This window comes from Alteromonas abrolhosensis, assembly GCF_001953635.1.
Taxonomy (GTDB): domain Bacteria; phylum Pseudomonadota; class Gammaproteobacteria; order Enterobacterales; family Alteromonadaceae; genus Alteromonas; species Alteromonas abrolhosensis.
On sequence record NZ_MEJH01000007.1, the window covers coordinates 57,672 to 173,014 of the forward strand.

The following is a 115,343-nucleotide window of genomic DNA, read 5'->3' on the forward strand; positions in this document are numbered from 1 at the left end:
CGCGTTAGGGTTAAACAGGGAAATAACCGAAATACACTGCAGGTTGGTTATATCTAGCGCGTCTTCCAAATCCTCGCGATTAAGCGACAACGCCTCATGCAATTCTGGTTTCAAGTTATGGTAGCTGGGGTATATTTCAGGGTTTACATTATCGAGCGCCAGCACGTAAGAAAGCTGGAGAATTTTCTCATCTATTGAACTCGCCGACTCTTCGCCTTTATGAATATTAGCAATAGGTGTGTAGATAGAGCTTGGGATTCCCCATTTTTCAATCAACCTTGCTGATAAATCCGCGTACGTAAAACCTAACACGCCAAGCTGAAGCTCTGCAGGACTTACTCTAGTATTGAATGCCTGACAGCGAGTTGCAGATTCTGGTAACACAGAGACCGTTACAAGCTCGCCTATATTGTGCAATAGGCCAGCAACAAAAAGTCGCTCTGGTTCACGAATATTGCGCATATCAGCGAAATACTTGGCTAGAAGGCCGCACGACACACTTTGTTCCCAAAACTTGTCGAGATCGATTCGCTGTCCATCCACATCGCTGAAAGCTTGGCTAACGCCATAGGCCAGCGCCAAATCGTAGGTGGAACGGGTACCCACCACTTGAATCGCCCTGGTTACTGTATCTATCTTGTTGGGGAAACGGTAGAGCGCAGAGTTAGCTACTCTTAACAGTTGAGTTGCCAGTGACGGGTCAAAAGCAATAATATCGCCAATGTCGTCAATGCTTGAAGCTTCATCGTCCATACAAGCTTTAAGTCGTGTTACCGAGTCCGGTAAAACAAAGAGGCTTTCCGCTTTCGAAACTAGTTCATCTAAATTCATTCGTGCACTCTCTTTAATGCCGCCTTTATCAATGTAGCGTTCAAGGCACCTCCATTCGCCTTTTGTCCATTAAGGTATAGGCACAAAAATGTAGTTGGTCAATAAATATCAACTAGTAAAAAAGTATGATTTCTTTACTAATCAGAAAGTTAAACCCAAATTACAAAAACCTTAATACCGCGCTATTCAATAGTTAATGTGAAACTCTGATATTTTTGCCAACCGCGAAACATTCAAGCTACGTCGCTGAGACAACGCGCCGCTCTGTTTTCATCATGTCTTTTAGAGGGGCGTATTATAGCGTTTCACCTTTTTTTACATACTAATAATTCTAGTACACAGAAAAACTTAGGGGAATTACCTATAAGAATTAGAATTTCTAAGGAACAATAGCTTTTGGTAATGACTCAATAAGTTTTATGGTAGCATCTAGTCTCTATTTAGTGTGCCTATTTGGGCTAAATTCTTGAAGCAAAAGTTGTATTTCATTCCATGTTAAATATTGCAGTTATTGGCTACGTGTGGCCTGAGCCAAACTCCTCGGCCGCGGGCCAAAATATGCTTTCTATAATCGAAAGCTGCTTATCAGCCAATTTCAACGTGTCTTTTTTAACTGCCGCCACAGATAGCGAACATAAAGCTGATCTTGCTGCCATGGGCGTGGAGATACACCCTGTCGCACTTAACTGCAGCTCATTTAATAGTTTGATAGAACATATAAAACCAGACGTGGTTATTTTCGATCGTTATATGACTGAAGAGCAATTTTCATGGCGTGTGCGAGAAGCGTGTCCTAACGCACTTCGCGTGTTGAATACAGAAGATTTACACAGCCTGCGTCAGGCAAGGCATCAAGCGGTAAAGCAGTGTGGAGATGCTAGCCTTGCTCAACTAAATAACGAGCTTGCACAACGTGAAATTGCTGCGGTACTTCGAAGCGACCTTACGTTAGTAATTTCAGAAAATGAAATTGATTTATTAACAGAGTACTACGGAGTTCCTAGGCGACAACTGCAATACCACCCTCTAGTTGTTAGAAAAACCATATCGCCTGGATTACCGTTTGAACAGCGAGAGCACTTTGTTCACATTGGCAACTTTCGTCATGAGCCTAATTGGGATGCGGTGCTGCAGTTAAAACAAAGTGTTTGGCCTGCAATACGCAAGTCTTTACCGAAAGCTGAATTACATATTTATGGTGCTTATCCCCCTAAAAAGGCCACGCAACTTCACAATGTGAAACAAGGTTTCTTAGTAAAAGGTTGGGCTGAAAGTGTGGAATCAGTAATGATTAGCGCAAAGGTGCTGATTGCCCCTTTGCGATTTGGTGCAGGCATCAAGGGGAAACTACTCGATGCAATGCGCTGCGCTACCCCAAGCATAACTACGTGGATAGGCGCAGAAGGTATTGTACCGAAAGTCACGAGCAGTTTTGGAAATATCACGAAAGAAAGTGAATCTGACCAATCAGCCATTTGGCCCGGCGCAATCTGCAGTACAGATACGGCAGCCTCAGAGGCTATTCAAGAGTTTGTTACTCAAGCTGTGGACCTTTACAACGATAAGAAAAAGTGGGAAGTGGCAAGCAACATGACGAAAACTGTGCTTAACGCATTTGAAAGCAAACAGCCAGACATGCCCTTAGTTGAAAAGATAGTCACATTAAAACAGACGCTTCAAACGCATAGAAGTGGATTATTTATGCAAAGCTTACTTTGGCATCAGACACTTACTGCAAGTAAATATATGAGTCAGTGGATAGAAGCGAAGAATAAATAAGGGCTAGCAGTCCACTTAGCGACTAGATACCCTTTAATTTTGATATCACTGACTTAATACCATTTCCGCGGGATTGGCTTAAATAGCGTTCCAACTGACAGCGAGACAAGTATTGTTCAAAGTCAAATTCACTGCGCTGTTGTGCCGTTAACGCGTTAGCTTTTTCCAACAGTACCGCCAGCACGCCGCGGATAACCTTACTTGGCGAGTAAGCCATTAAGCTGTCTTGCTCATCTGAATACGCTAACCATACTGGGCTTTCGCATCCTTCCACTTCCGTTTTTTCAGTGCGTTTGTCTAGCGAAAGCGGCTTAAGCGATTTACCCGCAAGCATAAGCGTACGGGTAAAGGCATCCCATCCTTTCGCGTCAGCTAAAGATGAAGCCAAAGGAAGTAAAGCTTCGTCCGAACTCATAATCTTAGCTATCGCTGAGTTCAGCCGCTAAGTCTTCGGCAGTCATTACTAAATTTTCAACATCACTTGTTGTAGGGAACATAACGAGCTCAACGCCGTTTTTAGTAAGGCCGGGTAACCAAGTTTGCGTAAACTCATCAAGTGCTACATTTACGCACTGACCTTCAATTTCATTAATATCTACGAACTTCTGAGCCAAATCTCGATGCGGGAATACAGGGAGTTGAACGCTTTCACCACCTTCGAACATAACGAAACCTTCGCTGCCTTGGATCATCCAAATTTCGTTTGCTTTTGCAATGTAGCTTACAACAAGCTCCTGTCGGTCTTCTGCATTAAGCTTCATCGCCTGTTCAATGACTACATCGCTTAACTTGTCTGCAATTGTTTCTGGAAACACTTAATTTCACCTATCTCAAATTTTGCGGCAAGTATACCCTCACCAGTTACGGGCGCAATGCAATGCGCGAAAAAACTCACGTTTGCTTTCAACTAAAAGAAAGTATACACAATAAGACCGCCATGCTTATTGCTCTACCCCCTACAGACAGCCTGGAAGTGACCCCCACGTTAACCGTCCTATATATGAAGTGTGCAATATATTTACGATTTAATTCCCGTTACAAAGGCACCCGTGATAAAGTTAAAACACACCATCAAAAGCTCAAAAAACTACAACGCAAAGATCTTTAACTCATGCGCAATCTATTTACAGCCCTTAAGCAAGACACCCATGCAAACCACGCCATTTTGGAAAACACGTTTCCCTTTTCGATGTACCACAAAGACAGCGTGTTTAATGATGAGGATTACCTTGCCATTCTTAAGATTATGAGGGTTTTTCACCAAACAACAGTGGAAGCAGTAGAACAGGCTGTATTACAAAACCCAGCGATTGGCCGCGTCGCATCAATGATCAACAGAGAAGAAGTTCTATTAGCACTTAGCAATGACACCCGTGCGTTGTCATCCTTGACACTACCTACAGATGCATTTAGCAAAGCCCCCCACCCAAACGCGTATAACCCCCTTTCTCCTGTGGGTAGTAGTAATAATGAAGAAGTTGCAACGCTCAACCTTAACACTAAGGATTCGTGCTTTAACTTCAACACCGCCACCAGCCAAGCCATTGCCGCCATTTATGTGTGGCTAGGTTCGTCAATGGGCGCGAATATTATAGTTAGAAGGTTAGAAGCGTCGGCGTTAAATATTCCTACCGAGTATTATCAGGCGATGTCAGGGTGTGCTAAATCATGGGTGTCCTTTAAACAAGAGGTCGAATCACTTTTGACCGAGCTTGGTTTAGATAATGAACGCTTTGTCTCAGACACAGTAAAAGACGCTAATACGTGGTTTGAGTTTTTGATATCACTTGGAAGTAACACCTCGACTAACCCAACACTGGTGCGCCATGAAACCGAGCGTGAACTATAGACGTGAATAGTTTTACGCTCTCGAAAGTAACCGTGCCACCGCACTAGCTCCCTCTTAGCTATAAATAAACTTAATCTAGCCAATCGGCTGAATGCATTACAATAATGGCAAAACGCCGTTAAGCGGTCGTCAGGTTTCTGGTAAACTCAATTCAAATTTGAAACAACTACAAAAAAAGCATGAAAGTAATCTCATTTAATATAAACGGCATTCGCGCCCGCTTGCACCAACTTCAGGCAGTTATCGACGCCCACCAGCCAGATATTATTGGCTTACAGGAAATAAAAGTTCACAACGAGCAGTTTCCAGTGGAAGCTGTTGAGGCCATGGGTTATCACGTCTATTTTCACGGCCAAAAAAGCCACTACGGCGTTGCATTTCTGGCAAAAAAAGAGCCTCTTTCAGTATCTATGGGTTTTCCCACTGATGAGGAAGACGCACAACGTCGCATGATCATATTGAAAACCACGGATGATGCAGGCGATCCAGTGACTATATTAAATGGTTACTTCCCTCAAGGCGAAAATGAAAAACACGAAACCAAATATCCAGCTAAGAGAAAGTTTTATAAAGACCTAATGACCTATTTAGATGAAAACCACACGCCAGATGACAAGGTAATTGTCATGGGCGACGTGAACATTTCTCATACAGATTTGGACATCGGCATCGGTGAAGAAAACCGCAAGCGTTGGTTAAAAACAGGAAAATGCAGCTTTCTACCTGAAGAGCGCGAATGGTTAAACCGAGTCATTGACTGGGGCTTTGAAGACAGTTTTCGCACACTAAATCCAGAAACCAACGACAGATTTTCATGGTTCGATTATCGTTCGAAGGGTTTCAACGACAATCGAGGCCTTCGCATAGATTTGATATTGGCCACAAAATCGCTCCACGCGAAACTTCATGACGCTGGAATCGATTATGAACTTAGAGGCATCGATAAACCATCTGATCATGCCCCTATATGGGCCGAGTTTAAAGGTTAGACCGCGCTTTTTAGCACCGTTCTGGCCTTAATTAGGGAGTACAAGTGAGTTCACTACAATTGCTAACATTGTTTATTTACGGCGCGTTTCTACTTGGCGCAATTAGACATGTTGACTTCACTCACTTCGCCCGTAACAAGCAGCAGCAACATCTCATTTTTGGAACTGCTGCTTCGCTTTTCGTTCTCTGGTTGTTTAAGGCTGGAATTTTTGAGGGCTTAGATGTTCATTTTCTAGGCCTATCAGTTTTGACCTTAATGCTTGGCTTCAGAAACGCCATTATAGCGTCGTTTTGCGCGCTGCTAGGTGCAAATGCGGTGGGCTATGGGACGTGGGAAAACTTTGGAGTTAACGCTCTGCTAGGCACAGTTCTTCCCATAAGCATAACCTACCTTTTTTATATGCTTTCCTTTCACCGTATCCCTCGACAGCTTTTCGTGTACATTTTTGTATGCGCTTTTTTCCCTGCCGCCCTATCTATTGCGTTAAAAACCCTCTTTCTTGGCGCGTTCTATTACATAGAGGGCACCTATTCTTGGGATATCATCTTTGATAATTACGTCTTGCTTATACCACTTTTGGTATTTCCTGAAGCTTTACTAAACGGCATGGCCATTACTCTTTTAGTTATTTATCAGCCTACTTGGGTGTACACCTTCCACGACAAGTTTTATCTCGACAACTAGGCCTTTACTAACACAGTCCTCTCCTCTCTTACTACACTTCAACTAATGTTTAATAAGCTTTTTCTAATTTCTATCTATTATTAGGGAGTATGGTTGAGTGGTAAGGGCCAAATGTATATTAAAACGTTCTCGGTGAAGTGTGACGATGCATCTGCTATTGCATCTGAAATAAATACATTATTTAGCAAAAATAAACCTTCCTTGGTCATAGGTTACGGCAATGCTGACTTACCGTTTCAGGAACTGCGACAGACACTTAACAACCTTGCGACGCCCTTTTTTGTATCCAGCTCATGCCGGGGAGCTTTACTTTGTGACGAAGGCATTGTTGATGCCGAGTGTAATTTAGCGCTGTTCTGTGTGATTGATGAAGGTGGAGCTTTTGGCGTAGGTAGCGCAGATTCAGTGCAATGTAGCTCATTTGAGGCGGGAGCCAAGGCATTGCAGCACGCACTGGATGATGCAGGGAGACCGTATGAAAGCCCGACATTAATATGGTGTGCGTTACCGCCTGGAGATGAAGAAAAAATACTCGAAGGCTTTGCGAGCGTTGTGGGAACTCAAGTTCCTATTTTCGGAGGTTCAATGGCAGACAACACGGTTTCTGGCAATTGGAACACTATCACAAGAACATCATGTGGCTCACAAACTGTCGCCGTTGCTGTCATGTACCCGTCTACTCCATTGGGATTAAGTTACAGTTCGGGATACAAACCCACCGAGACCGTATTTAAAGCTACCAAAGCCCAAGGGAGGCAAGTTCACCAACTCAACGATTACCGTGCTAGCGCAGTTTACAATGAAGCGACAAGTAACCTTATCGCTAGTCAGTTGGATGGCGGTCAAATTTTGGGTCTAACATCTTCCGCGCCGCTAGGCAGGCCCGTAGCCTTAGACAACGGCGCTGTTAATTACCTTTTATGTCATCCAGATTCTGTAGATGCAAATGGCGCACTACACGTTTTTTCAGAAGTAAAAGAAGGTGAAGAGCTCGTTCTAATGGAAGGGAGCATTTCTAGCCTCATCGCTCGCGCTGAGCGGGTAATCAACAATGCAATTATGCTGTTACCAGAGGGCAAAAAGCCCGTTGGCGTCTTAATGATCTATTGCGCAGGATGCCGCTTAATGGTCGGAGACGAAATCAATTTTATGCTGTACTCATTACAAGAAAAGTTTCCCTCATTACCTATTTGTGGCCCTTTCACGTTTGGCGAGCAGGGGCGCTTTTTAGATGGCAAGAACAGACACGGCAACCTCATGATATCAGCGGTAGTGTTCTCCCAATGAATAAAGATTACGAAAATGTATTAGAAGACCTAGCACTTGTTTACCGACTTAAACAGCAGGCAGAAGCTCACAAAAAAGAAAGTGACGCCTTACTTGAAGGTACTCGAGCACTGCTTACTGCGGAAGATGAGCAAGGCCTTTACAACAAAATGTTTAGCATTTTTAAAGGCCTATACAATTATGAAGTTTGTTTTGTTTTAGAAAATGAAAGTGCCGGTAAGATGAGGTGTATCAACAGTACACACTCCCCTCTACTCAACACGGTGTGGAAAATAGATGACACTCTCTCACGCGCGGTTAAAAGCGAACCGGTAGCGCTTTTCAACATACAACAGCAGCCAACATGGCAGCAACATTTGTGTTTATTTGATAGACCGGTAACTTCTGTTCTCTATTGCCCATTTAAGGTTCATTACCAGCACGCCGTTATCGTATTCTGTCATCAATCATTGGGTTACTACACGCAAGAATACGTCGATATGGCCAATAGATACCGTACCTTCACTGCGCAAATGGCCATGGGGATGCAAGCAAAGCTTATGGCGCTTGAAACCGTGCGGTTAAAAGAAGAAAAAGCACAAGTTGAAAAGAGCCTTATAGATTCAGAAAAAATGGCATCACTTGGGTTATTAGCCGCGGGTGTTGCCCATGAAATTAATAACCCTGTTGCATTTATAAATAGCAACATTCACTTTTTAAGAAACGTACTACCGGCGCTATCGCAGATGCAGGATATCGTTTTGCAGTTAGCTGCTAGTACAAGCGACGATGAAAGGTTTGAAATAGCGGAGGCCGCAAAGCAGTGGCAGGCTCAGAATAGAATCGACTCGTTAAGCGACGAAATTGCTGATATCTGTAGCGAGTCTGAGGAAGGTCTAAATAGAGTTACCGACATTATCACCAGTCTTCGTTCGTTTTCTCATGATGCGGATATTGCTGATGATGAAACCATCAATGTCAACGACTGTATTGCTCATGCCTTGCGACTAGTGAACAGTGAGTTGAAGCACCGAATAAAAATACAACAGCACCTATCTGACGTACCCTTAATAAAAGGAAAAACCGGAAAGTTAAACCAAGTTTTGGTGAACCTGTTTGTGAATGCTGCCCAAGCAATGGAAGACGGCGACAAACTAACCATTTCTTCATTTGAGGATGGAAACAATACAATTGTTTCAGTGAAGGATACAGGCTGCGGAATAGAGAAACACGCTCTTCAAAAGCTCTTTGAGCCCTTTTATACCACTAAGCCGACCGGCAAAGGCACTGGACTAGGACTTTATATTTCTTTTTCAATTGTCGAAGCGATGGGAGGAACAATCAGCGTTGAAAGTGAGGTAAATGTAGGCACCGAGTTTACGTTGACATTTCCGATAAAATTAGCCGACAAAAAAACCGCACAAACGTGCGGTTTAGATACATTTGACAGTAATTCTTAGTCGCTTTTCTTAGCCACTTAGCAATTACTTTTTAAACAGTATGTCCATAACGTCGGCTAGTTCGCCTTTGCCTTCGCGAATTTCTTCTTCCGACAACCCTGCTATTTCATGAGGGAAAACTAACCACTCGTCACTTTCGTTCACGTAGTAATCCGGCACGATATCTGTCGTGTTGTTTTGAGGCTTGTACCATGGGCATGCAATACGAATGTCTTTTGGCATGTTCAAGCGCATCAATTTATTGATTTGCTTAATAAGGGCATCAACACTGCGGCCTGAATCAAAAACATCATCAACAATCAACAACTTGTCATCCGCATTCGCGTTTTCGACCAAATAGTGTAATCCGTGTACGCGGATTTCTTTCGATTGTTTGTTTATTCCATAGTAAGACGATGTACGTACTGCGATATGGTCGGTTGACGTATTTTTAAATTCAAAGAATTCTTGAACCGCGATACCAATGGGAGCACCACCACGCCAGATACCAATAATAAAGTCAGGGCGAAAGCCGTCTTCATACACCTTTGCCGCTAGGCGAAAGGAATCCTGTAGAAGCGATTGCGAGGTGATAAAATTCTTATTCATGACGTCTCACTGGGCAAAATTTAAAAGACCGCGAGTATAGTGAATTTTGCACTAACTTGCACGGTAAATTCAGCGATTTATTCGTTTTGAAGCGCTTGAGATGGTGCAATTTTCATCGCTTTGCGCGCTGGGTATACGCTGGCCAAAACACACAATAACAAAGACAACAAAGTAATGCCTGCGATTTGCACCATATCCATTTCGATAGGCAACCCTCTTCCGTCTGCCGCTAAGGCTAAAGGCGAGCCAACGAGATCTAAAATATTGTTGAGTTGTAGGGTAATTACCACGCCTAAAATTAGTCCAACACCCGCACCTTTAATGCCATTGAATAAGCCATTTAACACAAAAATCCACATTACTGAACTCGGTAACATACCCTGGGTTTGAAGTACTGCGATATCGCCTTGTTTTTCCGTTACCACCATTACCAGTGCAGAAACGATATTGAATGCCGCCACCGCAATAATAAGCAGTAGCATAAGTGTCATCATGTTCTTTTCCATTTTAACCGCATCGAATAGCGGCCCCTGACGCTCTCGCCACGTTCTGATATTGTTTATAGAGACACCCATCTTATCTGTTAATGCACTCACAACCGCTTGGTAATTAAAAGCGTCATCTAAAAATAGCCGAAAGGATTGTTCGCTGCCTTTAGGATCTCGCATTAAACGGTTAACGTCTTCAAGGTTCATATACATCACCTTATCGTCCATCTGTGACCCCATATCGAATACACCCACCACGGTTACAAGCCGTTGACTTGGCATTCTTCCAAACGGTGTATACACACTTGCACCAGCCACCATGACACGCAATCTATCTCCTACTCGTGCTTCAAGTTTTATGGCAAGCGAGCGCCCAATGATCGCTGCAAAACTTCCTTTGGTTAGATCGCTAAATCGCCCCTGCTCCATATGATTTGCAACCAATGTGTGCTCAATCATTACGTCAGGTTGAACACCGTGAACTTGAACGCCACGCAAGTCCGAGCGAGACTGCACTACTGCTTCAGCCTCCCTGTAAGCCATAGTGGCAACAACGCCTTCAATAGGTGTCTCTGAAATTTTCTTTATAGTAAGAGCTTGGTTTTTTTCTGTCGTTTGCGGAGGTGTCTCTGTCACTTCTTGTTCGTTGAATGCCCCATTAGGACTCTCGCTTATGATGGGTGTCTTTGTAATTTCGATATGGGGGACAATGCCTAAGATGCGCTGTTTTAGCTGCCCTTCCAGGCCATTCATCACAGATACAACGATTATAAGCGCCATTAAGCCCAGTGCGATGCCCGCCACTGAAAATCGATTAATAAATGAAACAAAACTGGTTTGGCTTGCTTTGTTAGACTTGGCATAACGATAAGCAATGAATGCAGAAAGAGGATAAAACATAGCGCCTTGCTTTTCAGTAATACGGTAATCTGCCTTACATTTAGCTATGCTTAATGAATGAATAATTCAGATAAGTAGCCCAAAGACGAGATGACGGGTTAACCCCAAAATAGTAAAGTGGGTATACTACGTGTGAACGGTATACTACTTATAAGTTACTAACTGCACAAGAATTAGTGGCAGAGGAATGATGTGAGCGAACTTAGCCTAGAACAAAAAAAAGCCCAATTCGATGAGTATTTTTCTATCGCACATCGCATAAACGCCAATGTGCGCCCGTTAGGCGCGGACGAAATAGTACCTGATGAAGAGAACTTGGAAGAGTCGATGCCCTATGCATTTCGCATTGCCAGCGAAATGGCCGCTATAGAAGCACAGGCAATTCGCCCGCTTCGCAATCTAAGTGACCACGCTGAGTCGCTGGCTGACTACTTAAACCATCAGGCACGAAAAATCGATTTGATGATGTCATTCGTTTTACACCAGCAAGACGAACCAGAGTTTCGCTTCAAAACCGTAAAGCTCGGTGGTGGAGGTGTGGTCATCGAGTCAAAAGAAGCGTTGGACGTGGGTGCTAAGGCGGAACTTAAACTTTTCTTGGATGCCGAAGCAGCAGCAATTTTTTGTTACGGCGAAGTAATTACTTGCGAGCAAGTTGAAGATAGTTACCATATTGCCTTTATTTTTAACACCATTCGAGAGCAAGACCAGGAGCTTTTGGTTCGCGCTAGCTTGCATATTCAAACGCAACAGCTAAGAAAGCGGGCAAAAGAAAAAAAAGCGGGATCTGAATAGACCCTAACATCAGTATATAAGCCGTAAAACTCATCTTGCACTTAAAAAACAGGACGTCATGACAGCCACTTTATTATCGCTTCCATTACCTGCGCCTAAAAAAGAAGCCTCATCACAAGATCACAAACACTGGGGCCAACTTCAAGGCAGCAGTGCCGCACTATGTATCAGCCAAGCACTCAGCCAATACAAAGGCCCTATTGTACTGATTACCGCAGATACACCGTCGGCAATGAAGCTCGAAAAAGAAATAGCCTTCTTCCTAAGCGATAATACAAAGCAGACACCTATTACCCTGTTTCCAGATTGGGAAACACTGCCCTACGATTCGTTTTCGCCCCATCAAGACATTGTTTCTCAGCGATTAGAAACCCTGTTCCGCTTTACACAGCAAGGCGAAGGCATATTCATAGTGCCTGTTAATACGTTAATGCAGCGTTTAGCTCCTACCGATTATTTAGCAAAGTACCTGCTTATGCTAAATAAGGGCGACACCTTAGATAGAGATCAGTTTAGACGTAACCTCGAACAAGCCGGCTACCTGCATGTTAGTCAGGTAATGAGCCACAGCGAATTCTCGGTGCGCGGTAGCATCATCGACCTTTTTCCGATGGGAAGCGACCAGCCATTTCGAATAGACTTGTTTGATGACGAAATCGACTCCATTCGCTATTTCGATACTGAAACCCAGCGCTCTGGCGAGGCAGTAAACGAAATTCGCTTGCTACCAGCACGAGAGTTTCCTACAGACAAAGAAGCAATCACGCTTTTCCGCCAGCAGTTTTTACAAAAGTTCGACGCAAACAATGCATCTGAAAGCGTATTTTCTCAGGTAAGCAAGGGCACCATGCCGAGCGGTGTGGAATATTATCTTCCCCTCTTCTTTGAAAAAACCGCTACGCTTTTTGACTATCTCCACCCTAAAAGCCTGCTTTTACTTCACGGTGATGTGCAAGACGCCAGCGAGTTTTTCTGGGCCGACGTACAAGAACGTTACGAGCAGTATCGTTATAACTTAGCCCGTCCACTGCTTGCACCAGACGAGCTATTTTTACCTATAAATGAGCTATTTGGTGCCATAAAGCAGTGGCCTCGTGCATCTCTTTCCAGCAAGGTACTTGAAGAAAAATCAGGTACTAGCAACCTTCAATGCGAAAAGCTTGACGACATCGCGATTAACTCGCAGAAAAAAGTACCTGCTGAGCGACTCATTAAAACGGTAAATCAAGCCACTGACAACGGGGCTAAAGTACTGTTTTGTGCTGAAACCCAAGGTCGCCGAGAGGGCTTGCTTACGGTACTTGCCAAAGCGGGCATCAAGCCAAAGATTGTTGATAGCTTTAGCGATTTTATCGCAAGCCACGACGCCATTGGCATTACCGTGGGTATGGTTGATAACAGTTTCCGCTGGCAAACTCAGGAAGGCGAGCTGTTATTCATTACCGAAACCGAACTATTAGGGCAAAAGGTAAGCCAGCGCCGCCTTCGCGATAAACGCACCGCCACCGACGAAAGCGCCATTATCCGCAACCTGGCCGAACTTTCTATTGGTCAGCCTGTGGTGCATCTCGACCACGGTGTTGGCCGTTATTTAGGCCTTCAAACATTGGACGCGGGCGGCGTAGCAACCGAATATTTGTGCATTGAGTATGCCAAGCAATCTAAGCTTTACGTGCCTGTGGCCTCGCTTCACTTAATTTCACGCTACACCGGTGGCGACGCCGACAGCGCGCCAGTTAGCGCCCTAGGTTCTGACGCATGGACAAAGGCCAAGCAAAAAGCCGCCGAAAAAGTTCGTGACGTAGCCGCTGAGCTATTAGATGTGTATGCCCGCCGCGCAGCTAAGCCAGGTTTTGCGTATAAAATTAACTGGGACGACTACCAAGCGTTCTCAGACAGTTTCCCCTTTGAAGAAACGCCTGACCAAGCCCAAGCCATTGCTGCGGTTATGCACGACATGGGCAGTCCATCGGCTATGGATCGCCTCGTTTGCGGTGACGTAGGTTTCGGTAAAACCGAAGTTGCCATGCGCGCGGCATTCCTTGCAGCTAATGCTGGTAAACAGGTGGCTATTTTGGTGCCCACTACCCTACTGGCTCAGCAACATTACGAGAACTTCAAAGACCGCTTTGCTGCGTGGCCGTTTGAAATTGAAGTGATGAGCCGCTTTGTAAGCGGTAAAGCGCAAAAATCTGTGGTTGAGCGTATCGGCGAAGGAAAGGTAGATATCGTAGTAGGCACACATAAACTGCTATCTAGCGATATTAAATACAAAGATTTGGGGCTGGTGATCATCGACGAAGAACATCGCTTTGGCGTGCGTCAAAAAGAGAAACTTAAGTCCTTACGTGCCGATGTAGATATCTTAACGTTAACCGCTACGCCAATTCCTCGTACGCTTAACATGGCGTTATCAGGCATGCGCGACTTATCGATTATTGCCACAGCCCCTGCCCGTCGTTTATCAATTAAAACCTTTGTGCAGCAGCGTAGTAAAGCCGTTATTCGCGAGGCCATTATGCGTGAAATTCTGCGCGGTGGGCAGGTTTATTTCCTTCACAACGAAGTGGATAGCATTGCGCGAACGGCTGAAGAAATCGCTGAAATCGTTCCGGAAGCACGTATTGCAGTGGGTCACGGCCAAATGCGCGAGCGCGAACTTGAAGGCGTAATGAGCGACTTCTATCACCAGCGCTACAACGTACTTGTGTGTACTACCATCATTGAAACAGGTATCGACGTACCAAGTGCGAATACCATTATTATGGATAGAGCCGATCATTTAGGTTTAGCGCAGCTTCACCAGCTTCGTGGCCGTGTAGGTCGTTCGCATCATCAAGCATACGCCTACTTATTAACGCCGCATCCAAAGCGCATGACCAAAGATGCAGTAAAACGATTAGAAGCAATATCACAGCTTGAAGATTTAGGTGCAGGTTTTGCGCTTGCTACCCACGATTTAGAAATTCGTGGTGCCGGTGAGCTGTTAGGCGACGACCAATCGGGGCAAATAGCGAGTATCGGTTTCAGTTTGTACATGGATATGCTCGATAAAGCCGTTAACGCGCTTAAAGAAGGTCGAGAGCCTTCATTAGACGACGCGACCTCGGGCCATACCGAAGTTGAACTGCGTATTCCAGCCCTATTGCCTGAAGACTATATTGCCGACGTTAACACTCGCCTATCGCTATATAAACGTCTGGCCAGCTGTACGTCGCAAGACGACATTGATGAATTCCAGGTAGAATGTATTGACCGCTTTGGTCTATTGCCAGAGCCTGCTAAAAACTTAATAGAAGTAGCTGAAATTAAACTAAAAGCCCAGGCGTTAGGCATTCTAAAAGTAGACTTGTCGGCCCAAGGCGGTACCATAGAGTTTAAAGAAACCACTAAGGTTAACCCAGGCTATATTATTAGTTTGGTGCAAACCAAACCAAACACCTTTAAGTTTGAAGGAAGCCAAAAACTGCGTTTGGTGAAAAAGACCGAAACAGCTAAAGAGCGCATCGCGTTTATTAGCGATATTATTGCCGATTTTGCAAAGGAGTCGCGGTAACATGAAGTTATCTCGCTGGTGCCCGTTAGTTGCATCAATAAGCGCCGTTTTCTTAACGACAATTTCAACTGCAGCTAACGCCAATGACAACTGGTGGTTCGATGTGGAAGTTATTGCGTTTAAGCGCAACGTGGCACTAACTGAGTTAGAAGAGCAGTTTTCTTTGGCTGACAACTTGTCAGCCCCTCGCGCTCAGGCAGACATCATCAGCGATATCATCTCGCCTGATATAAGCTATCTAAAACAAGGGTTAGCCGTTTGCGGCGCTGATACATCGGTTAAGTGGCCTAGCAACGGACTTTTGAGCGTGCCCGCAAAGGATGTAGATTTTTTGTCGCTGCCTAAAGATAACAGTTCGCAGTACGGTGACATGTCTCCTAACTCTTACTCTGAAGAAGCGGGCTATGGATACAATGAAACATCCGGCTTAACAGCCAATGAGCCATCTCTTACACCGGACGAAGCGAGTCAGGCACAAAGCGAAGCCATTAATGGCGATGAGTATGGCGCTACTTATTCTGCAACAGACTCCGACTATAGCGATAGCCTTGACTACTCAAATGAGGGGATCATCACTGACGACGCTACACCCGCTCCTGATGCTGCAACCATCGCCAGCTATTGGACGTCATTCTTCGGCGTAAAAGATACGTCGCCTATCACGGTGCCTGCAATTAAGTACTGTGAAGAGGCCAAGCCTTGGCTTAGCGCTGAAGTAACCACTGCACTAAACGTTGTTGCTCCAAGCGACGACGAACTAAACTCAGGCGTTTCGATAAGCGAGAGTAAGTCTAGAAGCAGCGCGCTTCAACCTGTAATCGTATGGAAGGTGAATCAGCCTGATAATAGGCTACCCGCTCCAGCAAGTTTACCTATTATTATTGAAGGGCACGACTGGCCGCTTGCTTCAAAAGCGCATCTGCTAACCAATAATCAGCAAGCACTCTCTTCAATTTCTCGCCAAATACGTTCTAATCGCGAGCTAGAGCGTTTGTTCCACGCTACCTGGCGTCAGCCAGTTATGTTTGGTAAGAACAAAGCTTTCAATGTGCGCCTTTATGGTGGGCAAAACTACGCGCAGCAGTTTGATATGAACGGTGATATGCGAGAGCAAAAACTAGCTAATAGCTCAGATAAGGAGCCGAACAATTCTGCTACAGAATTTAGTTATGACTCCACCGCCGCTCTTTCCGATTACAATAGCAATTATACCTCGGGCACAGATGAAAACAGCCTAAGTGATGTAGGTACTGCTTTTGAAGCTGATAAAATTGCAGCGCAAGACACTGATCAATTTATTGCTGTTTCAGATATTTTTGCCGATTTGAACCGCCGTTTGTCAAACCCACAGGCTATAGAGTATGGCGCATTTAAAGCGCTTGATACGCCGATGATTGTAGAGCAAGGTGAAGATGACGCTATAGATGCTTCGTTAAGAACACCTATTTGGGAAATTGACGGCACTATCAAAGTATTTCTTAAATATATCAACCGCGTACCCTACCTTCATGTTGATAGTGAGATGTTTTATCGCCAGCCGGTGCCACTAAGCTACTTCAGCAGTGAAGATGATAGCTCAGGCAATGCCGCTAAGCCTCGTCAAGCGACATCAACAGAATACAAGCTGGTTTCGGTTCCGTTAGCTGAACAAAGACGTGTAATCAGTACGCAACTGCATTATTTCGACCACCCGCTGTTTGGTTTTGTAGTACAAATTCGTCGCTACAACCGCCCTGACGTTAGCGAGTGATTTGAGTAACCGCTTGCTGTAAGCACTTTGGTTTTAAAAACAAAAAACAACATTTGCGATTGATAGAGAGATTTAGGTTTTTATGAAGATTTACACTCGCACTGGTGATAAGGGCAGCACACAAATTTACGCTGACAAAGCCGTACGTGTAGATAAGGATGATTTAGTAGTACAAAGCTACGGTGATATGGACGAACTCAATAGCCATATCGGACTACTAGCAGCGCATGTTACTGACAAACATAAGCCAATGCTCCAAGACATTCAGCGCAACCTGTTTCAAGCTGGCTTTGCTATTTCAGCAAGCTCAACGCTGACGCAAACTGATATTGAGAACCTAGAAAGCCTTATAGACAATATTACCCGTCAAATGCCGCCTAATACGTCGTTTGTACTGCCTGGCGGAAGTAAGGCTTCTGCGCAAGCTCATGTTTGTCGTGCTGTGTGCCGGCGAGCTGAACGTGCGGTCATTAGCCTATCTAAACATTATGACGTGCCAGAAGTGGTACATGCTTATTTAAATCGCTTAAGCGATTTTCTCTTCACTTTTGCACGATTTATAAATATAGAAGCTGGCGTAGACGAAGTACCAGTTTAAGCGGCCGGCATTAAAAACAGAAAACGAAAAACGGTAGTTATAAAAACTACCGTTCGCTTAAGCGCTTCACCAGCTCAACCCCACTGTCGTATTTATCTTTTAGCCCTGCAGGCATAACACGGTCATAAAGCGCTATAACGCGCTCTTGCTTTTGTAAATCATTGTTAGACAGGTTAGCAAAGCGCGTTTCCAATCCATCAAGGATAGTCTCAGCCCCTTGTGGATTGTTGCAGGCAAGTACCATGTCGCAACCTGCTTCTAGCGCTGCCTCAGCACGCTCAATGTAACTTCCTGCGACACTTGCGCCATGCATGGACAAATCATCAGAAAATACTGCACCGCCAAAGCCTAGATCCTGTTTAAGTATATCCTGCAGCCATTTAGTTGAGAAACCCGCAGGCTTATCGCACACCTGATTATAAATAACATGGGCAGGCATAACGCCATCAAGTAACGCACGCTCAATTAAGCGTTCAAAGACCACCATATCGGTACTGCGTATTTCATCAAATTCGCGTTCATCGACGGGTAACGCTACATGAGAATCTGGCGCTACACTGCCATGCCCAGGAAAGTGCTTTCCAATAGCTGGCATATTTACGGCTTTTAAACCTTGGATTAGATGAGCGGCAAGGCGAATAACGTCGTCAGCATTGTCTGAGAATGCCCTGTCACCAATAACTTGCGATACACCATTTATATCAAGCACTGGGGCAAAGCTAAAATCGATATCTAAAGTTTTAAGTTCATAAGCCAATACTAATCCACACGCTTTTGCGTAAGCAGCACTTTCATCTTGATGCTCTGACTGCCTTAAAATATCGCCCATTGCTGGTATGGCAGTAAAGCCTTCACGAAAACGCTGAACGCGGCCTCCTTCATGATCAACGGCAATCAACACCGGTTGCTTCGCAAAGCGTCTTATATCTTGAACCAGCGCCGAGAGCTGACGCTTGTCGTGATAGTTACGGCTAAATAAGATTACGCCTCCCACCACCGGGTGTGCTAATTTTTCCTTTTCTTCAGGCAAAAGTTCTTCAGCCTGACAGTCCAACATTAGTGGTCCCACAGCACCGCCTTAGTATGTGTCATAAAACATCACTTCAAATTTGCAATTTCTGTAGTTAGGATAGAGAAAAATAGGGAGTTTTACACGTGATAAATTGGTTCAAGTGGTTGGTTTTAAGTGTTTTAACATTACTTTTGTTGACAGCATTAGGCTTGTATACATCGCTTCGTCTTAGTTTACCTGCACTTGACGGAAACAGTGCCACTTATCACGTGAATGCACCTACTGAGCTAAGCCGTGACGAACTAGGCCAGGCTGTTATTATAGCCAATGATATTTTCGACGCAGCCTATGCACTGGGTTTTGCCCATGCGCAAGATCGTTTCTTTCAAATGGATTTACAACGCCGTGCCGCATCAGGCAGTTTGTCACAATGGGTGGGGGACATTGCCCTAGATGTTGATAAAAAAGCCCGCTTTCATCAATTTGAGAAACGAGCTAAAGCCGTATTCGATAACCTCCCCTCAAAACAACAAGAACTACTCGTACGCTACGCCCATGGCGTAAATGACGCATTGTCTGAGTATACGTTGTCACCTTTTGAATACCTAGCTGCAGGCGTTGATATAAAACAATGGCGCCCCACTGACAGTATTCTGGTTATTTACAGTATGTATTTGGATTTGCAGGGTAGCCAAGTAGAACTTGATTTAGCAAGAGAGGCACTGCTTTCAACATTTGGGGACGATTTATACAGCTTCATTACTCAGCCGAGCAATTATCAGGCAGCATTAGATGCCAGCGAGATACCACTGCTTGATTCTCCTATTCCTGACTACCCTGCATCGCTACGCCCAATTACTCATTCACCAGAAGATAGTAACGACGAGAGCCTTGAGCGAGAGCCTGAGGACGAATCTGCCCAGAAGCTAAACGATAACGACAATACGGCTATCGCCCGTGCACAATACAACGGTACTGAGCTTCCTGATATCGGTAGCAACAACTGGGCGGTAACCGGGAGTCACACCACGTCAGGCGCAGGCCTTTTAGCGAACGACATGCATTTAGGATTGCGGGTTCCCATCATCTGGTATCGCGCCCAGCTAAACTATCAAGAATCAGGCAGCGATGTGCAAGTAACCGGGGTTTCCCTGCCGGGCATTCCTGGCATAGTTGTAGGCACCAACGGCCATATCGCTTGGGGTTTTACCAATGCAAATTTAGACAATGTAGATTGGATTGAGTTAGACGAAACAACGCCCACAAGCACGGTAACAGAGCGTATTCCTTTACCTGACGATGAACATACATTTGAGTTTGAAGTAAGTTCGTATGGGCCAGTAAAAGAACTTAATGGCAAGCGCTATGCACTAAATTGGGTAGCGCATCATCCGTTTGCCGCCAATTTGAACATTACAAATTTCGGCACCGCCAAAAATATTCAAACAGCAATAAAGATAGGCCAACGCATTGCTATCCCCACGCAAAACCTGGTAATTGTGGATGAAGGCGGCAACGCTGTATGGCTTCCTGGTGGCGCGGTGATGGAAAGGCAACAGGCTTCATTCACCGCTATACCAGAGCAAGAAGCAGTGAACATAACACCAAAGCGTGCACTAAAGCTTCCCATGGTTTTAAACCCCGATATGGGAAGAATATGGACTGCGAATGCCAGAGTAATTTCAGCTGATGACTTCAAAATCTGGGGCGACGGTGGTTATGCGCTAGGTGCTCGCGGGCAACAAATAAGAGACCGCTTATTTGAAAAGGACACCTTTACGGAGACTGATTTTTACGCCATTCAGTTAGATAATCACGCCCGCTTTCTTATTCCTTGGCAGCACCTTTTATATGGGCTGCTCAACATGCAAGATATCGAATTTAAGCCAGACCTTGCGTATCTAAACACTTGGGACGAATGCGCATGTGAAGATTCGGTTGGCTACACCCTGGTAAAATATTTTAGGCAAGAAGTAGTACAAACCCTTTTTGGAGGCGTGCTTTCAACATTAGACCAACAAGGTGTAAACAGTCGTACACTGTTACGTGGCATTGAACCAGCTGTGTGGCAACTTATTCATAGTCAGCCTGAATCTTGGCTGCCTGCCAATATTGAAAGTTTTGACGAGCTACTTGTAGACGCTTACAGGCGCGCCAAACACAAGTTATTAGACAAGTATTCACCGGTAGAAGCTAATATGGAAACATTAGCTTGGGGCAAAGTGAACGCACTGTCTGTGAAACATCCATTTGCCGATCAAATTCCGCTAGTTGGTAACATGTTAAACATGCAGCTAGTGGAGGGGTTTGGTGATACATACATGCCCGCCGTACAGGCACCTAGCTTCGGCGCCTCTGAGCGATTTTTTGTCAGCCCTGGCCATCTAGAAGATGCCATTTTAACGCTACCTGGCGGACAATCTGGACACCCGCTTTCAGAATTTTACGCGTCTGGATTTAACGACTACGCAACGCACGCTGCTACACCGTTACTCCCCAATGAGCCCATATACAGCCGAACATTTTATAGAAAAGAGGTTGAATGACACCTGCAATCACACTACTTACCAAAAAACGTATCGCGCACACGGTATTAAAGTATGACCACGACGCAAATGCGGCATCTTACGGGCTAGAAGCGGTTGAGAAGCTAAACCTTGACGCGGATACCGTTTTTAAAACTTTGGTAGTGAGTACAGATAACAACAAGCTTGCCGTGGCCGTGGTCCCTGTAAACACCAAACTTAGCGAAAAGAAAATGGCCAAAGCGTTAGGTGTTAAAAAGGTAGAAATGGCGCAAGCAAATGCAGTAATGGTTGCAACAGGCTACGTACTTGGTGGTGTAAGCCCATTAGGGCAGAAAAAACGGTTAGCGAGCGTCATTCATAAAAGCGCTGAAAATCTGCAAACTATTCATGTAAGCGCCGGAAAACGAGGTTTAGAAGTGGCCCTCGCCCCATCTGATCTAGCTACGCTAACAAATGCTAAGTTTGCAGATATTTCAGTAGATTGAACAAAGATTGAGATAGTGCGTTACTTGGCTACTTACTAGCCTGGGCTAACCATTGCTCACGCGCTTCTTTTAGCGCGGCTTCATCAGGCTGCTCGCTTCCTGAAATAGCTACAGCAATTTGTTGAATGATCGTATCACGCTTTTCAATCAGTGCATCAGTGCGGGGAAACAAGTCTTTGGCTTCCGGATATTGCTCTTTAAGCGTTTCTACCTCTTCCAACGCATAATAACGCGCTTCAAACGCTTCGTTGTACAACTGGCGTTTAGCATTGAATACAACGTAATCTTTCGCAGTTTCGGAATTAAGATATTCCATATCTTCTGATGACAGGTTGGCAGCCTGCCCTACTTCACGGGCTTGTGCCATCCAAGAGTCTACGACTTCGAGATTTTCATCTTTTACGGCCTGCTTAACCCCTTCCTGCAAATCGCTTGCGTGAAGAATTTCCATGACTGTGATTAGCGGAACTTGCGCTGCGTCTTGGTCTCGTTTGTCTGCATCCAGCGACAGGTAAGCAAACCATGAAAACGTAGCAGCAATAATAATAGCAAGAACGACAAGTGCTTTCTTCACACTTTCCTCCAAAGAAATTGCATATGAAAACCAGTGCGACGGCACTGTAAAAAAGAAGCAATACAAAAAGAGCGAGAGACCTCGCTCTTTTTCAGTATTGTAACGACCTAGAGATTATTGGTCGACAGGTGCAGAGTTTTCAACTCGGCTTTTCAATTTTTGACCCGGGCGGAATGTAACCACACGACGTGCTTTAATTGGAATGTCTTCACCGGTTTTTGGATTGCGGCCAGGACGTTCATTTTTATCACGCAGGTCAAAGTTGCCAAAACCTGACAGTTTTACTTGCTCACCAGATTCCAGAGCGCCTTTAATCTCTTCGAAAAAAAGCTCTACCAGATCCTTCGCATCACGCTTGTTAATGCCTAGTTTCTCGAATAGGTGTTCAGCCATCTCGGCTTTGGTCAATGCCATAGTTTACTCTCTTAACGCGGCCCCAAACTCAGATTCCAGACCTTTAACCACAGTATCCACAGCTTGCTGAATTTCAGCTTCTTCCAAGGTTTTATCCGGATCTTGTAAATGAAGTGACAAAGCAAGGCTCTTATAGCCAGGCTCAATTCCCTTGCCTTTGTATTCATCGAACAAGTTTAGAGCAACTAGTTGATTTACGCCAATTTTTTCTATGTAAGAAAGTACATTTCCTACACGCACTTCATCTTTAACCGTAATAGCAATATCACGGCGGTTCGATGGGAAGCGCGATACCGGTACTGCTGACGGTAATTTGCGGTCTGTAATGGCATCTACCACTAACTCAAACACAAATACACGTCCGTTTACACCGAGCAATTTTGTAAATTGCGGATGTATAGCACCAATATAGCCAACTTCTTCATCATTAAGCAAAATTTTTGCAGTCATACCAGGGTGCAGCGCACTGTGCTGCCCTGTTACGAATTGAAACTCGCCTGATTTACCAGTAAGTGCCAATAACGCTTCTACATCTGCTTTTGCATCGAAGAAATCAACTGGGCTGTCGCCCAAGTCCCAATGCTCTTCGTTACGACGCCCTGCTACTACACCACCAATTACTTGCTGTTGCAATACACCATTTGGCGCATCTTGTTGAGGAATAAAGCGTAATCCGGTTTCAAACATGCGAACACGTTGTTGTTGACGCTTCTGATTATAAGCAGTAGCACCAACTAATCCCGGCCATAAACTTACACGCATTACCGACATATCAGATGAAATTGGGTGTGGTAGCACCATACCTTTTACGTCTGGGAATAATGCGTTTTGGATTTTAGGATCAACGAACGAGTACGTGATTGCTTCGTTGTAGCCACGACTAAGTAGCAATGACTTCATTGTGTTCAATGGCAGCTTAGCTTCTTGCGAGGGTAACATTGCCAACGTTGCTTTTGGCGCAACGTTTGGAATGTTGTTGTAGCCGTAAACACGCGCAATTTCTTCAATCAAATCTTCTTCAATTGAAATATCGAAACGATAGCTTGGCGCAACCGCTTCCCAGCCAGCTTCGGTTTGCGTTACTTCTAAACCAAGGCGATTAAGCATTTCCGTTACTTTCGCATCGTCAATGCTAATACCAAGCACGCGAGACAAACGTTCGCGACGAAGTGTAACCGTTGCTTGCTTAGGTAACTTGTCTTCTGCTACCGCTTCAACTACAGGGCCAGCTTCACCACCACAAATTTCAAGTACTAGTGCTGTAGCTCGCTCCATCGCTTTACGCTGAAGCTGGGGGTCTACACCTCGCTCATAGCGATGCGACGCATCGGTGTGTAAACCGTACTGACGGGCACGGCCCATAATCGCATCACGACTAAAGAAAGCACTTTCAAGCAAAATGTCTTGAGTTTCAGTAGTTACACCTGAGTGAAGACCGCCGAAGATACCCGCCATAGCGAGCGCTTTATTGTCATCAGCAATCACCAAGGTGTTGCTTTGTAGCTTCGCTTCGGTTTCGTCAAGTAGTGTGAGCGTTTCGCCTTCATTAGCCATACGCACGTTAATGTTGCCTTCAATGCTGGCAAGATTAAACGCGTGCATTGGCTGGCCAAGCTCTAGCAATACAAAGTTAGTAACATCTACAATGGGGTCGATGCTGCGAATGCCGCAGCGACGCAGCTTTTCAACTAACCATAGTGGCGATGCAGCTTTAACGTTAACGCCCTTAACCACACGACCTAAATAACGCGGGCATGCGTCATCAGCGCTTAGCGTAATTGATAATTTATCATCAATAGTTGCCTCTACCGCTGCTACTTCAGGTTCGCAAACGTCAAGATTATTTAATACGCCAACTTCACGGGCAATGCCGCGAATACCCAAGCAGTCTGCACGGTTTGGTGTCAGGTCTACTTCGATTGCGTTGTCATCAAGACCAAGATAATCGCGAATGTCTGTGCCAATAGGTGCATCAGCTGGAAGCTCGATAATACCATCGTGGTCGTCGCTAATACCTAGCTCAGAGAAGCTACATAGCATACCGAATGACGGCTCGCCGCGAAGCTTTGCTTTCTTAATTTTAAAGTCGCCAGGCAATACAGCGCCAACAACAGCAACTGCTACTTTAATGCCCTGACGGCAGTTAGGCGCACCACAAACGATATCAAGTAGCTCATCGCCACCCACGTTTATTTTAGTCACGCGCAGTTTGTCGGCGTTAGGATGCTGACCGCACTCAACCACTTCACCTACTAGCACGCCTTTAAAATCGCCTGCTACTGGCTCAACACCGTCTACTTCAAGGCCAGCCATGCTCAACTGTTCAGACAGCTCATGTGCCGACAGCGACGGGTTAACCCACTCTCTTAACCATTTTTCACTGAATTTCATGTGTACTCTCTGCCTTAGTTGAACTGCTTAAGGAAACGAAGATCGTTTTCAAAGAACGCGCGTAAGTCGTTAACACCGTAACGAAGCATAGTTAAGCGCTCTACGCCCATACCAAAGGCAAAACCTGTGTACTCTTCTGGGTCGATACCCACAGCTTTAAGTACATTTGGGTGCACCATGCCGCAGCCCAATACTTCAAGCCACTGACCGTTTTTACCCATTACGTCTACTTCAGCTGACGGCTCAGTAAACGGGAAATAAGACGGACGGAAGCGAATTTCTAGTGACTCTTCAAAGAAGTGATGTAAGAAGTCATGCAAAATACCTTTAAGGTCGGTAAAGCTAACGTTCTTATCAACCATCAAACCTTCCACTTGGTGGAACATCGGCGTGTGTGTTTGATCGTAGTCGTTACGATACACACGTCCTGGCGAGATAATACGCAATGGTGGCTTTTCCGCTTCCATAGTACGAATTTGAACACCAGAGGTTTGCGTACGAAGCATCATGTCTGGGTTGAAATAAAAGGTATCATGGTCGGCACGCGCTGGGTGATTCGCAGGAATGTTCAGCGCGTCGAAGTTGTGAAAACCATCTTCAATTTCAGGGCCAGTTTTAACCGAAAAGCCAAGCTCGCCAAAGAAAGATTCGATACGTGCAATCGTGCGGCTAACCGGGTGTAAGTTTCCTGGCTTTTCTGTGCGACCAGGCAACGTTACATCTACTGCCTCTTCTGCTAGCTTTTTGTTAAGCTCTTCAGTGCGTAAAAACTCACCTTTTGCAGAAATAGCTTGCTGAATAACCTGCTTAGCTTGGTTAATTTTTTGGCCTGCGGCAGGACGTTCTTCGTTAGATAACTTTCCAAGCCCTTTAAGTAAGTCGGTAAGTTTACCTTTCTTACCCATGAATTCGACCCTAACTTGGTCTAATGTGGCTGCATCTTGTGCAGCGTCAATCTGGCTTTGTGCCTGATTGATAATAGCGTCAAGCTCCATGTTTTCCTCAATTTACATGATGACTGCATGGCCAAAGCATAGGAAGAATTATTCTGTGCGCTAAGGCTTGCCTGAAATAAAAGCGGTAGTTTACACGAGTGACTGACATTACCGCTACCCTATATAGCTGATAATGGCGAAATTTTGGCATGCAAACGACAAATTTGAGAGAGCTCTTCAGGTGGAGTGCTGATTAACCAAGTGGTTAGCGCACTTTTTCTACAAACGCCCCGTGTAAGAGTAGAAAACACTTGAACCTTTGGTTTCAATCATAAATGATTGAAGAAATGGAAATAAAATTGCCTATCACAATTCGATACTTACAGGGATTAGTAAAATGCAGTTAAGGAAACCCCTTCCTTCTAATCGGTCATATGATCAAGTATTTAATCATTACCAAGTTGAAAAAAGACTTGCCTCCAAGTTAAAACAAGCTGATAGAAGAGCTCGCACAGAAATATACAGCACTATGTATGACGAACTCTTTTCTAAGGTTCCAGATCACCCTCGATTAACAAAGCGAAACGATGAAGCAGAAAGCCGAAAAAAGGTGGGTCATAGATTAGCTTTTATAAAACGCTTTCTTAGAAAAGATGAAGTATTCGTTGAATTCGCATCAGGTGACGGCAGACTGCTCAAAGAAGCCGCTCAGCATTGTGGGCAAGCTATTGGCGTAGATATATCTGATCAACGAGACAGTAACGAGCACTTTCCTGATAACGTTGATGTAATTGTTTACGATGGATACGATCTATCTTCTATTTCCAACGATAGCGTTGATTTTATATTTAGCGACCAGCTGATAGAGCATCTTCATGAGGAGGATGTTGAACTTCACTTTGAGACAATCAAGCGAATTTTAAAAAAAGGGGGAGCATACGCATTCAGAACACCTCACGCATTTTGCGGCCCACACGATGTTTCTCAATATTTTTCAGATTCCCCAGAGTGTTTTCATTTGAAAGAGTGGAAATTTAAAGATATTAAGGCCATTGAGCGAATAGGATTTACACGTGTTAAGTACTATTGGAGCGCAAAGAACATCCACGTGAGAATGCCCCGCCTTTATTTTATGGCGCTAGAGTCGCTTTTAAGCAACATTAACTCATATAAAATGCGTAATATTGTGCAGCTATTTTTACCGTCTGTAACGTGTGTTCTGGCAAAGTAAACTACTTTTTCAAAGCGTAATTGGCTGCATCACATTGTACAGCTAACTGTTCACGTGCATTGTTTTACGTAGTATGGTTGCTGGAGAATATGGTGTAGCACAATTCGATAATGACTTTCCAGATTGAGCGTTAAATTTGAAGCAGTCCTATTAGACTATTTAAACCAAATCCTCGCCCCATATGAATCATTCTTACGACATAAAACACGCTAGATAACTTCGAAAAAATAAGCGGTACAAATTATGCTTAGAATTGAGCGTTAAAAATTCTAGTATACAAGGCTAATTAGTGCAGTTTAGATATGATATTAATGGGCTGAGGGCTATTGCGGTTCTTTCGGTCGTCATATTTCACTTCGTAGAGGAAAAACTCCCTGGGGGGTTTATCGGCGTCGATGTGTTTTTTGTCATATCTGGATACTTAATGACAAGTATCATCATAAGCAAATTTGATAAATCTCGCTTTAGTCTGATGGAGTTTTACCTAGCTAGAGCAAACAGGATCATTCCTGCTCTCGCTTTTTTGTGTGCTAGTTTGCTCTTAATAGGTTTTTTCACATTATCCCCCGTCGAGTACTCGAAGTTAAGTAAACAAGCCGCTTCATCCGCCTTATTTATATCGAATGTAATATACTACCTGGAGTCAGGATATTTCTCTGAAAGTTCTTTAGAAAACTGGCTACTGCATACATGGTCACTTTCAGTTGAATGGCAATTTTATTTAATCTACCCTATTGTTTTAGCAGCTTTAAATAAAATTCTAACTCGCCATAAACTTAAAGTGGTTATAGTCGTAACCACTCTTTTAAGCATGCTTTTAAGTGGTTGGCTTACGCAGAAGAACCCAAGTTTGTCTTACTATATCCTTCCGACGCGTGCATGGGAAATGTTGGTCGGTGGGTTAGCATTCTTATACCCCATAAAAAAACTTCAGCCGCTAAGCAAAATCCTCGCTTTATTAGGTGTACTGCTTATATCTGTCTCCTGCTTTATCTTTTCAGAGAAGACAAATTGGCCTGGTTTTTCGGCTTTGGTACCTGTGGCAGGAGCCTATTTAATCATCATTGCTAATCAAAGTAGTAACGCCTTGCTCAACAATAAGCTACTACAACCCTTGGGAACCTGGTCCTACTCTATCTACTTATGGCATTGGCCGCTTGTAGTTTTTATTCACAAGAATGACTTAGACGAAGCCTATGCTTTGGTAGGCTTTAGTCTGTCTATTGCTTTGGGTTATTTAAGTTACAGGTTTATAGAAACAATTAACTTCAATAGTAAAATACAATCACACAAGGCGCTTTTGACAAATAAACCTCTCGTATGTGCAGTCTTAATAGCGCTAATTGGCAGCCTTTCGTTTTTTACCAATGGGTTTATCCAACGAGCCCCAGTCGCATATCAGAATTTAGTTGAAGATGTAGAAGCAAGCCCCTTCAGAAACAAGTGTCATACAAACAAATATAGGGATCCTAGCGAGGCGTGCGAATATTCTGTAAAGGGAAATACAACATGGGCAACTGTCGGAGATAGCCATTCTGTTGAGCTTGCATACGCGTTAAGTCAAAAATTAAAGGCAACTGATGAAGGTCTAAAGCACTTCAGCTTTTCAGGGTGCAGGCCCTCTTATGGAAAGAATGACGATTATTCTAAGTGCGCTAAATGGTATAACTCATCTATAGAGTTTATTGCAAATGAACCGATGATTCAGAATGTTGTTTTTGTTCATAGGTATTCCTATCAACTTGTGGGCGGCAGTAACAAAACTTATCCTCACTTAGGTAATTTAAAGTTTGATAATAAATCTATTGAGTTATTGCAAAATATTGATAGGGCAATACACAAACTAGCCAGCTCAAAACGACGTGTTTATGTTCTATATCCTATACCTGAATTACCTTCCCACGTTACAAAGCTTATCGACAGCGAGTTATCGGTAAATGGAGATCTTGTAAGCATTGAAGGAACCGAGAGAAGTTGGTTCGAAAAGCGCAACGAAGTAATAATAAATCACTTCAAAAGTACCGATTACCCTGACAATGTAGTGCTAATTAATCCTGCCCATTACTTTTGTGGAAGCGAAGCTTGTTTCTCAACTAAAGGGGGCCGTTCTCTATATTTTGACGACAACCATGTTTCTAATTATGGTGCATCATTAATAGCGGAAGATATTATTCAAAATAAAAATAGTCACACTCCCCTTCAGTAGCCCGTTGTACACAAAATAAGATGTCAATCTCGCACGTTTAATTATTGGTTTATCTTTTGCTTAAACTTAATTGGAATTAATATTCAGGGGAAACATTGGGGTGACATCTTCATTCAGAACCGACATTCAAGGACTGAGAGCGCTAGCAGTACTAAGCGTTGTTATCTACCATATTAGTCCCAAACATTTAATTGGCGGCTTTATCGGGGTCGATATATTTTTCGTCATATCTGGCTATCTTATTATTGGCCAAATATGTAAACGCCTTTCTGCCGGCAGTTTTAGCATATCTGATTTTTATGTAAAACGGTTTAAACGCTTATTTCCAGCTTACATTACCGTTGCTGCTATCACCTCTCTTTTCGCCTTCTTTTTCTTTCTTCCGAGTGAATTTAAAGGTTATTCCATCAGCCTTATTTATTCCTCTCTTTACCTTTCAAATTTTTACTTCTATTCAAAATCTGGATATTTTGACTCAGAACTTCAAGGGAATCCGTTACTTCATACATGGTCACTTTCCGTTGAAGAGCAATTTTATGCTGTAATGCCATTTGTTTTAATCTTTTGTTTCTCAAAGTTCAGCAAATGGAAATATGCGGGTCTACTTGCTATTGGTTTTGTAAGTTTTATTGCTTGTTTAATACTTTCAAACACAGATATAAGCTTCGCTTTTTTCTCGCCGTTTACTCGATTTTGGCAGTTTATTGCTGGCGGGTTCGCAGCTATATATTTATCTCGCCTATCCATAAAACCTCGCTTAAGAGAGCTTATTAACTTTTCCTGTATACTTGTATTAATGGCTTCCACTATGTGGATGAGTCATGATGATTTCCCTGGGGTTAAAGTCATAATTCCGACCTTAGCGACGACATTATTTCTCGGGCTCTCTCGCAAAGGCGATTGGGCATATCGGCTTTCATCTTTAAATATCGCAAAGTTTTTTGGCAATATATCGTATTCACTATACCTGTGGCATTGGCCTGTAATCATTTTCTATCCGCTAATTTTGCAGCAAGAAGCAACGCAATTTCACAAAGTAAACATATTGCTCATATCAATACTATTAGGAAGCCTTGGTTATTATTATATTGAAGAGCGTTTCAGGCGTGGCCCAAGCAAACCTCTAAAGGTAGGCTTCGCAACGGTAAGTCTTACTTGTTTGCTAGCATCGACAGTGTGGGTTAACCAGAGCCTTCAGGAGTCTCAATTTTCACAAAAGCAAAAACAGCTGGAGAGTTTCTTAGCATACCGTACGCCTCATTTTCGGGGAGGTACATGCTTTTTGACGTCACAGTCTACGGGAATAGAAGACTTCGATAAAACTACATGTATTGCGACTGACGATGGCAAGGAAAATATCCTTTTGATAGGTGACAGTCATGCCGCGCATTGGTACTCTTCTCTTAAGAAAAATATTAGAGAGAATCAAACTCTTAGCCAAATTACAGCCAGTGGATGTAAGCCAGTGTTGAAAACCAGCGGAGCAAAACGTTGCGAAGAGCTCATGAATTGGGCTTATCGTGAATCGATAACGTCCGAGCAGTATTCAAAAGTTATCATCTCTGCGAGATGGCTTGAAAAAGATATTGCCCTACTACGTGAAAGTATCGAACTGTTACAGTCTCGAGGGCTAGAGGTAATAGTTATTGGCCCCGTAGTCGAATATTTTCAACCGTTGCCTCGTGTACTAGCAATGTCAGATAGCGTTGAAACCATAATGAATAGTAGCAATTTAGACGAGGTTCGAAAAATTGACTCTGAAATGCAAAAGGAATTAACAAGTTTAAATGCTAATTACTTTTCAGCGGTTAATGTAATGTGTGCTGACCAAACAGTATGTATAACTGAAGTAAACGATATACCTGTACAATTTGACTATGGTCATTTAACTGAAGCCGGTGCTAGAAAAATTCTCGAACAATTCGACTACTTGTAATATTCGATATCTACTATTTTGTTTCGCTAGCTTTTTAAAATCGCCAGAAGTATAGATAAAGTCGTAACAACGATTGAATCTACCAATGTGGTGAGCTTTTTGCTTGTTAATTAGCTGAAGCCGCAAAAATGGTAACATCGCTCACCCTTCAATCATCATGGACAAAAGATGCAAAAAACAGTTTCAGTTGTCATTACGACGCATAATCGCCCAGATTATTTAAAAGAATCCCTTGCCGCAGTATTAAAGCAAACTGTTCCCCCTAAGGAAGTATTTGTGATTGATGACGGTTCATCAGTTAGCTATGAAGAAGTGTTGTCTCTGTTTCCTGCTGAGCACTTTACTTATATCAAGACTCCAGTAGCATCTGGCGCAAATGCTGCCCGAAACTTGGGTATTGATAAATCAAGCGCAGATATCATAGCGTTTCTTGATGATGACGATGTTTGGGACGTCGATTATTTGGAGCAACATATTGCAGCGCACGATAGTGCAGATGCAGTGACATGCGGCTATCGCTTCTTAGAAACGCCAGACAAGGTGCATATCAACCCAATTGAAAACATCACTACAGACGTAATTAAGAAAGGTAACAAATTCTGCGGAATGAGTGGTGTAACTTGCAAAGCAGTACTAGCGAAAAAGCTTAGATTTGATGAAGAGTTAAAAAATAGTCAGGACTGGGATTTCTTCGTTCGCATAACCCTTGAAAACGCTGTGTTTAAAAACATTCCCAAAGACATTTACTTTTACCGTAGAGGCCATGTAAGTATTTCAACTGAAGTAGCAAATATGCCTCTTGAGAAAGTATTCCCTCGTCTAAAAGCATTCAAAAAGCATCGCGAGCTATTAGGGGAAGAAGCGTACAATGATAGAGTTGCAAATCAGATTCTAAGTCAAATAGGCAAGAAGAATAACAAGCTCGGCTGGATTGCATTATCTCTGCGAGAGGCGGGATTAATAGCGACCTCAAAGGTAATATTAAACAAGGATAGAATAAGAAAGAAACTTGGAAGGTAAGACTCTGACACTAATGAATCAGTCAACAAGCTGACCTTTTATTATGGAAAAAAGAAAGGTTTTCTTTCTCATTAATTCAATAGGCTTTGGCGGTGCCGAAAGAGCACTCGTTAATTTATTAAGTATTCAAAGCCACTATGCTGAACTGGACGTAAGCATCGTTCTTCTAGACGATGAGCCATTAGCAAGACCGCTACCATCTAACGTGAAAGTTCATCAACTCGATGCGAAACGCTCCTTGCTATTCAGCCTGCTGCAATTCCACCAGGTTCTGAGAAGAGAGAAGCCATCACTGGTTGTAAGCTTTTTAGTAAGAGCTAACGTTTGCAATGCCTTGACCCGTATAGGCAAACATCATAAGGTGGTTTTATGCGAACGCATGCACCTTAGTAGTCATCTAGATAACCAATTCTCAGGTGTAAAAAGAGCGGTAGCTGGTGTCATGCCTTGGCTTAGCTACCTTAATGCAGATGCTGTACTAGGCGTTTCCAGTGGTGTGACGAAGGACCTCATCGAACATTTTCGCGTTAGTGCCAAAAAATCGCACACTATTTACAATCCCTATGATATTGATGGCATCAAGGCTGCGAGTTTAGAAAAGCCCGAAATTTCGCTCCCTTCGAGCTTTATAATCAGTGTGGGAAGACTAACTGAAGCTAAAAACTTTAAGCAACTAATAAACGCTTACCTCTTATCAAGTGAAACCTCGCCACTTTGTATTCTGGGAGAGGGTGAGCAAAAAGAAGAGCTCAGAAAGTTTATTGTCGATAAAGGCGCCGATGAAAAGGTAATTTTATTGGGCTATGCGAAAAACCCTTTTTCAATTATATCGAGAGCAAAATATTACATTTCCGCTTCTACCAATGAGGGCTTTCCCAACGCTTTATTAGAAGCCATGACCCTTGGTCTTCCTGTAATTATGACAAATTGCCCCTCAGGACCTGCGGAAATACTCGAAGCAGACGCGGATTTCGAAAGTGACGACTTGCATTTTGGCAAGTTTGGTATCTTGGTACCAATGAATGACGAGACTCAGCTGACGCTCGCTATTAATCAAATGCAGATTAGTCAAATACGATTGAACTACTCAACTAAGAGTAAGTTACGTGCTAGTGATTTTCACATAAACAAAATTGCAGCCGAATATTGGCAATTTTTAAAACGATTTATTTAAAAGACTCTTAAACAGACTTTCGTGCCTTTTAGCGTTTAAGGACCACGTATTTTTTCTCTGAAGAGACTCTGCATGGGTGCTTTTGTAGGTCTCAAAATCTCCAACTTTCAATTTGTTACGAAGTACGTTTGTATCACCTCTTGGAAAGTAGCTCTGCTCGGCTAGTTCAAATTCTCGATGAGCAGCAATATCACTTGCAATGATGGGGGTACCCGCAGACAAGGCTTCTGCGAGAACCAAACAGTAACCTTCCATGTAAGATGGGTTTACTAACAACGCTGCATTTTGGTAAAGAGAAACGAGTTCATTTCCGGTGCGTATCCCGGCGAAGACAACGTTTTCGCTAGCGAAAGATTTCAAGTGTAAGACATAGCTGTCTTCAACATAGTTAGAACCAACGATAACAAGCTTTTTGTTTAATGAAGGCGAATCTAAGAAGGCCTTTATTAAATCGTCAAATCCCTTTGTTTTATCTAACCTCCCAACGGCTAAGATGTATGACTTAGGTGAAAGATTAAGTTCACATAGCACGTTTGAGTTACTTTCCTCGTGCTCATTAAACTCCAATGAACCGGCGTTTCTAATTACTACTCTTTTACTAAGTAAAAAAGCGTACCGTTGATTAATTTCTTCTAAGACAGAAGCACTTACACATATTATTTTATTTGCAAAAATTACCGTGAATAACTCACCTAACTTAAGTATGAGTTTCCCGTGCCATCGCCACTTGGGCCTTTTGTAGTCGGCAGCATGATGAGTCACTACAGTTTTGAAACCCAATAGCCTTGAAATAGGTGCGAAAAATCCTGGCCCAATACCATGCAAATGAACGAGCTTAGGATGGACAAAAAGCCTGGCGTAAATGAGGGCATAAAACGTATGTACGAACGTTTCTAGGCCACTAATTTTAGGCGCAGCTAAAACGGTAACTTTTACACCCTTAAAGATATATCGCTCCATGCTTTTGTATGAAAGCCTACTTAATAGCACGACCTCAAATTTAGACTGACTCTCAACTAAACGTGGATATAAATTTTCACAAATTGTCTCAATTCCACCAACGAAAGATGGAATACCTCTCGTCCCGATAACACATATTCGCGCCATCAACTGTTCCTTACGGATTTACATGCGTCCATTCATTAACTGCGTTGAATTCAAAAATTAAACCTTGGTAGATGTGCCCGATGATCAGGCACCGTTATTTAGCACTGTAATTACATGCTGTTGATTACCTCAGCGTAACGCTCTGCCACGTTTTTCCAGCTATAGTGAGAAGCCTGCTCAACCGGTAGATGCCCCCATTCTCGTTCAAGTGCTGTTTGAATTGCCTGAGCGTATTCAACTGAATTCTCAACGTTACACACAATGCCAGCTTGGCCTGTCAGCGTTCTTCTCATAGCATCATCTGTGGCAACTACAGGTAGACCACTAGCCATCGCCTCTAAATAGACCCTACCAAACGGCTCGTCTTCAGACGGCAGTGTAAATAAATCAGCCGAACGATATACTTTGGGTATATCAGCAAAGTCTACTGTTACTATTTTGAACCGAGTACGGCCTAGCTTATCCGTGCAAAGCTCTTCAAAGTATTGCTTATCTGGCCCATCTCCACATATCAATAAAGCCGCATCAGAAACCTTGCTCATGGCTTCAATAGCCAAGTGTAATCTCTTGTGGTTTCTTCTATTCAAAGAACCCACAGTCAGTATCACGGGCCCTTGTAAACCATGGTCAAATTTTTCGCCGACTGGACTAAAGAGTGAAAGGTTAACACCGTTAGGAATAACTTCTACACGTTGTTTAGGGTTGATAGACAGTGCGTAACGCTTGGTTTCTTCATTAAATACAACCAGGCAGTCAGGTTTAAATTTGAGATTCCTTCTGAGTACCTTCCCTCCTGAAACCATGCCAGCCCTCTCGGTATACAAGATGGGGGCTTTATATAGTTTTCTTGCAACATAGGCGACTGCTAACCCGCCGTAGTCGTTATTTGGATAGATGACATCAGCTTTCTTAAAGAGCAGGTACGGTGTATAGGTAAGAAAACTCGTAATTGCTTCAATGAGTAAAGAAGGGTTGGAGACAAAGCGGGTGAGCAACCAATCTATAACCTTGTTTCTCTGCGCTTTTTTAACTTTACCTCTAGGGATGCAAGGGATAACGACACTTAGGTCGCTACACTTCGAAGCGCTTAACAACCTTACATCAAAAAAGCTTGCAAGATGTTCAGCCATCTCATAAGCACTCAATTGCGACCCACCGCTTGATGAAATTCCTGCTTCGGGGTGGATAACTGCTACTTTTTTCTTCATACAATTTCCGTGTTGGGACGCCTATTAGTTTATTGCCATTCAAGCGCGGCTAAACTCACTTCAATGTGAAACCAAATCTTTACGTTTTTGACTTAAAAATAGTTTAAGCAATTTAAGTTCCGCTTTTTCCACCATCTAGTATTACGCTCTGGGAGTTATATTTTTATGAACCTTAGATTGTAAAGATCTTCAGACATCACTTGCTACGTATATGAGATACCACTACCCTTTTACAAGCAGTCCTTCTTTTCGTTTTTATCTTTTTCCACATTCACAAGGACAGACCATGAAATCTCCCATGCTTACGAGCAGTCTCTTGCTTCTTTTATTCTCTCTCAACTTTATTGTCTCGTGTGCAAGTAATAGTAATAAGAGCGCCATGACTGGGAGCGGCCTACAATTAGGCGATAAGGTTAATGCCTATCTAATGGCCAACAACGCAAATAGTAACACTATCAACGAACTCCTTCTTCGCTACCAAGATTCTAAACCCGAGAAACGCCAGATAGAGCTATATCGCGACGAAATTGCGAGTTTGTATAGCAAAAAGGTGTTAAGTGTTTCCATATCTACAGATGAAGAAGAAATCAAAACACGTTTGTCTTCAATAAACAGCGCAGAAGCAACGGCATTATTTTCCCTGTTCCCGATAGATAGTGCTAAATGGAAGAAATTAATTTCAACTCATTCAGGGTTAACAAACAATGAAGTCTACGAATCTGCAATAGCTGCAGGATTAGATCCCTCGACCACTTTCAAAGCTTCTGCAGCTGGTTTTACAAACACAGTAACGCCACTCATTAACTCTATTGGATTGGTTATTTATGGACAAGACGAGTCGAGTACCGCAACAGTTCGCTTTCGGGAAGATAGTGAAACCCAGTGGCGCGAAGGCTTAAACTTATCATGGGAACCCATCTTCGGTTCGTTTGCAGGCAGTATCGTGTACCTTAATGCAGACACCACCTACCATATCGAAGTACGAATTATCGACGCAAACGGCGCTGAGCAGCAGTATGCCTTTAGAACCAAAACAAAACCAGATTCACCCCCCATTGATCCGGAAAAAATATACTATCTGTCAGATATCTATACTGGGGGCCAACTTGATATAGAGGCACTAAATATAAGCGGTAGCGAAAACGGGTATGCAAAAATTATTGGTGATGGTCCAGTAATCGAAGCATCTAGTGATGAGTTGGCCGCTATAAATATTGGAGCACAGTCGTACATCATGTTAGAGAACCTTACCATCAAGGGAGGACAACGATACGGTATTTTTGCAAAGAAAGCCCACCACATATGGATCAAAGGGTGCAATATCTCAGAATTTGGAAGAGAGGCTGTAGATATACGTGATGGCGTAGCCTACGCGAGCCCGACCACAAACTCCCCTATCAATTACGATTCTGGTATTTATCTCGAAAGAAGCGGCATCGCTGTGATTGAGGAATGTGAAGTGCATAGTCCAAACTTAGGTGCCAATAGCTGGGAAGCCGGGCACCCAAAAGGTGCAAATGCACTTCAAGTTTGGGCATATCATGATAGTGAAGCTTATAGAGGTGAATTTGTAGTTAGGAACAATCGTTTTTACGGTGCGCCTAACCATAGATTCAATGATGTAATAGAGGGAAGAAAGAATTTCGAAAGACGAGGTGGTTTTGTAAAAAATTCAGCGATCTATGGAAATTATCTCGCCTATGCTAATGATGACCTCATCGAAATAGATGGCGGACAACAAAATGTTTTGGTTTATGATAATGAAATGGAACAAGGCTATGTAGGGGTAAGTATTGCCCCTAACACGCTTGGACCAAGCTATATTTTTCATAATCACATCTACAATCTTGGCGATGAAACAGGTAAAGAGTGGACTGCAATAAAAGCTGGCGGCCTCATTTCCAAGCCTGCAGGTAGAACATTCATATTCGAGAATGTAATAGTTGTGGACCGCAACGGTATTGCAGCATCTAAAGTAAATAACGACACCACCTTCTGGGTGACGACGCAAAACAATATAGTTTTTACCAAAAACACTGGCTACTCCGTAGGTTATTGTATCTTTGATAAAGAAAAGTATATAGGTAGCACAAGCACCAATGATCTTTGCTATAACGAAGATACAATGGACTCAAGATATGAATTTAATATTGATAATCTTTTAGAGCATCCAGAATCAGACGACATATCATACGTTACCTCACTGAAAGAAAGCACAGACCCAACTCTACTCATTTCAGAAGAGTTCAGAATTCCTAATTTTTCATCAACAATACTTTTACAGTCTGTTATTGAGCCCAAAAGTAACGTATGGATATTTGAGCCTAATTCGACAGACCATGTCGGCTTTCCAAAGCAATTTAAATACGGCGAAACTTCAATAGATAAAGACAACACCGTAACGCTTACTGGAAATAATTGGCAAATGTTCCCAATAAGTTACACGCTTACAGAGAATTCTGTGCTGGAATTAGAACTCCAAGTAGAAGGCAGACCTGAAGTTGTAGGGATAGGGTTTGAAACTGATACAACTTTAAATAGTTCAAGAGTCATAAAGTTCCATGGCACTCAGGCATGGGGGGTTAGAGCAGAAGATTACTATAATGCGAGCTCAGGAGTTATAACTTTCCCCATTGGAAAGTACGTCAAGGGTAAGGTTAACTACCTTTTACTGGTTTTGGATAACGATGACATCGAGAGTTGGCGTAATAGGGATAGAATGATCATTAAAAATATCACTCTCAGATAATATTTCTCAATTAAACTACACTCTTGAAATTGATTGTCCCATGAATATTTTGGCGCAATTTCTGCTAGATAATATTTATAAAACTCACTTACAGTAAAAGGCTGAGCTTATTTTTAACGATATAATCTTTAGTAACTACTAGATTGTCACAATAAGCGCATCTCAAAGTTGTAAATTGGTTAAAAATAGCACTAAGGGAAGTAGAATGGAAAATGCTAAACCGTTAGTCTCGGTTATTATTCCAGTGTTCAATGCGCAGCGATATATCAAATTAGCTCTAGATAGCATATGCACACAATCCTATAGAAATCTTGAAATAATAGTGATTGATGACGGCTCAACTGACCAGTCCAAAATGATAATAGAGAATTACAATGATGAACGGATTCGATTCTTTTCTAGAGAAAACCTTGGGTTAATATCAACACTCAATGAAGGGATTGACCGCAGTACTGGTGATTATATTGCAAGAATGGATGCTGATGACGTTTGCTTGCATGACAGGTTAAATAGACAAATTGATTTTCTACGAAGTAATGACCAAATTGGAGTGGCGTTTACAGGAATCGAGCTTTTAGATGAGACTGGGAATATCATGCGATCAAAAGTTTCAAAAAAAGCACGTTCGATAGAACCTGTCGAGCTTCTGTTTGGTTGTCCACTTTGTCATCCCACTGCTATGTTTGATATGACCAAACTCAATAAAAACGATATATATTATGATGCAGATTATCACCTCGCAGAAGATTTCGAGCTTTGGACACGTCTAATATCAAAAACTAAGATAGGTCTCTTGAATGAGGTTTTGTTTGGCTATCGGATACATTCCAATAGTATTACATCTCAAAACGGCGACAAGCAGCGAAAAGTTGCTTCACAAGCAATTTATAGAAACCTGGCACCTAAAAGCTCCAAAGCCATATTGTCTTCTTTAGGCGTTGTATACAACAATCACTTAGGTAATGAGTCTTTGTACAAGACCACACTTTCTTTGCTTCATGTAGGCTCAAAGTTGAAGAGTCTAAATGGAAGTTTCAGTTACAGAAAATATTTAAGCAAGTCCTATTACTTGCTAAGAAACAAAATCCGATCCTCTAAACATAGTAGCTTAAGATCGTAGCTTTCCACTAAGAGCTAACACATCAACACATAATTTGAAAGTAAACTAATGCGAAAATCTGTAACGAAATACGTAAGCAGCAAACTAACCGAATTTAGAAACTTCTTCAGAGTTAGAAAAGCAACCTCACGTGGTGATTTTTCAAATGTTATCTGGCTTATTGGAGACGGGAGAAGCGGAACAACTTGGATAGCAAGCTTATTAAACGCGGATAAATCATATAGAGAAATGTTTGAGCCTTTTCACCCTAAAAAAGTAAACGGGGCAAAGGAGTTCAGAGAAAATATGTTCGTAGATGCGGATTCAAAAAACCCCGCGTTAAAACGGTACATGGCTTCTGTTTTCAACGGTTCCCTTACGAATTCATGGATAGATAAAGAGCTTCTTTCTGATAGTTATGAGGGCTTATTGGTAAAAGATGTCTTCGCTAATTTGCACGCAAAATGGTCTGTACTCCAATTTCCATTTGTTAAGCCAATACTCCTCGTACGAAACCCACTGTCAGTGGCTGCATCCAAATATGTCACTAAACGTTGGCACTGGCCAAGTTCGCCAGAAATCTTTTTAAATGACAAAGCGTTAATGGCCACGCACCTAAAAGGGTTGGATGAAGTAATTTTAAAAGTCGCACAAAGGAACGATTATATAGAAAAGCAAATATTAAATTGGTGCGTTATACATAAGGTCATTTCTAAGCAATTTACACTAGATGAAATTCACATTATTTGTTACGAGCAAGTTTTAGAGGATCCTCAAAGAGAAATAAGTGAGGCTTTAGCTTTTAGTGGAAAGAAGCAAAACGCTGAGTTAACTCCAAAAAAATTAAGAGAATCTTCTATTGTATCGTTTAAAGGGAGCTCCGTCATAGAGAACAAAGATCCACTGACAATCTGGAAAGAAAACATAACGCAGGAGCAGGTTGAGCTCGCATCAAACTTACTGAAAGCTTTTGAGTTAGATGGTTGGTATGAAGATTTCCATTCTCCTTGCATGGAGAACATACTATTAAGTTTTGCCAAGAGCACTATAAATTAATAGTGCTCTACTCCAAGGTTACTGATTTATAACGCAGCTTTTTCACTTAACTTACGAAACGAAGACTCGTAGCAGTTATTTAGATTTTTTAATAACGACTCAGATATAGTAATGTCGTTATTTTCACGTGTAAGTACTATTTTCCCTTTTTTAATATTATCAGAGGTATCACCAGACTTTTTCATTCCTGTTTTATTAAAGGATGAGTATTCTGTTGATAAAGGAGTCTTCAAATTTAGAGAGTTCGTCAGCCTACTCAAGGTTTCGTCAGGGCAATTCACAATGTCATCGGAATTCACAAATATATAATCATCGAGGTGTTGCGAAATACGTACTAGCTTACCCAGTCTCCCAATGTAGTAATCACATGCCCAATCGATATTGCCATATTTTGCGTTACCCTGCTTTCTGCCCATTGTAACTATGCTTTTGACGGTTGCTTCTGGCGGCCTAACCATAATAATTACTTTAAACTCATCTTTATTTAAAAATTCTGCCTTTTTAAAATCGTAACTATTATGGAGGACCTTATCAAAAAGTATTGTATTGGAATTTATTTCCAGTCCGTCTTGATGCAAAGCTATTTTCTGATCGAGCAGTGAGCCAGTGTTTTTGTATCTAATGCTGAGTTCACTGTACCCAGCTATACCTTCATTAGAACCAAGTATGTGTGATAATAGAGAAGAGCGACTTCTCATATGGCTGAGCATGAACAGTCGCTTTGGCTGCGTCCATACGAGGCTTGGGTGTTTGACAATGTAATGAAACCTGTGAAGATGATTCATCCCGTATACTCCCTTCAGGCAAACTTGTTGGTAAATAAAATTACGTTGTAACTTTTAAAACCACGATGTCATTTCAAAAGTCCAAAATTACCTTTACGATAAGCAAAAAAAAAGCCAGCATGATAGCTGGCTTAAAAGTAAATTATTTATTAACGTTTTATTCTTCTAGATGCGCCAATTCCCACTAAAGCTAGCGACAAAAGAAGAATACTTGAAGGTGCACTGACTGTACTAACATTGCCTGTAGGTAAAGAAGTGATCGACAAGCTATTAAAGCCTTTTTCGAATACCTGTACGCTTTCTACGCCATTCTCATCGAAAGTAAGAAAAGAAAAAGAATTGATACCAGTCAAGGCGTTAAAATCTAAATCAATAAACCAAAAATCACTTGAAAACGAAGAGAGAATTAGACCATCAGTCCGATTAGCTCCCCACGTCATATCAACGTTGTACCCAGAAGATGTCGTAGTTATTACATCATTTCTCAGAGCTACATTTGGATCGTCTACAAAAACGATTTCCCCGTCACTGAGAGTGATATCAAAGTTTACATTTCCCTTGACACTCCCTGGACCACCAAATATTAAATAAAGACCAAGCTGTCCTGCATTATCATTAGCAAAAAAACCCACTAACTGATTAGCTAATTCAAATCCAGTATTAGCACTGTAGTTACTTTTTGAAAAGTTATAGAAAGAAACTAAAGACTTGTTGATATCTAAAGCATTTACTTCACTACCGTTAACAGATAGAAGCCCTGCGTTGGCGTTTACACTCACACTTAAAAAACAGAAAGCACAAATAGCTTTCAGAAAAATACTCTTCATTGCAACTCCCGGATATACAATAATTATTTCATCAAGCGTGTTTGCTTTTTGAACTCCTTTAAGACCACAGCATCAAGCAATTATCAAGCCAATACAAAAACAACAATAAAATCAAAATCTTGAATTTGATAATCATTTGATAAAGAAGCTCTTGTTAAATAATTTGACACTTCATTACCGCTTTTTAGAAGCCAACATTTCCTTAAGTTCATTGAGTTGCACTTTAGCATGGCCAAAGAACAAGGTGATATACATGAAGGGGTAGATTAAAGCCCCACTTGCAATCAGAAGGATTAGCGATAAAACATCACTATTTACCCAATTGGTTATGTGTGGCTTTATAGCAATTAACAAAAAGTACATTGAAAGCGCTGAGAAGCTAGGTGGCACGAGTGAGCTAAACAAACGCTTTGAGTCTATTGAAACATGTTTATTCACAATAAAGATTCTAATTGGCAAAGAGATAAAGCTTGCTACAACCAAACTGATGAGCATAAATTTGATGCCAAACCATATCGTAGCCCCAGCGACCAATATATTCGAAATCAAATTAAGCAGTGTCAACTTAAAGGCATCATTTGTCTTTCCGCTTGCGATTAAAAGGTTTGGTAAAAACCAAGCAACTACACCTGGGAACATGGTAAATGCCGATATAGCCATAAACTCTGCACTTGGAGCAAACTTATCACCAAACGCAATAGTAACAAATGGGTCTGCTACCGCTGCTAGTCCCATAAAAATAGGCAACACTAGTAATGCTGTTATAGTTACCATTTTTATAAAAAGGTTCCCCAAGTCATCTCTTTTCTTAACTCTTGAAAAGCTTGGAACGACCATTGAATTTATGGAGCTCATGGTTACTTGATTTATCACAAGCGCCCCTTTATGAGCAGCTGCCAAAAGCGCGAAACTGGCAGGTCCTAACACGATTCCAGTAAATAGATTACTCGCTTTTCTATGCAGAAAATTCATTATTGTCATGCCAAACAACGGTAGGCAAAAGCTGATGAGTTCTTTATTATCTTCTCTATTGAAGTGAAAATAAGGTTTGAATTTAGCAACGTAGATAAGAAGAATATATTGAATGATAGCATTGACGAGCTTACCAATTATCAATGCCCATAGGCCATAACCACTCTCAGCCAACACGATAATAGTGGCTGCAGAAATGAGGGTCGCACAGAATTTTGCGATTCCCATTTGTTTATTTTTAAACTCACGCAGAAGTTTTCCGCTAACAACCACTTGTAAGCTTGTTACGAGAGTAATCGGTGCAAGGCTTGCAACTACCCATGCAGCTAGCTCAGAATAGGAGTAATAAGCTATTGGGGCACCGATACCGAGAATACCGATAACTACAACCAATCCCATTCCGGCGACGAATGTCATAGTACTTGCTGCGTATCTATCTTCCCACTTATCACGCTGTACGAGGTTTTGGTTAACGCCAGCGTTTACAAGAGTATTAGCGAATTCAATGAATAGAAAGCAGAAACCAGCTAATCCAAATTCTTCTAGTGTTAGAACTCTAGCAAGATATGCATAAACTAAGAAGTCTACAACATTGATCCCTGTTCTTGTTAGCGATGTCCAAATACTACCGTTGGTGGCTTTTTTCTTAAGCGACATTGGGTTTCTCAATAGTGAATTTGAAGAGATTTAAGGAAAGTAAATTAAGCTCTATTTGCTTCTTTTCCCAACTGAAGCTTTGTGAATTCACTTAAGCTTGTAAGAAAAATTAATAACAAAAGCCAAACCAAGCTGATTTTTCGTTTTATTGACAAGCCTGAGTGCAAACAGGTTTTTTTTGTTCTCCCCAAAAACATTTTTACCAATCCTACGCAAAACCTCAGTTTCTCCTTAAAACCCGCTTTTGAGAGCTCAGCATCCCATGTTCCTCCGACAACCCGCCTCCGTTTTATCAACAATTCCGATTTATTTCTGGAAGGATGAAAAACTTCTGATTTTTCTGAATATATGATTTTTCCGCCAGAATTAACTACACGCTGACTGAACTCAACGTCGCCACCTGACTTTAGTTTTTCGTTAAAACCCTTGTGCTTTTTTATAAGCGACATCGAACAAAAAAGATTGGCAGTTATACACTTTCCACTGTTAGCATTTTGATCTTGTTTCATTGAAAACATATTTTCAAAATCCAACGCACTTTGCTGCGTTTGCTTTGAGGCATCGGAGAAAAATGAGACCTTTCCTGCGACTATCACATCGCCATGCTGCTGCGCCGCGCATCTTAGTAAGTTAGTAAGCCACTCTGTCGACACCAAACAATCAGAATCTGTGAATGCAACATACTCGCCCGATGCGACTTGCAAACCTTTATTTCGAGCAGCATATGACCCTGGCGTTAGACATTGAAGTAAACGAAAAGTATCGCTCGCTATCCCCTCCATTAACTGTTGCAAGTACTCATATGTTCCATCAGTAGAACCGTTATCGATAATTATCACCTCATAGCAACTAGCTGGGTAGTCGATGGCTTGTAGCTTTTCGATACAAAGGCCTACTCTATCGATATCATTGTATACTGGGACTAGGACACTAATTTTCGGAGTAGATGACGGAAAACTATAATCTGAATTCATTCCATTTCTCTTTAAGATTCTAAACTGTAGAAAGAATAACTTTCCAAGCATTAACCACTTTGTCTTCTCCGTAGCATGCGATCACTTCCTCGAGAACTTCCCTTTTGGGTACAAACATACTTTGCAATTTTTTCTCGGAGAGATTAGAAGTGTCCACAAGATGGACAAAAGAGTGTTGCCCATTCTTGACTCGACCAAATTCGCTTTCGTTGATTAAGACGTTACACCCCTCCCCGATAGCATGATAAAAAGATCCCGAGCTGATCATTGTGCCGTCAGAGTGAGGTAGAAGGACAAACTTAGACGTTCGAAGAAGGTAATTCAGCTCTTCACTGGAAAGAAACCGGTTGTCCCAAACAACGTTAAGCCCTCGCTCTTCGATAATAGATATTAGTTTTTTTGTATAAGTTGGATCTGAACACTTCCCTGCAATCTTAAGTGAAAGCGTTACTGGCCAATTACTCAGAACTACGTCCAAATTTTTATAGGGCTTTATCCCTCCGAAAAACAAAACATCGGTCGTATATTCACTCTCGTCCTGCTTCATATCTGCGAAAATCGCATTATCGGACTTGTATAGGGGGTGAACAAGTGAAGGAGAACTAAAGTAATCTTCCAATGACACTGGGCGGATTCTCAGTAACGTGTATAGATTGCATAGAAATTTAAAACGTTTAGTGCTTCCATTACTATTATGTGGCCTGAAATTATGTTTCACCCAAACTACTTTTTTAGCGAAAATCTTTGAAAAAGTTATCAAAGCAATCATCTTGAAGAAGTATTGGACTGCTGTTTTATAAGATCTGCCATACACTCTGTCTTCTACCCAATTTAAAATAACAATTGCGTTGTTTGGACGAGTAATTAAATACTTAATAAATGCAAAATCAGTAGGCTGAACGTCATAGCCTAATTTTTCAAGAGCTATTTTATTTAAGTTCAAGAACTCATTTTGACTTCTAGGTGGGTACATAAAAGCTTTTTCTGCAATTTCCTGACTCATTTTACATCTTTTCAATTTGCGACTTTCCCTTAGCTTTTATTTCTTGTACTAAATAGACATGGGTTGTTTTAAAACCTTTCTTCTTAAAGCTCGATAGAAAAAACTGACCGTTGCTTTAACGCCAGCGAGCTTTACAGATAATAAAACCCATTTTGTTTTGCTATGTTTGTATTTAAGTGAAAACAATACTTGCTCACTGATTCGCTTTCTGAACCAATAATCACCAAGGAAGCTTCTATGCTTAATTGCCGAGGCTAACCTGGGATAGATGTTTTCAGGGCTTAAGTGACGAAGCTTCGCTCCTATACCGTCAGCATTTTGAAATCGATATGAAAACAATGCTTTTGGAATATTTCGGAATTCGGCATTGCTCAAAAATAACCTCACAAAAATATCCCAATCTTGCCCATTAGGGAGTTCTTCATCGAACCACAGGTTTTCTAACAAATCCCTTCTGCAGCTAAATCCAGACATACCGCAATAAGTATTGCCACGTAATAACGAAGTTTCAGTTACTCTTACGTCGTCATTTACGACTATTACACTCTCATTCCCTAACTGTCTAAACCCCGTTACTACCGCATCAGCCCCTTCTATATACTGGCGCGAAATTTCGCATAGATAATCAGGTAGCCAAACGTCATCATCGTCTAAGAAAGCAATAACTGCGCCTGAACTCTTAGTTATACCAATATTTCTTGCCCTATTAGCTCCGCTCCTTTTATCTAGGCGGACGAATTTTGCATTATTTCTCTGAATAGCGCTCAAAGCTTCTTGATAAGATTCTTCAGAACAATCGTCTATCACTATGACTTCTTTTGGCTTTTTCGTTTGTAAAGATAAGCCACTCAATGCTTCTATCAAAAAAGCGGGTCTATTACGTGTCGTAATTACAACTGAAATGTCCAACTAGATTCCTTTCTAACTGCGTGGAATTAATTTTTTAAATTAGGAGCTAAATTAGCAAATTTTTAGCGTGTCCCAAAGTAACATCTGAAATACTTTCCCAATTATATTTACTCAAAAACGCATCTCTATTGAGATTTAAGTCTAGGCCGGATAATGATGACAATTTTCCCGCTAGCATTTCTACATCCCCCACTCCAAAATAACAGTCTTTCGGTGCATCAATGTCCAAATTAGGAGAAATATCACTTAATAACACTGGACATCCAGCACTAATTGCTTCTAATGCAACTATAGGCAAACCTTCATGGTATGAAGGCAAAATAAATACGGATGCATGTTGAAACAACGCCTTGAGTTCGTCGCCAGACCTCCTTCCGGCGAACAGGATATTGCTAGAAGCAGATTTTCGTAGATTGCTACAATATTCATCTTGATGGTCTGAATCACCAACAATAACCAGTTTTTTCGTTATATCTGATTTTTTGTAAGCGTCAACTAGGTCATGAAAACCTTTCTCAGGAACGAGCCTTCCTACCGTGAGAATGTAGTCATCTGAATTTATATCTAGATCTTTGGGTAAGTAATTACTTGATAGTTTTCCGGTAAATGTGGGAAGCATCCCGTTCGGAACAAAGCTCACTTTATCGGCATGCTCAGGGTATGAAATTTTAAGCGCTTCGCTTAAACTGCGGCCAACTACCAGCACCCTATTCCCAAATACAATCCCCATTTTCTCGCCAAATCTAAGTACTTTTTTAGCGAAAGAGCTCCATTTCTGTCGATCGTAGTCTGCACCATGATGGGTAACCATGACTTTCATACCAAGTAGTCGAGCCAAAGGTGTAAAAAGTGCAGGTCCAATTGCGTGTAAATGCACGATATCAGGTTTTACGAACAATCTTGCGTAGATAATAGCAATGAACGTATGAAGGAACGTTTCTAATAGTTTGTGCCGAAGCGCCCAAACGCTAATCACTTCAACACCTTCAAAATTGTAGCGCCTTTGATTTACATAAGGGGAGCGAGCAAGCACAGTAACCTGTACCCCCTGCTGCACCATTTTGGGATACAGTTGTTGGCAATGGGACTCTATTCCCCCCATAACATCTGGAATACCGCGAAGGCCAATTGCACAAATCTTCATAAAACTAATCCCTTGTCGTTAAAAGTGCTAGCTGAGTTCTAAAGCTTAAGTGGGTTTTCGAAGGCTTTGTATTCCCTAAAGACACCCCAATCAGGATTGCAAAAAATATTAACCCCTCTATGTTCCATAAAGGCATAGTTGCTAAATTCATTGTCAAAAAGCCAATTAGGGATAAAGGTAAAATTTTTGCCAACCGCTTGTCTGATACGTTTGCGGTTACAAACAGCGCATATAGACAGAGTAAAAGAAAAGACATTAGGCCAATGTAACCATACTCATAGAAGTAAGAAACGTAGGTATTGTGTGCATAATGCTTAAATACACCTTTCCAAGAGTCAGGGCCAAAGCCAATCATTTGTCGAAGCAAGTCTGAATTGGTAAGTGCGTTGATGTACTGACTCCACAGATAAACTCTAGAAGACATGATATCTTTTTCTGCTTCACTGAAATAAATAGGTGATTTAAATATCAAATCCAGGTTAGAAGCTAACGTACCTACATCCGCAAACCTTTCTCTTAAAGTAAAAGAAATGGCGACAAATACGAAAATGAGCAGCATGGAAACTATAGTCAAAACAGGCGCTTTTTGAGAAGGCTTGAGACGTTGCTCGACCAACGAGTAGTAAAATATTGCAGCTATGGGAAGGATAGTGAGTACGGCAGTTCGATAATTAACCAAGATCAGTAAGAAAACTGCGACGGTGAACAAGGTTGTTCGAAACTTTACTGCATTTCGCTCTGTTAAGCCTAACACAAATATGAAGCTCACAATGATCATCGAAAACGCGGCCTCATGGTTATAGCCTCCGATATAACTGGCTGAGCCGTCGTTTTCTGTCGCCTTAACTTCACCAAGGGCGATAGACAAAACTTGTAAAGTAACCGGCATAAAAAAACAAACTAATAGTTTCTTAAACGTCTCACTGTGACCTTGGACTCTTACAGAAAGAAATATTGCGCCCGCTAAAACAAGAAAATAACACCATTTTACCAAGACATTAATGGTGCCCGGTATCTTTAAATTAATGAATCCACTGACAAATATTGTCAAAAATAAAAAATAGAAAGGTGCCAACTTTCTAAGCGCAAACACTTTGAGCGGGAGAAAGAATAGGCCCAAAGCAGCAATGCTAATGCTGCTTAAAGCATTAATGGAAAAACCCGCAACCAATGAAGGGTACGTAATAGTATGAAATGCTGCTAAAAAAAACCTAAGCCAGATCGCGCAAATGGCGAACGCTAAGTATTTGTTGCAGTTCCCAGTTATAGTGCGATACACCATAATGAAACTGATCAGGCCAACAACAACTTTTAACCCTTCGAACATGCTTATTTACAAACCTTATCGATTATCGCAATCACCTTTTCTTGGAAGGCATGGTAAGAGAATTGCTGCGCACAGACCTTACTCTTCATTGCATATGAGATGCGTACGCTCTTGTCTTCAAACAGTTTTAACGCGCTGCACACACCATTTATGTTTTTCAATTCGCATAGGATACCGTTTTTTTCTTGGCTCGCACCAGACACATGATAAGGATACTTTTCAGCTATAATTTCAGCAGGCCCCGATTCACAATTAGTAGCGACTACCGCTTTCTCTAAACACATTGCTTCTACAATAGCGTTTGGAAACCCTTCAGCATTCGATGTGCTAATAAAATATTCAGCGCTTTTCACGTAAGGATATGGATTCGATTTAAATCCGAGGAAATGAACTTTGTTACCCACGCCGAGTTCGTTTGCCAGTTCTTTAAGCAATAATTCTTCATCACCCACGCCTAGAATAACTAGGTCTTCTGAAATATTCGCCTTTGCATACGCATTAATCAAAAGTGAGAAATTTTTGTTTTTTACTAATCGTCCAACACTGATGACATAGGGCGTTGATGGTAAATCTGAAACACCTTCCGCTGCCTGCCCCCTCAATTGCTCAATATCATAGGGATTATATAACACAGCGATTTTAGATTCCGGCACCGCATAATTTTGAATTAAGTCGGCTTTTACCCCTTCAGACACAGCAACTACACTATCGGCCTTATTGTAAAGCAATCTAACAAGCAGCCTACTTACGGTGTCTTTTAACCCACCTGAAAGGTGACTAGTAGTGTTGACCCGTTCACTGATGATGGATTTAAAACCCATCCGCCTGGAAAGTGAGACGTTTAGGAAGTTGCTGCGCGTGAGGAAACTAAACACATATTCTGGGTTGAGCTTTTGCAACACTGGCTTTAATTGTTGATAGCCCTTAATTAGGCTGCCCTGTGAATTCAGGACAGTCTTGTTGACGTACACGGGGCATTGATGAGACTCAGGGAGGTCATCTAAAAGGATGAGATGAACGGGAGTCTTTCTTTCTTTGAAATAAGGTTCCATTATGGTTAATAGCTTAACCATAACGCGTTCAGCGCCACCGCCTTCAAGTGAATTTATAATAAACACCGCTGGACGCGCTGAGTACTTCATGAAAGTTCCTTTTCGTTGTAATAAAGCTACAAACATTTGCAATAGTATCAGGGGTTATCAATACCCGTACACGCTTGCTACCCTTTAAATTGAATCAAAGGCTCGAAATTATAGTGGTTTTTTAGGGGATTGTGTAAATACACCTTGTAATTAAGAAACACGAATTATGCCAATTATGATCACTTTTGAGTAAAAGATAATTCAGTTGAGCAAAAACCTTTTAAGTTATCACCAAGTTTGCCATCATTAACCTAATCACAGGTGAGTCAGCGTACACCGTTGTAGTGAAACATTTTTTACACTCACCTTAATCTATTGCATTTAAGTACCCACGGTTTGCACCAAAAAGAACGCTACGGCACGCGAACACAAAGCTCAGCCACTCCAAGCAGTTTAACTACTGCTGCACGTGTTGGCGCCGTTTTAGGATTTTTCGCCTGCTTTCTTACCTCTGGTGTTGCCCAGCAAAAGACGGTCTTTACTGAGCAGGTTTATCAGCGAATTGATATGGTGTATGGCAGCGATGCCGCTGAAGATGTTGCAGATTGGCGACAATTGATCGATGAATTACAGCATGAAGCGATTGATGAAAAACTCTATTCTATCAACCGTTTTTTTAACCGCTTTGATTTTGTGGATGATCTAGTTCACTGGAATGAGAAAGATTACTGGGCCACACCAATAGAGTTTATAGCCACCGGCGCCGGTGACTGTGAAGATTATACCATTGCGAAATATTTTTCACTGATTGAACTTGGGGTACCCGAAAGTCAGCTAAGGCTTATGTATGTTACGGCGTTAGAATTGCGCCAACCACATATGGTGTTAGCTTATTACAAAACGCCCACCTCAATACCGTTGGTTTTAGACAATATTAATAGACAAATTTTACCTGCAAATAAACGTAGAGACTTGTCCCCTATCTACAGTTTTAACGGTAATGGATTGTGGGCAGCAAAAGCAATGGGTACGGGCCGCAAATTGAGAGGAAGTGGCCCGATGAAAATGTGGGACGACATGGTAGAGCGACTAGAGCGCGTAATGTACGGAGATAAAGAAAAATAATGAGACTATCTACCCAATTAAGTACGAGCTTGGCCATATTTCTGGTCTTAGTGTTTGCTGGCTCTTTCATAATAAATGTTAAGCTAACTCGCGAGTATGTGAATGAGCAATTGGCGACTCACGCACAAGATACGGCAACGTCGCTAGGGCTTTCTATAACGCCTTATATTGGCGAGCCCAACGGAATAATTGTTGCAGAAACTATGGTAAATGCCATATTCGACAGAGGGTTCTATCAGTACATTACTGTCACTGACATGGAAGGCAACTTACTTATTGAACGCCAAAACCCACATACTCAAGATTCAGTGCCTACGTGGTTCACTAACCTAGTCGAAGTCACTCCACCTGTTCAACGTACAGAATTAAATGATGGCTGGACCCTTGCTGGAGAACTGACAGTTCAAAGCCATCCCGGGCTTGCAAACGAAACGCTTTATGAAAGCGTCAAGCAAAGTGCTTTTATGTTTTTCGCCGCATTTGTTGTAGCGTACATTGCGTTACTTTTCATTATTACTACTATTACAAAGCCACTGAGAATTGTGGTTCACAAGATTAACGACATTCAAAACCAAAAGTTCTCTCAAATAAACTACAAGCCGTTTACGCAAGAGCTTACGTTTATCACTCAAGCAGTGAATAAGTTATCCTCTTCTGTAGAGGGTATGTTTAAGGAACTCACTCAAAAAGCAGAGCATTTTAAAGCTCAAGCGTACGAAGACAGCCTGACGGGGGTTCAAAATAGAGGCGCATTTACCCGTCATATGAACGCTCTATTGAGCTCTACAGCCCACTCAATTGAAGGCTATTTGGTGATTGTTCGGTTGGCCCATCTCAACGCAATTAACACATCTCTTGGCGCCCAAGAAGGCGATAGCTACGTTACCTCCATAGCCAACATTCTCAAGCAATTTACTCACGAATCGGCAGAAACGACGCATTTATTTAGACTATCTGGCGCCGACTTTGCGCTAGTTACTGAAGCAGTATCTAAAAGAGAATGTGCCGACCGAATTGGGAGACTCAGTGAAACCCTAGCTCTCAGCAACCCTTTGAAAGACGGTAACCGCTCAGTTTGGATGGGTGTGACACGATTTAGCGATGAGCAATCATTTTCCGAAATTATGGAAAATGCTGACAGTGCGCTTATGGCGGCAACTAAACAAGCCAGCGGATGGCAATTTGCCTCAGAACTTTCTCATATTCATAGCAATACAGCTTGGCGAGAGCGGTTAAATATTATCTTGGAGCAACAAAACGCAGATATTCTCATCCAGCCCATTATGAGCAGTGAAACAAATACCCCATCCTACTTTGAAGCTTTTGCTCGCTTTAAAGACAAGGAAAGTGGCAGTATTATACCCATGTCTCAACTCATACCGGCGTCAGAACGTTTGAACCTGATCCCAGAAGTTGACAAATTGGTAGTGACCCTTGTTCTAAGAAAGCTTTCCCAAACCAAATGCGATGTAGCCATTAATATTGCAAACGCATCATTGGCGAGTGCTGATTTTAGGTCTTGGTTGGTGTCACAACTGAACCAAAATATCGCACTTTGCACTAAGTTGGTGTTTGAATTCGAGGACGCTGCGCTTATTCATTATAAAGATGACGCTATCTCTTTTTGTAAAACTCTGATGGAGTTGGGATGTCGCGTAACAATTGAACACTTTGGAGAAAATCTTGCATCACTTGCAGGGTTAAGAGCACTTCAGCCTCATTTCGTAAAAATTTCTGGAAAACTTACAAAAGATATCCAAAGCGACAAAGACAATCAGTTGTTTGTAAGTAGCTTGTTAAGCATAGCACGCGGGTTAGGAATTAACGTTATTGCTGAGCTAGTTGAAAATGAAGAAGAGTCTGTGGCTCTAACTCAACTGGACGTGGCTTATCAGCAGGGATTTTATTTTGCCAAGCCTACGCTTTGGCAACATTAAAAACCTTATCGAAAAGTCGTATAACAAAGTGAAGACCTAGCCAGTTTACTTGTTGTACAATATTACCAAGTGGTGCTAGCAAGAAGCTGGCTCAAGTTTATGAATAAAAGGATAAGCTATGCGTAGCAACGTTTTTTTATCTTTGTTTTTTGTTGTACTGTTTGCACTTTCTCCATTGTCGTCAGCGCAAGAAGGTACCGTTCCTGGCATTCAAGTAAGAAACTTGCTGGTTACTGAACTTGAAAAAGGTACGGACATTCAAGGCGCATCTAACCAAGTAAGCGAAAAAGTAATTGATGAAGCTCTTTATTTCGATGCTTCAGGCACTGCTTATCTTGCCGAAAACCAGAAAGTGTTCGAGTCTCTAGTAGGTTTACTTAACGACAATGCTTCAGGATTTGAATTAGCAATAGCCGGATTTGCGCAACTTCCCGATCAAGCACCTCAAGTCGTTACTATTACTATTCTGATGTTCCCTGATAGCGCCAGTGAAGTTTACAACATTGCTCTGCAAATGCAGGTAATAAGTGAGGAGGATGCATTGTTGGCCGTCATTAATGCTGGAATAGACCCAAGCACACTTACGGCGACAGCAGCGGGTGGAACAGGAAATACATTTTCTCCTCTTGGTGTCGGTACGGGTGCAGCGGGTGCCGGTGGTGGTGACACAACAATCTCGGCCAACTAGTCAATTTATAACTGCTTAAGCTTTAACTATTTATATTGTAGTTTTTTATGGTTAACGTACTGAAAACCGAAAAGTTTCTTTTCGGTTTTCTTTTATTTACTCTGTTCTGGCTTCCGCTGTCTTTGGGTGCAAACCGCCCGTGGGCATGGGCACTGATGCAAATGTCAGTATTTTTTATTGGCGGAATGTTAGTGATTATCAGAGCCTCATTGCTATCTCAGCTTTATACAAGATACAAGCAGTTCGTTATTTTATGGCTCGCTTTTCTTGGGTGGCAGCTTATCAATATTGTCCCCCTCCCCCTTTCGCTTGTCGAAGTAATTCGGCCGGAGCGTGTCAGTCACCTTCTGGGCAATGGATTAGGTTTTCAAGAGAATGTTACTTCAATGTGGCTATCTTTAAGCTTTGACGTCGGTCAAAGCGATGTCACCTTTTTTAAGTCCCTTGCTTATTGTTTTTTATTTTTTATCGCGCTAACCCTCATAAACTCGGCCGAGCGCTTAAGGTACACACTTATTGTTATTAGTGCCGCAGGTGTTTTTCAAGCTATTTATGGCTCACTGGAAGTCATGTCAGGCTTAAAGTATAGCTTGGTGTTCAAAGAGCCTGTATCACATATCGCAACAGGTAGCTTTATCTACAAAAATCATTACGCTAATTTTTTGATGCTTTGCTTAAGTGCAGCCATTGGGTATTTAATTGCACGTTTACACTTAGATGCTGACACCAGTAAACGTGAGAAACTCCGAAGGCTTGTACAGTTTTGGCTCAGCAACAAGGTGCTGTTTCGCATAGGCATTATTATCATGGTGATTGCCTTGGTTATGTCTCGCTCGCGAATGGGAAACAGCGCATTCTTTATCGCCATGACAGTAACAGCTACCCTCGGATTGATTTATTTCAAGCCTCGTCAAAAAAGCTATATCACTCTTTTCGTTAGTATGTTGATCATTGATATTTTGTTGGTGAGTAGCCTTTTTGGTCTTAAACAAGTGCAACAGCGTTTGGAGCAAACCAACCTAGCACAGGAAAGTCGGGACGAAGTAGTCCTCGACGCACTCCCTCTACTAAGAAAATATGGGCTGATTGGTACAGGCGGCGGTACTTTTTATACCATTTATCCCCAAGTTCAGAGTGAGAGTATTCAGCACTTTTACGACCATGCTCACAACGAGTACCTTCAATTCAGTATTGAGTTCGGCATCGTTGGTGCTTTACTTCTAGCGTTGCTGGTACTGTTGTGCTCTAAGAATGCCCTAAGCGCCATTAGACACAGACGCCATCCATTGCCCAGAGGTACCGCCTTTGCAAGTGTCATGGCCATCATAGGTATGGCATTACACAGTAGTGTGGATTTTCCCCTACAAGCCCCGGCAAATACGGCTATATTTGTAGTTCTTCTAGCATTAGGCACGCTTAGTAGAGATATTTCGATGGGAAGGCAACCACGTAAATAGCAAAAGTTGCATGTTTACTAGCGTGTTTTTATCTTATCTCCTTTAAAAGGATCTTATGTGGTTTTAAAAATTAAACGCCCAGTTAGAGAAGAGCCTAACGTTCAGCACATGCTTGAACGCATGCCCAAAAAAGTAGCAGACTCATTCTCTGAAGAACAATTATCTCATTTGAATATCGCACTGTCTGGAAGGCGTTGGGGGAATCACAAGATAGATGTTCGCGGTACAATCGGTATATTAAGAAGCCGCTACTATTTCGTTCTATTAGCCGGAAAAGATAAACGAGACTTATCTCGAACAGAAAGTCGGATTGGTAGAATTGCTATGGCTACAAGCGTTGTGCTGTTTTTCAGCGTGTCCTTGGGGTTAGGTTTAGTGCTGCTGTATATTCTTAAAAGCTGGCTAGGAATAAATCTATTCGAAGGGTTCTCATTGGGGCTTTGGGATTGGTTGAAAGGAAAGAGTTAATTGCGCAGGGCACTAATTATACGTTACACAGTTAGGTATACGCTTTCTAACAGAATAGCTTGAGTCATTCAACCACCGACATACTGTCTCGGTCACGTTATGCTGCTGAATCGCTTGTAAAACAAAGCTTCTGCTTAGCGGGTTTTGAATCCCTGCATCTAAGTGGCGTTTTAGTAAGTCTTTTACCTCTACGTAATGTAATGAACGTGCGACAAACATGTCTAACCCATACGCTACGACAAATTTATGTACAATCGCATCCTGTGGACCCACCTCAACCGCTCTTGCCAAATAGGCGTAGAAGGCGCTGTCTAACTCTCGCCGCTTCCACTTAACAGAGGCTAATCCTATCCAACTCCCGCTCCAATTGGGTCGAAGCTCAAGGCTCTTTTTGTAGGCGACAAACGCTTGATTCAAATTTTCAGGCGAATTAGAAGGAACTGTTTGAACGTAGCTAGGCACAGCTTCGTCCTCTACGCTGAACGCCTTCCATTCATATAACTGACCCTGCATTTGGTAGTAAAGTGCATTTTTGGGGAAATAGCTAAGCGCAATCTCTATTTTACCAAGAGCACGATCCACCTTTAATGCATTCACTAATTCTGGCTTTCTCTGCCATACATCAATGCTATTCTTAACGCTATAGTAGGCATTTCCCGCGATAAAAAGCTGTACACTCCATACAAAGCTCCATAACCCTATGAGTGCAATGATCCACTTAAGCCAAGCATCCATACTAGCCTTGTGTTGAAACTTAGCAATGTTTAGAAGCGTCATTAGGCATCTTTCTCAGGCGGAATACCCAATATTTCCGCGGGTCTTTTCAGGAAAACTTCCTCAGCCAAAGCTGTATCAAAATCGTAAACCACATCAAAGGCCCCTTTCATATCGTTAGGGCGTCGAATCGGGTCGTGGGTATCTGAAGCGACAACATGAAAGGCTCTGCGATGCATTAAACTTAACGCAAATTGCGCGACGTTGTCGCCAAAACGACCCGTAAGTGCGCCTGCCGTAACTTGAAATAAACAACCTTGTCGCTGAAGCCAGCTAAACTTGGCTGGCTCAGCTAGCAACTCTCTGTTGCGCTCTGGATGTGCAATAAGGGGCTGCACGTTGTTACGCAAGAGCCATTTTATTAAACTTTCAAGCCCTTGGGGAACGTGGCTATGAGGCATTTCAAGCAATAGGATTTTCTTGCCGTTTAGCTCACCAATAAAAGGTAATTCGCCCTGTTTATACCATATGGGAATAAGCTCATTTACTCTAACTTCCGCCGCGTAGGAAAGAGCGAGCGGAATTTTAGCTGCCTGAACAGCACTCACAAGCTCGTCAAAAACAGGTTTAATTGTGCCGAGAGAATTGTCGAAGTAGCCTTTGTGTATATGCGGCGTGCAAACCATACGACTGATACCACAGTCAACGGCTTGTTGAGCCATTTCTAAGGCAATATCTAGAGACCTGGCACCATCGTCGATGCCAGGCAAAATATGACTATGTAAATCTATCAATAAATACTATTAGCTGTTCTTATGACTCGTGTAACCATATTGGTCGTAGAATCCAGCATACCTTTGTGCCGCACCAGATTTGCGTAAGTCTACTTGATTTAGTACCACCCCATCAAGACGATGTCCGACTTGTAGGAAACGAGACAATCCATTGTTGATTAGTTTCTCGCTCGTGCTGTCCGCACGAACTACATAAATCACAGAATCACATGAGTTAGCAATCACCATAGAGTCACTAACCGCTTGAGTCGGAGCTGTATCAACAACAACATATTTGTACTGCGTTTTGAGCTGTTCGATAAGCTCGCCAAACCCCTTGTCAGCTAATAGCTCTTGTGGGTTTGATGGGATAGTTCCGGCGGTTAGGATATCGATTTTAGATTCTTCATCCTGCACCAAACACTCATCGAAGGTGTGAGACTTTAAGATGAGGTTGGCTACACCGGGCTGGTAATTTGGAATACCAAACTGCTTACCCACACTCGGGCGGCGTAAATCAGCATCAATCAGTATTGTTTTATCGAGCTGACCCAAGGCGAACGCTAAGTTGATTGAAACGGTTGTTTTGCCTTCTTTAGGCACGCTCGACGTGATCATTATAGCTTGCTGCTCTTTATCCAAATTCAGCAATGATAGACTTGTTCGAAGGGTACGCACCGATTCAGCAAATTGATGTTTTTTACCATCGAAGAACGAACGTATAGGTAAGTCCGTCTTTTTCTTATGCGGGAGCCACGGAATAAGACCGAGCATTCGCTGTCCAAGCTTACGCTCAACATCTTCAACTGAACGAATGCCGCTGTTTAGGGTTTCCATTGCAATAGCAAGAAAGACACCGAAACCTATGCTAAATACAAAAGCGGCACCGATTAACAGCTTTGTATTAGGTTCAGAAGGCGTATATTTGGGTAGAGCAGCATCAAGCACTCGTGCATTTGCTGACTCGAAGCCACCTAACTCATCGGTTTCTTTTAAGCGAGTAAAGAAAGAGTTGTAAAGCTGCTGGTTGATATCAACTTCGCGCTGAAGTGCTCTGCGTTGGTTATCTAGAGCAGAAAGAGAACGAAACTCTGCTTTTGCTTGCGCGACTTCTTGCTCTAGTTGCGCAACGCGATCTTCTGACACTTCATATTGCGTTGTAATGCTTGTAATTAAATCCCTTATTTGGCTGCTTAATGTTTCGCGAATAGACGTCAGTTCGGCATTTGCAGCGATCATTCGAGGGTGCTTAGGTCCATAAACCTTGCTGAGCTCGCTTACACGAGTCATAGCTTTCGCTTCATCACGTCGAACATCTCTGATAGTGGGATGGTTCAGCACTTCAGGAAGACGAGCGATGTCATCTAACGATACATCATTGCGAGTTTGTTTATAGATAACCGCGTTAAGCTTAAGTGCGGTTTGCGCATCAAGTAGCTGCTTGCTCAATTGTTCTAGTTCGTCAGCGGCAAGACCCACCACCCCATCAATGTTAACGACTTGATTCTGTTCATAGAACTTGGCGAGATTGCGCTCAGCCACAGTAAGCTTTTGCTTAAGTCCTTCAAGGCTGTCTGTTAAAAAAGACGTTGCCTTAGCGGTCATATCTAGCTTTGCCTGAAGGTAGTTTTCAATATAAACGTCTGCGACTGCGTTGGCCAATTCTGCCGAAAGCGTGGGTGATTCTGTAGTAATGGTAATTCTCATCACTTGCGTGTTATCTACCATTTCAACGGTTAAAGCGCTCATCAACAGTGACGTAGCTTTACGTTTCTTTGCAGCTAAAATTTGCTCTTCAGTTAGCTCCGTGGGTTCTTCCTGTGGTAGAAACGGTAAAGTTTCGATGAGGCTAGCTTTAAGTTCATCAAACAACGTGGGGCCTTCATCATCCGGCATGAATTCTTCGTTGTTATACAGTGATAAGCTTTCAACGGTCCGCTCTGCAATTTGACGAGATTGCAGTATTTCAAACTGCGTTTGCATATAGTCCTTGCGCTTTGTATCAAGGCCGTATACTTCTTCAATAGAAACAACATTTGCTTTTTCAGCTTCTACCAAAATAGTTGTAGTAGAGGTAAACATCGGCGTCATTCGCATTACTAGCAATGCCACTAAAATTGTGAATGCAATTGCTAATGAAACAATTCGAAATGCGTAACGCTTTATAATTCCTAAGTAATGAGCAATGTCGATGGTCTCATTTTCAAACACACCAGCATTGAACTCTTCCCTGCCATTTACTGCCATTTTATTTCCTGCACGCTACGTAATTTAGAAGAAACGCTGATTGATAGTAATAATATCACCAGGCTGGATCATATCGCTGACGGTTACAGTGAACTCGTTAGTTCTGCCATCTTTTTCACGAATAATGGTGATTTTGTCTCTCGCCGCACGCTCTGTGTACCCACCCGCTAATGCTGCGGCTTTGTTTACCGAAAGCCCGGGTTGATATGGATAACCACCTGGCCTTTTTACTTCACCATCGATAAAAAATGGCCGGTACTCAACAATTGCCACTGAAACAGAGGGGTTTACTAGATAATCTCCAAGCAACCCTTCGTAGATTTTCTTTTCTACCTCGTCAGCGGTCAAACCAACCAGTTTGATTTCTCCCAAAAAAGGATAATTAATTGTGCCTACATCAGGCAGACGGACTTCCATAGAAAGATCGTCTTGCCCAAAAACACTTATCTTTATTCTGTCACCAGAACCAAGTTGATACTGACTCATGCTTAAGTTTCCCTCTTGAGCGAAGGAAATTGAAGAGAACACGAGTAGGAATAGAATCGAAGCTAAACTAATTGCCTTCTGTCTCACAATGTTACCTCAGCTGTCACGCCAACGACGCTTTTATCGTATCCGATAGTTTCTCGGTTACTATCGCGGTCGGTGAATTGATAATAAGTACTGAATTTTAGCCACCTACGCGCTTGGTAATTTAAAGCCGCAGAATAATTCATTAGCTCATCATCTCTATTATCAATATCAACTTCATTAAACACATACTCGTCGTTTTGCTGAGTTACACTAAAAGAAGTGCTTAAGCGCTCAAGCCAATCATGATTCCAACGAACACTATAATTTTGACCTCGGATGAAGTCACCTTCACCATTTGTTTCAAATGTATCTGCGCTTGTTGAAATTCTGAAGGTTGTATAACTGACTGGTTGCCAGTCAATACCAACCTCCCAGTCCATACCATAGAAGGTGCCGCGAGCTTGGTTGTCGAAATCTTTTTCCTTGTAGCCTACTTTCGCAAATCCCGTTGTCGCGGCCGTGCTTTCCCACACAACACCAACCAGGACACGCGTTTCGTCACTGTCACGTGTAACAAAATTCAATTGTTCATCATACCTAACATAGGTCTTGGTTACGTCTAATACGGCTCTTGTGGCGGAGCCTACTTGATAGCCAAACTCTCCGCCCACCATGGTTTTTACCCTGTCACGGATTAAGTAGGCGTCCTCAGACCTATCATAGTCGAGAGCCTGTCGACGTGTTTTGAGAGTTATTAGGCCGTCGGAGGTAACAGCACCGTAAGAATATTCAGCAGAAAGGTTCGAGCTTTTATAGGTATCCGGCGTCGAAATATCTAATCCAGTACCGATTGAAAAACCGGTACCGCGATCTTCGTGACCATCTTCGTACTGGGCGAGCGCGCTCACTCGATGTCGACTATTCAGCTCGAAGTTCCCAGAAGCTTCAACAAAGTGATCGGTATAATCGTCGTTGTCACTGGATAAGTAAACGCCACGCTCTAACCGATACCCTATTTGAACAGGGTTTCCGTCCACTTGAGTGGCCGCTATTAGTTCCGGCGATAAGATAGTACGCCAGCTGTAAATCTTTCTTTGATTGTCGCGTGCATTCGCTACGTTATCTACATACGCCATCGAAGATGTAAACGAAGGGATCAAATCAAATTGCCCAGCTTGAATTCGACCTGCCTCTTGGGCATTGAGGGTCGGTGTGGCGCAAATTACCGACATCGCTAGAATGCTCTTGGTCCTTATTAACATGTTATTTCCTTCCTACGATGGCTTGGGTGTATTAAAACGGTGCAAAATTATCACTATAGTCTTTTTCCTAAAACTCTTGAAAAAGCGCTATAAACAGCGAAACAGATAGATCACGTGTAATTATTACAAAGCAATTAAGCCGAGTACCTTAATAGTTCACTGCTCTACACAATTCAGCAATACGCGTGCCGCTTTTGCTGACACGCGCTTTATACATCAATGTCACAGCGCTCGCGCAAACGGTTTTAAGTGCTATATTTTTTGTGTCACCAATGAGATAGCTAAGTATTGCAAGTTATACCTCGGTATTATTGCAGCCATGTGTACACGACCATTACTGTGATACATGCTATCTTACTTATATTGCCCATGAGAAGCGCTAGCGCTATATTCTACGCATTTTGCACCAAATTAGAACGCTGTGAAGTTTGATTTTGTAATAAAATTACAATGTCCATATAATATCGTAACACTAGAGCGGTTAAGCTTTAGAATTGATCAATTTCATCGTGAATGTAATCAGCACGTTGTAACGTCTTATCCTAAAGCTTTTTAAAGTGGGCATAATACTTGCCTAATTTCTATTAGTTGTCTTCGCTATTCTTCTTAATTCATGGCTTGGCTTGTTTATGTTGTCATTAGCTTTGGCTACAGGCTTCACTTTTCACTTAGAGATTACTTAAATGGACAATAGAGTAGAATCTAACAAAGCACTTAAAGCTCATCCGGTAGAGCCTAATACAAATGGTGGTTTGGTAGTAAGGAATCAGAGTGGTTTTTCTACCTTCTACAGGCTCATCGATCTTTCGTTGGTGACAATTCTGTATTATTCATCAGCAGCGTATTACGGTACCCAGATAGACACCACCAGCTTAATTCTTCTTTTTGTAAATGTTATCTGCTTTCAAATCTCAGCAGAAGGTGTTGAGCTATATCGTTCGTGGCGTGGACACAGAACCCCTGAAATGCTTAGAGCTGCGGCAATTACTTGGACGCTGAGTGTTTTAGGTACGATGTCGATGGGATACTTTTTTGTACAAGAAATTAAAACACCACCTCCGGCCATATTGTTGTGGTTTGCCTCCTCTTTTGTTGTCTTGATTCTGTGGCGTTACATCATGAGGAAGTTTCTATTTCAAATTCGTAAAAGTGGTCTGAATACACGCCGCTCTATTATCATTGGTGCTACTCATTTAGGTGCGAATGTCGCGCTTCAGATACAACAAAACGAGCATTTAGGTATTCGTTTTAACGGTATATACGACGATAGAGAAGCAGAGCGCTTGCCACATGAAATGCAAGGTGCGGTGCTTGGCAATATTGATGCCGCAATAGAAATGGCAAAGCGAAACGAAGTTGATTATATCTACATTGCACTACCTATGAGCGCAGAGAACCGTATTCGTGCAATTCTTGAACAATGCAGCGATACCACAGCTAACGTTTATGTTATTCCAAATTTCTTTATGTATAACCTGCTAAACGCTCGCTGGCAAACCGTTGGAAATGTTCAGGCTCTCAGTGTTTACGATACTCCGTTCCAAGGCGCAAGTGACCTGCTGAAGCGACTAGAGGATGTGGTATTAAGCAGTATAATCCTGATGCTAATTTCCATCCCTATGCTAGCTATCGCCCTTGCGGTTAAGCTAACTTCTAAGGGACCAGTCATTTTTAAACAAAAGCGCTATGGGCTCGATGGAAAGCAAATAACTGTCTATAAATTTCGTTCTATGACGACGCAAGATAACGGCGCTGTTGTAAAACAGGCAACGAAAAACGACGCCCGCTTAACCAAGATAGGTGGATTTCTAAGACGCACGTCGTTAGATGAGCTTCCTCAGTTTATTAACGTCTTACAAGGTCGCATGTCTATTGTCGGCCCTCGCCCGCATGCTGTGGCGCATAACGAGGAATACCGGAAAATCATTACGGGTTATATGCTTCGTCACAAAGTAAAACCTGGTATCACCGGCTGGGCACAAGTGAACGGCTTGCGCGGCGAAACGGAAACAACAAACAAAATGGTCCAGCGTGTTGAGTATGATTTAGATTACATACACCGATGGTCTATTTGGTTTGATATCAAAATTGTGTTTATGACTGTTTTCAATGGCTTCGTAAACAAAAACGCGTATTAGAAATACACTAATTCAAGAAAAGGACATCAGTTTATGAAACCTGTTGTATTGGCTGGCGGCACTGGTAGCCGCCTTTGGCCAAAGTCTCGCGCCGCTCTTCCAAAACAGTTTTTGTCGCTTACATCCAACAGCACGATGCTTCAAGATACGGTCACTCGACTTAATGGAACAAATGTCGAGCCTCCTGTATTTATATGTAACGATGCACATAGGTTTTTAGTTGCTGAGCAGCTTCGTAAAAAAAATATTGAACATGACGGTATTTTATTAGAGCCGGTGGGGCGAAACACTGCGCCAGCGATAGCACTTGCGGCATTACATGCCACAAAAACTGGGAATAACCCTGTTCTTCTTGTGCTCGCTGCAGATCATTTAATAAAAGACCAAGAGGCTTTCCACAGTGCTATTGTTAAAGCTGAGGCCCTAGCGAATGAAGGGAAGCTTGTCACATTCGGAATAGTCCCCGATAAGCCACATACAGGTTATGGTTATATTAAAGCGGGAAAAGTACTAAACGTTGGGTTTGAGGTCGCTGACTTTGTAGAAAAGCCACAAGCTGAAACCGCTAAACAGTATGTTGAATCAGGAGATTTCTTCTGGAATAGCGGAATGTTCATGTTTAAGGCAAGCCGTTATATTGAGGAGTTGGGTAAATATAATCCCGAAATGTTAGAAGTGTGTCGACGAGCAATCGAAACTGAAGCGCCTGATTTAGACTTTATTCGCGTAGATTCTGAGATATTTTCCACGTGCCCTGATGACTCTATTGACTATGCTGTAATGGAGAAAACTGATAGTGCAGCGATGGTGCCTTTGGATGCCGGGTGGAGTGATGTAGGAAGCTGGACATCTCTCTGGGAAACCGCAGACAAAGATGAAGACGGTAACGTTTGTGTAGGCGATACCATCTTAGAAAAGACCCGAAATAGCTATGTAAATGCAGAGCAACGCCTGGTTTCAGTAATAGGCTTAGAAGACGTTATTGTAGTTGAAACTAAAGATGCTGTTATGGTCGCGCATAAAGATGATGCGCAAAGTATAAAGAACGTAGTAAATAAATTAAAAGCAGAAAAGCGCCCTGAATTCGAATTTCACCGTGAAGTTTTCCGTCCCTGGGGCAGCTATGATTCAATCGATAACGGCGCCCGTTTTCAAGTTAAGCGCATTACTGTTAAGCCGGGTGAAAAACTATCGGTTCAAATGCACCACCACCGCGCCGAACACTGGATAGTGGTTTCAGGCAGCGCCAATGTCACCATTGACGACAATACTAAATTGGTAACAGAGAACGAGTCTGTTTACATTCCTATTGGAGCAGTACACGCTTTAGAAAACCCAGGGAAAATTCCTCTAGAGCTCATAGAGGTGCAATCAGGCGCATACCTTGGTGAGGATGACATAGTTAGGTTTTCCGACCGCTACGGCCGTGTTGACAAGAAATAAGAGTACTTCACACTAAGATAATGAATATAAGCAGAGCTTCGGTTCTGCTTTTTTATCTTTACCCCAAACACGAAAAAAGGCGAGCATCCTGCTCGCCTTTTTCCGAAAGAACTTAAACTTAATTAGTTAATAATTAAGCTAATGCGCCTTTAGCCGCTTCGACTAGTGCGCTGAAAGCTGCTTTGTCATGTACTGCGATGTCGGCAAGGATCTTACGATCGATTTCAACAGACGCTTTCTTCAAACCGTTAATGAAACGGCTGTATGACATACCATTTTGACGAGCAGCAGCGTTGATACGTGCAATCCATAGTTGACGGAATTGACGCTTGCGCTGACGACGGTCACGGTAAGCATATTGACCAGCTTTAGTTACAGCTTGTACCGCTACGCGATATACACGTGAACGTGCGCCGTAATAACCTTTTGCCTGCTTTAGGACTTTTTTGTGACGAGCACGTGCGATAGTGCCGCGTTTTACTCTAGCCATTAATCAGTCTCCTAAGTCTTATACGTAAGGCAACATGCGCTGAACCAATTTGGTATCAGAGTCATGAACCAGTTTTTTGCCACGAAGGTGACGTTTACGCTTAGAGCTCTTCTTAGTCAAAATGTGACGTAAGTGAGACTGTTTGCTTTTAAAGCGGCCAGAACCCGTTTTCTTAAAACGCTTGGCGGCACCGCTTACAGTTTTCATTTTAGGCATTGCTAAAACTCCGCATTGTTTAATATCGGTATTTTTCGTGTTGCAGTCACTTCATACCGGTTAATGTTTAGCAGCAAGGTGTTTAAGGGTGCAGATTCCTTAAAACTTTAGACCGTTACTACTTCTTATTTGGGGCTAGCACCATGATCATCTGACGGCCTTCCACACGACGTGGGAAAGACTCGCATGTAGCGATATCTTCTAAATCGGTTTTAACGCGGTTTAGTAGATCGATACCGATGTCTTGGTGCGCCATTTCACGACCGCGGAAGCGGATCGTAACTTTGGCTTTATCACCACCTTCAAGAAAGCGACGCAGGTTGCGCAGTTTGACCTGGTAATCGCCTTCATCAGTGCCAGGGCGAAATTTAATCTCCTTGACCTGAATTTGCTTCTGTTTTTTCTTCTGCTCTTTTTGAGCTTTACTTTTTTCGAAGAGGAATTTGCCATAGTCCATAACTTTACAGACTGGCGGCTCGGCATTCGGACTGATTTCTACTAGATCTAGGCCCGCTTCTTCTGCGTTACGAGTAGCTTCTGCTAGAGAAACCACACCAACCTGTTCACCGTCTTTGCCAATTAATCTTACTTCTCTGGCTTTAATCTCATCGTTAATGCGGGCTTTGTCGCCCTGAGCCTTGTTGTTAGCGCCTTTAATGTGCTATTCCTCCAAACATTTAATTCTTTTGTCTGCTTTTGGGAGGTCGATTGACCTAAAGTAAAACCAAAAGCAGACACCTTAATTGTGTATTATACACAATTTGCTCAACTACTTAATCGTCTTTTCAACAACTTCTTGTTGAGCCATGGCAATAAAGTCTTCCAGGCGCATTTTGCCTAGGTCGTCGCCGCGACGAGAGCGTACTGCTACTTCGCCCGCTTCCATTTCTTTATCGCCCACAACTAGCATATACGGAATACGCTTCAAAGTGTGCTCGCGGATTTTAAAGCCGATCTTCTCATTTCGCAAGTCAGACTTTGCTCTAAAACCTAATTCTTGCAGTTTTTTTACACAATCTGAGGCATATTCAGCTTGTTTGTCGGTAATATTCATTACCACAACCTGTTGAGGAGCCAACCAGAGCGGGAAGAAACCTGCAAATTCTTCGGTCAAAATTCCAATGAAGCGTTCGAGTGAACCCAAAATAGCGCGGTGAATCATAACCGGCACTTTGCGTTCGCCATCTTCTGCCACATAAGTAGAGCCTAAGCGACCTGGCATTGAGAAATCTAGCTGTACGGTTCCGCACTGCCACGCACGGTCTAAGCAATCGTGCAGAGTAAACTCAATTTTCGGTCCGTAGAACGCACCTTCTCCAGGCTGATAATCGAACTCGATGTCATTGGCTTTAAGTGCATCCGCAAGCGCAGATTCTGATTTATCCCAAATCTCGTCAGCACCTACGCGCTTTTCTGGGCGTGTAGATAGCTTAACTTTGATGTTTTCAAAACCAAACGCAGCGTATGTCTCGTACACCATCTTAATACAGCCACTCACCTCTTCTAGGATCTGTTCTTCAGTACAGAAAATGTGAGCATCGTCCTGCGTAAAGCCACGAACTCGCATTAGACCGTGTAGTGCGCCCGATGGTTCGTTACGGTGACAGCAGCCAAACTCAGCCATACGAAGAGGCAGGTCGCGGTACGATTTCAAACCTTGGTTGAAAATCTGTACGTGGCCTGGGCAGTTCATTGGCTTAACAGCATATTCACGCTTTTCAGACTCAGTCGTAAACATGTTTTCAGCGTACTTGTCCCAGTGACCTGATTTTTCCCAAAGCGAGCGGTCCATCATTAATGGGCCTTTAACTTCGTCATAACCGTATTCACGAAGCTTCTTACGCACATAGCTTTCTAGCTCGGTGTAAATAGACCACCCATCGTTGTGCCAAAACACCATGCCCGGCGCTTCTTCTTGCCAATGGAAAAGGTTAAGTGCTTTACCAATTTTACGGTGGTCGCGCTTTTCAGCTTCTTCTAAGCGCTGTAGGTAAGATTTAAGCTGCTTCTTATCTGCCCACGCAGTACCGTAAATACGCTGAAGCATTTTGTTGTCGCTATCGCCACGCCAGTAAGCACCGGCCACTTTCATCAATTTGAAGTGGTGGCAGAACTTCATATTAGGCACGTGAGGTCCACGACACATATCTGTGTATTCTTCGTGGTGATATAGTGCTGGGCGGTCGTCCTTGCTGATGTTCTCATCAAGAATTTCCATTTTATAGCTTTCACCGCGCGCTTCAAATGCATCGCGTGCTTCTTGCCAGCTAACTTTGTTCTTAACCACGTCGTAATTGGTTTTAGCCAGTTCAAGCATACGCTTTTCTAGTTTGGCTAAATCTTCCTGGGTTAGGCTTTCTTCCATATCAACATCGTAGTAGAAACCGTTGTCGATAACTGGGCCGATAGCCATTTTAGTGTTAGGCCAAAGTTGTTTGATAGCGTGACCTAACAAGTGCGCGCAACTGTGACGAAGAATTTCTAAACCTTCATCGTCTTTTGCAGTAATAATTTGAAGTTGTGCGTCCGCGTCAATCATATCAACGGCGTCAACTAACTCACCGTTTACTTTTCCTGCAATGGTTGCTTTGGCTAAACCAGGGCCAATATCATTTGCAACATCTAATACAGAAACAGCATTATCGAAAGCGCGTTGGCTTCCATCAGGAAGGGTAATTACAGGCATTTTAATTCCTTTACAGTGGTGACGCCTACTCTGCGCCACATGCATTTTTTTAAAAAAATTTAAACGTGCTTTTTAGCACTCGAAACTTACTTTATTTGCATCGACCGAATTACAGCATGTAAGCACAGCAAATTAGGTACAGTAAAAACGTACACGCGTCGAACTTACTGAGTTTTCTCAGTATTAAAGCAAGTGGTGGATTATAACCAGTGTAGGGGCAACTTCAATATCGAAAAGCCTTTATTGGCTAATTTGTGAAGGTTTGATTTCGTTTAGGAAGATTTTGAGTAGGAATTTATGCATTTCACCGTTTTTATCCCATACTTTAGTGTAAGGCGATAAAGGTTGCTGGACTGTCTCTTTGCTGGTGCTCTAATGTGCCATAGGAAAGTAGTCACTCAACACTCCAATCGCCTTGAAAAAAGCATTAGAACAAGCAGAGCGTACAATATGTGGCATTTTATTAGCGAGCATATTTCAGATGAAACCCAGCAGTTTTTTAGCTGCCAAAAAGCCGAACGAGTAAGTGGCGGAGATACACACGAAAGTTACATCATAAAAGATACGACCCATCGCTACTTTGTTAAAACCCGTCGTTATGATGATACTCAACAATTGTCCCATGAAGCCGAAGGTCTCAACGCCATTGCTAACACCCAAACCATAGCTACGCCGCGGGTTATTTGCCATGGGATCACTTCTAACGAAACGCCCAATATGGAATATCTGGTGCTCGCTCATATCCGATTTATAGAGCCTGCCGTAAGTGATTACAACACTCTGGGCCAGCAACTTGCTGCGTTCCATTCTGTTAACGCCTACACCAGCTATGGGTGGCCGCATGACAATTACATTGGCGCCAGTGTACAAACCAATGGAAGAATGGCGTCTTGGGCTGACTTTTTTGCAGAAAAACGGATTGGTAGCATGCTAGAACGCTTGGCATCAATTGGTACATGGAAAAGCGAAGATGGCGATATAGACGATATTGTTACTCGAGTAAGACATCTCTTGAGCTTACATCAACCCCACCCTTCCCTACTTCATGGAGATTTATGGGCGGGTAACGCGGGATTTAACAAGAAAGGGCCAGTCTTATTCGACCCAGCGGTGTACGTTGGGGACGCCGAAACCGACCTTGCTATGGCCGAATTGTTTGGCGGTTTTCCCCAATCATTCTTCGAGGGTTACCATCAACACACCCCAATCGAAAAAAATTACCGCTTAAGAAAACCAATTTACCAGCTTTACCATATTTTAAATCACGGGTTATTATTTGGCGCGCACTACATAGCGCAAGCCAAACAAATATTAGACGACATTTACAAGCACTAATGCGACATGCAAACTAGCTCGCATTTCTTGTCCATCAATCGTTTAATCGTCGTATCATTGCCCCCTCTTAACAATAAAAATGCAGGCGATAGATAGGCAGCATACGATTTAAAATAGAGAGCAGCTTTAATTATGAAAAACTCAGGCCCTGTTGCATTTATTACCGGGGCAGCAAAACGAATTGGCGCCGCTATGGCGTGTCAGCTTCATAGCGAAGGCTATCGCGTTATTATTCATTATGGACATTCCAAAGACGATGCACTCGCACTGGCTGAAAAACTTAACAATCAGCGAGCGGATTCAGCTATCTGCCTTCAGGCCAACCTTTGTAATTCAGACGAGGTAAGCACACTGGGGCGGCGAGCATTAGGCATTTGGGGTCAGATAGACGTTTTAGTAAATAATGCTTCTAGTTTTTATCCCACTCCAGTGGGCGAAATTTCAGAAGAAGACTGGGTCTCTCTGATAGGCAGTAACGTGAAGGGGCCACTGTTTCTATCACAAGCATTGGCACCAGCGTTAGCGGTAAGTAATGGCTGCATTATTAATATGGTCGATATGCATGTCGACCGCCCTCTCCCCAAGCATAGTGTTTATTTGATTGCTAAATCAGGCCTTGCCTCACTGACCAAGTCACTAGCAATAGACTTAGCACCCCATGTTCGCGTAAATGGTATCGCGCCAGGGGCTATTTTGTGGCCAGAAAGAGAAATGGGTGATGATGAAAAAGAAAAATTATTGTCGAGTATTCCGTTAGGGGAATTAGGTGCACCTGCAGACATTGCCAAGACATTGTCGTTCTTGGTATCAGTCCCCTATATCACAGGGCAAATCATTTACGTCGATGGTGGCCGTAGCCTTCATACCGGTGCCTCCGCGTGAGGAAATTTCAACTAAAAGTCTTGCAACCAAACGTTTCTCATTTAAGAAGCGCCTGCCGCACTGTCATTATCAGCGTGGGCTTATTTTCTTTAATGGGTTGTTTTGGCGGTAGTACTGTGAAGCAAAGCATTGATGATTACGCCGCACGGCTTTCTCGCGTGCTCGATGTGCCACTACCCGCCTCATTTAACAATAAGATTACTACACCACTTCCCAAACTTGCCGACTCCGCAACGCTTAAACACACCATTGAAGGCGTAAGTATAAACCTGCGTGAGTTTTATGCGCTGCAAGATTGTGAGCTGGGCACTGTAGTTGCCGAGCGCAATACGTCACTAGGAAAAAGTCAGTTGCCATCCCAACGGCTTGTTTATGAGAGCAAACTGCTTACCGTGCTTAAAAGCTGCGAGGCGGCGCTTACTAAAGACGACGAAACTAGCCAGAGTAACGCGGCACTGGCAGCAACCATCGCATCATGGCGTGAACAAAAAACGCTAGACTACAGTAAAACTTGGGCAAACCTAGTCCAAGGAAGCCAAGAATTACGTTTGGCGCTTAATTCACCTGAACGTCTGTTTTCAGTTGAAAACAATAAAGACGCGCTTTCTAGCGTAAACGCGCTCTATTACATCAACAGCTTGAATAACAAAGCGTTGCTCTTGGGTGATATGTATGCAGACGAAGATTCCTCCGATTCAACAGCAAGCGAGACAAAAGCGGTAGCCACCAATAGAAACAGCAATGAAAGCCTTATTGACAGCAGCGAACTCGAACAACAGCTACAAATTATACGTTCAGCCCGGTTACCCGCTACGCTTTGGCACACACAACAAACCTTAACGCAAAACCTCTCACTGCTTACGAAAATGATTTCTACCGAGCTTGATGCTGTAAGCTGCCCAGAAGGCCGCGCCAGCGACAAAGCAAAAATACTGCGTAATGTATTCTATCTATTTTTTATTGAAGAGATACAACCTGTAGGAAGTTTGGTAAATCAATACCATTACAAACTTGAGCCATTGTGGGAAGACTGGCTTGCTCAGCCATCATTGCATAAGGAATTCAAACGCTATATCAGGCAGCAATCACAGGATGGTTTCATTCAATACAGCAGCGCCATGAAAGCGCATGTAAACTTATGGCAAGGTTTTCTGGGTAGATGTAACTTATCGCCCGTCGCGCCTAGTTAAAAGCGCGACGAGCAAGCTCCAATACCTCACCAGTCTGGTTATTGCTGAACATATCTTAACCTCTGGCTAGCTTTGCTATAGCACGCTCAATTTGCACGGTTCCCTTCTAGATTCCAAAAGAGGGCAAATTACCTATTCCAATAAGACTTTACATAACAAATGCTAAAGAATATTTTCTCCTGCTTCCGGGTCTCTCGACTTACGGGCCTGCTCTCGAATCTCATGAGCTTCGGAAGACACATCATCATTAACTTTCGATTCCTGTGGACGCGTTGTTCCAGCCGCTTTAGCGCTTGACCTCTCGTTTCGATTTTCTGTGGCCTCTCCACTATTTTTCTCACTATCAAAACTTTTTACGTTCTTTTGTTCTGTCGTACTTTCACTTAACTCATTTGCTACGTTTTCTGAAGGGTTAGCGCTTGACGCGCCTTTTTCGGAAGCATGATAAATATGCATGCCCTCTGGAAAAATGCGCTCTCTCGCATCATCAGGCATACTGATATTCGCCTCTAAGAAGGCCTGAGTGATTTTTCGCATCAGCACCGACGCCATTTTTAGTACACTCGTTTTCTCAACATCTACCCAAAAATAAACTTTAATATTGTAGGTAGATGGCCCTAGTTCATCGATGAGGATTTGTGGCTCTGGGTCGTTTAAAACATTGTCTTGCGCCGCAGTAATTTCTTGTGCAATTTGCTGCGCCTGTTGTATGTCAGCATCGTAGCCAACGCCAATAACAAACTGGCCACGCATAAGCGGATTGGCCGTAAGGTTTTTGATTACTCCTTTGTAAATCGTGGCGTTAGGTATTTGAATATGGTTACCATCAAAATCGACCAGTGTGGTCGCACGTGCCGTTACTTTCTGAATGATGCCGGTGAAATCGTTGATTTGTACGATGTCCCCTATTCTAAAGGGGCGTTGAATAGTAAGCAGTAGACTTGAAATAAAGTTCTCTGCGATGTCGCGAAAAGCGAAACCAAGAATAAGCCCCACCACACCTGTACCGCTCACCACTGCGATTGCAAATCCGGTGAGCCCAGCTAAGAATAAAAATAGATAAATACCGAGTAAAATTAAGACTAAACTGACACTTCTTTGAATAACTGAGCGCAGTAACGGTGAAGTCGTTGTTCTTGTTAATGGTTTAACCAGCACTTTTGCGATATGTGGCGCAAGCAGAATAAACGCTGCCATTATTACAATGCCCAACGCTAGGCCTGGTAAACGGTAAACAAAATTATCCCAAAGCTGCGAAAGCAACGACTGTGCGCTTGATAGACTGCTAATAGAGCCTGCTTCACCGTCTTGTTGAAGCAAATTCTGGACAAAGCGATGATTTGCAGCCGTACCAATATATTGAGAGCTAATCTCTGTATATTTTGCTGAAATGACCTGTTTTATGACTAGGAAAGCACTGAACATAACCTTACTCCTTGGCGTTCATGGATGTTAGCAGTGTGACGAAATCGCATGTCTACGGATGCAATCGAAAGTACTGCGCATGTCGAACGTTAAACGATATTATTACCACCTCTTTCACCCGCACCGTCATGCGATCACTAGTTGTCGGAAGGTGCTGAGCAAGAATATTTACGTTACGATAACTAAATAAGATCCCAGTCCAATAGTAAACACAAAGCTGCCCCAAATAGCATGCTCAATCACCACCACAGGTGTTGAGTTTGTTTGCATGTATCGATAGCCAAAAATGGCACCTCCAATCCACGAAACAACAACCGCTACCCAGTTACCATAGACCAAGTGGGCTAAACCAAATAAAAATGTACTTAATGCCCATCTCGCATATTTAGATGGCAAGATGCGTTTGTAACGATGAAAGAAATAAGTACGAAAGATAATCTCTTGCGGGATTACTGAAACTATCGGATATATTAGTAGCGTCGCTATCCACATCCACGGCTGGTTCATAGGCCAATGCAAGAAGAGCTCTGGCTTAAACAAATAAACAATAAGGGCGAGTAAGCTGGCCCAAGGCAAAAATAACTTAATCGTACTTTTAAAATGTGCTCGATAATCTTCCCAGTGCCACAACTTAATACGCTTGAATTGCTTATCCGCCAATAAGATAGCTAAACAACAAAGGCCCATTACACCTAAGATAGGCATGAGATAGTCTGCAAAATGTTTTATCCAGTACAGAATTGCAAAGGGAAGCCCTACAAATAGTAGGAGCAATTCCGACCAAAGCTTTACCACAACTCACCTCTTAATCTGGGTAATGATGCATTCGCTGTACGATTCACTAGATAGTTTGCCTAAATGGAATCCAAGCTTAGCCAACAAAATAATTACCAACCTATGACAGTTTCATGAACTTTTTCGGTTATACACTATGAAATTGTAGTGCCAATCTGTAATGCATGAAGGGGCAAATAGATGATACTTTAGCCTTATTCTGAATGCAGAATTTGTAACCCTTTAAAGATTCGACGTTTTCTAGCTATGTTGGGGTTTTATAGGCAAAGTTTTAACGCGGAATAACAGAATATTGTGTAGTATTTTGGGTTCATCAACAGTTTCGAGGTATGCATATTTAGGTGAGCGACAGTTAGGAAACCACGTAGTGTTTGTATATCGCACAAAAGTCGTGAAATAATTGCATGAGATGTATAAGGCGATACCAATGACAAAAAATAGCCCTAGCGACGTTTTACAACAAATTGAAAAACACTATGCCTCGTTATCTCCTTCGGGCAAATCCATTGCGCATTATATTCAGCAAAACCCAATCGCCGTACTAAGTCAGTCTACTTCTCTCATTGCAGAAAAAACGGGGACGTCAAAGGCCACTGTTAGTCGCTTCTTTCGTCAACTGGGGTTTGATTCACATCAACAAGCCAAAGAAGCGCTTGTACAGTTACGTGAGCAAGGCGTACCCGTAGTTAGCCCTTCAAGTGGTGTTTTGCAACATGAAAGTGATAGCAAAAACTTAGCAAATACATTCGAAAGCACTTCCTCAGAGGCGTTGACAGATATCGCTAAATTGCTGGCATCAGCAGGACAAGTTACGTTGATCGGCTTTAGAAACGCCTACCCCATCGCGCTGCATTTTAGGCAGCAGCTGAAACAAATTCGTGCGTCGGTCCGCGTGCTTCCCCAGCCCGGTCAAACACTTAGTGAAGATATTATTGACCTTACCGAAAACGATCTTGTTGTACTTTTCGGTTTTCGTCGAAGAACCCGCCAGTTCAAGTTTGTTTTAAATAGTATCAAACACTGTAAAACCGTGCTTATAACCGATCCAACAGGGCAAGGTTATCGTCATGAAGTTGATCATCTTCTTGTAACTCATATCGGCAGTGACTCGCCTTTTGATAGCTATGCGGCCCCGATGAGCCTAGTTGCTTCGCTGTGTAATCTTACTTATGAGGTGTTAGGAAGCGAAGCCGCGGACCGCGTTGACGCTATCACTGATATATACATTCAAATGGATGAGTTAGAGAGCCCAAAACGTTAGCCCTTCCCATAGAACACTTTTTAAGCAATACTGTAAATGGAGCGAATAGCAGAGATTTGTTATTTTGCAAGCGCAAAGGGAACTAAAGCGCTTAAAAACGGGTATAAGTATTAATTCAAACTGCTTATTTGGTTTTTAATGCACAAAAACGTACCTGTTGATTTAATTTCACTGCTAAAAGCGTGTGGTTGGAGTTGATATGGATAAAACGCAAGTAGTCATGGAAGAAGCTAATGGAGTGCTAGACTTTTGGTTTGGAGAACTCTCTCCAGAACAATGGTTTAAGGAAGATGCTGCACTAGATAAAACTATAACTTCGCAATTTTCAAAGTTGCATTCTGCAGCTAAGAGGGGCGAGTTGTGGCCTTGGCGAGCAACAGCGACAGGGAGACTTGCCGAAATAATTCTACTCGACCAATTTTCACGAAATATCCATCGCAATGACAAGGACGCGTTCAGTGCAGACAGTATCGCTTTAGTTCTTGCGCAAGAAGCGGTAAGTGTCGAAGCCGACAAAGTACTCACACCACAACAACGCGCGTTTCTGTATATGCCTTTTATGCACAGTGAATCGTTAGCTATACACGATGTGGCATTGGAATTATTTTCTCAAGAAGGTCTTGAACGGGAATTTACTTTCGAAAAGCGCCATCAGCAGGTTATTGAAATGTTTGGGCGCTACCCTCATCGCAATGCGGTGTTAGGACGTGAATCTACACCTGACGAAATTGCTTTCCTGAAGAAAAACCCTCAAGGATTTTAGCGCTGCTCTAAACTTTAAGCGCACTGACGCATGCAATTTACATTATCGTTATTCAATCCTGATCAATATTTTTTCCCAACTTTTCTTTAAGTAACGATCGTTTCCCTTGACTTTAAAATGAAACAGTTGTTTCATTAGATAACGACCAATTAAGAAACAATAAATAAGTACCGCGCTGTGAGCTCTCCTTTTGTACTAAAGCCCTGTGATGCAAATTTCACACAAGCAATTAAATACTTAGACGTAATCTCTAATCGCGATGATTACGAGGAAAAAGTTATACCAAAAGCGCAGAAACCACTTTGCGGTTTAGGTCTGGCAGTAAAAGATTTGTTTCACATTCAAGGTTTGCCGACTTCTGCAGGTAACCCTGATTGGCTAGCCACCCACTCGATTCCAGAAAATACGAGCAGTTGTGTGGCAAAGATGCTTCAGGCGGGTGCCGTGTTCAAAGGTAAAACCATAACTGATGAGCTTGCCTACAGTTTACACGGGCAGAATAAGCACTACGAAACACTGGTAAACCCAGTGGCACCAGCTCATATACCTGGTGGTTCTTCGTCAGGTTCAGCGGTGGCCGTTAGCGCGCACCTTGCCGACATAGGGCTTGGCACCGATACAGGCGGCTCTATTCGCGTACCGTCTAGCTATCAAGGGTTATGGGGGCTTCGCACCACGCACGGCGTTGTCGCCTGCGACAATATGGTAGCACTTGCGCCTTCGTTTGATACCGTAGGCTGGATGACACGCGACCTAGACACGCTGACTAAAGTTGCCAATGTCTGCATAGATAGCGCAACACAAAGTGAAATATCAGGTACGCCTCGATTTGGCATAGCAGCGCATTTATTTGAGCAGGCCGCTCACAAATCGCTGTGCAAAACATGGCTTGCAGCGCTGGCTGAAAACAACGACTGCATTACGTTGCCAGAGACTCAGCTTGATTTAGACACATTACAAACAGCTGCTACTTTTCGTACCTTACAGGGCAATGAAATATGGCAGCAACATGGCGAATGGATTGAATACACTCAACCCGATATCGCTAAAGATATAATGTTGCGCTTAGATTGGTGTAAAACCATAACAACACAAGATGTACAACAAGCTAAAGCGCAACAATCTGTGGTAATCAATCATTTAAATGCTCTATTTGAAGACATAGACGTACTGATTATTCCCACGACACCCGGTGTAGCACCTCGATGTGATGCCGATGAAACGACTCTGGCAAATGATAGAAACGCTCTGCTCGCACTTACGGCGATAGCTGGGCTTGCGGGTTTACCCCAGCTTCATCTGCCGTTGTTTACCCTACACAACGCTCCATGCGGATTATCGCTAGTGGGCAAAAAAGGCAACGATCTTGCACTTCTCGCGTTAGCAAAAAAGCTAGCCACTCGCTAAACGTGTAAAGCGCGCCTGTTTTATTTAAGTTGCACTCAAATAAAGCATTAGCGCCCTATCGCATTCAAGTAGAAAGTAGAAAGCGGAAGTAAGACCTAAGCGCCCCGTCATTTTGCCTTGTTTGGGCTTGACTTGACTGCGCGATTGCCGAGTTTTTGAAGGAATTAAAAATGAGTGAAAAACCAAATATAGCGTTTACCGCCCCTCACTTTGCAGCATCGCAAGTGGGCTTAAACATACTAGAAAAAGGCGGCACAGCTATAGAAGCTATGGTAGCTGCGGCGGCCTCTATCGCGGTTGAATATCCGCACATGAATGGCATGGGCGGTGATGGATTTTGGCTAATCAGTGAGCCTGGTAAAAAGCCGATTGGCATTGATGCATCTGGTGTAGCAGCAAAAGGTGCAACGCCTTCTTTCTACGAGGGTAGCGATGCCATACCGAGTCGAGGCGGAAAGTCTGCATTAACCATGGCAGGTGCTGTTGCCGGTTGGCAAGCCGCGCTTGAAATAAGCCACAAGTGGCAAAGCGGTTTACCGTTAACTACGTTGTTCGATACTGCTATTAGCCAAGCTAACTGGGGGATTGAAGTTACTCAAAGTTTGGTTGATGCCAGCAACAAAACCTTTGACGAGCTAAGTGCGGATGAAAACTTCGCTCAGTTTTTGATTAAGGGGAAAGCCCTTAAAAAAGGTAAAATTTTAAAGCTAACAAAGCTCTCTGAAACTTTGAAGCATTTAGCAGAAAAAGGATTAGATGATTTTTACCACGGTGAGTTAGCGTCACAGCTGGCCGAAGATTTAGAGGCAGCCGGCTCCCCTATTCGTCTTGAAGATTTCAATAATTACAAAGCGACAATTGTTGAGCCATTGTCAGTATCCACCAGCAAAGGCAAGCTTTATAACTTGCCGGCGCCCACACAAGGTGTGGCGTCGCTCATTATTTTAGCCCTGTACGACAAAGTTCAGCATTTAGGCAGCACCGATGCTGACATGGTGCATTTACTTATCGAGTGCACAAAACAAGCTTTTATTGCGCGCAACGCGAACGTTACCGACCCGTCTCGTACGCCCGTTAACTTACAAAGCCTGTTAAGTGATGATGTACTTGATGAAATGGTGAAGAACATTTCTTTAGATAAAGCACTTCCTTGGCCCCATGAAGCCAAGCACGGCGATACTATTTGGATGGGTTGCTGCGACTCTGAAGGTCGAATGGTGAGCTATATACAGTCGCTATATTGGGAGTTCGGCTCAGGCGTAGTGAGCCCGCAAACAGGCATTGTGTGGAATAACCGTGGCACTTCGTTTTCACTCGATCCAAACAGTAACCAATATTTGGCGCCAGGCTTAAAACCATTTCACACACTTAACCCCGCTTTCGCTGAGCTTGTTGACGGTCGACGCATGAGCTACGGCACCATGGGTGGTGAAGGTCAGCCTCAAACCCAAGCGGCGCTGTTTGCTCGTCATGTGTACCACGGCCAACCTATCGCCAAGGCTATTTCCCTAGGCCGTTGGCTACTTGGTAGAACATGGGGCGATCAAAGTCACAACTTAAAAGCAGAGCGAGATTTAGTTGAGTATGTGGGTGAGAGCTTACTGGCACGGGGCCACGATATGGTGACGGTAGATCCTTGCAACGAACTCATGGGTCATGCTGGTGCAATTATTCGCGACACAGAAGGTACGGTTAGCGGCGCAAGCGACCCAAGAAGTGACGGCAAAGCCTACTTTGGACATCGCTAGTTTATTCCCAGTGGCTAAGACGCAGCACTGAAAAATAGTTAAACCAACAAACGTTAAAGAGAAAGAAATCACATGCAGTTTTTAATGGATAACCTAACGGTTATATTATCGCTAGCAGGAACAGGCGTGTTCGCAGGCATACTAGCAGGAATGCTTGGCGTAGGTGGTGGTATTGTCATCGTGCCGGTACTGTTTTTCTTGTTCCAAGCCCTCGGTGTGTCCCCTGAGAGCGCAATGGTTATAGCCACGGCCACGTCATTGGCAACCATCGTCCCTACTTCAGTAAGCTCTATTCGTGCTCATCACAGTAAGGGCAATGTAGACTTTGCATTGCTAAAAACGTGGGCAGTGTTCATTTTAATTGGCGTGCTTGCCGGAAGCTATGCGGTGACGGCGGTTAACCCGACGTTCCTTACCTTACTGTTTGGCATTATTGCAACCTTGTCTGCCATTAATATGCTTATTGGCAAGAAAGACGCACTATTTAAAGGGCTACCGGGCCGCGCGGGTCAGTCGATTATGGCAACCTGCATTGGGCTATTTAGTTCTATGGTAGGCATTGGTGGCGGTACGTTAACCGTGCCGACTCTCACATTTTGTAACTACCCAGCACACAAAGCGGTGGGCACCGCTGCTGCAGTCGGTTTGATTATTTCGCTTCCAGCGGCGCTTACGCTGCTATTTGTTGGTACCACTCCTGTTGATGCGCCCTTTGCTACGTACGGCTATGTAAACTTGCTGGGGTTTGTCTGCATTGTTCCGCTCACCGTGTTATTTGCGCCTGTCGGAGCAAGCATAGCCAACAAGCTAGACGCTGGCTTACTTAAGAAAATCTTCGCCGTTGTTCTCATCATCACTGGCTTGCGCATGCTAGCGCAAGTGCTTATCTAGGAGTGCCCACATGTCTAAAGAAGCTTCTAACAGAACGTTTGCTCCACTATCGCCGCCGCCTCGCTTGCTAATGGGCCCGGGCCCAATTAACTGCTACCCCCGTGTGTTAGGCGCCATGTCTACCCAGTTAGTAGGTCAATATGACCCTGTAATGACTGGCTACATGAATGAAGTGATGCAACTTTACCGCGATGTTTTCAATACGAAAAACCAGCAAACCTTCTTGGTTGACGGTACGTCGCGCGCTGGAATTGAAGCTGTATTGGTATCGGTAATTGAGCCAGGCGATAAAGTCCTCGTGCCTATCTTCGGGCGTTTTGGGCATTTGCTTGCTGAAATTGCAGAGCGCGCCGACGCTGAAGTTCACACCATTGAAGTGCCGTGGGGCGAAGTGTTTACGCCTGAACAAATTGACAAAGCGATAAAAGACGTAAAACCAAAACTGCTTGCCATTGTTCAAGGGGATACGTCCACTACCATGCTGCAACCGCTTGCAGAAATTGGCGCGATTTGTGAAGCAAACGATGTGTTGTTTTACTGCGATGCAACAGCGTCAATAGGTGGGAATCCGCTAGACGTTGATGCTTGGAAATTAGATGCGGTGTCAGTTGGCCTGCAAAAGTGCTTAGGAGGCCCATCAGGCAGTGCTCCTATTACACTAAGCGACAAGTTTGTCAAAACCGTGCGTACCCGTCACCACGTTGAAGCCGGCATTCGCGATGCTCACCATGAAGCCGCGCGTGGCCCTAAAATTCGTTCTAACTACTTCGACTTGCCCATGATCATGGATTATTGGGGGGAGGAGCGACTAAATCACCACACCGAAGCGGCCAGTATGCTCTATTGCGCCCGTGAATGCGCGCGCCTGCATTTAGAAGAAGGCCAGCAGAACGTGATTGCTCGTCACAAAGTAGCGGGCAACGCGATGCTAGCCGGTATTCAGGCCATGGGACTTGAGCCCTTCGGCGATCTGAAACACAAAATGTACAACGTTGTAGGTGTTCATATTCCCGAGGGTGTTCATGGCGAAGAGGTACGCGAAACCTTACTTCTGCGTTTTAACATTGAAATAGGCACTAGTTTTGGTCCGCTAAAAGGAAAAATTTGGCGCATTGGCACTATGGGCTATAACGCCAGAGAAGATGCCGTGTTACATACCCTCCAGTCCCTTGAAACTGTGCTTCGTATGCAAGGGTTTCCGCTACCTTCTGGTAAAGGTGTAGATGCTGCACTTGGCGTTTATGCTAAGGCTAAAGCGGCGGGAGTGGCGAATGGGTGAATTCGCAGAATTTGCTGAATTAGCTACGCAAGTTATGGCAAGGTGCGAAACATTAGGCACCTTAAGCCAGGACCCAACCTGTTTAGACAGGCGTTATTTGACCGAACAACACAAGCTTGCAAATCAACTCGCCTCAGGGTGGATGATTGAAGCAGGAATGACTACGTGGCAAGACGCCGTTGGCAATATATGGGGGCGCTATACATCAAGCGTGCCCAACGCACCGCGATTAATTCTAGGTAGCCACCTCGACACTGTGCCTAACGGCGGAAAGTACGACGGCATGCTCGGCGTGGTCGCCGCTATTTCGCTGGTCGCTATGTTTGACGGCACGCAAACCAAGTTCCCTTTTCATATCGATATTGTGGGTTTTTGTGATGAAGAAGGCACGCGATTTGGCACCACCCTTTTAGGAAGCCGCGCGCTCACCGGTAAGTGGCAAGAGCAATGGCGTCATCTAAAAGATGAAAATGGCGTGAACTTAGAGCAAGCCATGGCGAACTTCGGCCTTAATTTCGATGCAGTAAACAGTGCCGCTATTTCCCGTACCGACATTTTGGGCTACATAGAGCTCCACATTGAACAAGGCCCTGTTTTAGAGCAAGAAAATCTGCCTGTTGGCGTTGTCAGTGCTATTGCAGGTGCAAAACGTTTTAATTTTTCAGTAGAAGGCATGGCGGGTCACGCTGGCACTGTGCCAATGTCTATGCGACGAGATGCGCTGTGCGCAAGTGCAGAGATGCTATTGGCTGTAGAGAGCATTAGCTTGCAGCGTCCGGGCGTTGTAGCCACGGTAGGTAAAATTGAAAATGCGCCAAACGGCGTTAACGTCATTTCTGGTCGCACACGTTTTTCTCTCGATATCAGAAGCGAAGATGATGAATTGCGAGATTCTGTATTGGCAGAAATATTGCAAAAGTTTGATGCCATTGCGCATGCAAGACAAATAACGCTAACACGGGAGCAAACCCACAGCGCACCTGCGGTGCATTGCGATAGCCAGCTGAAAGAAGCGCTAGTTCGAGGCGTAAAAGAAAGCGGGATTAAGCCAAGAGTACTTGCCTCGGGTGCAGGTCATGACGCTATGGCCATTGCAGATATTTGCCCTGTGGCCATGCTATTCACTCGTTGTAAGGGGGGAATAAGTCACCACCCTGCAGAATCTATTACCATTGATGACGTGGCCGCAAGTTTGTCAGTACTTTATAAAACCATTAGCAAGCTCAAGCATACGTAGTGGTCAAATCAGTAAAGTTTCAATGAAGGGTTAATAATGAAAATAACAAGGATTTACAACGATGAAGCAGGCAAAAGTCACTTTGGCGAAGTTGAGATTGCGCTAAAAGACGGCGGTCCTATCGGCATGCTTTCAGAAAAATTTGGAGCCGATAAGATCATTTTTCGCGAAACGCCTGCAGATTATGATTTTAAGTGGCATCCAGCGCCGGCGCGACAACTCCTTTTCATAATTAAAGGGCGTGCTGAATTTACGGTGTCTAACGGTGAGCGACATGTGTTTGGAGCAGGTGACGTACTATTGCTAGAAGACACAGAAGGCGAAGGCCATTGTTCCCGCGCAATGTACAATGAAGTACGCCACTCAATTTTTGTGACGTTAGATGAAGGCGTAGTCCTATAAAACGACCGTTCGCACTGCTCTGAAAAAATGCGCTAATTTAGCGCATTTTTTTGTTTAGGCACCAAAATGGGGCTTACGAATTGCCTAATTATTTGCTCCTGACCCAAACCCACATAAAAAACACTTTAAAACAACAGCTTAAAAACACGTTACTAAGCAGACCAACTGGTCAACATCTTGCAACCATAGAGCAACTATTGCTAAGAAAAATTGCTCATGTCATTTGTTGTACGAACCCTGTTCATTTTGTCTTTATCCTTTGTTGGTCTTTATTCCGCCGCAAACCCCTTTCCTACTGAAGAAGACGCAAACAATTGGTTTAAGCAATATACCCAGTCATTGACCGACTCACAGACCTATCAACTACTTAAACAGTTTCCAAAAGGCGGTGACTTGCACCATCACTTATCAGGCTCGGCGTACGGCAAATGGTGGTATGAGCTAGCAACTAATCAAGCGCTAAACGGCGGCTATCAGTACTTCACTAAGATAAATCATAGCGAGTGTGACTCGGCGCCGTTGTTTCATACTATTTCTAACACTACCCACTCTAAACTAACGAAATGTGAGCAAAAGCAATATAAAGCACTGAATGCCCTAAGTAACAAAGAGCAAGACGCGTTTATTCATAGTGTTGAACTTGATAAGCCAGAAGAAGGTCGAGAGGAGTTTTTTGAGTTTCACTGGCAGCGTTTAAGCGAGCTTACTCAAAACCCTTATATTACAGCGCAAGTTCTGCTTAGAAACATGCAGCTGTATCAACAAGAAAATGTGCGCTATTTAGAAACGCAAATGAACGTTAGGTTCATGAATCGCGCAGATGGGAGCCGCTTTCCTCCTGCTGAAGCACTTAAAGTTATTACAGACATGCTCGATAGCGAAGCAGCTAAAGCTACTGGTGTCACCGTTCGTTTTCAATATGCCTTGGTTCGTTTTACTGACAACATTGAAGCCCAATTAGACTGGATCTTCAAATTCGTAGACGCCAATAGAAAATGGTATGTAGGGATAAATTTGGTTGGCAGGGAGGATGCTCCCCGAGGTCAACCCACGCGCTTTTTAGCGCCTATAACGAAACTAAGAGCTCAATATCCAGCCATTCGCCTCTCCTTTCATGCAGGTGAATCTGAGCATGCAGATACCAATATTCGCGACACCTTATTGTTAGGCGCAGAGCGAATAGGCCATGGCATTAATCTGCTAAAAGATCCTTCAACGTATTTACTCATGCGCCATAACCGCTATTTGATTGAAACCAATTTAATTTCAAACCTAAAGTTAGAATACATCGATGATTTGAGCGCTCATCCCTTTCCTCAACTTTTAAGAACCGGTGTACCCACTGCACTTTCAACCGACGACAGAGGGATGTGGGATGCCACACTAACCGATGAATATTACCTGGCATTTACCCAGTTCAATCTAAGCTGGAGTGAGCTAGTTACATTAAGTCAAAACAGTATCAAGTACAGCTTTTTACAAGACCAGAAAAAAGATCAGCTACTTACTGAGCTAAACCGAAATCTAACGCAGTTTTTAGCCTTAATAGCGGAAAGCGCTAACCAAATACCATCAGCAAACAGCAAAGTACATCCGCTTAACAGCAACGTGGAACGCTACAGTGATTTCATCTGCGAGTTTGCCGCCTCGGTCTGCGCTAATTAAGGGAATAACAAGGAAATAACCATGTCTTCAAATCACAGCGAACTACTTTACGATTTACATGATAGTCCGGCATTTCTTCCTTCACTTACCGCGGCATTTCAGCATTTGCTTGCAAGCTTCGTCGGTGTCATTACCCCTACTCTCATTGTTACATCAACACTGGGTCTTACTGAATACACGCCTTATCTTATCAGTATGGCTTTGTTTGTAAGCGGCTTAGGAACGGCAATTCAAACAAAGCGTATAGGCCCAGTAGGCAGTGGTTTGGTAGCCATCCAAGGTACCAGTTTTGCGTTTATTAGCGCGTTAATACTGGCAGGAAATCAGGTTAAGGCGGATGGAGGAACACCCGAAGATGTCTTGTCTTTGTTGTTTGGATTAACTATGGCGGGTGCCATGGTCGAAGTGGTGTTTAGTCTGTTTGTACACAAGCTCAAACGTATCATTACGCCATTAACCACAGGAATTGTAATAACCGCTATTGGGCTTAGCTTGATAAACGTAGGCATGACTGATCTTGCGGGCGGTTTTCACGCCGCTGACTTCGCCAGCACAGAAAACTTAGCCGTCGGCCTTGGCGTGTTACTCATTATTGTTTTCTTGAACGCCTCAACAAATCATTGGCTGCGTTTAAGCGCCATCTTTATTGGTATGGCGATTGGCGCAACCTATGTCGGCTTTACCAAAGGGTTAGATTTTAGCGGCCTTGCTTCACTTTCTGTCATAGCAATCCCCACTCCGTTTGCCTTCGGCATTGCCTTTGATATCAATCTCTTTTTACCTATTGCGCTAATTTATTTGTTCAGTGCAATAGAAACGGCCGGCGACTTAACCGCAAATAGCCTTTTCTGTAAGCAGCCTGTGAGCGGTCCGATTTATCTTGCAAGAGTGAAAGGCGGGATTTTGGGCGACGGCGTTAATTCGTTACTTGCTGGCATGTTCAACACCTTTCCAAATACTACATTTGGCCAGAATAACGGGGTTATCCAATTAACCGGCATCGCCAGCCGTAAGGTCGGCTTTTTTGTTGCAGCGCTATTCGTTGTTATTGGGTTCTTCCCCATTGTAGGTGGTGTGCTGCAGGCTATTCCCAAGCCAGTTCTTGGTGGTGCTACTCTGGTTATGTTTGCCATGGTGGCCGTGGGTGGCTTAAAGCTATTAGCCAGCTACGCACTTGATAGGCGCAGTAGTTTGGTGACAGCGTGTGCGCTAGGTATGGCGATTGGTGTAATGATGGTACCAGAAGCCCTTTCTGAATTGCCTTCATGGCTTGAAAATATCTTACTTTCCCCAGTAACCTCGGCCGGCCTCACCGCCGTCATCCTTGATTTAACCTTACCAGGAAAAAAGCCCCTTGCTTCGCCGCTCGCTAATGCACAAAAAGTAGAAAGCAGCACTGGCGTTGCACAGGACAACCCTACTTACGAGCCTATTCACAGCCCAAAGGCAGAAAGTAGCCGTAGGGCAACGAAAGCATCCAATGAAAAAGCCGTTGTAAACCATGAAGTTGTTGGACACTCCGTACACTCGACATCCATTTTAACTATAGACGGACAACCGGGCGTAACCTCTGCTCTTTTTAGTGCAAAAGCTCGCTAAAAATCACCGTAAAAGTGCATGCATTCATGCGATTAAGTTTATTTACATAAAAATAACAATATAAGAACAACATTATATATTTTTATCCATATAATTCAGCAACTTAAGAAGAGGTCAAAAGTTGACCAACTGGACAAGTAGTTGGCACTCATCCTGCTAACTCTCTTGCCAATAATAAAACGCATAAAAAAATGCGTGAATAGAGCCCTAAAAAAGGGCAACTAAAAATAACGAGGAAACCATGAAAAACACTACATTCAATTTATCTCCTCTAGCGAAAGCTTTTGCGATGACTACCGCAGTTGCGCTATCGTCGCAAGCTTTTGCTCAAGAAGAGACAGAAGTTAAAGAAAAAGACGTTGAAAAAATTCAGGTAACAGGATCCCTTGGGAGTCTTCCTGGCCAAGACGTTGAGTCAGTTTTTGGCTTTGGCAAATCTATCCTCGAAACACCTCGCTCAGCGTCCACAATTTCTCAGGAGCAGATGGAGCGCTTCAACGTTTCTGACATCGATGAACTCGTCGCATTCGCACCAGGTACATTCACACAGTCATTCTTTGGTGTTGCGGGCTCACTAGATGTGCGGGGCACACCTGGGGAAACTTACTTCCGCGGTGTTAAGCGCTTAGACAACCCAGGTAACTACCCTACGCCTATTGGCGCGTCCAGCCGAATCGACATCGTTCGTGGCCCAGCATCACCTATTTACGGCCCATCAAAAATTGGTGGTTATCTGAATTTTAATCCCAAGTCTGCTCGTGCGTCATCGGGGCAGTATTTAGATGCACCAACAGGCGCGTTGTCTTACACAACGGGGTCGTGGAACAAAAGCATTTTAACTGCAGAAGTTGGCGGACCGACTAGTGTTGCCGGTAAAGAAATGGGCTATTACATATACGGTGAGCTAGAAAACTCTGACAGTTACTACGACAATACCCAGACTGATCAAACCGTACTTCAAGCATCATTTAATATCGATATAACCGATAACCTTCGCTTTGAATTTGGTGGTATGTACCACGACTACGATGGTAACCAAGTGGCCGGCTGGAACCGATTAACTCAGGAGTTAGTTGACGACGGAACCTATATTACAGGTACGGCTCAACCATTAGATACGGACGGCGACGGTCAAATCAGTCACGAAGAATATGCTGAAGTCGCCGACTTGATTTCACCGTTTATTTTCACGCCAGCTGTCCCATTAGATTCGGTTACAGGCGACTTTTTCGATCCTTTAATGGCATTACAAAACCCAGGTACCACGACCTTAAGTGGTAGCCAAACCTTGGTAGCGCCTGATGACCAACTTGGTAACGAAGCTATAACGCTCTACTTCGACACCATTTATTACACGGATAATTGGGAAATTCGCAACCAGCTTTTTTATGATGCATACGACAACATAAACGAAAATGCTTATGGCTTCTCACAATTCCATGACAGCTGGGTTATAGAAGACAAACTAATTTTTGCGACAGAATATGAGAACGACGGACTATTAGCGCAATTTCAATTTTCTCCATCTGTACGCTATACCGACTTTGAGCACGGCGACGACTTCACTTACGAGTTTTTTAATCGTCGCGACCTAACCATGCCGTCTTCAGCACTCGATCGCCGCCTTTTGTCTACCCGCTCGGGTAAAAACTACGACAACTATGACGTAGGTAATTACTTAGACTTAGGCATTGCTGCAATGACCGATTTAACTTGGGACTGGGGTTTAAACTTAGTACTAGGATTACGATACGACACTATTGATATTGAAAGCACATCACGCACGGATTTACTTCTGGGTGCTACTGGAGATGAAGCACCAGTTTATGCTGAAGAAACCGTAGATGGATGGTCTTGGAACGCAAGTATTTCATATGAATTTGAATTTGGCCTTATTCCTTATATCACTGCAGCAGAGCAAGCTACCCTTGTTGCAGGCCAAGGCGCCGAGATTGGTGTTGGCCAACTCAATCAACCTGGTGGTGGCGGTGCATTCGACTCGTCTGAGCTGATGGAATACGGTATTAAAGGTTCTCTCGTTGACGATACACTCTATTTTGCCCTTTCATTCTTTGAGCAAGAGCGTACCGACTTCAATACTCAGAATACGGTCACCAACAACACAACCAATAACGAAGGCACCGAATTTGAACTTCGTTGGGTAGTCAATGAGAACCTTGTTGTATCTGCTGGCTATACAAATATAGAAGTTATCAACTTAACTGCACTTGCCAATGGAAACCAATTTGGATTCTTAGGTGCTGACGATTTAGTTGCTCTTGATGATCCTTCGTTAATTTTTGGCGGGAACGTAGTAGGTCTTAACCTTGTTGGTGAAGGAGAAACAAATTCAGACGGGCGAAAGGCCGGTATTCCTGAAAATATTTACACGCTGACAGCAACCTATGACTTCCAAAATGGTTATGCTGCCAATGTGAGTATTGTAGATGTGGACGAGGTCGCGTCTGGCTACTCAGCTGCAGTGACACTTCCAGCCTACACGTTAGTCAATGCTGGCTTGTCATATCAGGCAGAAGATTGGTCGTTTAACTTAACCGTTAAAAACTTAACTGACGAGCGTTATTTCCGCTCGAACTTCCCTGATCTATTTGGTAGTCAAATTGTATTACCAGAACTTCCGCGTCACTGGAATGCTAAATTTACTTACTCATTCTAAGTTCGCATAGTCTTTGAGCGTGGTCGTGCTTCATGTGTAGATTGAACGTTCGACATACGCTCTCAGGCCTGTAAGTTTTTTCGATAAGAAGCCCAGTTTGATAATGCTGGGCTCTTTTTTAGGAGTACTAAATACATCTTTCTTTTTATCCACTGCTTAAACAAAAACGGTCTGCCTTTTTCAACGCTTTGCTTATATTGGCTACATTTTTGGGTTGCTGTAGCAGTAGTTATTCAGCCAGTCTAAAGGCCAATGACGCTAAGCCACCGATGAAAGTAAAGGTTGTGGTGGTAAGTATGTTCGAAATTGGCAACGACGAAGGCGACGCGCCTGGTGAATTTCAATTGTGGAAGGCTCGCCAGAAACTCACAACCCAATACCCTTTGCCTCATGGCTTTCACGATATTTACGCCAATCCTGACACAGGTGTCATCGGTATGGTTACGGGAATGGGCATTGCGCGCGCTTCAGCAGCAATAATGGCACTAGGTCTTGATCCTCGCTTTGATTTATCTCAAGCCTATTGGTTGGTCGCAGGGATCGCGGGAGTCGACCCAGCGGATAACACCATTGGAAGTGCAATTTGGACCGATTACGTAGTCGATGGCGACCTAGCACATCAAATTGACGCTAGAGAAATTCCGTCTCAGTGGAGTACGGGTTATTTCCCCCTCTTCACTCACGCGCCCTTTGAAAACGCTGACGTTGTAGACATAAACAACAGCCCAAATGGCGAGGTGTACGCGCTGAACTTACCGTTAGCAAAGTGGGCCTATTCGTTGACAAAAGACACCAAGCTTTTAAACAACGAAGCGATGGATGCATTGAGAGCCAAGTACACCAACTCACCTAATGCTAAAGCACTTCCAAATGTGTCGATGGGTGCGCATTTATCTGCCTCTACCTTTTGGCATGGTGAAAAACTAAATACGTGGGCAAACGATTGGGTGGCCTACTGGACGAAGGGCAAAGGAAATTTTGTCACCTCAGGCATGGAAGACTCAGCCACACTACAAAGCTTAAGCTATTTAGACAATGCCGGCTTAGTAGACAAAGACCGCTTGCTTATCCTTAGAACCGCAAGCAATTTTACCATGCAGCCACCATCGTTGAGTGCAGCGGAGAACCTAAAGTTAGAGAGTTCTGGCGATGGATATGCAGCAATGGGAGCCGCTATAGAAGCCGCCTATAATGTTGGTTCGCAGGTGACAGACTACATTGTAACGCATTGGGAAACCGTAAAGGATAAGCCCCCTACTGCTCATTAAAATGCGCTTCGATTCATATGACAGGCTTTCAGGGGACAATTGACCTATTACGAAAAACAGCTTCCGTCGCTAAACCGTCACTGATTTCGCATTAAGCGCATGACGTACTTGAAGTGTGACATCATTTTGTACTATGGGCTTGGCGAGAAAGTCCGCCATGCCCGCATCGCTACAGTTCGCCTTATCTTCAGGGGTTGTATTGGCCGTTACAGCCACGATACGGCCGTGCTTAGGCAATAACTCTTCCTGAATAATAATCTTAGTCGCGCTTACTCCATCAAGCACTGGCATGGCGCAGTCCATAAAAATGATGTCGTATTTTTTAGCGCGAGCCAATTGAACAGCCACTTCGCCGTTTTCGGCTTCATCAGGAAGGTAGTTAAACTTCTCTAGCATAGACGCTAACACAAAGCGGTTAATATCGTTGTCATCGACGACCAAAACATTCAATGGAACGCTTAACAACTCAGAAGATAGTACAACGTCACACTGCTTTTCTTTATCCAATACCGCCATTTTGACAGGTATAGCAATATCAAAACAGGTTCCTTTACCTAGATTTGATCTTACTTCAAGCTCACCGTCCATTTTACCAACAAGTTGATTGACAATAGATAGCCCCAAGCCGTTACCATTTAGTTCTTCGGAGGCACTGGCAGTGTCATTTTGAAATGGTCTAAAAATACGTGACAGTATTTCATCACTCATGCCTACACCGGTGTCCTCAATCGAGGCAAGCAGAATAGGAACGTCACCTTGGTGTTTTAACGCTACTTGTACCGAAATATAACCTTTGGGCGTAAACTTAACCGCGTTAGAGAGCAGGTTAGTGATGACTTGGCTAATTCTGGCGGCATCACCATTTACATAAGTGTTTTCGTCAAAAGAAAGTACAGCGTAAAGCCTTACACCTTTCTCTGCACATTTAGTTTTAAACACATCCAGAATATCTTCAATTAACGAGCGCGCACAGAAGTCACTATATTTGAGTGAGAATTCGCCATTGATAATCGACGTGTAATCCAGCACATCGTTGATAAGAGACAATAGACGGTCAGCGCTATGCAGCGCCACATCCGCTTTACGCATGCGCACGTTTTCTTTATTTTCAAACTTAATTGCCTGCAGCATGCCGGTTATGCCATTAAGCGGTGTTTTTAGCTCGTGACTAATACGTGATAACAACATACCACGTTCTTTTGACGCAGCTTCAGCTTCTCTTCTTCTTTCTTCCAGTTCAAGTCTAAGTTGCACTGACTTGTTGACGTTTTGGCAAGTGCCGAACAACCTAATACACTTCCCGTGCTTCATTTCGGCCATACCGTGAGTTTCAATCCAAACCGAATTACCTTTGGCTGAAACAAGTTCAAGGGTTGCGCTCCACGGTTCCCCTGTAGCCACTGTATGGGAAACAATGCGATTAATTTCGTCCCTATCAAACCCTTCTTTGTAGAAATTGATAGCCGTTTCTAGCGTGGGGACAAAGTCATCTGACACTTCGTGAATTCGTCGTGTTTGAGAAGACCAGCTAAGAGCATTGGTTGTCAAATCTACTTCCCACGTACCAATATTCGCTACATTTTGTAATTTTTGATAAAGCGTGTTCTGCGTTGTCTCTGTTTTTTCGAGGTGAAACTTTTCAAGCATTACGTCTAAACAATCGTCTAAAAGCGACAATTTATCTAGGTTAATTGACTGATCTGGGCATGCGTTAATAAAGACAAGGCATACTTGTCTGCCATCGAGTGAATGGACACGTCCGCGGATATACTTTTCTGCATTAAAATACGTGGAAAACCATTGTTTAAATGCACTTGAACACTTCGCACTGTTAACGGGAAAACAGTTATCTACTGGGATACAGGTAGAAAAGGACGGAACCGACTTGAAGTTAGGCGCATATGCCGACGAAGCTTTGACTAATATGTTCACCGTCTCTTCATCTAACTGTATAAGAATACCTTGAAACACGCCCAACGAATCACAGCCTCGCTGAACCAAACCGGTTAGCGATGATTTCAACTGATGTTCCAGTTTTACATTCAAACTTGATTGTTCGTCAAAATAGACCATGGATCGCTACCTAAGCGTAAAGACCATAAACGTTTAGCCGACATATTTAGCGATGAAGAAATCACGCCACGGCACCTGAATACTTTAATAATAGCTTGGGATTTAAACGCAGAACATTAAACAATAGGCTAGAAAAACAGTTTTTAAATAGGATTTTACTGCTGTCGGCTAGGCACCAACTATTGTCAGACAAGTTTCTGCCTAACGAGTAACCTTTAAATCGCTATTGTAACCTAGCCTTTAGCTTGATTACGGCCTAATTCTTTGGCTTCAAACAAAGATATATCCGCTTCTTCGATAAGCGCAGCAACATCTTCTTCAACCACATCACAAGCCTTCCAAACAGCAAAACCCGCGCTAATGGATACACGATTTTCTATGCCTTTGCCGTGAGAAATTTTTGCATCAGCAACCGCTTCAACAAGTTGATTGGCAACCAGTTTCGTGCCTTGATAGTCAATATAGGGAAGGATGACTAAAAACTCTTCACCGCCAAATCGTATCACGGCATCTTTAGGGCGTTTAACCGTATCGGATACAATTTGTGCAACTTTTTGAAGGCAAATATCACCTTCTAAGTGACCGTAAGTATCGTTGAAGAGCTTAAAGTAATCGATATCGATCATAATTGCGCCCACCGTACTTTTATCCCTTGCTACTTGCTTAATAAGCAGTGGGATTTCATTGGTCAAGTACATGCGGTTATACAAACCAGTAAGCTGATCATGAAATGTCATCATTTCGAGAAATTCGGTGCGAAGTTTATTCTGAAGGTGAGTTTTGATGCGGTGCGTTAGCGTGGAGGCATTAACAGGCTTCATAACGAAATCCGACGCGCCAACTTCCCAGCACGCATTTTCACTGTCAATATCCATAGTGGAGGTGACAAAAATAACGGGAATATGGTTGGTCTCTGGCGACGCTTTTAATGCAGTGCAAACATCCAGACCGTTGATGTCGGGCATGTTCATGTCTAAAAGCACTAAATCGGGTAGATTTGCCTTGCAGTAGGCAATGGCCTCTTCTCCTGACTCGGCGGTAAAACATGTGAATACCGACTCCAGAATAGACTCAAGCAGCATACGACTCATCTGCTCATCATCTACAATAAGTACGTTGCATTCTTCGTAGGGTTTAATATCTTTTCGATTCATCGGTTACTTATCTTGTTACAACGCCAAGGTGACTCTTCCCGCTTAAGTTGCTTCTACTTTATAATATCAAAGTAATAACAACGCTTTACGCAAGTCTAACACCTCACACCCAAATTTGTACCAAAAAGTCAGCTAGTTTGAATCCGAGAAGGTATCGTTTGAAAGACAAGGTTATAAAGAGAGGTCTATCGATTGGCACTCTACACACCGCCAGGTGAATTTCACGCAACTTGGCAATCATCAATTAACTTTGCGAAAAAATCCGCCATCGATATAGGTCGGCACATAAAGTAGCCTTGTCCTAGGTGACATCCAAGCTCCTTTAACGCATTAAAATGTGACTGGGTTTCTATTCCTTCAGCAACAATGGTTAGCTCTAGGCTTAGTGCTAAATGCACTATCGCCGTTACAATATCGTGAGCTTGTTGCTCTTTATCCATGTCTATTACAAATGAGCGGTCTATTTTAAGTACATTCAGTGGAAATTGACGTAAATAAGAAAGGCTTGAATAGCCTGTTCCAAAATCATCGAGCGCTATTGTAACGCCTAAAGATGTTAAGGCATTTAAAATATCCCGCGTTTGCTCAAAGTCGTGCATTAACGCTGACTCTGTCACTTCTAACTCTATAGACGACGCTTCTATGCCTGCGTCTCTTATGATTTCTTCGACTTCCCTTGCAAAACCAGGGTTTGAAAGCTGTTTGGCAGCTACATTGACTGCCACCTTAAAGTCTTGCCCTTGCGCGTTACATTTAGCTACGAACTCACAGCTTTTCTGTAAAACCTGCTTACCTAGCTGATGTATAAGCCCTGTTTCTTCAGCCAAGGGTATAAATTCGTCAGGGCCAATAACCCCTCCTTGTTCATCAAACATTCTTACTAAGCTTTCTGCACTTAAAACCGCACTATTATTAAAATCATACTTAGGCTGAAGATAAATTGCTAAACTGTTGTTTTCTATGGCTTGTCTAAGTTTGATTTCCATTTCTACGCGATTATGCATTGCATGTTGTAAATCTTTAGAGAAGAAACTAAACGTGTCTTTGCCTTTCGATTTAGAGCGGTACATGGCTGAGTCTGCATGGCGCATCATCTCTTCTGCATTAACAGCGTCTTGTGGATACAAGCTAATCCCAATGCTAAGGCTAAGCTGGTGAGATTTACCGTCAATTTCAATTGGCTCCCTACCCGCCTGCAAACACGCCATAGCAATACTGTCTGCGCTATAGCCCGAACCAATCTCAGTAAGAAGGCACGCAAACTCATCACCACCCACGCGAGCTAGGGTAGCACTTTCACCTACTATATTCGCAAGGCGTTTTGCAATAGACGAAATAATAAAGTCACCTACTTGGTGTCCAAGACTATCATTAAGATATTTAAAATTGTCTATATCGATTAACAGTAGCGCGATGCTCTGCTTAGAGGTAAAACAACGCGTGACTGCCTGTACAATTCTATCGTGCAGTAAAACACGGTTTGGCAAGCCCGTCAGTTGGTCGTGATTGGTCAAATGTGTCATTTTAACAGCCATTTCTATGGCTTCAGACACATCTTGGAAAACAATAACCGCACCTGAAAGCTGGCCATTTTCATCAATGATGGGAGACGCTGTATCTTCTACCCTAAATACTTGATTGTGTCGGCTTACCAATGTGGCGTTGTAGGACATTGCCACAGGACGCATCACCTCCAATGCATAAAGCGCGGGGTTCAACAGCTTTTCATTGGTTGAGGCATCCCTTAAATTCATTACTTCATCAACAGGTTTACCAAGTGCTTCAGCACCACTAAACCCTGTTAACCTTTGCGCCACTGGGTTAATAAAGGTTACATCCCCTGCTGCATTAATGGATATAACGCCATCTGCGATGGAATTAAGCGTAATGGCAAGCTGCTTTTTCTCAGCTTCTAGTTCGTAATTTACCCTCGCGAGCTTCGATTTTTGATCCTGGATAGTGAGGTGATTTCTCACTCTCATTTGGCATAGCTCGATATCGATTGGCTTAGAGATAAAATCAATAGCACCTAACGATAAGGCTTCGCGCTCATTTTGAGGGTCGCTGTGAGAAGTTACAAATATTATTGGAATTGCTGATGTGTCTGGACACGCTTTTAGCTGCTCACATACTTCAAAACCCGAAAGCTCAGGCATGCTTATGTCTAAAACAATCAAATCAGGCTGTTGTGACTTGACCACCGAAAATGCATTCGCACTTTGTGAAACCGTAACAACTTTGGCTAGAGGTTCTACTGCACTCTCCAATAATAAGAGTGTTGTTGGTTCATCATCAATGATGACTACTTTCTGTGTCTCATTATCCATGAGAAATACCACACTATTAAATTTACGACATATTAAGTATCGCCCGAGATACGTAAAAAAAAATTAGTCTTTCGTCTAGGTTTATGTTGTTTAAGTAAAATTGTAATCTAAGCAACTGACGTAGCTGTTTTTTGTTTAGAACAAATATTGTACACTTGACACACAATTTAATTACGGTGGTAGACATGGACACAGCTGACACTAACGAAACGCTTACGAAAGAACAGTTATGGAATCGCGATGCTGCGATAAGCCGGCTGGGCGGAAATGAAGGGCTACTCAACCGTATTGTTGAAATGTTTTTAGGCCAAATAGAGCAAAAGCAACACGCACTTCACGATGCAGCGTCAAAATTAGACATTGAAGCCGTGAGATTCACTAGCCATGCTATGAAAGGGGTTTCAGGTGATGTGGGTGCCGATGCCATTCGAGAAAAAGCTTCATCTATTGAAAATAAAGCCAAGCAAAACGACCTTACCGAAATAGATCAAGACGTTAATGAATTAGACAATATTATTAAGCAAACCGTTGCGGTTATGCAATCTTAAAGAAACGTTAGCTTCTCGCATCAAGCGCAGAAGCTAACCCAGATATTTTACATATCTTGCCTTGTTACACTGAACTTGTATTTCTTCCTGATTAAGCTGAAAGAACCTGATCAACAAGTGCGTCTTTCTGCTCTTGCGGTAAAAAACTTGCCTTAAAGCTATTTGCTACCAACGTGCGAATTATTTTTTCGTCAATACCTAGTGACTCGTGTAACGCTTCGAAGTTGTCATTTAGAAAACCACCAAAATAGGTAGGATCATCCGAATTTACAGTAACCAAAAGCCCAGTATTCAAAAGTTGGACAATATTGTGGTCTTTCATGTCATCAATGACGCAAAGCTTGAGATTGCTCAACGGACAAACGGTAAGTGGAATTTGCCTTTCTCTCAAAAGAGCCATAAGCGCCTCGTCTTCTTGGCAGCGTACACCGTGGTCAATACGATCAACGTCCAATAGCTCGATGGCTTCCCAAATGTAAGATGCCGGTCCTTCTTCTCCAGCATGGGCAACAATTTTAAAACCCAACGCTTTGGCTTTTTTGAATACTCGTTCGAATTTAGACGGCGGATGCCCGAGTTCTGAGCTATCTAACCCTACCGCCGTAATGTGCTCGTAATAAGGCTCAGCAGCAGAAAGCGTATCGAAGGCAGCATCTTCAGGCAGATGACGAAGGAAAGACATGATTAAATAGCTACTGATACCGTATTCATCTTTGGCTTTTTCCATCGCCTTTAGAAAACCCGGCATAAAGACATCAAAACCTATATCTCGTTCTGTGTGGGTTTGCGGGTCAAACATAATTTCTGTGTGGACGATATTGTCCTCGTAGCAACGCGTTAAATATTCCCACATTAGAGCAAAGAAATCATCTTCATCGCGAAGCACACCCGCCCCTGCATAATATAAGTCAAGAAAGCTTTGTAAATCTTCAAAGTTATACGCCGCTTCAATCTCTTCCACGCTAGCATAAGGAAGTGATACACTGTGCTTTTCAGCTAGGCGCCACATGAGTTCAGGCGTTAAGCTACCTTCTATATGCAGATGCAGTTCGGCCTTTGGAATGTTTTTAATTATTGATGACAGCGACATGGCCCCTCACTTATTTGCACCATAACAATGCAATGGCATTTACTTGGTGCGTAATAGTTTATCTTTAATGCTATCTGTAAACGAGTTCTATTGCTCATTTAGGTTTTGTTTGCGGTTTTTTTAACATCATCTATGTTGATTACTAACCGTTTGGCTGGCTTTGTGCTGCCTGGCTAGTGACCTTGAGTCACGCAATGACAATTAGTCATTGTACTGAAAAGTAAGTTAGCACAAAACACACCAACAAGTTGACTAATTGGTCAGTTTATTGCTTTCAACGCACAAAACACACAATGAAATACTAACAGAGAACTCTTGATGTCCAACAATGTAATCGAACGGCTATTTAAGCTGCAGGAACACGGAACAACAGTAAGAACTGAGATCATCGCAGGTCTTACTACGTTCGCAGCCATGTCTTATATACTTGTGGTGAACCCAGGTATTCTAGGGCTAAGTGGCATGCCCGTAGAAGGCTTAATTACAGTGACAGCAATAGCGGCGTGTATTGGCACTTTAATGATGGCGCTAATGACTAACTACCCTATTGCGTTGGCCCCAGGCATGGGCTTGAATGCCTTTTTTGCGTTTACCATTTGCCTTGGCCGTGAAATTCCTTGGGAAGCGGCGCTTGGTATTGTTTTCTGGAACGGCATTCTCTTTTTACTTCTTTCTCTTACTGGAGTTCGTACCAAAATAGCCGAGTCCATACCTCCTTCTCTTAAAATCGGCGTGCAGTGTGGCATAGGTTTGTTCATTGCCTTTATCGGCCTTAAAAACGCAGGGCTAATTGTTGATAATCCGGCAACCTTTGTACAGCTTGGCAACCTTTCTGAGCCAGCGGTAATGCTTGCCCTACTAGGCATTATTTTTACTATCGTTTTGATGGTTAAACGCGTCACAGGCGCTATTTTAATCTCTATTGTAACACTCACACTAATTGGCGCTTTTATTCCTACTGAAAACGGCACTTTAACTGCAACACCTTCTGCTGTTGTAGGCATGCCGGAGTCTATTTCAAACACCTTTATGGCCATGGATTTTTGGTATCCTATTGACCATATTGCTGAAACGTGGGACCTCATTTTCGCACTTATGTTTGTGAATATGTTCGACACCATTGGCACCTTAATCGGCGTATCTCGAAAAGCCAATCTACTTACTCCTGAAGGCAAGCTACCAAAGATAGGTTCAGCCATGACAGCCGATGCATCAGCGAGTATTGCGGGCGCCTTCGTTGGTACGTCTCCGGTAACTAGCTATGTGGAGTCAGCTACGGGCGTATCGGCGGGCGGCAGAACCGGACTTACTGCAGTAGTGGTTTCAGTCTGCTTCTTACTCTCACTGTTTTTAACACCGCTAATGAAAGTTATCCCGCTGATGGCCACCACGCCAGCGCTATTGATGGTAGGTATTTTAATGATGGAATCGATTCGACAGGTTGATTTCGACGACTTAGGTGCGCTAGCCACCGCCTCTGTTGCGCTTATCGCCATGCCGCTTACATTCAGTATTAGCGAAGGCATTGCCCTTGGTTTCATTACCTATGTTGGCATTAAGGTGGGTACGGGTAAATTTAAAGAAGTAACACCGCTCACTTATGCACTGGCGATTATTTTCTTGCTTAGGTATTTACTGGATTTAAAATAATTTAGCAGAGCTAAATTAGGATTTAGCGTACAAACTACATGTTTTAAATACAAAAAAAGGTGGCTTTCAACGCCACCTGTCCTTTTTAAACTAAGCAAGTAAACAGGATATACGTTTACTTCAATCCATCGTAAGTGAAGGTAACAGCTTTATCACCCATGAAAACGATTTTTACGTGCTTACTGTCTTCATTGCCCCATGTACATGCCATGGTGCCCATTGTTTTTCCGCAGTTGTCAGCTGAACCCAGGATTGCTTCAACTTCCGACTGAGACATGCCCATTTCTAATTTATCGTAGTTTTCTTTAGTTAACTTTGAACATGCTGTCAGCGCTAGCGCCCCAAGGGCTATAATGGCTAGTTTTGTTTTCATGGTTTTATCCTTTATTAAGCGAAGGCGATAGTGCCCGATTTGTTTCACTTCGTTTTTTCGCTTTACTCTACTTTAAATATAGTGCGTGTACTGTAAACGCTATGTACGCGGCTTGTCACTATCATCTTTAGGATGAATGTCCAACCAGTGGCGGGCAATTTGCTCTCGTGTCGCTAGCCATACTTTATCGTGAGACTTAACGTACTCGATAAAGCGCTTAAGTGCAGCGAGTCGAGCAGGCCTGCCTATAATACGATTGTGAAGGCCGATAGATAGCATCTTAGGCGCTTCTTCTCCTTCTTCATACAACACGTCAAACGCATCTTTTAAGTAGGTGAAAAACTGTTCCCCACTGTTGAAGCCCTGAGGCGTGGCAAAGCGCATATCATTGGTGTCTAACGTGTACGGCACCATCAATAACGGCTTACTGTAATGGCAATCGTAGTAAGGCAAGTCGTCAGCATAAGAATCGGCGCAATATAAGATATCGTCGCGCTCTGCAATCAACTTCAGCGTATTCGGACTCGTTCTTCCTGTATACCAACCTACAGGTTTACTGCCTGTTAACTGCTCATGAAGAATAATCGCCTCATCAATTTGTTTACGCTCTTGCTCTTCGTCCATGCCTTGATAATGCACCCAGCGCATGGCGTGGCTGGCGATTTCCCAACCTGAATCCATCATGGCTTTTACGGCGTCAGGGTGTCGTTGCATAGCCATAGTGACGCCAAACACAGTAACGGGAATGTCGTATTTATTAAGCAAACGGTGTAAACGCCAAAACCCTGCACGACTGCCGTATTCGTAAATAGACTCCATGCTAAGGTGACGATCTTTATACGCTTGTGCGCCGATAATTTCCGATAGGAATATTTCCGACGCCTCGTCACCATGAAGCACGCAATTTTCACCGCCTTCCTCGTAATTTAATACGAACTGAATCGCGATTTTTGCGTCGCCTGGCCACTTTGCGTGAGGTATATGTTGACCATAACCAATCAGATCACGAGGGTAAACAGACTCTGTCATGCTACACCTCGAAGTTTTCTGGCACAGATAACCCACAGCCACCGAGCACGAGTTTTACCACTTGTTTTGTAGCGTCTTCAAAATCTGATTTTGTCATTTTTTTACCACGTAGACGGGTTATTTGCGCAGAGAAGTCAGCATAGTGCTGGGTACTAGCCCAAATAGTGTAAAGCAAGTATTCACCTTCAACAGGTGGCAGTTTGCCGGCCTTTACCCATGCATCAATAACCGCTAGTCGCCCTTTCATCCAAAGCGCGTGCTCTTCGTCGAAGTAGCCACTTAAGTTTTGCGCACCATTGATAATTTCCATCGCAAAGATTTTTGAGGCCATTGGATGCGTTCGCGACACTTCCATTTTCTCAGCGATATAATTGGCGAGTACCTCGGCAGGGTCGTCTTCTACTGTGGCTTTATCAAAACGTGAGTTCCACAGCGAAAGGGTTTCTTCTAATACCGCTACGTACAGCTCTTGTTTAGTTTTGAAATAATACAAAACGTTGGTTTTAGGAAGTCCTGCTTCATCGGCAATTTTTTGTACTGCTGTACCTTTGAAGCCAAACTGTGCAAAACATTTTTCAGCGGCTTGGAGTATTTTTCTTCTGTTCATAGCGCCAACGCCAGCGTCAGCACTTTTTACCTTCATCATTATTATTAAAATTCCTTTGCAATCTACTTTGCAAGCGCACGGGCAGTATAAATGCTGCATGCCTTTTCGATAGGTTAGCATTTATTGCCGACGCGTTGCTATGCTCTTATAGATCATACTTGCCCTATGTAGATAGGGTTAACCATACTAAAGCACGAATTACGCGATTAGCTTTAAACCTTGCACGAATCTTGCCTTATCCTTTAATGACAAACTGACGCAGTGTTTAGCAAAAAGAAATTTGGAAGGTATCGCTTCTTTTCTCCAAGCAAATTTGCGCAAAATCATGGCCTTTTATAACTCGGCCTTTTTTTATAAGCAATAAATTGACCAAATGGTCTACTTTTATTGAAAAAATACAGCTATATTAATGAATACAAGAATGAATATAACAAGAAGGTGTGAGTATGATTCGCTTTCTAATAAATAACGATGTCGTTGAATTAAATGAAGCGCGGGCCGACCTCACCCTTCTACAATTTATTCGCGAGCATCGCAAAAAAACAGGCACTAAAGAAGGCTGTGCAGCAGGAGACTGTGGCGCATGTACCGTTGTACTTGTGGAGCCAGCATCTTCAAATAGCTCTGCAGAACTTAATTACCGAACAGTGAATAGCTGTATAACGTTGATGAGTGCTGTTCATGGGAAGCAGCTTTTATTTGTTGAGCATTTGAACGATGGTAAACACTTACACCCCGTACAGCAGGCGTTAGTTGATCACCACGGTTCTCAGTGTGGCTTTTGCACGCCTGGGTTTATTATGTCGATGTTTGCTTTGTATCACAGCAATACAAAGCCAAATCGCGACGATGTGCTACACGCCTTATCAGGCAACTTGTGTCGCTGTACAGGCTACCGCCCCATTATCGACGCTACATTGGCGGTATGCGAGCAAACACCTGATGATCAGTTCACTGCACGCCAAGATGCCACCCTTTCTACTTTGCTATCATTATCAGGTGAGAAGCCTACAGGTACGGGCAATATCCATACACCAACGTCTCGCGAAGAACTGAAGACCCTGATTCAAGCGCATCCTAACGCACAGCTAGTTGCTGGCAGCACGGATTTAAGCCTACAGTTCACGCAACAGCTAAAAGATGTAAACACGCTTATTAGTGTGACGCATATAGATGCACTAAAACACTGCACCAAAAGCGAGCATTCTCTTATTCTTGGTGCAGCTGTCCCGTTAAATGATGCGGCACCTTTACTACTTAATGCATTTCCGCAAGTGGCTGAGCTTGTTACCCGATTTGCCTCGTTGCCTATTCGCAATCAGGCTACCATTGGCGGTAACGTGGCCAACGCTTCGCCTATTGGTGATATGCCGCCGTTATTACTCGCATTAAATGCCATACTACATTTAGATAACGGCGATAATGTTCGTACGATCCCAATCAGCACATTCTTCACGGGCTATCGCGAAACCACGCTGGCGAAAGATGAATGGATAAGTGCAATAGAAATACCATTGAACCAACATAATCAAGCATTAGCTGCATATAAAATATCGAAGCGCTTTGAAGATGATATTTCAGCCGTCTGCGCTGTATTTAATGTCACACTCGACAACGGCAAAGTCGAAGCAGTTAGCAGTGGCTTTGGTGGTGTGGCAGCAGTACCTTCAACCTGTGAAGCGTTAGAAAAGGTTTTGAAAGGTAAGCAGTTTGCTAGCAAAGAATGTTTGGCGTTAGGTAAACAAGTTTTATTCGATGCATTTTCACCCATTGATGACGTGCGCGCTACAGCACAATACCGTAAGACCGTTTTAGCTAACTTGTGGCACCGCTTCTGGTTAGAAAACCAAACCGTAAACCATATTGAAACACGAGTGGTGCAGCATGCGTAAATTAATTGATGCCCCTAATCCGTTACAACAAAACGACAACCAGAGTGTCGTTCACGTTTCTAAAAAGCATGAGAGTGCAACACGCCAAGTACAGGGCAGTGCCAACTATGTTGACGATGTAATTGAACCTCAGGGTACTCTTTACGCTGCAGTCGGTGTAAGCCAATGCGCAAAAGGCACGATTAACTCGATAAATCTTGACGCTGTTCGTCAAAGTGAAGGTGTTGTAGATGTCATAACGATTGACGACGTACCTGGCCATAAAGATATTGGCCCCGTGTTCGAAGGCGATCCGTTACTCGCCAATGGCGAAATGAAATTTTTTGGTCAGCCAGTCTTTGCAGTGCTTGCCACTTCGGTAAACCTTGCCCGACAAGCTGCGCTAAAAGGGAAAGTAGAGGTGAGTGAAGCCAAACCTGTACTTAGTGCAGAAGCTGCCCACCAGCAGCAAACGTTTGTGCGTCCCCTACACCGGTTTGGCCAACATACTGACCGCGTTGAAAGTACATTTGAAAAAGCGACCTATCAAGCACATGGCACACTTAGTATTGGTGGCCAGGAGCATATGTACTTAGAAGGACAAGTGAGCCTTGCGATCCCCGATGAAGAAGATCGCATGAAAATCTATACGTCTAGTCAGCACCCCAGTGAAGTACAAAAACTCGTTGCCGAAGTGCTCGATGTAAAATTGCACCGTGTGATGGTAGACATGCGACGTATGGGTGGCGGCTTTGGCGGAAAAGAAACGCAAGCCGCGCAATGGGCCTGTATAGCGGCTTTACTGGCATCGCGAAATCAATGTGCGGTTAAGCTTCGCTTACCGCGCTTCACCGATATGCATGTTACTGGAAAACGTCACCCGTTCGAAAACGAGTTTGATGTAGCCTTTGACGAGACAGGAAAAATTGAAGCTACCCGTATGACAATCAATGGTATTTGTGGGCACTCGCCTGATTTATCTGACGCCATTGTAGATAGAGCCATGTTCCATGCAGACAACGGCTATTTCTTGGGTGATAGCGACATTGTTGGCCACAGATTACAAACTAATATGGTATCGCACACCGCTTATCGAGGCTTTGGCGGACCGCAAGGCATGATTATGGCTGAAGCCATGATTGATAAAATTGCCCGTGCTATTGGTAGCGACCCCCTGTCGGTAAGAAAGCGTAATTTATACGGCCCGACTACAGGTAGTTTTACCCCCTACGGAATGAAGGTAGAGCACAACCTTTTACCCGATATGATTGCCGAGCTAGAAGAATCTGCTCAGTATTGGCAGCGCCGTGAAGCTATTGCAGCCTTTAACCGAGAAAGCCCGGTAATTAAGAAAGGTTTAGCACTAACGCCTGTTAAGTTTGGCATTTCATTTACCGCGAAACATTTGAACCAAGCTGGCGCTTTGGTGCACATTTATACTGATGGCAGTATTCAAGTGAACCATGGTGGTACTGAAATGGGTCAAGGACTGCACACAAAAATAGGCCAAATTGCAGCCAATGAATTTGGCCTTGATTTGGATATGATTGAAGTCACTGCCACGCGCACTGACAAAGTACCAAACACTTCACCTACAGCGGCCTCAAGCGGCACTGATTTAAACGGGAAAGCCGTACAAAATGCGTGTATTACATTAAAAACCCGTTTGGCTGAGTGCTTTGCCAAAAGCTTAAGTCTGGAGGACCGCGCTAGTGAAGTGCAGTTTATCAATCAACATGTGGTATTAGGTGAACACAGCATTGCTTTCACCGAGCTTGTTCAGCAGGCATATTTTGCCCGTGTATCGCTGTCGTCTAGCGGCTTTTACAAAACACCTAAATTGCAGTACAACCGAGAAACAGGCGAAGGCCGCCCGTTTTTCTACTTTGCCTACGGCGTTTCAATGAGTGAAGTCTCTGTTGATACGCTTACCGGTGAATACACCGTAGATAAAGTCAACGTGCTCCACGATGTGGGCAACAGCCTTAATCCCGCCATTGATATTGGCCAAATAGAGGGCGCATTTATTCAAGGCATGGGCTGGCTTACCACAGAAGACTTAAAGTGGAACGAAGCAGGCAGGCTAATTAGTGAAAATATGGCGACCTATAAAATTCCGGCAATTGGCGATACGCCAAAAGAGTTTAATGTGAAGCTGTTCGGTAGAAAAAATGCTGAAGATAGCATTTACCACTCAAAAGCCGTTGGTGAGCCACCATTTATGCTGGCCATTTCAGTGTGGTGCGCACTAAAAGACGCGATATCAAGCCTGTCTGGCTACACGATTGATCCGCAACTAGATACACCAGCCACACCAGAACGTGTTCTGAACGCTGTAACTGCTATTCAGCAGTTGGATAACCAAGGCGGTGTTGTATGACACTCACGGCAGCAAATTCATCTCGCGCGCCCCAATCTTTTCGCGCAACGCACTGGCATGAGGGAATAGCCGAATGCCAAGAGCGTAACGAAGGCTATGTGCTGGTTACAGTAGTAGGAGCCGCTGGCTCTACACCTCGAGAGCCGGGCAGCAAAATGGTGGTTACCGCATCGCATAGTATAGATACCATTGGTGGCGGGCATCTCGAGTTTGATGCTATTGCCCGTGCACGTGAGTACCTTGCGAAGGGTGAAGCATGTACTGAACTTCACAGCTACCCGTTAAGCAGTTCTTTAGGGCAGTGTTGCGGCGGCGCAGTGAAGGTACTGTTTGACGTGTGCAATGTTCACCAGCAGCACATCGCCATTTTTGGTGCAGGCCATGTTGCAAAAGCATTGGTGCCTATTTTGGCCCAATTGCCTGTGCGCATTTCGTGGATAGACAGTCGCGAGGACCTGTTTCCATCGTCTTTGCCAGCTAATGTGCACAAAGTAGTAGAAGAAATGCCAGAAAGCGAAGTGAGGCATCTTAATGAAAACAGTTGGCTGATTATACTTACTCACGATCATCAACTGGACTATCGTATTACTGAGCAGGCGTTAAAGCTGCCTTCCCTGCCCTTTGTTGGGTTAATTGGTTCAGATACAAAAGCGAAGCGTTTTATTACGAAGCTTACTCAGCGCGGATTTAACGACGATGCGCTGGCTAGACTAGTTACCCCTATTGGCAATCGAGATATACCTGGCAAGCGCCCTATTGAAGTTGCTGTCTCTATATCTGCTCAAATTATAGAGCGTCTTCATATGAAAGAACCAGCGGCAAGCGCTGTTGAAAAATCAAGCGTTTCGGTAGCGTGTGCCGAGAGTAAGCGCCACAGACCGCAGACGCATCATGTCAATGAGAAACAACAAGTTTCGGCGCTTCAAAATAAAAAGGACACCACCAGTGACATTAAATGATGTAAATGCGCTTAGCACAGAAGAGGCTTCGTCGTGGTTTGAACAATGCTGCGCGTCGAAAACCTGGATTTACCAGATGGTGAAAGCACGCCCCTACAGCGATATCGATGCACTTACTAATCAAGCCACAAGCGCCTGGGCCAAGTGCAGTGATGACGACTACCTGGAAGCTTTTACGGCACACCCCATGATTGGCGACGTTGATTCGTTGCGCAAAAAATTTGCTAATACCAAAACCATTGCTGCGGGCGAGCAGTCGGGCACAGCTGGCGCATCTGAGGCCGTTTTACACCAGTTAAAAGAAGCCAATCACGCCTATTTGGACAAGCACGGGTTTATCTTCATTATTTGTGCTACCGGTCTTTCTGCGCAGACTATGTTAGAAGCATTACAGGCTAGGCTGCCAAATACCACACAGCAAGAAATTACCAATGCTGCTGCAGAGCAAATAAAGATAACCCTTTTGCGTATTAACAAAGCGCTGGATTAACACCCGCACTTTCAAAAATACGATTAATACGCATTGAATAGTTTTTAAGGAAAACAGTATGACTACGCTTTCAAGCCACGTACTAGACACTACATTAGGTAAGCCAGCACAAGGCATTGCCCTTACACTTACACTACCTGACGGCAGCACCCTTTCTGGTGAAACAGATAATGACGGGCGTTTTAAAAACTGGGGTGTTTCAGACGGCTTTGCAGCAGGCGTTTATACCCTGCGCTTTCACTGCAAGCACTACCTAGTAGAAACGCATGGCAGCAGTTTCTACCCACACATTGATATTAGTTTCGAACTTGAGGAGAATGGCGGTCATTATCACGTACCACTTCTTATTTCTCCTTTCGGTTTCAGCAGCTACAGGGGCAGCTAACACACATGCAGCTTTTTCGTGCAAGCATTGCGCACTTTCCCAACCAAACCACACAATTCGATAATGACATCGCTATTTTCAAAGATGGTGGTTTGTTGGTAGATAATAAAGAGATAAAAGACATTGGCGCATTTGATGAGATAGCAAAGCGCTACCCTGCCGCCACTGTGACAGATTTTTCAGGTAAGTGGATTTTGCCAGGCTTAATAGACAGTCACCTGCATTATCCGCAAACACAGAGCATAGCCCATTATGGCGAGCAGCTGTTGAGCTGGCTTGAGAACTATACGTTTCCCACAGAAATGCAGTTTGCTGACAGTGAGCACGCCGAAACCATTGCTAATGTATTCTTACGCCAATTGCTAAAGAACGGCACCACCACAGGTTTTGTTTTCACTACGGTTCATAAAGGTAGTAGCCATGCATTATTTAGTGCAGCAACCGAAATTGATATGGCGATTGTGGCCGGTAAAGTATGTATGGACAGGAACTGCCCTAGCGCGCTTGCTGACTGCGCTGACACAGCACAAGCTGACAGTGCACAGTTAATCGAAACCTGGCATAACAAAGGCCGCAACCGCTATGCGCTAACGCCACGCTTCGCCCCTACCAGCACGGAAGCACAGCTTGCGGCATTAGGTGAGCTTGCCAAGCAGTACCCTGACGTTTTCATTCAAACACACTTGTCTGAGAACTTAGATGAGATTGCGTGGGTGAAAAGTTTATTCCCTAAAGCGGACGGCTATTTGGATGTATATGACACCTATAACCTTGTGCGCGAACGTGCGGTATTTGGCCATGGTATCCACCTTACGCCAAACGAATGGGCGCGCTTAGGCGAGAGCGGCGCTACAGTTGCCTTCTGCCCAACATCGAACCTATTTTTAGGTAGTGGCCTTTTTGATATGACCGCAGCACGCGCTAATAAGGTGCATGTAGCTATGGCCACCGATGTAGGCGCAGGCACTACGTTTAACATGTTTAAAACCTACGGCGATGCATACAAGGTTAGTCAGTTACGCAACGAGCCCATCAGCCCGTTAGAAGGGTTTTACTTAATGACCCAAGGCGCAGCAATTGCACATGCTCTTGACCATGAAATAGGCAACTTGAATCCAGGTACTACCGCCGACTTTATCGTTGTTGAGCCAAGGTTTGATGAATTAACACGATTGAGGATAAAAGAAGACGCAGAATTCGACGATGTGTTTTTTGCCTTGAGTATTTTAGGTGATGACCGCGCTATCGACCAAACCTGGATAAGCGGTACCTGCCGCTATAAAAAAGAACATAATTAATAACAGGCTGCTGTAGGGCCTTTTGGCCCTAATAAAGGAGAACAACAATGCCGTGGCTAGATTGGATAAGTTTATTCGTACGTTGGTTCCACGTTATAGCGGGTGTAGCGTGGATTGGCGCGTCATTCTACTTTATTTGGTTGGATAACAATCTACGAACGCCACCTAAATGGAAGCAAGACAAAGGCATAAAAGGCGACTTATGGGCTATTCATGGCGGCGGGTTTTATGAGGTTGCCAAATACGCTTATGGCCCAGAGAAAATGCCAGAAACACTGCACTGGTTTAAGTGGGAAGCCTATACCACGTGGTTATCGGGCTTCGCTTTACTGATCATCGTTTATTACTTTGGCGCAAGCGCTTATCTAATCGACCCGTCGGTAAACGCCATGTCACCCGCCACAGCAATATCTTTAGGGTTAGGATTAATCTTTGGCGGACTCGCCTTATACGAATCTGCCTGCCGTAGCCCATTGGCAAAATACCCGCTGGCCTTTGGTATCGGATTAGTTGCGCTTGTTTGTATTGTCAGCTACTTGTCTACCCAGTGGTTTAGCGGTCGCGGAGCCTATATTCATGTTGGCGCGCTTATTGGAACCATCATGGCAGGCAATGTCTTTTTTAACATTATGCCAAACCAGCGCAAAATGGTGGCCGCTGTAGCCGATAAAAAAGATATCGACCCTAACTGGGGAGCGAGCGCAAAATTACGCTCGGTACACAATAACTATTTCACGCTGCCGCTGCTGTTTATCATGATTTCAAATCACTACCCAATGACATATCAGCATCCACAAAATTGGCTGGTACTCATTGCGATAATGGCCGCTGCCGCTTGGATACGTCATTTCTTTAACTTGCGTCATGTGGGTACCACTAAGCCTGGTATTTTAGTGTCTGGCGCAGTCGCCATGCTAGCAATCGCCCTTTGGGTGTCGTGGCCGCAAGCAGCATCACCCCAAACATTCAGTCAAAATGAAACACTAAGTACATCAAATAAAGACCAAGATAGCGCGAGCCACGCCAATGGTGAAATCCGCAAAGAAGCCCCTGATAGGGCTGTCGGCGCAGCGAGTTCTGAAATAAGTAATGAGCGCGTAACACACTTAATTACAACTCATTGTGTAGGCTGTCACTCGCGCACACCAACGGACGATATATTTAAAGTCGCCCCTTTGGGCGTGGTGTTAGATACATGGGAAGATATTGAAAGGTTCGCGCCACAAGTGGTTCGAAGAACCACTGTGACCAAAGACATGCCATTTTTAAATAAAACTAAAATGACAGACGAAGAGCGGCAAGAAATAGCTCGCTGGTTTGCTCAAAAACAGCAATAAATTCGAGCAAGCGATGTAGATAGCACTAACTCTCTACATCGCTTTGTCAATCGCGGTTAAAACTTGCTGATGACGCTTTTTTCCGTACATCACCTCATCGGCCTTATCTAGCCATTCCTGCACGGTTTCAATGCCTTCGCTCCACTCAACCCAGCCTACGCTAAAACTGATAGGCACTACCTTATTATCATCTACCTCGACTTCAAATTTGCATTTAGCGACCCGATTGAAAAAAGCTTCGGTCTCTTTTTCATTTGTTCCATACAGCAAGATGACAAACTCATCGCCACCAATGCGCCCAAACCTATCGCTATCACGCAGCAGATTGCTCATCTTTTCAGAGAACTCGACAAGTGCCTTGTCACCTACCTTGTGCCCGTATCTATCGTTTATTTCTTTAAATTTATTTAGGTCGATGTAAACAAGGGTGGAGTTTTGTTCACCGCGATCCATGCGAGAAATTTCATCGCTTAATTGACTAAATATTTCTCGTCTATTGGCAAGTCCGGTAAGCGAGTCAGTTTTAGAAAGGTGCTCTAGTTTAGTCACCGCACTCATTAACGCTTGCTGTTGCGCTTTCTCTCTTGTTATGTCGTCAGCCGTACCCAAAATAAGCGACTGCATTTCGCGATCGTCGTAAATCAAGCTTCCACGGTCGTGAAGGTACTTCACTTCGCCCTTTGAGTCATATATTCGATATTGAATATCCCAATTTTGTAAAGGACGCTGTCGAAACAATTTTAAAACCCGTGCTTTATCGTCTTCATGAACATGGTCAATAAAGCTTGTTGGATTGCAATATAGCTCATATTCGTTACGGCCAAAGATATTAGAATACCCGTCGTTCACATACTGTAGTTTGGTAAGATCAGGTGTCGCCACCCAGATGAAAGTTCTGTCGGAAAAAGCGCTGACAATTTTACTGAACAAGGCATCTACTTGAAAAAGCTCAGCCTGAATTCGCTTTTTCTCATCGATATCTTCTACGATAGAAATAAAATAGTCTGGGTTATTGTGCTGGTCTCTGACTAACGATACCGTTAACTTCGCCCAAACCAACTCACCGTCACGCCTAACATAGCGCTTTTCTATTGCGTAATTGTCGATATCGCCAGCCATTAGGCGTTCTAGATAACTGAGATCTTCATCTAGATAGTCCGGCGCGGTTAATTCTTGAAAAGTTAACTTAGTCAGCTCTTCATCAGAATACCCTAAGAAGTCACACAGCCGTTTATTAACACGTATAAAGCTTCCATCCACGCTCACGTGCGCAAGCCCCACTGGACAAAAGTGAAAGGTTTTTTCAAACATAGGGCATTGCCCCGCTAAGTAATTGCATTCCGTCGCCTCAAGAAGTGGCGCTCAAACAATAATGAGCCCCATTTATACTTTGGTATAAGCCATTATAGATTAACTTTTTTCAATCGCTAAAAACTGAACCTAAGAAAAAGGCTTAGATAGCGTCTAACTGCGACATAGCGGTAAAAGGCATTTGATGGTGGAGATTGCTTTTCACCTGAAAAAAGTTGCTAGTCAGCTTTAAACGCTAACCATTACTTCTTTAGTTGCCTATGTTAGCGTTTTTTCTCAATAGGACAGTTAAATGATCGAGTTTTCAGTCGTTATCTATTCTCAACCAAACCAACAAGATGCACTTTTAGACGCATTGTTACCCTTGGTTAAATCAAGCCGAGAAGAAGTCGGCGCAGTGATGTATGACCTACATGCATGTGAAGAGGGTGTATTTGTTATTACGGAGAAATGGCAATCTCAGGATGCCCTTGATGCTCATGAAGCTACTGAACACTTTGTTGGTTTCCAAGAAAAAGCCGGAGAGCTTGTTGAAAAAGTACTTCGATTACCGCTAGTGTCGGTCTAGCACTTTGTAAAGCAAATGCGGTGAGATAAATGCTCACCGCTAGCGGTATTTAATCATTCGTGTGGTTTTCAGACCAGACTCTTAGCTGTTCAAGAATATCTAGCGCTGAGCGCCCAAACTCGGTGAGACTATAAGCAACCGCAATTGGACGAGAGTCGATAACGTTGCGGATCACCATACCGTTGTTTTCCAGCTCTTTAAGGCGCTGATCAACCATCTTCCGGCTGGCACCGCCAAGCATTCTACACAGGTCGTTAAATCTAACAGGCTCATCTTTGAGATGATAAATAATAGAACCCGTCCACTTTCCACCTATTAACCGCATGCCTCGTTCTATAGCACACGGTTCGTTACAGGTACTCAAAATGGAATTTTTACTCTTTTCATCAATGATTGCTTTATCGTTCATTTTTATCCTACCCGTGACTGACGGCCTCAAAGGTAGCCGTTGTCTAATAAAGTACATTATCTAAAGGTATCAAAAAAGCACTAGCCTATTAGAAACGATAAAGTGCACTTAAAACGAAAGACTCGGAGCCTGGATTAGTGTCCCCTAAGCCACCATTTGAAATGTGTCCGATTTCAGCTTCAAGTATTACTTTTTCATTTAGTTCATATAAAGAGGACAACGACGAATAAAACTCAATGGTGTCGCCTAAATCATCAGACTCATCCACAATGCCTGCATGAAATGCAACTCTAACGCTGAATTTACCTCGCTGATAAACGTCTTTAGCAAGGCCTGCAGAGAAGTAATGCTGACCTTCATCAGCTGAAATCAATAAAAGCGTTGGACGAAGACCATAGTAATCCTCTAACGGGCTGTGCACGTACGCAGTATGTATGGCGTTTCTATCAGCGCTATCAAATAAATTCCAAACTGCCGCCCCAGCTTTTAGCTCGCTTCCTTGAGGCAACGCATACGTTGTAATAGAGAAAAACGAGATTGCTGCGGCTGCAACCAAAATGGCAAGTGTTTTAAAGCATGTTTTCATGTTTGTACTGTTCTAAGCAAAAGTTATGTGTAGATGCGTGTCCATTCATGATCCTTTGTCCCTGAGTCAACAATAGTAATCAAGTTACTTTTTTCAACCTAATAACCATTAGTTACCTTATAACTTAGAAGAAATAGCCATTCGATTTTGTTTTAAACACAGCGTAATGTTTAAGATGAAAGCAGTTTTACGAATAAACCCTAGGCCGCAACCAAATGAATGAAGCAGATACAACGACCATAGAGAACTCGAAAAGTAACAAAAAGGTACTGGTTCTTTTCGCTCACCCCGCGCAAACCCGTTCAGAAGTAAATGTGCCGCTTTTTCACGAAGCAAAAATGAATAAACACGTTACTGCTGTTGACTTGTATGCAGAGTATCCAGATTTCAATATTGATATTGAACGGGAGCAGCAGCGTTTAATCGACCACGATGTCGTTGTTTTTCTGTTTCCACTTTACTGGTATTCCACACCTTCAATCTTAAAAGAATGGCAAGATTTAGTGTTGGAATATGGTTTTGCCTATGGGCATGAAGGCACTGCACTTAAAGATAAATTATTTCTTTGCGCATTAAGTGCAGGCGGTAAGGAAGAAGCCTATCAAACTGATGGCTTTAATCATTACACCATCAGGCAACTGCTCCAGCCTTTAGAGCAAATGGCTCAGATCACGCACATGACCTACATTGCTCCTTTTGCGATCTTTGGCTCTCGTACTGCGCAAGAAGAGCATCGCGTTGCTGAACATAGAGGTAAGTGGACAACCTTGCTAAACAAATTGACCACTAACACCCTGAATCTAGAAAAAGCAAAGCACATCGAGAATCTCGCAGACCTTTGTACGTCGCAAGGAGAGTAACGTGACTGGCTATTTCTTATATGCATTTATCTATCTGGTCGCCGCCGTAATTTCAGTGCCCATTGCGAAGCGTCTTGGATTAGGGTCTGTACTAGGCTATTTAATAGCGGGGCTAGTGATTGGGCCGATATTCGGCCTTGTTGGTGACGAAACTGTTGCCATTCAACATTTTGCTGAATTCGGTGTAGTCATGATGCTGTTTTTGGTTGGGCTAGAACTAGAGCCTCGCTCACTGTGGGCGATGAAGTCAAAGCTGCTGGGACTTGGCGGCCTTCAATTAACGCTGACCACAGCTTTTATCACAGGCGCCGCATTGATACTTGGCCAGCCTCTTGGTATCTCCCTTACCATAGGTCTGATTTTCGCGCTGTCTTCAACTGCCATTGTCTTACAAACCTTACAAGAAAAGGGCCTTCAGAAAACGGAAGGGGGTAAAAGCGCCTTCTCTGTTTTGCTGTTTCAAGATATTGCAGTTATTCCTATGCTTGCACTCATTCCTCTTCTTGCCATACCTGAACTAGTAGCTGAAGGAAGCGCACAGAGTAGCGATGCAGGGTCGCACGATAGTCTAAATCTTGTTGAAGGGCTTGCTCCCTGGGCATCGGGCTTAGTGATTATTAGCTCAATTGCCTTCTTAACGGTGGGAGGTCACTATTTAAGCCGACCTTTGTTTAAATTTGTTGCAGCGTCGGGTTTAAGGGAAATCTTTACCGCCACAGCGCTTATGCTAATCATTGGTATTGCAGCGTTAATGGGTCTTGTTGGACTGTCTCCCGCCCTCGGTGCATTCTTAGCTGGCGTGGTTTTGGCTAACAGTGAATTCCGTCATGAACTTGAAGCCAATATCGAACCGTTTAAAGGCTTATTGTTAGGTCTTTTCTTTATCACGGTCGGCGCTGGTATCAATTTTTCTGTGCTTTCTGAAAGTCCTATGCTAGTTGCAGGGCTTACCATCGCTGTTATGCTTGTGAAAGCCATTGTACTGTTTATCATAGCTTTAATTTTTAAAATAAAAGGCACTAAAAAGTGGCTGTTCACACTTAGCCTCGCACAAGCCGGTGAATTTGGCTTTGTGCTGTTAAGTTTTGCCTCGCAAAACTATGTCCTGCCCCGCGATATCATTTCAGTTCTTTCACTTGTTGTTGCCATTTCCATGTTCTTAACGCCAGGGCTTTTCATTCTTTTCGACAAGGCGATTATTCCTCGCTATAAAAACGCGAAGTCTCAGCGAACACAAGACACCATCGATGAAAGAGGCACAGTGGTTATTGCTGGAATTGGGCGGTTTGGTCAAATTATTAACCGCCTTTTAGTGGCCAACGATGTAAATACCGTTGTGCTTGATATTCGCTCTGAGCAAATAGACCTTATCAGACGGATTGGCACCAAAGCCTATTTTGGCGATGCATCCAAACCAGACATTTTGCATACTGCTGGCGCCCATGAAGCATCGTTATTAGTTATTGCTATAGACGATAAAGAAACCGCTGCCGAAATGGTGAAATACGCCAAGCACGCATTTCCTAACATTAAAGTGCTTGCGCGTGCCTTTGACCGCGGTCATGGGTATCGCTTGCGCCAGTTGGGCGCAGATTTTGTGGTATCTGAGACGTACCACAGCGCTCTTGAGATGGGCGCAGAGGCACTTCGCTCACTCAATATTCACCCTTTCCAAGTTGAACGGCAAAAAATGGCGTATAAAAATATTGAGGCTCAG

General features: G+C 43.4%; 96 protein-coding genes (2 of these 96 cut by a window edge). 54 read left to right on the forward strand and 42 right to left on the reverse strand.

Features of this window, described 5'->3' with window-relative positions:
• Nucleotides 1–831, reverse strand: the 5' portion of a protein-coding gene (locus BGK61_RS11820; RefSeq protein WP_076011112.1) for an HDOD domain-containing protein. The gene continues 15 nt to the left of window position 1, outside the view; the window shows 831 of its 846 coding nt (coding positions 1–831); it begins with the start codon at nucleotides 829–831; its stop codon lies off the left edge, out of view.
• A 492-nt stretch (nucleotides 832–1,323) separates the two neighbouring features.
• Between BGK61_RS11820 and BGK61_RS11825 the strand changes: the two genes are divergently transcribed.
• The gene (locus BGK61_RS11825) at nucleotides 1,324–2,610 is read left to right on the forward strand and encodes a glycosyltransferase family 4 protein (protein ID WP_076011113.1); all 1,287 of its coding nucleotides are present in this window, start codon (nucleotides 1,324–1,326) and stop codon (nucleotides 2,608–2,610) included.
• A gap of 22 nt (nucleotides 2,611–2,632) precedes the next feature.
• Here the strand turns inward: BGK61_RS11825 and BGK61_RS11830 are convergent, their stop codons facing one another.
• Complete coding sequence (locus tag BGK61_RS11830; RefSeq protein WP_076011114.1) at nucleotides 2,633–3,025, reverse strand: SufE family protein; 393 nt, start codon at nucleotides 3,023–3,025, stop codon at nucleotides 2,633–2,635.
• Nucleotides 3,026–3,029: 4 nt separating this feature from the next.
• Nucleotides 3,030–3,425, reverse strand: a complete 396-nt coding sequence (locus tag BGK61_RS11835; RefSeq protein ID WP_076011115.1) for a DUF2750 domain-containing protein — start codon at nucleotides 3,423–3,425, stop codon at nucleotides 3,030–3,032.
• Nucleotides 3,426–3,721: 296 nt separating this feature from the next.
• Between BGK61_RS11835 and BGK61_RS11840 the strand changes: the two genes are divergently transcribed.
• The 5 genes from BGK61_RS11840 (at nucleotide 3,722) to BGK61_RS11860 (ending at nucleotide 8,860) form a co-directional block, all read left to right on the forward strand.
• Complete coding sequence (locus BGK61_RS11840) at nucleotides 3,722–4,459, forward strand: heme oxygenase-like domain-containing protein (RefSeq protein ID WP_076011117.1); 738 nt, start codon at nucleotides 3,722–3,724, stop codon at nucleotides 4,457–4,459.
• A 179-nt stretch (nucleotides 4,460–4,638) separates the two neighbouring features.
• On the forward strand, nucleotides 4,639–5,448 hold the full coding sequence (xthA, locus tag BGK61_RS11845) for an exodeoxyribonuclease III (protein WP_076011118.1): 810 nt from the start codon (nucleotides 4,639–4,641) through the stop codon (nucleotides 5,446–5,448).
• Nucleotides 5,449–5,492: 44 nt separating this feature from the next.
• Nucleotides 5,493–6,134 carry an energy-coupling factor ABC transporter permease gene (locus BGK61_RS11850; protein ID WP_076011119.1) on the forward strand — a complete coding sequence of 214 codons (642 nt, stop codon included), beginning with the start codon at nucleotides 5,493–5,495 and terminating at the stop codon, nucleotides 6,132–6,134.
• A 111-nt stretch (nucleotides 6,135–6,245) separates the two neighbouring features.
• On the forward strand, nucleotides 6,246–7,421 hold the full coding sequence (locus BGK61_RS11855; protein ID WP_076011123.1) for an FIST signal transduction protein: 1,176 nt from the start codon (nucleotides 6,246–6,248) through the stop codon (nucleotides 7,419–7,421).
• Nucleotides 7,418–8,860, forward strand: a complete 1,443-nt coding sequence (locus BGK61_RS11860; protein WP_076011120.1) for an ATP-binding protein — start codon at nucleotides 7,418–7,420, stop codon at nucleotides 8,858–8,860. Before BGK61_RS11855 ends, BGK61_RS11860 begins: the two co-directional genes overlap by 4 nt.
• Nucleotides 8,861–8,884: 24 nt before the next feature.
• Here BGK61_RS11860 and BGK61_RS11865 read toward each other — a convergent pair whose 3' ends face one another.
• Together BGK61_RS11865 and BGK61_RS11870 are read right to left on the reverse strand one after the other, a co-directional pair.
• On the reverse strand, nucleotides 8,885–9,448 hold the full coding sequence (locus BGK61_RS11865) for a phosphoribosyltransferase (protein ID WP_014949139.1): 564 nt from the start codon (nucleotides 9,446–9,448) through the stop codon (nucleotides 8,885–8,887).
• 77 nt (nucleotides 9,449–9,525) lie between these two features.
• Entirely contained in the window at nucleotides 9,526–10,836 is a 1,311-nt protein-coding gene (locus BGK61_RS11870; protein WP_076011121.1) for a lipoprotein-releasing ABC transporter permease subunit, read from the reverse strand.
• A gap of 192 nt (nucleotides 10,837–11,028) precedes the next feature.
• Between BGK61_RS11870 and BGK61_RS11875 the strand changes: the two genes are divergently transcribed.
• The 4 genes from BGK61_RS11875 to BGK61_RS11890 all read left to right on the forward strand — a co-directional run bounded on the left by BGK61_RS11875 (nucleotide 11,029) and on the right by BGK61_RS11890 (nucleotide 17,535).
• Nucleotides 11,029–11,631 (forward strand): PilZ domain-containing protein, encoded by a 603-nt coding sequence (locus BGK61_RS11875; protein ID WP_076011122.1) that lies wholly within the window; start codon nucleotides 11,029–11,031, stop codon nucleotides 11,629–11,631.
• Nucleotides 11,632–11,689: 58 nt separating this feature from the next.
• Nucleotides 11,690–15,187, forward strand: a complete 3,498-nt coding sequence (gene mfd, locus BGK61_RS11880; RefSeq protein WP_076026077.1) for a transcription-repair coupling factor — start codon at nucleotides 11,690–11,692, stop codon at nucleotides 15,185–15,187.
• Nucleotide 15,188: 1 nt separating this feature from the next.
• A complete protein-coding gene (locus BGK61_RS11885; RefSeq protein ID WP_076012882.1) occupies nucleotides 15,189–16,937 on the forward strand; it encodes a CsiV family protein in 1,749 nt (582 codons plus the stop codon).
• 82 nt (nucleotides 16,938–17,019) lie between these two features.
• The gene (locus BGK61_RS11890) at nucleotides 17,020–17,535 is read left to right on the forward strand and encodes a cob(I)yrinic acid a,c-diamide adenosyltransferase (protein ID WP_049586488.1); all 516 of its coding nucleotides are present in this window, start codon (nucleotides 17,020–17,022) and stop codon (nucleotides 17,533–17,535) included.
• A 46-nt stretch (nucleotides 17,536–17,581) separates the two neighbouring features.
• Here BGK61_RS11890 and nagZ read toward each other — a convergent pair whose 3' ends face one another.
• Nucleotides 17,582–18,592, reverse strand: a complete 1,011-nt coding sequence (gene nagZ / locus BGK61_RS11895; protein WP_076012881.1) for a beta-N-acetylhexosaminidase — start codon at nucleotides 18,590–18,592, stop codon at nucleotides 17,582–17,584.
• Between the two features lie 98 nt (nucleotides 18,593–18,690).
• Here nagZ and BGK61_RS11900 point away from each other — a divergent pair, with 98 nt between their 5' ends.
• Nucleotides 18,691–21,093: a penicillin acylase family protein gene (locus BGK61_RS11900; RefSeq protein ID WP_076026078.1), complete on the forward strand. Its 2,403-nt coding sequence runs from the start codon at nucleotides 18,691–18,693 to the stop codon at nucleotides 21,091–21,093.
• A complete protein-coding gene (gene ybaK, locus BGK61_RS11905) occupies nucleotides 21,090–21,560 on the forward strand; it encodes a Cys-tRNA(Pro) deacylase (protein WP_075176376.1) in 471 nt (156 codons plus the stop codon). The genes BGK61_RS11900 and ybaK overlap by 4 nt, the downstream gene beginning before the upstream one ends.
• 28 nt (nucleotides 21,561–21,588) lie before the next feature.
• On the opposite strand, the gene BGK61_RS11910 is transcribed toward ybaK, so the two are convergent.
• The 4 genes from BGK61_RS11910 to pheS all read right to left on the reverse strand — a co-directional run bounded on the left by BGK61_RS11910 (nucleotide 21,589) and on the right by pheS (nucleotide 25,934).
• On the reverse strand, nucleotides 21,589–22,134 hold the full coding sequence (locus BGK61_RS11910; protein WP_076011203.1) for a hypothetical protein: 546 nt from the start codon (nucleotides 22,132–22,134) through the stop codon (nucleotides 21,589–21,591).
• A gap of 114 nt (nucleotides 22,135–22,248) precedes the next feature.
• The gene (gene ihfA / locus BGK61_RS11915) at nucleotides 22,249–22,548 is read right to left on the reverse strand and encodes an integration host factor subunit alpha (protein ID WP_014949129.1); all 300 of its coding nucleotides are present in this window, start codon (nucleotides 22,546–22,548) and stop codon (nucleotides 22,249–22,251) included.
• A gap of 3 nt (nucleotides 22,549–22,551) precedes the next feature.
• The gene (gene pheT, locus BGK61_RS11920; protein ID WP_076011202.1) at nucleotides 22,552–24,939 is read right to left on the reverse strand and encodes a phenylalanine--tRNA ligase subunit beta; all 2,388 of its coding nucleotides are present in this window, start codon (nucleotides 24,937–24,939) and stop codon (nucleotides 22,552–22,554) included.
• Between the two features lie 14 nt (nucleotides 24,940–24,953).
• Complete coding sequence (gene pheS, locus BGK61_RS11925) at nucleotides 24,954–25,934, reverse strand: phenylalanine--tRNA ligase subunit alpha (RefSeq protein WP_012518127.1); 981 nt, start codon at nucleotides 25,932–25,934, stop codon at nucleotides 24,954–24,956.
• A 337-nt stretch (nucleotides 25,935–26,271) separates the two neighbouring features.
• Here pheS and BGK61_RS11930 point away from each other — a divergent pair, with 337 nt between their 5' ends.
• The 5 genes from BGK61_RS11930 to BGK61_RS11950 all read left to right on the forward strand — a co-directional run bounded on the left by BGK61_RS11930 (nucleotide 26,272) and on the right by BGK61_RS11950 (nucleotide 33,441).
• The gene (locus BGK61_RS11930) at nucleotides 26,272–27,105 is read left to right on the forward strand and encodes a class I SAM-dependent methyltransferase (RefSeq protein WP_014998067.1); all 834 of its coding nucleotides are present in this window, start codon (nucleotides 26,272–26,274) and stop codon (nucleotides 27,103–27,105) included.
• 289 nt (nucleotides 27,106–27,394) lie between these two features.
• On the forward strand, nucleotides 27,395–29,311 hold the full coding sequence (locus BGK61_RS11935; RefSeq protein ID WP_076011201.1) for an acyltransferase family protein: 1,917 nt from the start codon (nucleotides 27,395–27,397) through the stop codon (nucleotides 29,309–29,311).
• Between the two features lie 100 nt (nucleotides 29,312–29,411).
• On the forward strand, nucleotides 29,412–31,247 hold the full coding sequence (locus BGK61_RS11940) for an acyltransferase family protein (RefSeq protein WP_076011200.1): 1,836 nt from the start codon (nucleotides 29,412–29,414) through the stop codon (nucleotides 31,245–31,247).
• A 168-nt stretch (nucleotides 31,248–31,415) separates the two neighbouring features.
• On the forward strand, nucleotides 31,416–32,267 hold the full coding sequence (locus BGK61_RS11945) for a glycosyltransferase family 2 protein (protein ID WP_014979036.1): 852 nt from the start codon (nucleotides 31,416–31,418) through the stop codon (nucleotides 32,265–32,267).
• 43 nt (nucleotides 32,268–32,310) lie between these two features.
• Entirely contained in the window at nucleotides 32,311–33,441 is a 1,131-nt protein-coding gene (locus BGK61_RS11950) for a glycosyltransferase (protein WP_014998064.1), read from the forward strand.
• On the opposite strand, the gene BGK61_RS11955 is transcribed toward BGK61_RS11950, so the two are convergent.
• A complete protein-coding gene (locus BGK61_RS11955) occupies nucleotides 33,424–34,548 on the reverse strand; it encodes a glycosyltransferase family 4 protein (protein ID WP_076011199.1) in 1,125 nt (374 codons plus the stop codon). The genes BGK61_RS11950 and BGK61_RS11955 overlap by 18 nt on opposite strands.
• A 110-nt stretch (nucleotides 34,549–34,658) precedes the next feature.
• Nucleotides 34,659–35,756 (reverse strand): glycosyltransferase, encoded by a 1,098-nt coding sequence (locus tag BGK61_RS11960; RefSeq protein WP_014998062.1) that lies wholly within the window; start codon nucleotides 35,754–35,756, stop codon nucleotides 34,659–34,661.
• A gap of 286 nt (nucleotides 35,757–36,042) precedes the next feature.
• Here BGK61_RS11960 and BGK61_RS11965 point away from each other — a divergent pair, with 286 nt between their 5' ends.
• The 3 genes from BGK61_RS11965 to BGK61_RS11975 all read left to right on the forward strand — a co-directional run bounded on the left by BGK61_RS11965 (nucleotide 36,043) and on the right by BGK61_RS11975 (nucleotide 40,660).
• A complete protein-coding gene (locus BGK61_RS11965) occupies nucleotides 36,043–38,505 on the forward strand; it encodes a right-handed parallel beta-helix repeat-containing protein (RefSeq protein WP_234349449.1) in 2,463 nt (820 codons plus the stop codon).
• 205 nt (nucleotides 38,506–38,710) lie between these two features.
• Nucleotides 38,711–39,625: a glycosyltransferase gene (locus tag BGK61_RS11970; RefSeq protein WP_014979031.1), complete on the forward strand. Its 915-nt coding sequence runs from the start codon at nucleotides 38,711–38,713 to the stop codon at nucleotides 39,623–39,625.
• Nucleotides 39,626–39,673: 48 nt separating this feature from the next.
• On the forward strand, nucleotides 39,674–40,660 hold the full coding sequence (locus tag BGK61_RS11975) for a sulfotransferase domain-containing protein (RefSeq protein ID WP_014998060.1): 987 nt from the start codon (nucleotides 39,674–39,676) through the stop codon (nucleotides 40,658–40,660).
• Nucleotides 40,661–40,686: 26 nt separating this feature from the next.
• Here BGK61_RS11975 and BGK61_RS11980 read toward each other — a convergent pair whose 3' ends face one another.
• The 9 genes from BGK61_RS11980 to BGK61_RS12020 all read right to left on the reverse strand — a co-directional run bounded on the left by BGK61_RS11980 (nucleotide 40,687) and on the right by BGK61_RS12020 (nucleotide 50,400).
• Nucleotides 40,687–41,370: a sulfotransferase family protein gene (locus BGK61_RS11980; RefSeq protein ID WP_232298296.1), complete on the reverse strand. Its 684-nt coding sequence runs from the start codon at nucleotides 41,368–41,370 to the stop codon at nucleotides 40,687–40,689.
• 224 nt (nucleotides 41,371–41,594) lie between these two features.
• Nucleotides 41,595–42,272 carry a hypothetical protein gene (locus BGK61_RS11985; protein WP_014979020.1) on the reverse strand — a complete coding sequence of 226 codons (678 nt, stop codon included), beginning with the start codon at nucleotides 42,270–42,272 and terminating at the stop codon, nucleotides 41,595–41,597.
• Between the two features lie 174 nt (nucleotides 42,273–42,446).
• A complete protein-coding gene (locus BGK61_RS11990) occupies nucleotides 42,447–43,901 on the reverse strand; it encodes an oligosaccharide flippase family protein (protein ID WP_076011197.1) in 1,455 nt (484 codons plus the stop codon).
• 44 nt (nucleotides 43,902–43,945) lie between these two features.
• Nucleotides 43,946–44,875, reverse strand: coding sequence for a glycosyltransferase family 2 protein (locus BGK61_RS11995; RefSeq protein WP_232298295.1), 930 nt, complete (start codon nucleotides 44,873–44,875; stop codon nucleotides 43,946–43,948).
• Between the two features lie 19 nt (nucleotides 44,876–44,894).
• Nucleotides 44,895–45,878, reverse strand: a complete 984-nt coding sequence (locus BGK61_RS12000) for a glycosyltransferase family protein (protein ID WP_076011196.1) — start codon at nucleotides 45,876–45,878, stop codon at nucleotides 44,895–44,897.
• A gap of 48 nt (nucleotides 45,879–45,926) precedes the next feature.
• Entirely contained in the window at nucleotides 45,927–46,787 is an 861-nt protein-coding gene (locus BGK61_RS12005; RefSeq protein ID WP_014979016.1) for a glycosyltransferase family 2 protein, read from the reverse strand.
• A gap of 46 nt (nucleotides 46,788–46,833) precedes the next feature.
• On the reverse strand, nucleotides 46,834–47,931 hold the full coding sequence (locus BGK61_RS12010; RefSeq protein WP_014979015.1) for a glycosyltransferase family 4 protein: 1,098 nt from the start codon (nucleotides 47,929–47,931) through the stop codon (nucleotides 46,834–46,836).
• A 4-nt stretch (nucleotides 47,932–47,935) separates the two neighbouring features.
• Nucleotides 47,936–49,258, reverse strand: coding sequence for an O-antigen ligase family protein (locus tag BGK61_RS12015; RefSeq protein ID WP_076011195.1), 1,323 nt, complete (start codon nucleotides 49,256–49,258; stop codon nucleotides 47,936–47,938).
• Between the two features lie 2 nt (nucleotides 49,259–49,260).
• Nucleotides 49,261–50,400 carry a glycosyltransferase gene (locus BGK61_RS12020; RefSeq protein ID WP_076011194.1) on the reverse strand — a complete coding sequence of 380 codons (1,140 nt, stop codon included), beginning with the start codon at nucleotides 50,398–50,400 and terminating at the stop codon, nucleotides 49,261–49,263.
• Nucleotides 50,401–50,736: 336 nt separating this feature from the next.
• Between BGK61_RS12020 and BGK61_RS12025 the strand changes: the two genes are divergently transcribed.
• From BGK61_RS12025 to BGK61_RS12045, 5 genes are all read left to right on the forward strand, one after another.
• Entirely contained in the window at nucleotides 50,737–51,465 is a 729-nt protein-coding gene (locus BGK61_RS12025; RefSeq protein WP_014998055.1) for a transglutaminase-like cysteine peptidase, read from the forward strand.
• Entirely contained in the window at nucleotides 51,465–53,402 is a 1,938-nt protein-coding gene (locus BGK61_RS12030; RefSeq protein ID WP_014998054.1) for a bifunctional diguanylate cyclase/phosphodiesterase, read from the forward strand. Before BGK61_RS12025 ends, BGK61_RS12030 begins: the two co-directional genes overlap by 1 nt.
• Nucleotides 53,403–53,520: 118 nt before the next feature.
• Entirely contained in the window at nucleotides 53,521–54,090 is a 570-nt protein-coding gene (locus tag BGK61_RS12035) for a hypothetical protein (RefSeq protein ID WP_014979010.1), read from the forward strand.
• Nucleotides 54,091–54,137: 47 nt separating this feature from the next.
• On the forward strand, nucleotides 54,138–55,547 hold the full coding sequence (locus tag BGK61_RS12040; RefSeq protein WP_076011193.1) for an O-antigen ligase family protein: 1,410 nt from the start codon (nucleotides 54,138–54,140) through the stop codon (nucleotides 55,545–55,547).
• A gap of 57 nt (nucleotides 55,548–55,604) precedes the next feature.
• Nucleotides 55,605–56,015: a hypothetical protein gene (locus tag BGK61_RS12045; protein ID WP_014979008.1), complete on the forward strand. Its 411-nt coding sequence runs from the start codon at nucleotides 55,605–55,607 to the stop codon at nucleotides 56,013–56,015.
• A gap of 12 nt (nucleotides 56,016–56,027) precedes the next feature.
• On the opposite strand, the gene BGK61_RS12050 is transcribed toward BGK61_RS12045, so the two are convergent.
• The 5 genes from BGK61_RS12050 to BGK61_RS12070 form a co-directional block, all read right to left on the reverse strand.
• Complete coding sequence (locus BGK61_RS12050; protein WP_076011192.1) at nucleotides 56,028–56,792, reverse strand: VpsP family polysaccharide biosynthesis protein; 765 nt, start codon at nucleotides 56,790–56,792, stop codon at nucleotides 56,028–56,030.
• Complete coding sequence (locus BGK61_RS12055; protein WP_076011191.1) at nucleotides 56,792–57,523, reverse strand: tyrosine-protein phosphatase; 732 nt, start codon at nucleotides 57,521–57,523, stop codon at nucleotides 56,792–56,794. Before BGK61_RS12055 ends, BGK61_RS12050 begins: the two co-directional genes overlap by 1 nt.
• 9 nt (nucleotides 57,524–57,532) lie before the next feature.
• Complete coding sequence (locus tag BGK61_RS12060; protein WP_014998050.1) at nucleotides 57,533–59,749, reverse strand: GumC family protein; 2,217 nt, start codon at nucleotides 59,747–59,749, stop codon at nucleotides 57,533–57,535.
• Nucleotides 59,750–59,773: 24 nt separating this feature from the next.
• Nucleotides 59,774–60,235, reverse strand: coding sequence for a polysaccharide biosynthesis/export family protein (locus BGK61_RS12065; protein WP_014998049.1), 462 nt, complete (start codon nucleotides 60,233–60,235; stop codon nucleotides 59,774–59,776).
• 83 nt (nucleotides 60,236–60,318) lie between these two features.
• Complete coding sequence (locus tag BGK61_RS12070; RefSeq protein ID WP_076011190.1) at nucleotides 60,319–61,524, reverse strand: outer membrane beta-barrel protein; 1,206 nt, start codon at nucleotides 61,522–61,524, stop codon at nucleotides 60,319–60,321.
• A 683-nt stretch (nucleotides 61,525–62,207) separates the two neighbouring features.
• Here BGK61_RS12070 and BGK61_RS12075 point away from each other — a divergent pair.
• Both BGK61_RS12075 and BGK61_RS12080 read left to right on the forward strand, forming a co-directional pair.
• The gene (locus BGK61_RS12075; RefSeq protein ID WP_014979002.1) at nucleotides 62,208–63,662 is read left to right on the forward strand and encodes an undecaprenyl-phosphate glucose phosphotransferase; all 1,455 of its coding nucleotides are present in this window, start codon (nucleotides 62,208–62,210) and stop codon (nucleotides 63,660–63,662) included.
• 33 nt (nucleotides 63,663–63,695) lie between these two features.
• Entirely contained in the window at nucleotides 63,696–65,105 is a 1,410-nt protein-coding gene (locus BGK61_RS12080; protein WP_014998047.1) for a mannose-1-phosphate guanylyltransferase/mannose-6-phosphate isomerase, read from the forward strand.
• Between the two features lie 133 nt (nucleotides 65,106–65,238).
• Here the strand turns inward: BGK61_RS12080 and rplT are convergent, their stop codons facing one another.
• The 4 genes from rplT to thrS form a co-directional block, all read right to left on the reverse strand.
• Complete coding sequence (rplT, locus tag BGK61_RS12085) at nucleotides 65,239–65,595, reverse strand: 50S ribosomal protein L20 (RefSeq protein WP_012518092.1); 357 nt, start codon at nucleotides 65,593–65,595, stop codon at nucleotides 65,239–65,241.
• Between the two features lie 18 nt (nucleotides 65,596–65,613).
• On the reverse strand, nucleotides 65,614–65,811 hold the full coding sequence (gene rpmI, locus BGK61_RS12090) for a 50S ribosomal protein L35 (RefSeq protein ID WP_012518091.1): 198 nt from the start codon (nucleotides 65,809–65,811) through the stop codon (nucleotides 65,614–65,616).
• Nucleotides 65,812–65,929: 118 nt separating this feature from the next.
• The gene (infC, locus tag BGK61_RS12095; RefSeq protein ID WP_071814473.1) at nucleotides 65,930–66,469 is read right to left on the reverse strand and encodes a translation initiation factor IF-3; all 540 of its coding nucleotides are present in this window, start codon (nucleotides 66,467–66,469) and stop codon (nucleotides 65,930–65,932) included.
• A 111-nt stretch (nucleotides 66,470–66,580) separates the two neighbouring features.
• On the reverse strand, nucleotides 66,581–68,497 hold the full coding sequence (thrS, locus tag BGK61_RS12100) for a threonine--tRNA ligase (RefSeq protein WP_014998045.1): 1,917 nt from the start codon (nucleotides 68,495–68,497) through the stop codon (nucleotides 66,581–66,583).
• Between the two features lie 450 nt (nucleotides 68,498–68,947).
• Between thrS and BGK61_RS12105 the strand changes: the two genes are divergently transcribed.
• From BGK61_RS12105 to BGK61_RS12115, 3 genes are all read left to right on the forward strand, one after another.
• Nucleotides 68,948–69,832: a fructosamine kinase family protein gene (locus BGK61_RS12105; protein WP_014998044.1), complete on the forward strand. Its 885-nt coding sequence runs from the start codon at nucleotides 68,948–68,950 to the stop codon at nucleotides 69,830–69,832.
• 132 nt (nucleotides 69,833–69,964) lie between these two features.
• The gene (locus BGK61_RS12110) at nucleotides 69,965–70,714 is read left to right on the forward strand and encodes a pteridine reductase (RefSeq protein ID WP_014998043.1); all 750 of its coding nucleotides are present in this window, start codon (nucleotides 69,965–69,967) and stop codon (nucleotides 70,712–70,714) included.
• Nucleotides 70,711–71,904 (forward strand): DUF3080 family protein, encoded by a 1,194-nt coding sequence (locus BGK61_RS12115; RefSeq protein ID WP_014998042.1) that lies wholly within the window; start codon nucleotides 70,711–70,713, stop codon nucleotides 71,902–71,904. Before BGK61_RS12110 ends, BGK61_RS12115 begins: the two co-directional genes overlap by 4 nt.
• A 162-nt stretch (nucleotides 71,905–72,066) precedes the next feature.
• Here the strand turns inward: BGK61_RS12115 and BGK61_RS12120 are convergent, their stop codons facing one another.
• Complete coding sequence (locus BGK61_RS12120; RefSeq protein ID WP_014978996.1) at nucleotides 72,067–73,329, reverse strand: mechanosensitive ion channel family protein; 1,263 nt, start codon at nucleotides 73,327–73,329, stop codon at nucleotides 72,067–72,069.
• A gap of 168 nt (nucleotides 73,330–73,497) precedes the next feature.
• Nucleotides 73,498–74,124 (reverse strand): CPBP family intramembrane glutamic endopeptidase, encoded by a 627-nt coding sequence (locus BGK61_RS12125; RefSeq protein ID WP_014978995.1) that lies wholly within the window; start codon nucleotides 74,122–74,124, stop codon nucleotides 73,498–73,500.
• 427 nt (nucleotides 74,125–74,551) lie between these two features.
• Here BGK61_RS12125 and BGK61_RS12130 point away from each other — a divergent pair, with 427 nt between their 5' ends.
• The 12 genes from BGK61_RS12130 (at nucleotide 74,552) to BGK61_RS12185 (ending at nucleotide 90,321) form a co-directional block, all read left to right on the forward strand.
• Nucleotides 74,552–75,385 (forward strand): MurR/RpiR family transcriptional regulator, encoded by an 834-nt coding sequence (locus BGK61_RS12130; protein WP_014978994.1) that lies wholly within the window; start codon nucleotides 74,552–74,554, stop codon nucleotides 75,383–75,385.
• A 199-nt stretch (nucleotides 75,386–75,584) separates the two neighbouring features.
• Nucleotides 75,585–76,148: a DUF924 family protein gene (locus tag BGK61_RS12135; RefSeq protein ID WP_014978993.1), complete on the forward strand. Its 564-nt coding sequence runs from the start codon at nucleotides 75,585–75,587 to the stop codon at nucleotides 76,146–76,148.
• A gap of 177 nt (nucleotides 76,149–76,325) precedes the next feature.
• Entirely contained in the window at nucleotides 76,326–77,555 is a 1,230-nt protein-coding gene (locus BGK61_RS12140) for an amidase (RefSeq protein WP_076026079.1), read from the forward strand.
• A gap of 170 nt (nucleotides 77,556–77,725) precedes the next feature.
• The gene (locus tag BGK61_RS12145) at nucleotides 77,726–79,303 is read left to right on the forward strand and encodes a gamma-glutamyltransferase family protein (RefSeq protein ID WP_076026080.1); all 1,578 of its coding nucleotides are present in this window, start codon (nucleotides 77,726–77,728) and stop codon (nucleotides 79,301–79,303) included.
• A gap of 72 nt (nucleotides 79,304–79,375) precedes the next feature.
• Complete coding sequence (locus tag BGK61_RS12150; protein WP_076012943.1) at nucleotides 79,376–80,194, forward strand: sulfite exporter TauE/SafE family protein; 819 nt, start codon at nucleotides 79,376–79,378, stop codon at nucleotides 80,192–80,194.
• A gap of 10 nt (nucleotides 80,195–80,204) precedes the next feature.
• Nucleotides 80,205–81,473, forward strand: coding sequence for a pyridoxal-phosphate-dependent aminotransferase family protein (locus tag BGK61_RS12155; protein ID WP_076012942.1), 1,269 nt, complete (start codon nucleotides 80,205–80,207; stop codon nucleotides 81,471–81,473).
• Entirely contained in the window at nucleotides 81,466–82,710 is a 1,245-nt protein-coding gene (locus tag BGK61_RS12160) for an allantoate amidohydrolase (protein ID WP_076026081.1), read from the forward strand. The genes BGK61_RS12155 and BGK61_RS12160 overlap by 8 nt, the downstream gene beginning before the upstream one ends.
• 36 nt (nucleotides 82,711–82,746) lie before the next feature.
• Complete coding sequence (locus tag BGK61_RS12165) at nucleotides 82,747–83,112, forward strand: AraC family ligand binding domain-containing protein (protein WP_014976207.1); 366 nt, start codon at nucleotides 82,747–82,749, stop codon at nucleotides 83,110–83,112.
• A 216-nt stretch (nucleotides 83,113–83,328) separates the two neighbouring features.
• The gene (locus tag BGK61_RS12170; protein WP_076012312.1) at nucleotides 83,329–84,777 is read left to right on the forward strand and encodes an adenosine deaminase family protein; all 1,449 of its coding nucleotides are present in this window, start codon (nucleotides 83,329–83,331) and stop codon (nucleotides 84,775–84,777) included.
• A gap of 21 nt (nucleotides 84,778–84,798) precedes the next feature.
• Nucleotides 84,799–86,376: a uracil-xanthine permease family protein gene (locus tag BGK61_RS12175; protein WP_076012311.1), complete on the forward strand. Its 1,578-nt coding sequence runs from the start codon at nucleotides 84,799–84,801 to the stop codon at nucleotides 86,374–86,376.
• Nucleotides 86,377–86,617: 241 nt separating this feature from the next.
• Entirely contained in the window at nucleotides 86,618–89,053 is a 2,436-nt protein-coding gene (locus BGK61_RS12180) for a TonB-dependent siderophore receptor (protein ID WP_076012310.1), read from the forward strand.
• A 131-nt stretch (nucleotides 89,054–89,184) separates the two neighbouring features.
• On the forward strand, nucleotides 89,185–90,321 hold the full coding sequence (locus BGK61_RS12185) for a purine nucleoside permease (protein WP_076012309.1): 1,137 nt from the start codon (nucleotides 89,185–89,187) through the stop codon (nucleotides 90,319–90,321).
• A 69-nt stretch (nucleotides 90,322–90,390) separates the two neighbouring features.
• Here the strand turns inward: BGK61_RS12185 and BGK61_RS12190 are convergent, their stop codons facing one another.
• The 3 genes from BGK61_RS12190 to BGK61_RS12200 all read right to left on the reverse strand — a co-directional run bounded on the left by BGK61_RS12190 (nucleotide 90,391) and on the right by BGK61_RS12200 (nucleotide 95,875).
• Nucleotides 90,391–92,394, reverse strand: a complete 2,004-nt coding sequence (locus tag BGK61_RS12190) for a hybrid sensor histidine kinase/response regulator (protein ID WP_076012308.1) — start codon at nucleotides 92,392–92,394, stop codon at nucleotides 90,391–90,393.
• Between the two features lie 233 nt (nucleotides 92,395–92,627).
• Entirely contained in the window at nucleotides 92,628–93,548 is a 921-nt protein-coding gene (locus BGK61_RS12195) for a diguanylate cyclase (RefSeq protein ID WP_076012307.1), read from the reverse strand.
• Nucleotides 93,549–93,769: 221 nt separating this feature from the next.
• Nucleotides 93,770–95,875 carry a two-component system response regulator gene (locus BGK61_RS12200; RefSeq protein WP_076012306.1) on the reverse strand — a complete coding sequence of 702 codons (2,106 nt, stop codon included), beginning with the start codon at nucleotides 95,873–95,875 and terminating at the stop codon, nucleotides 93,770–93,772.
• Between the two features lie 185 nt (nucleotides 95,876–96,060).
• Between BGK61_RS12200 and BGK61_RS12205 the strand changes: the two genes are divergently transcribed.
• The gene (locus BGK61_RS12205; protein WP_014998030.1) at nucleotides 96,061–96,423 is read left to right on the forward strand and encodes an Hpt domain-containing protein; all 363 of its coding nucleotides are present in this window, start codon (nucleotides 96,061–96,063) and stop codon (nucleotides 96,421–96,423) included.
• 91 nt (nucleotides 96,424–96,514) lie between these two features.
• Here BGK61_RS12205 and BGK61_RS12210 read toward each other — a convergent pair whose 3' ends face one another.
• Complete coding sequence (locus BGK61_RS12210; protein WP_014998029.1) at nucleotides 96,515–97,513, reverse strand: adenosine deaminase; 999 nt, start codon at nucleotides 97,511–97,513, stop codon at nucleotides 96,515–96,517.
• Nucleotides 97,514–97,831: 318 nt separating this feature from the next.
• Between BGK61_RS12210 and BGK61_RS12215 the strand changes: the two genes are divergently transcribed.
• Nucleotides 97,832–99,163, forward strand: a complete 1,332-nt coding sequence (locus BGK61_RS12215; protein ID WP_014998028.1) for an NCS2 family permease — start codon at nucleotides 97,832–97,834, stop codon at nucleotides 99,161–99,163.
• A 115-nt stretch (nucleotides 99,164–99,278) separates the two neighbouring features.
• Here the strand turns inward: BGK61_RS12215 and BGK61_RS12220 are convergent, their stop codons facing one another.
• The 3 genes from BGK61_RS12220 to BGK61_RS12230 form a co-directional block, all read right to left on the reverse strand.
• Entirely contained in the window at nucleotides 99,279–99,536 is a 258-nt protein-coding gene (locus BGK61_RS12220; RefSeq protein WP_076012305.1) for a DUF3862 domain-containing protein, read from the reverse strand.
• A gap of 99 nt (nucleotides 99,537–99,635) precedes the next feature.
• Nucleotides 99,636–100,565, reverse strand: a complete 930-nt coding sequence (gene puuE / locus BGK61_RS12225; RefSeq protein WP_076012304.1) for an allantoinase PuuE — start codon at nucleotides 100,563–100,565, stop codon at nucleotides 99,636–99,638.
• A 1-nt stretch (nucleotide 100,566) separates the two neighbouring features.
• On the reverse strand, nucleotides 100,567–101,211 hold the full coding sequence (locus tag BGK61_RS12230) for a TetR/AcrR family transcriptional regulator (protein WP_014949073.1): 645 nt from the start codon (nucleotides 101,209–101,211) through the stop codon (nucleotides 100,567–100,569).
• Nucleotides 101,212–101,618: 407 nt separating this feature from the next.
• Here BGK61_RS12230 and xdhA point away from each other — a divergent pair, with 407 nt between their 5' ends.
• The 7 genes from xdhA to BGK61_RS12265 are packed head-to-tail and all read left to right on the forward strand — an operon-like array spanning nucleotide 101,619 to nucleotide 109,892.
• Complete coding sequence (gene xdhA, locus BGK61_RS12235) at nucleotides 101,619–103,064, forward strand: xanthine dehydrogenase small subunit (protein ID WP_076012303.1); 1,446 nt, start codon at nucleotides 101,619–101,621, stop codon at nucleotides 103,062–103,064.
• Complete coding sequence (xdhB, locus tag BGK61_RS12240) at nucleotides 103,057–105,423, forward strand: xanthine dehydrogenase molybdopterin binding subunit (RefSeq protein ID WP_076012302.1); 2,367 nt, start codon at nucleotides 103,057–103,059, stop codon at nucleotides 105,421–105,423. The genes xdhA and xdhB overlap by 8 nt, the downstream gene beginning before the upstream one ends.
• Nucleotides 105,420–106,382 carry a xanthine dehydrogenase accessory protein XdhC gene (xdhC, locus tag BGK61_RS12245; RefSeq protein WP_076026082.1) on the forward strand — a complete coding sequence of 321 codons (963 nt, stop codon included), beginning with the start codon at nucleotides 105,420–105,422 and terminating at the stop codon, nucleotides 106,380–106,382. Before xdhB ends, xdhC begins: the two co-directional genes overlap by 4 nt.
• On the forward strand, nucleotides 106,369–106,872 hold the full coding sequence (gene uraD / locus BGK61_RS12250) for a 2-oxo-4-hydroxy-4-carboxy-5-ureidoimidazoline decarboxylase (protein WP_076012961.1): 504 nt from the start codon (nucleotides 106,369–106,371) through the stop codon (nucleotides 106,870–106,872). The genes xdhC and uraD overlap by 14 nt, the downstream gene beginning before the upstream one ends.
• Nucleotides 106,873–106,930: 58 nt before the next feature.
• Complete coding sequence (gene uraH, locus BGK61_RS12255) at nucleotides 106,931–107,257, forward strand: hydroxyisourate hydrolase (RefSeq protein ID WP_076012962.1); 327 nt, start codon at nucleotides 106,931–106,933, stop codon at nucleotides 107,255–107,257.
• A gap of 5 nt (nucleotides 107,258–107,262) precedes the next feature.
• The gene (gene guaD, locus BGK61_RS12260) at nucleotides 107,263–108,555 is read left to right on the forward strand and encodes a guanine deaminase (protein ID WP_076026083.1); all 1,293 of its coding nucleotides are present in this window, start codon (nucleotides 107,263–107,265) and stop codon (nucleotides 108,553–108,555) included.
• A 47-nt stretch (nucleotides 108,556–108,602) separates the two neighbouring features.
• On the forward strand, nucleotides 108,603–109,892 hold the full coding sequence (locus BGK61_RS12265) for a urate hydroxylase PuuD (RefSeq protein ID WP_076012285.1): 1,290 nt from the start codon (nucleotides 108,603–108,605) through the stop codon (nucleotides 109,890–109,892).
• Nucleotides 109,893–109,925: 33 nt separating this feature from the next.
• Here BGK61_RS12265 and BGK61_RS12270 read toward each other — a convergent pair whose 3' ends face one another.
• On the reverse strand, nucleotides 109,926–111,203 hold the full coding sequence (locus tag BGK61_RS12270) for a diguanylate cyclase (RefSeq protein ID WP_014998018.1): 1,278 nt from the start codon (nucleotides 111,201–111,203) through the stop codon (nucleotides 109,926–109,928).
• A gap of 292 nt (nucleotides 111,204–111,495) precedes the next feature.
• On the opposite strand from BGK61_RS12270, the gene BGK61_RS12275 reads away from it, so the two are divergent.
• The gene (locus BGK61_RS12275; RefSeq protein WP_014976188.1) at nucleotides 111,496–111,771 is read left to right on the forward strand and encodes a putative quinol monooxygenase; all 276 of its coding nucleotides are present in this window, start codon (nucleotides 111,496–111,498) and stop codon (nucleotides 111,769–111,771) included.
• A gap of 49 nt (nucleotides 111,772–111,820) precedes the next feature.
• Here BGK61_RS12275 and BGK61_RS12280 read toward each other — a convergent pair whose 3' ends face one another.
• Nucleotides 111,821–112,180 carry a winged helix-turn-helix transcriptional regulator gene (locus BGK61_RS12280; RefSeq protein ID WP_014998017.1) on the reverse strand — a complete coding sequence of 120 codons (360 nt, stop codon included), beginning with the start codon at nucleotides 112,178–112,180 and terminating at the stop codon, nucleotides 111,821–111,823.
• Nucleotides 112,181–112,268: 88 nt separating this feature from the next.
• The gene (locus BGK61_RS12285; protein WP_014998016.1) at nucleotides 112,269–112,766 is read right to left on the reverse strand and encodes an acyloxyacyl hydrolase; all 498 of its coding nucleotides are present in this window, start codon (nucleotides 112,764–112,766) and stop codon (nucleotides 112,269–112,271) included.
• A 215-nt stretch (nucleotides 112,767–112,981) separates the two neighbouring features.
• On the opposite strand from BGK61_RS12285, the gene BGK61_RS12290 reads away from it, so the two are divergent.
• Nucleotides 112,982–113,626 carry an NAD(P)H-dependent oxidoreductase gene (locus BGK61_RS12290; protein ID WP_014998015.1) on the forward strand — a complete coding sequence of 215 codons (645 nt, stop codon included), beginning with the start codon at nucleotides 112,982–112,984 and terminating at the stop codon, nucleotides 113,624–113,626.
• A 1-nt stretch (nucleotide 113,627) separates the two neighbouring features.
• Nucleotides 113,628–115,343, forward strand: the 5' portion of a protein-coding gene (locus BGK61_RS12295) for a monovalent cation:proton antiporter-2 (CPA2) family protein (protein ID WP_076012284.1). 210 nt of this gene lie beyond the right edge of the window; the window shows 1,716 of its 1,926 coding nt (coding positions 1–1,716); its start codon is at nucleotides 113,628–113,630; its stop codon lies off the right edge, out of view.

Coding starts and splice junctions, on each gene's coding strand:
- BGK61_RS11950 (WP_014998064.1), top strand. CDS start 32,311: ATGGAAAAAAGAAAGGTTTTCTTTCTCATTAATTCAATAGGCTTTGGC.
- BGK61_RS12220 (WP_076012305.1), bottom strand. CDS start 99,536: ATGAAAACAAAACTAGCCATTATAGCCCTTGGGGCGCTAGCGCTGACA.
- BGK61_RS12145 (WP_076026080.1), top strand. CDS start 77,726: ATGAGTGAAAAACCAAATATAGCGTTTACCGCCCCTCACTTTGCAGCA.
- BGK61_RS12205 (WP_014998030.1), top strand. CDS start 96,061: ATGGACACAGCTGACACTAACGAAACGCTTACGAAAGAACAGTTATGG.
- BGK61_RS12155 (WP_076012942.1), top strand. CDS start 80,205: ATGTCTAAAGAAGCTTCTAACAGAACGTTTGCTCCACTATCGCCGCCG.
- BGK61_RS11980 (WP_232298296.1), bottom strand. CDS start 41,370: ATGCTCAGCCATATGAGAAGTCGCTCTTCTCTATTATCACACATACTT.
- BGK61_RS12180 (WP_076012310.1), top strand. CDS start 86,618: ATGAAAAACACTACATTCAATTTATCTCCTCTAGCGAAAGCTTTTGCG.
- BGK61_RS11825 (WP_076011113.1), top strand. CDS start 1,324: ATGTTAAATATTGCAGTTATTGGCTACGTGTGGCCTGAGCCAAACTCC.
- BGK61_RS12015 (WP_076011195.1), bottom strand. CDS start 49,258: ATGTTCGAAGGGTTAAAAGTTGTTGTTGGCCTGATCAGTTTCATTATG.
- nagZ (WP_076012881.1), bottom strand. CDS start 18,592: ATGTTGGACTGTCAGGCTGAAGAACTTTTGCCTGAAGAAAAGGAAAAA.
- BGK61_RS12210 (WP_014998029.1), bottom strand. CDS start 97,513: ATGTCGCTGTCATCAATAATTAAAAACATTCCAAAGGCCGAACTGCAT.
- BGK61_RS12110 (WP_014998043.1), top strand. CDS start 69,965: ATGAAAAACTCAGGCCCTGTTGCATTTATTACCGGGGCAGCAAAACGA.
- rplT (WP_012518092.1), bottom strand. CDS start 65,595: ATGGCTAGAGTAAAACGCGGCACTATCGCACGTGCTCGTCACAAAAAA.
- BGK61_RS12070 (WP_076011190.1), bottom strand. CDS start 61,524: ATGTTAATAAGGACCAAGAGCATTCTAGCGATGTCGGTAATTTGCGCC.
- BGK61_RS12130 (WP_014978994.1), top strand. CDS start 74,552: ATGACAAAAAATAGCCCTAGCGACGTTTTACAACAAATTGAAAAACAC.
- BGK61_RS11870 (WP_076011121.1), bottom strand. CDS start 10,836: ATGTTTTATCCTCTTTCTGCATTCATTGCTTATCGTTATGCCAAGTCT.
- pheS (WP_012518127.1), bottom strand. CDS start 25,934: ATGGAGCTTGACGCTATTATCAATCAGGCACAAAGCCAGATTGACGCT.
- guaD (WP_076026083.1), top strand. CDS start 107,263: ATGCAGCTTTTTCGTGCAAGCATTGCGCACTTTCCCAACCAAACCACA.
- BGK61_RS11830 (WP_076011114.1), bottom strand. CDS start 3,025: ATGAGTTCGGACGAAGCTTTACTTCCTTTGGCTTCATCTTTAGCTGAC.
- BGK61_RS11930 (WP_014998067.1), top strand. CDS start 26,272: ATGCAGTTAAGGAAACCCCTTCCTTCTAATCGGTCATATGATCAAGTA.
- BGK61_RS12080 (WP_014998047.1), top strand. CDS start 63,696: ATGAAACCTGTTGTATTGGCTGGCGGCACTGGTAGCCGCCTTTGGCCA.
- BGK61_RS12050 (WP_076011192.1), bottom strand. CDS start 56,792: ATGACGCTTCTAAACATTGCTAAGTTTCAACACAAGGCTAGTATGGAT.
- BGK61_RS12200 (WP_076012306.1), bottom strand. CDS start 95,875: ATGGATAATGAGACACAGAAAGTAGTCATCATTGATGATGAACCAACA.
- BGK61_RS11840 (WP_076011117.1), top strand. CDS start 3,722: ATGCGCAATCTATTTACAGCCCTTAAGCAAGACACCCATGCAAACCAC.
- BGK61_RS12160 (WP_076026081.1), top strand. CDS start 81,466: ATGGGTGAATTCGCAGAATTTGCTGAATTAGCTACGCAAGTTATGGCA.
- mfd (WP_076026077.1), top strand. CDS start 11,690: ATGACAGCCACTTTATTATCGCTTCCATTACCTGCGCCTAAAAAAGAA.
- BGK61_RS11890 (WP_049586488.1), top strand. CDS start 17,020: ATGAAGATTTACACTCGCACTGGTGATAAGGGCAGCACACAAATTTAC.
- BGK61_RS11990 (WP_076011197.1), bottom strand. CDS start 43,901: ATGTCGCTTAAGAAAAAAGCCACCAACGGTAGTATTTGGACATCGCTA.
- BGK61_RS11945 (WP_014979036.1), top strand. CDS start 31,416: ATGCAAAAAACAGTTTCAGTTGTCATTACGACGCATAATCGCCCAGAT.
- xdhA (WP_076012303.1), top strand. CDS start 101,619: ATGATTCGCTTTCTAATAAATAACGATGTCGTTGAATTAAATGAAGCG.
- BGK61_RS12065 (WP_014998049.1), bottom strand. CDS start 60,235: ATGAGTCAGTATCAACTTGGTTCTGGTGACAGAATAAAGATAAGTGTT.
- BGK61_RS12290 (WP_014998015.1), top strand. CDS start 112,982: ATGAATGAAGCAGATACAACGACCATAGAGAACTCGAAAAGTAACAAA.
- rpmI (WP_012518091.1), bottom strand. CDS start 65,811: ATGCCTAAAATGAAAACTGTAAGCGGTGCCGCCAAGCGTTTTAAGAAA.
- BGK61_RS11995 (WP_232298295.1), bottom strand. CDS start 44,875: ATGAATTCAGATTATAGTTTTCCGTCATCTACTCCGAAAATTAGTGTC.
- thrS (WP_014998045.1), bottom strand. CDS start 68,497: ATGCCTGTAATTACCCTTCCTGATGGAAGCCAACGCGCTTTCGATAAT.
- BGK61_RS11855 (WP_076011123.1), top strand. CDS start 6,246: ATGTATATTAAAACGTTCTCGGTGAAGTGTGACGATGCATCTGCTATT.
- BGK61_RS12105 (WP_014998044.1), top strand. CDS start 68,948: ATGTGGCATTTTATTAGCGAGCATATTTCAGATGAAACCCAGCAGTTT.
- BGK61_RS12150 (WP_076012943.1), top strand. CDS start 79,376: ATGCAGTTTTTAATGGATAACCTAACGGTTATATTATCGCTAGCAGGA.
- BGK61_RS12230 (WP_014949073.1), bottom strand. CDS start 101,211: ATGATGAAGGTAAAAAGTGCTGACGCTGGCGTTGGCGCTATGAACAGA.
- BGK61_RS12265 (WP_076012285.1), top strand. CDS start 108,603: ATGCCGTGGCTAGATTGGATAAGTTTATTCGTACGTTGGTTCCACGTT.
- BGK61_RS12280 (WP_014998017.1), bottom strand. CDS start 112,180: ATGAACGATAAAGCAATCATTGATGAAAAGAGTAAAAATTCCATTTTG.
- BGK61_RS12215 (WP_014998028.1), top strand. CDS start 97,832: ATGTCCAACAATGTAATCGAACGGCTATTTAAGCTGCAGGAACACGGA.
- BGK61_RS12010 (WP_014979015.1), bottom strand. CDS start 47,931: ATGAAGATTTGTGCAATTGGCCTTCGCGGTATTCCAGATGTTATGGGG.
- uraH (WP_076012962.1), top strand. CDS start 106,931: ATGACTACGCTTTCAAGCCACGTACTAGACACTACATTAGGTAAGCCA.
- BGK61_RS11860 (WP_076011120.1), top strand. CDS start 7,418: ATGAATAAAGATTACGAAAATGTATTAGAAGACCTAGCACTTGTTTAC.
- BGK61_RS11865 (WP_014949139.1), bottom strand. CDS start 9,448: ATGAATAAGAATTTTATCACCTCGCAATCGCTTCTACAGGATTCCTTT.
- BGK61_RS12060 (WP_014998050.1), bottom strand. CDS start 59,749: ATGGCAGTAAATGGCAGGGAAGAGTTCAATGCTGGTGTGTTTGAAAAT.
- BGK61_RS11970 (WP_014979031.1), top strand. CDS start 38,711: ATGGAAAATGCTAAACCGTTAGTCTCGGTTATTATTCCAGTGTTCAAT.
- xdhB (WP_076012302.1), top strand. CDS start 103,057: ATGCGTAAATTAATTGATGCCCCTAATCCGTTACAACAAAACGACAAC.
- BGK61_RS11960 (WP_014998062.1), bottom strand. CDS start 35,756: ATGAAGAAAAAAGTAGCAGTTATCCACCCCGAAGCAGGAATTTCATCA.
- BGK61_RS12165 (WP_014976207.1), top strand. CDS start 82,747: ATGAAAATAACAAGGATTTACAACGATGAAGCAGGCAAAAGTCACTTT.
- BGK61_RS11965 (WP_234349449.1), top strand. CDS start 36,043: ATGAAATCTCCCATGCTTACGAGCAGTCTCTTGCTTCTTTTATTCTCT.
- BGK61_RS12020 (WP_076011194.1), bottom strand. CDS start 50,400: ATGAAGTACTCAGCGCGTCCAGCGGTGTTTATTATAAATTCACTTGAA.
- BGK61_RS11955 (WP_076011199.1), bottom strand. CDS start 34,548: ATGGCGCGAATATGTGTTATCGGGACGAGAGGTATTCCATCTTTCGTT.
- BGK61_RS12170 (WP_076012312.1), top strand. CDS start 83,329: ATGTCATTTGTTGTACGAACCCTGTTCATTTTGTCTTTATCCTTTGTT.
- xdhC (WP_076026082.1), top strand. CDS start 105,420: ATGACACTCACGGCAGCAAATTCATCTCGCGCGCCCCAATCTTTTCGC.
- BGK61_RS12000 (WP_076011196.1), bottom strand. CDS start 45,878: ATGAGTCAGGAAATTGCAGAAAAAGCTTTTATGTACCCACCTAGAAGT.
- ybaK (WP_075176376.1), top strand. CDS start 21,090: ATGACACCTGCAATCACACTACTTACCAAAAAACGTATCGCGCACACG.
- BGK61_RS12190 (WP_076012308.1), bottom strand. CDS start 92,394: ATGGTCTATTTTGACGAACAATCAAGTTTGAATGTAAAACTGGAACAT.
- BGK61_RS12270 (WP_014998018.1), bottom strand. CDS start 111,203: ATGTTTGAAAAAACCTTTCACTTTTGTCCAGTGGGGCTTGCGCACGTG.
- BGK61_RS12120 (WP_014978996.1), bottom strand. CDS start 73,329: ATGTTCAGTGCTTTCCTAGTCATAAAACAGGTCATTTCAGCAAAATAT.
- pheT (WP_076011202.1), bottom strand. CDS start 24,939: ATGAAATTCAGTGAAAAATGGTTAAGAGAGTGGGTTAACCCGTCGCTG.
- BGK61_RS12075 (WP_014979002.1), top strand. CDS start 62,208: ATGGACAATAGAGTAGAATCTAACAAAGCACTTAAAGCTCATCCGGTA.
- BGK61_RS12030 (WP_014998054.1), top strand. CDS start 51,465: ATGAGACTATCTACCCAATTAAGTACGAGCTTGGCCATATTTCTGGTC.
- BGK61_RS12195 (WP_076012307.1), bottom strand. CDS start 93,548: ATGAATCGAAAAGATATTAAACCCTACGAAGAATGCAACGTACTTATT.
- BGK61_RS12175 (WP_076012311.1), top strand. CDS start 84,799: ATGTCTTCAAATCACAGCGAACTACTTTACGATTTACATGATAGTCCG.
- xthA (WP_076011118.1), top strand. CDS start 4,639: ATGAAAGTAATCTCATTTAATATAAACGGCATTCGCGCCCGCTTGCAC.
- BGK61_RS12040 (WP_076011193.1), top strand. CDS start 54,138: ATGGTTAACGTACTGAAAACCGAAAAGTTTCTTTTCGGTTTTCTTTTA.
- BGK61_RS12275 (WP_014976188.1), top strand. CDS start 111,496: ATGATCGAGTTTTCAGTCGTTATCTATTCTCAACCAAACCAACAAGAT.
- BGK61_RS11885 (WP_076012882.1), top strand. CDS start 15,189: ATGAAGTTATCTCGCTGGTGCCCGTTAGTTGCATCAATAAGCGCCGTT.
- BGK61_RS12285 (WP_014998016.1), bottom strand. CDS start 112,766: ATGAAAACATGCTTTAAAACACTTGCCATTTTGGTTGCAGCCGCAGCA.
- BGK61_RS11985 (WP_014979020.1), bottom strand. CDS start 42,272: ATGAAGAGTATTTTTCTGAAAGCTATTTGTGCTTTCTGTTTTTTAAGT.
- BGK61_RS11975 (WP_014998060.1), top strand. CDS start 39,674: ATGCGAAAATCTGTAACGAAATACGTAAGCAGCAAACTAACCGAATTT.
- ihfA (WP_014949129.1), bottom strand. CDS start 22,548: ATGGCATTGACCAAAGCCGAGATGGCTGAACACCTATTCGAGAAACTA.
- BGK61_RS12035 (WP_014979010.1), top strand. CDS start 53,521: ATGCGTAGCAACGTTTTTTTATCTTTGTTTTTTGTTGTACTGTTTGCA.
- BGK61_RS12135 (WP_014978993.1), top strand. CDS start 75,585: ATGGATAAAACGCAAGTAGTCATGGAAGAAGCTAATGGAGTGCTAGAC.
- puuE (WP_076012304.1), bottom strand. CDS start 100,565: ATGACAGAGTCTGTTTACCCTCGTGATCTGATTGGTTATGGTCAACAT.